The following is a 111,163-nucleotide window of genomic DNA, read 5'->3' on the forward strand; positions in this document are numbered from 1 at the left end:
TCGGTCGCGCCGCCGCCCCCGCCGGACCCGGAGGACTACATAGCCGACGAGCGCAAGGACACGGCCCCGGTCACCGTCGACGCGTTCTTCCCCGGCAGGAAGCTCACGATGGGCGACCGCGTCTACGCCAAGGGCGCCACCGGCAGGACGACGAGCTGCGCCGCCACGACCCAGGGCGCACTCGGCTCGATCCTCGTCTCGAACGGCTGCGACCAGGTCATCCGCGCCACGTACAGCAAGGACGGAGTCGCGGTCACCGTCGGACTCGCGGTCTTCGGCACCGAGGCGGAGGCGAAGAAGGCGGCGCAGCAGGCGTCCGGCGGCATCGCCTCCCTCGGCGGCGGAGGTGTCCCCACCTTCTGCCGGGGCGGCTCCGTCTGCCGCCGCACCGCCAACTCCCACGGCCGTTACGCCTACTTCACCGTCGGCGGATTCACCAGCGGGAAGAACGTGACCACGTCGGACAAGGGCGTGTACGCGGTCGGCGACGACCTGACCGACTTCACGTTCCGCCAGATCCGCCACCGCGGCGAGGTCCAGGCATCGGCGGCCGCGGCGGCTCCCGTCGTCTGAGTCCCGCCACCGGGGAACACCGGCGCACACCCGGCACAGGGGCGCGCCGTACACACGCACGCATGGATGCACAGAGAGTCTGGGGTGGGCATGGCAATCAAGGTGACGGTGGTGGTCCCGACGTACAACTCGGGCAGCCACATCGAGCCGCTGGTCCGCTCGATGCTGGCCCAGACGCTGCCGGCGGACGAGTTCGAGGTGCTGTTCGTCGACGACGGCTCGACCGACGGGACACCGGCACGGCTGCACGCCCTGGCCGCCGAGCACGAGCACTTCCGCGTCACGGAGATCCCCAACTCGGGGTGGCCCGGCAAGCCGCGCAACGTCGGCGTGGAGCAGGCGCGGGGCGCGTACGTGCAGTTCGTCGACCACGACGACCGGATGGCCCCCGAGGCCCTGGAACGTCTCCACGCGATGGCCGACCGCAACGCGTCGGACATCGTCATCGGGAAGGTCGCCAGCAACTTCCTCAGCCGCGGCGTGCCCTACGGCCTGATGAGCACGACCCGCGAGAAGTGCACCGTCCACGACGCCTCGCTGATCGACAGCCTCACCCCGCACAAGATGTTCCGGACCGCCTTCCTGCGCGAACACGGCATCGTGCACCCCGAGGGCCCCTGGATCCTGGAGGACCAGCTCTTCCTGGTCCGCTCCTACCTCAAGGCCGAGGTCGTGTCCGTACTCGGCGACTACGTCTGCTACACGTACTGGGCGCGCGACGACGAGGAGAACGCCGGTACGACGGCGATGGACCCGCGCCGCTACTACTCCAACCTGCGCGAGATCCTGGACACGGTGGTCGCCGGCACCGAGCCGGGCCCCGGACGCGACCGGCTGCTCCGGCGCTTCTACCGCGTGGAGATGCTCAGCCGGCTGGGCGTACCCGCGCGCGGCGCCGCCATCGACCCGCGCTTCGACCGTGATCCCTTCGAAGCGGTCCGGGAACTGGCCGAGGCCTTCGTCACCGACGGTGTGCACGCCGGACTGGCCGCCAACCAGCGGGTCCGCTCGGACCTCCTGCGCGCGGACAGGCCCGCGGAGCTGACCGAGTACACCGGCCGGCAGACCGATCTGACGGCCCTCACCGGGATCGAGGACGCCCGCTGGGACCGCGACCGGCTCAAGGTCGACTTCACCGCCCGCTTCGCGGAGGAGCCGGGCGGGCCGGGCCTCCTGCTGTCCCGCCGGGGTGAGAGGTACGTCCTCGCCCCGAAACTCACCGACGGCATCCTCGACGAACCGGTCGACGTGACCGACGAGCTGAAGTCGTTCCGGGTCAACGTGCTGCTCCGGAACACGCGGACCGCGCACCTGTGGCCCGTCCCCGCACCGGCCACCCTCTCCCTGGAGGAGGAGGTGGCCGAGGACGGCACCGTACTGGTACGCCCCGTGCTGACGGGCACCGCCGCGATCGACCCCGCTCGCGGCGCGGGCGGCAGCCCGCTCGACGCCGGCACGTGGGACGTGCAGATCCGTGTGATGGGCGCGGGCTTCGACCGCAACGTCCCGCTGGGCAACGCGGCACCGGACGGGGCGCCGCTGCCCGCACCCTCCCTCACCGGCGTCACCGGCGGCCACCGCGCCACCCCGGTCATGGCCGCGCACGCCACCGGGGCGGGCACCGGGCTCGCCCTGACGCTCTCCCCCGCCCCGGAGGACGCTGCCGACGGCGCCCCGCTCCCGCCCAGGGTCAGCGTCGTCGTGCCCACCGGCGGAGCCACCCCGCAGGCCGTGCGCGAGACCCTGGACTCCGTGGCCGCACAGACCCTGCCCGCCGCGGACATCGAGACCGTGCTCGTCGGCGACGGCGAGGGCGCGGTGCGCCCCTCCGCCGGGGCCGACCCCCGCAACTCCGGCATCGACGCCGCCCACGGCAGGTACGTCCTCTTCATGGAAGCAGGCGACCGCCTCGCCCCCCGGGCGCTGGAGCGGCTGTACGCGTACGGCATGGAGAACGACGCGGACGTCGTCGTCGGGAAGCTCGCCGCGAAGGACCGCGGCCTGCCGAAGGAGCTGTTCGTACGCGACCGGCCCCGCGCCACCCTGGCCAAGGACCCGCTCGCCGACAGCCTCACCGCCAACAAGCTCTTCGACCGGGCCTTCCTCCTCCGGCACGGGCTGCGCTTCCCCCCGGCCGACCGGCCGCTGGCCGAGCAGGCGTTCACCAGCGAGGCGTACCTCCGCGCCGGCCACGTCTCGGTGCTCGGCAGCCACGTCTGCTACCACTACGGCCCGAAGCGGGACGTCCCTGCGCCCGCCCCCGCGGACTTCTACGCGGCGCTCGCCGGCCTGATGCGGAAGACGGACAGCCTCACCGGACCGGGTCCCGCACGCGACCGTCTGCACCGCCGCTGGCTGCGGGTCGAGGTGCTGGACCGGCTCACCGGCAAGGCGTTCCTGGAGACGGCGGACGAGAACCGGCTGTCCCTCCTCCGCGAGATCCGCACCGCGCTGGCGGGCCGCCCCTCCCGTACGGCGGTCGACGGCCTCCCGCTCTCCCGCAGGATCGCGTTCGGCCTCATCGAGGACGACCGGCCGGAGGACTTCGTCCGGCTCGCCCGCTGGGAGCACTCGCTGGCCTGCCGCTCCACCCTGGCCGGGCTGGAACGGCAGGAGGACGGCACGCTCCGTCTCTCGTTCACGGCCGCGCCGCACGCGGCCGACGGCCCGGTCCGCGCGGTCACGGACCCGGACGGCACCCACACCCTGGCACCGTCCGGGCTGCCGGAGACCCTGCTGAAGCGGTTCGCCGCCGAGTCGCTGACCGCGGGCGCCGCACCGGAGAAGGCGACCGCCGTCCTCGTCCTGCGCGAACGCTCCACGGGCGCCGAGTACCGGCTGCCGACCGCGTGCGAGGTGCGCCGCTCGGAGGACGGGGAACTCACCGTCGCGGGGACCGCGGCACTGGACCCGGCCACGGCCGCCGGAGGGGCCGCGCTCGCCGACGGCGCCTGGGACCTGTACGTCCGCCTCACCGCCCTCGGCTGGACGAAGACCGCGCGGCTCGGTCGCACCAGGGCCCCCGAGGTCGCCGAGGAGCTGAAGGCCTTCGGCCACCCCGCCGACCCCACCCGCACCATCGCCCCGTACTGGACCAAGCCGCACCGCGACCTGTCCCTGCGGGTGGAGGTGCCGAAGCAGCCGCCCGCCCCCCGCAAGCAGGGACTGCTGCGCCGCGTGGTCCGAGCCGTCCGGGGCGGCTGACCCCGGCGGTGCCCGGCCGGGGGCGGGTCAGCAGCAGCCCGCCCCCGGCAGGGACCTGACGTTCCGGGCCTCCACGGCCCGGGCCGCCAGCAGCGCGTCCGCCGGGTAGGCCACTTCCTCCAGCGTCAGCCCGTGCGGCCGCACCACGTGCACCCCGGGATCCCGCACCTTCGCCGCCAGCACCTCGGCAGGCCAGGCAGCCGGCCGTCGTCCGTCCCCGACGAACAACGCCGCGCCGATCAGCGCCCGCACCATGTTGTGGCAGAACGCGTCCGCCTGCACCGTCGCCGTCAGCACACCGGACTCCGCGTCCCGGTCCCAGTGCAGCTTCTGGAGCGTACGGATGGTCGTGGCGCCCTCGCGCTTCTTGCAGTACGCCGCGAAGTCGTGCTCCCCCACCATCAGGGCGGCGGCCTCGTTCATCGCGTCCACGTCCAGCGGCCGGTCGTGCCAGAGCACGTGTCCCCGGAGCAGCGGGTCCACTCCGCCCGGCCGGTCCCCCACCCGGTACGCGTAGCGGCGCCACAGCGCGGAGAACCGCGCGTTGAACCCGGCGGGCGCCTCGGCCGCCCGCCAGATCCGCACGTCCAGCGGCAGCCGTCCGGCCATCCGCCGCAGCAGCTTCTCCTCGTGCTCCGCCCACACCTCGGCCGGCAGGTCGACGTGCGCCACCTGCCCCCGCGCGTGCACCCCGGCGTCGGTGCGCCCGGCCACCGTCAGGTCGTACGTCTGCGACGACCTCGTCACCGTACGCAACGCGTCCTCGATCTCGCCCTGGACCGTGCGCCTGCTGGTCTGTTTCGCCCAGCCGGAGAAGTCCTTCCCGTCGTACGAAAGGTCCAGCCGTACCCGTACGAACCCGGGCTCTGCCTCGTCACTCACCCGCGCATCCTCTCAAAACCGAACGGGCCCGCACCGCCCCGAAGGGTGGTGCGGGCCCGTAGCGGGGTCTCAGTACGCTCAGGCGTCCTTGGACTCGTCCGCAGCGGCGTCCGCCGGCTTGGCGTCCTCGACGGTCTCGGCCGGGGCCTCGTCCTTCTTGAGGTCGTCTTCCTTGACGGCGCGCTTCGTGGCGGCCTCGGCCTCACCGGTGGCCTGCTGCGCCACGGTCAGGGCCTCGACGAGCTCGATGACCGCCATCGGGGCGTTGTCGCCACGACGGTTGCCGATCTTGGTGATGCGGGTGTAACCACCGGGGCGGTTCTCGTACCGCGGGGCGATCTCGGTGAAGAGCGTGTGCACGATGCCCTTGTCCGTGATCGACTGCAGCACCAGGCGACGGTTGTGGATGTCGCCCTTCTTCGCCTTGGTGATGAAACGCTCGGCGACCGGACGCAGGCGACGGGCCTTGGCCTCGGTCGTGGTGATGCGGCCGTGCTCGAACAGCGACTTCGCGAGGTTGATGAGAAGAAGCTTCTCGTGCGCAGCGCTGCCGCCCAGACGGGCGCCCTTGGCGGGCTGAGGCATGGTTTTCTCCTTGTGTGCTGCACCGGCCGTATCAGGTACCGGTGTCAGTTCCCGCGAGGCGGTCGCCCCGCGGAAGTTTCGCGGCCGGACCCGGCACCGGGGCGCCCCTCAGATGGGGCGCCCCGGCCGGGGAACGGCTCAGTACTGCTCGGTCTCCACGAAACCGGCGTCCGCGTCGTCGTCCGCGCCGAAGGCGTCGGCGGCGGCCGTCGGGTCGAATCCGGGCGGGCTGTCCTTGAGCGCCAGGCCCATGCCGGCCAGCTTCGCCTTGACCTCGTCGATCGACTTCGCACCGAAGTTGCGGATGTCGAGCAGGTCCGCCTCGGAACGCGCCACGAGCTCACCCACGGAGTGGATGCCCTCGCGCTTGAGGCAGTTGTACGAACGGACCGTGAGCTCGAGCTCCTCGATCGGCAGCGCCAGATCGGCGGCGAGCGCGGCGTCCGTCGGCGACGGGCCCATGTCGATGCCCTCGGCGTCGATGTTGAGCTCGCGCGCCAGACCGAACAGCTCGACCAGGGTCTTACCGGCCGACGCCATGGCGTCACGGGGACGCATGGCCTGCTTGGTCTCGACGTCGACGATCAGCTTGTCGAAGTCGGTGCGCTGCTCGACACGGGTCGCCTCGACCTTGTACGTGACCTTGAGCACCGGCGAGTAGATGGAGTCGACCGGGATCCGGCCGATCTCCTGGCCCGCCTGCTTGTTCTGGACGGCGGAGACGTAGCCGCGACCGCGCTCGACGGTCAGCTCCATCTCCAGCTTGCCCTTGCCGTTCAGCGTGGCCAGGACCAGGTCCGGGTTGTGGACCTCGACACCGGCCGGCGGGGCGATGTCGGCGGCGGTGACCAGGCCGGGACCCTGCTTGCGCAGGTACATCACGACCGGCTCGTCGTGCTCCGAGGAGACGACCAGCTGCTTGATGTTGAGGATGAGGTCGGTGACGTCCTCCTTGACGCCCGGCACGGTGGTGAACTCGTGCAGGACACCGTCGATCCGGATGCTGGTGACAGCGGCACCGGGGATCGAGGAGAGGAGCGTGCGGCGCAGGGAGTTGCCGAGGGTGTAACCGAAGCCCGGCTCCAGCGGCTCGATCACGAACCGGGAGCGGAACTCGTCGACGACCTCTTCGGTCAGCGACGGACGCTGAGCGATAAGCATGTGGTGATCCTTCAGTCGTGGGCACCCGCTATTTGATGCCCGACAGATGAGACAAGGATACGGGCGGCACGCCCCCGAAGGGACATACCGCCCGCACCCGGCGCTACTGACGCACGGCCGTCACCGGCCGTGACGGATCAGACGCGGCGACGCTTCGGCGGACGGCAGCCGTTGTGCGGCGTCGGGGTGACGTCCTGGATCGAACCGACCTCGAGGCCCGTGGCCTGCAGGGAGCGGATCGCGGTCTCACGGCCGGAGCCGGGACCCTTGACGAAGACGTCGACCTTGCGCATGCCGTGCTCCTGCGCGCGGCGGGCGGCCGACTCGGCGGCCATCTGCGCGGCGAAGGGGGTGGACTTGCGCGAGCCCTTGAAGCCGACGTGGCCGGCGGAGGCCCAGGAGATCACGTTGCCCGAGGGGTCCGTGATCGAGACGATCGTGTTGTTGAACGTGCTCTTGATGTGGGCGTGCCCATGAGCGACGTTCTTCTTTTCCTTGCGACGCACCTTCTTGGCTGCGCCCTGACGACCCTTGGGGGGCATGTCTTGACTCCAGATGGAGAGGGGAGGTGATCGGTCCTACAGCGAAGACCGCTGGTTGCTGCGGAGGCCGGTGGGCCGGAGATCCGCAGTGCGTCCGCTGAGGACTACTTCTTGCCCGGCTTCTTCTTACCGGCGATGGCGCGACGCGGGCCCTTACGGGTACGCGCGTTCGTGCTGGTGCGCTGACCGTGGACCGGCAGACCGCGACGGTGCCGGATGCCCTGGTAGCAGCCGATCTCGATCTTGCGGCGGATGTCGCCCTGGATCTCGCGGCGAAGGTCACCCTCGGTGCGGAGGTTGGCGTCGACGTACTCGCGGATCTTGACCAGGTCCTCTTCGGCCAGGTCACGAACGCGGGCGTTCGGGTTCACGCCGGTGGTGGCGAGGATCTCCTTGGACCGGGTGCGCCCGATACCGAAGACGTAGGTGAGGGCAACCTCCACGCGCTTTTCGCGCGGGATGTCAACACCTGAAACGCGTGCCATTCAATGGCTCCAGTTGTTATTTCGGGGGTCTTCCGCAGCACCGCTCCCGAACGCCGACCCCACCCGTGAGGGGAGGTGGTACGCCCGGGTCCCCGGCCCCCGCCGGAGGTGTCGTCAGCCGAAGCGTGGACGGGCACTGCGTATGTACGTTTACGTGCGTCGCGCGAAAAGCTGCGAGATGCAGGTGGTCGTGCGTCAGCCCTGGCGCTGCTTGTGGCGCAGGTTGTCGCAGATGACCATGACCCGGCCGTGACGGCGGATCACCTTGCACTTGTCGCAGATCTTCTTGACGCTCGGCTTGACCTTCATGGGATGTCAGGTTCTCCGGGTCAGTGCCCTCACCGCGCCGTAGCAGCGGTGGCGGCAAGATCTACTTGTACCGGTAGACGATCCGGCCACGCGTCAGGTCGTACGGAGAGAGCTCCACCACTACCCGGTCATCGGGGAGGATACGGATGTAGTGCATCCGCATCTTGCCGCTGATGTGCGCGAGGACCTTGTGACCGTTCTGGAGTTCCACCTTGAACATGGCGTTCGGGAGGGACTCGATCACGGTGCCCTCAATTTCGATGGCACCTTGCTTCTTGGCCACGCTTCGCCCTTCGAATCGGCTACCTTGATCGACTTCGCACCGCCGCATGCGGACACACGGATGCACGAGAGCCGACGAGTCAGTCTACGTCAGCGGACTCCAAAAGACGAATCCGTCAAGTTTGCCCACTTACCCTGATCCTTAAGCCCTGACGGCGGCCCGGTCTACGGCCCGCCGCCCCGGCTCGCGCGGGGATCAGCCCAACGGGTCCGGCGCCGGCTCCACGCCGTACGGCGCGAGCCTGGCCCGGCCGCAGTCCGGGGACGTCAGGACCAGGGGCCCCTGCTCGGTCAGGGCGATCGAGTGTTCCCAGTGCGAGGACCAGCTGCCGTCCGTCGTGAGGACCGTCCACTCGTCGGAGAGGACCTTCGTCTGCGCCGTGCCCAGCGAGACCATGGGCTCGATGGCCAGGCAGACGCCCGGGACGAGCTTGATGCCCTTGCCCCGCTTGCGCGAGACGTAGTTCAGCAGGTGCGGGTCCATGTGCATCTCGGTGCCGATGCCGTGGCCGCCGTAGTCCTCGATGATCCCGTACTTGCCCGTCGCCGGACGCGGCTGGCGCCGGATGTAGGACTCGATCGCCTTCGAGATGTCGACGAGCCGGTTGTTCACCTTCATCGCGGCGATCCCGGCCCACATGGACTCCTCGGTCACCCGGGAGAGCTCGATGACCTCCGGGGCGTGACCGGTGCCCACGAAGGCGGTGTAGGCCGCGTCGCCGTGCCAGCCGTCGACGATCGCGCCGGCGTCGATCGAGATGATGTCACCGTCCTTGAGGACGGTCTTCTCGTCCGGGATGCCGTGCACCACGACGTCGTTGACCGACGTGCAGATCGTCGCGGGGAATCCGCCGTAGCCCAGGAAGTTCGACTTCGCGCCGTGATCGGCGATCACCTTGCGCGCGACCTCGTCGAGGTCCCTCGTGGTGGCTCCGGGGACGGCCGCCTCGCGCGTGGCGGCGTGAATGGCAGCGACCACCAGGCCCGCCTCGCGCATTTTCGCGATCTGCTCGGGGGTCTTGATCTGCACCATTGCGCGGCGCCTTTCTGCATGCGGAGGGGGACTGCGGCCGTACTCCACGATACGGCGCAAACAGTCGGCCGCGGCGCCCGAGGGCGCCGCGGCCGGCTGCGATGTGGTACGGGGGGATCAGCCCTCGTCGGACTTCTTGAGGGCGCCCATGGCCCGCTCGGTCACGTCCGTGACCTTGCCGAGCGCGGAGATCGTCACGACCAGGCCCTGGGCCCGGTAGTAGTCGATGATCGGTTCGGTCTGCGTGTGGTAGACCTCGAGACGGGTGCGGACCGTCTCCTCGGTGTCGTCGTCACGCTGGTACAGCTCGCCGCCGCACGAGTCGCAGACGCCTTCGGCCTTCGGGCGGGTTGTACGTCACGTGGTAGACGTGCGCGCTGTCGTTACGGCAGATGCGGCGGCCGGCGATGCGCTTGACCACCTCGTCCTCGGGGACCTCGAGGTCCAGGACCGCGTCCAGCTTGAGGCTCTCGCTCCGGAGCATCTCGTCGAGCGCCTCGGCCTGCCCCACGTTGCGGGGGAAGCCGTCCAGCAGGAAGCCGTTGACGGCGTCCGGCTGGGACATGCGGTCCTTGGCCATCGCGATGGTGACTTCGTCCGGCACCAGCTGTCCCGCGTCCATGTAGGCGCGGGCCTGCTTGCCAAGGTCGGTGCCCTGGCTGATGTTGGCGCGGAAGAGGTCGCCCGTGGAGATGTGCGGAATCGACAGATTCTGGGCAAGGTACGCAGCCTGCGTTCCCTTGCCGGCACCGGGCGGCCCGACGAGGACGATTCGCATCAGCGGAGGAACCCTTCGTAATTGCGCTGCTGGAGCTGACTCTCGATCTGCTTCACGGTCTCCAGACCCACACCCACGATGATCAGGATGCTCGTCCCGCCGAACGGGAAGTTCTGGTTCGCGCCACCGAAGCCCGCCAACGCCATCGTCGGCACAAGAGCGATCAGACCCAAGTACAGCGATCCCGGCCAAGTGATCCTGTTGAGCACGTAGCTCAGATACTCGGCAGTAGGTCGACCAGCCCGGATACCCGGGATGAAGCCACCATACTTCTTCATGTTGTCGGCGACTTCCTCGGGGTTGAACGAGATCGCCACGTAGAAGAACGCGAAGAACACGATCAACAGGAAGTACGTCGCGATGTAGTACGGGTGGTCGCCCTTGACGAAGTGGTTCTGGATCCAGGTCGCCCAGCCCGCGGTGGAGTTGGAGAACTGAACGATTAGAGCAGGGATGTAGAGCAGCGAAGAAGCGAAGATGACGGGAATCACACCCGCCTGGTTCACCTTGAGCGGGATGTACGTGGACGTACCACCGTACGACCGGCGCCCGATCATCCGCTTCGCGTACTGCACCGGGATGCGGCGCTGGGCCTGCTCGACGAAGACGACGAGACCCACCATCACGAAGCCGATCGCGATCACCGTGAAGAACTCGATCCAGCCGTCGGCCAGCTTGCCGCCCTCCTTGATGGCCCACAGGGCACCGGGGAAGCTGGCGGCGATCGAGATGAACATCAGGATCGACATTCCGTTGCCGATGCCGCGGTCGGTGATGAGCTCACCGAGCCACATGACGGCGGCGGTACCCGCGGTCATGGTGAGCACCATGACGACGGTCGTGAAGATCGACTGGTTCGGGACGATCTGGTCGGCGACCGGGCAGCCGCTGAACAGGGCGCCGCTGCGGGCGGTTGCCACCAGGCCGGTGCCCTGGAGGATGGCCAGCGCCACGGTCAGATAACGCGTGTACTGCGTGATCTTGGCCGTGCCCGACTGCCCCTCCTTCTTGAGGGCTTCCAGTCGGGGGATGACGACGGTCAGCAGTTGAAGAATGATGCTGGCCGTGATGTACGGCATGATTCCGAGCGCGAAGATCGTGATCTGCAGCAGTGCACCACCGCTGAACATGTTCACCAGGCCGAAGAGGCTGTTGTTGCCCTTACTTGCCTGATCAACACAAATCTGGACGTTCTCGTAGCTCACCCCCGGTACGGGAATGTGCGCACCGAGACGGTAGAGCACGATGATGCCGAGCGTGAAGAGCAGCTTCTTGCGCAGGTCGGGCGTCTTGAACGCCCGGGCGAACGCGGTGAGCACGGTGCCTCCTGCGACCCCCGCGCAAAAGCGTGAGGTGACGGTCTTGAGGATCGACGATTAGGTAACAGCCAAAGGAACCCCGGGCGTTTGCCCAGGACGTACCACAGCAAGTGCACGCCACCTTACCGGCGGACATGCCCCCCTAGGAACGACCAACCGGGGATGCCCCATATGAGAGGCATCCCCGGTCGGATGTTCAGGCCATCGCCCTGTCCGAGTTGTCTCAGACGAGTTCGGTGACGGTGCCGCCCGCGGCGGCAATCTTCTCCTTGGCGGAGCCGGAGACGGCGTCAACCGAAACCTGCAGCGCCACGGAGATCTCGCCCTGTCCGAGGACCTTGACGAGGTGGTTGTTACGCACAGCGCCCTTGGCGACCAGGTCGGCCACCGTGACCTCTCCACCCTCGGGGTAGAGCGTCGCGAGCTTGTCCAGGTTCACGACCTGGTACTCGGTGCGGAACGGGTTCTTGAAGCCCTTGAGCTTCGGGAGACGCATGTGGAGGGGCATCTGCCCACCCTCGAAGCGCTCCGGAACCTGGTAGCGAGCCTTCGTACCCTTGGTACCACGGCCTGCGGTCTTACCCTTGGACGCCTCACCACGACCCACACGGGTCTTGGCGGTCTTGGCGCCCGGGGCAGGCCGGAGGTTGTGGGCCTTCAGCGGGCTGTTCTCCGCCATATCAGTCAACCTCCTCAACCGTCACGAGGTGGCGGACGGTGTGAGCCATTCCGCGGAACTCGGGGCGGTCCTCCTTGACAACCACGTCGTTCAGGCGCTTGAGCCCGAGCGAACGCAGGGTGTCGCGGTGGTTCTGCTTGCTGCCGATGTACGACTTCGTCTGCGTGATCTTGAGGCGAGCCATTACGCACCCGCTCCCGCACGCGCACGGAGCAGAGCCGCGGGGGCGACGTCCTCGAGGGGCAGACCGCGGCGGGCCGCGATCTCCTCGGGACGCTGCAGGCCCTGGAGGGCCGCCACGGTCGCGTGCACGATGTTGATCGGGTTCGAAGAACCGAGCGACTTCGACAGGATGTCGTGAACGCCGGCGCACTCCAGAACGGCGCGCACCGGGCCACCCGCGATCACACCGGTACCGGGGGAAGCAGGCTTGAGCAGAACGACGCCCGCAGCCTTCTCGCCCTGGATCGGGTGAGGAATGGTGCCCTGGATACGCGGAACCTTGAAGAAGCTCTTCTTGGCCTCTTCGACGCCCTTGGCGATGGCCGCGGGAACTTCCTTGGCCTTGCCGTATCCGACACCGACGGTGCCGTCACCATCGCCCACCACGACCAGCGCGGTGAAGCTGAAGCGACGACCACCCTTCACAACCTTGGCGACGCGGTTGATCGCGACGACGCGCTCGACGTACGCGGTCTTCTCGGCGGCGCTGGCGCCACCGTCACGGCCCTTCCGGTCCCGCCGCTCGCCGCCACCGGCACCGCTTCCGCGGCGCTGGGGTCCAGCCATTGGATTTACCTCTCTCTGTTACGTCCGCTGTGCGTAGGAACCGGGGCTTAGAACTTCAGCCCGGCTTCACGGGCGGCGTCAGCCAGAGCGGCAATCCGCCCGGCGTACTGGTTGCCACCGCGGTCAAAGACGACGGCCTCGACGCCTGCGGCCTTGGCACGCTCGGCGACAAGTGCGCCGACCTGCTTGGCCAGAGTGCTCTTGTCACCCTCGCCGCCGCGGATGGAAGCGTCCAGGGTCGACGCCGACGCGAGCGTGTGGCCCGCGATGTCGTCGATGACCTGAGCCACCATGTGGCGGTTGGAACGCGTCACGACCAGGCGCGGACGCTCCGGCGAACCGGAGATGTGCTTCCGGACGCGGATGTGGCGGCGCTTGAGGGCGGCACGCTTGTAGGCGTCGCCCTTGGCGATCTTTACACCGTATGCCATGGCTTACTTACCCGCCTTTCCGACCTTGCGGCGGATAACCTCGCCGGCGTACTTGACGCCCTTGGCCTTGTACGGGTCAGGCTTCCGCAGCTTACGGATCTTCGCCGAGACCTCGCCGACCTTCTGCTTGTCGATGCCCTCGACGCTGAACTTCGTGGGCGACTCGACCTTGAAGGTGATGCCTTCGGGGGCCTCGATGAGGATCGGGTGGCTGTAGCCCAGGGCGAACTCCAGGTTGGAGCCCTTCGCCTGGACGCGGTAACCGACACCGCTGATCTCGAGCGCCTTGCTGTATCCCGCGGTCACGCCGGTGATCATGTTCGCCACCAGCGTGCGGGACAGGCCGTGGAGGGCCTTGTTCTGACGCTCGTCGTTCGGGCGGACGACGTTGAGCACGCCGTCCTCACCCTTGGTGACCTCGATCGGCGCTGCGACGGTGTGCGAGAGGGAACCCTTGGGGCCCTTCACCGCGACCGTGCGGCCATCGATGGTGACGTCCACACCGGCGGGAACCTGGATGGGGAGCTTGCCGATTCGCGACATGAGCTATTCCTCCGTTCCCGACTACCAGACGTAGGCGAGGACTTCCCCACCTACGCCCTTCTTGCTGGCCTGCTGGCCGGTCAGGAGACCGTGGGACGTGGAGATGATCGCCACGCCCAGGCCGCCGAGAACCTTCGGCAGGTTGGTGGACTTTGCGTACACACGCAGACCCGGCTTCGAAATGCGCTTGATGCCGGCGATCGAACGCTCGCGGTTGGGCCCGAACTTCAGCTCGAGAACGAGGCTCTTGCCGACCTCGGCGTCCTCGACCTTCCAGCCGGTGATGAAGCCCTCCTGCTGGAGGATCTCCGCGATGTGCGACTTGATCTTGCTGTGCGGCATTGCGACATCGTCGTGATACGCCGAGTTCGCGTTACGCAGACGCGTGAGCATGTCTGCGATGGGATCAGTCATGGTCATGAGTTGGCCTTCGGCCTCTCTCGCCGGGGTTTCCTGTATGTGCCATCCCTCTCCCCACTCAGTGGCGGGACGGGTGCGGCGCGGGGACCTACGGCGTAGTAAGTCGGTCTTGGGCGGCAGGCGCCCAACCATGCAAGCCTACGGCATACACGGCTGGGCTCCTGCCGACCAGATGCTTACCGAGAGTCTCCGGGTATTCCCAACGCCCAAAGGGCGAAGGAGAATTACCAGGAGCTCTTGGTCACGCCCGGCAGCTCGCCACGGTGAGCCATCTCACGAAGGCACACGCGGCACAGGCCGAACTTGCGGTAGACGGAGTGGGGCCGGCCGCAGCGCTGGCAGCGGGTGTACCCGCGCACGCCGAACTTCGGCTTACGGGCGGCCTTAGCGATCAGAGCCTTCTTCGCCACGGTCAGTTCTCCTTGAACGGGAAGCCGAGGTGACGAAGCAGGGCACGACCCTCGTCGTCGTTGGTCGCCGTGGTGACCACGGTGATGTCCATGCCCCGGACCCGGTCGATCTTGTCCTGGTCGATCTCGTGGAACATGACCTGCTCCGTGAGACCGAAGGTGTAGTTGCCACGGCCGTCGAACTGCTTCGGCGACAGGCCACGGAAGTCACGGATACGCGGAAGCGCGAGCGACAGCGTACGGTCCAGGAACTCCCACATGCGGTCACCACGGAGGGTGACGTGGCAGCCGATCGGCTGCCCCTCGCGCAGCTTGAACTGCGCGATCGACTTGCGGGCCTTGGTTACGGCCGGCTTCTGGCCGGTGATCGTGGTGAGGTCCCTGACGGCACCGTCGATCAGCTTGGAGTCGCGGGCGGCGTCGCCCACACCCATGTTGACCACGATCTTGACCAGACCGGGAACCTGCATGACGTTCTCGTACGAGAACTCCTCACGCAGCTTGCCGGCGATTTCCTCGCGGTAGCGCGTCTTGAGACGCGGCGCAGTGGTGGTCGTCATCAGATGTCCTCACCGGTCCGCTTGGCAACGCGGATCTTCTTGCCCTCGTCGTCGAAGCGGTAGCCGACGCGGGTGACGACCTTGTTGCCGTCCTTCTCCACGACCAGCTGAACGTTGCTGACGTGAATCGGGGCCTCGGTGGTGACGATGCCACCCGTCTGCGAGCCGCGAGCCGTCTGACCGGCCTTGGTGTGCTTCTTGACCCGGTTGACACCCTCGACGAGGACACGGTCCTGGGCGGGGAAGGCAACGATGACCTTGCCCTGCTTGCCCTTGTCCTTACCGGTGATGACCTGAACCAGGTCGCCCTTCTTGATCTTCATGCTTACAGCACCTCCGGCGCGAGCGAGATGATCTTCATGAACTTCTTCTCGCGCAGCTCTCGGCCCACGGGGCCGAAGATACGGGTGCCGCGGGGGTCGCCGTCGTTCTTGAGAATGACAGCGGCGTTCTCGTCGAAGCGGATGTACGAGCCATCCTGACGACGACGCTCCTTGACGGTGCGAACGATGACGGCCTTGACGACGTCACCCTTCTTCACGTTGCCACCGGGGATCGCGTCCTTGACGGTGGCGACGATGACGTCACCGATGCCCGCGTAGCGGCGACCCGAGCCACCGAGAACACGGATGGTGAGAATTTCCTTCGCACCCGTGTTGTCGGCGACGCGCAGTCGCGACTCCTGCTGGATCACGTCTATCTCCTGATCGTCTGCCGGTTCCCGGCAGGGGCTTCGGTGAGGAAGCCCCTGCCGAGCCTGGCGGAACTGTCCTGAGGGGAGACCCCCTCAGGGATTACTTGGCCTTCTCGAGGATTTCGACGATGCGCCAGCGCTTGGTGGCGGACAGCGGACGCGTCTCCATGATGATGACGCGGTCGCCGACGCCTGCAGCGTTCTGCTCGTCGTGGGCCTTGAGCTTGTTCGTACGGCGGATGACCTTGCCGTACAGCGCGTGCTTGACGCGGTCCTCGACAGCGACGACGACGGTCTTGTCCATCTTGTCGCTGACGACCAGACCCTCACGGGTCTTGCGGAAACCGCGGTCGGTGTTCGTCTCAGTCACAGTCTTCTCGCTCATCAGGCGCTCTCCACCGTCTCGATGCCCAGCTCGCGCTCACGCATCAGGGTGTAGATCCGGGCGATGTCCTTACGGACGGACTTGAGCCGACCGTGGTTCTCGAGCTGTCCCGTCGCCGCCTGGAAGCGGAGGTTGAACAGCTCTTCCTTGGCCTCGCGGAGCTTGTCGAGAAGCTCCTCGCCGCCCAGCTCGCGCAGCTCGGACGCCTTGGTACCGGCCGACATCACGACTCACCTGCCTCGCGCCGAACGATCCGGCACTTCATCGGAAGCTTGTGAGCAGCGCGGGTGAGCGCCTCACGAGCAATCTTCTCGTTCGGGTAGGACAGCTCGAACATCACCCGTCCGGGCTTGACGTTCGCGATCCACCACTCGGGAGAACCCTTACCGGAACCCATGCGGGTCTCGGCAGGCTTCTTCGTCAGCGGGCGGTCCGGGTAGATGTTGATCCAGACCTTGCCGCCACGCTTGATGTGGCGGGTCATCGCGATACGAGCTGCCTCGATCTGGCGGTTCGTCACGTACGCCGGGGTCAGCGCCTGGATGCCGTACTCGCCGAACGCAACCTGCGTGCCACCCTTGGACATACCGCTGCGCTTCGGGTGGTGCTGCTTGCGGTGCTTGACCCTACGGGGGATCAGCATTTCGGTCAGGCCTCCGTTCCGGTGCTCTCAGCCGGAGCAGCGGCGACGGGAGCGTCGGCCTTGGGGGCCTCTGCTGCCGGCGCGGACTGCTGCGGCTTACGGCCGCGACCGCCACGCTCGCCACCACTACGGCCACCGCGGCCGGCCGGGCGGTCAGCGCCGCCACGAGCCGGACGGTTGCCGGCGCGAGCCGCTGCGTTCTCGGCGCGGACCTCGGCGATGTTCTTGACGTCGCCCTTGTAGATCCAGACCTTCACGCCGATGCGGCCGAAGGTCGTCTTGGCCTCGAAGAAGCCGTAGTCGACGTTCGCACGGAGCGTGTGCAGGGGCACGCGGCCCTCGCGGTAGAACTCCGAGCGGGACATCTCGGCGCCGCCGAGGCGGCCACCGCACTGGATCTTGATGCCCTTGGCGCCGGCCTTCATCGTGCTCTGCATGCTCTTACGCATGGCACGACGGAAGGAGACGCGGGAGGAGAGCTGCTCGGCGACGGCCTGGGCCACCAGCTGAGCGTCCACCTCGGGGTTCTTGACCTCGAGGATGTTCAGCTGGACCTGCTTGCCGGTCAGCTTCTCCAGCTCGCCACGGATGCGGTCGGCCTCGGCGCCACGGCGACCGATGACGATGCCCGGGCGGGCGGTGTGGATGTCCACGCGGACGCGGTCACGGGTGCGCTCGATCTCCACCTTGGAGATGCCGGCCCGCTCCATGCCCTTCGTCATCATGCGACGAATGGCAACGTCTTCCTTGACGTAGTCCTTGTACAGCTTGTCGGCGTACCAACGGGACTTGAAGTCCGTGGTAATGCCGAGCCGGAACCCATGCGGGTTAACCTTCTGGCCCATTACCGGGTTCCTTCCTTGCTGCTGACGACCACGGTGATGTGGCTGGTCCGCTTACGGATCCGGTAGGCACGGCCCTGAGCACGCGGTCGGAACCGCTTCAGGGTCGGGCCCTCGTCCACGTACGCCTCGCTGATGACCAGCGAAGTGGCGTCGGTGTGGTCGTAGTTGTGTGCAGCGTTGGCGATGGCGCTGTCAAGCACCTTGCCAACCGGCACGCTCGCGGCCTGCGGGGCGAAACGCAGGACCGCCTGAGCCTCCGTGGCGTCCATGCCACGGATGAGGTCCACCACGCGGCGGGCCTTCATGGGCGTGACGCGGATGTACCGCGCCTGGGCCCTGGCTTCCATGGTTGTCCCTTCGGTGTAAGTCATAGTCGTTTCCACCCCGCGGTTAGCGGCGCTTCGACTTCCGGTCGTCCTTGACGTGGCCGCGGAAGGTGCGAGTCGGCGAGAACTCGCCGAGCTTGTGGCCGACCATCGACTCGGTGACGAACACCGGGACGTGGATCTTGCCGTTGTGCACCGCGATGGTGTGACCCAGCATTGCCGGGACGATCATCGAGCGACGGGACCAGGTCTTGATGACGTTCTTGGTGCCTGCCTCGTTCTGTACGTCCACCTTCTTGATGAGGTGGCCGTCGACGAAGGGCCCCTTCTTGAGACTGCGCGGCATCTAAACCCGCTCCTAGCGCTTCTTGTTCGTCTTGCGGCGGCGGACGATGTACTTGCTCGATGCCTTCTTCGGCGAGCGAGTACGACCCTCCTTCTGACCCCACGGCGAGACCGGGTGACGTCCACCGGAGGTCTTGCCTTCACCACCACCGTGCGGGTGGTCAACCGGGTTCATCGCGACACCGCGGACGGTCGGGCGGACGCCCTTCCAGCGCATGCGGCCGGCCTTGCCCCAGTTGATGTTCGACTGCTCGGCGTTGCCGACCTCGCCGATGGTGGCGCGGCAGCGGGCGTCGACCAGCCGGATCTCACCGGACGGCATACGAAGGTGGGCCATCGTGCCCTCCTTCGCCAGCAGCTGCACGGAGGCACCCGCGGAACGGGCGAACTTCGCGCCGCCGCCGGGCCGCAGCTCGATGGCGTGGATGGTCGTACCGACCGGGATGTTGCGCAGCGCCAGGTTGTTGCCCGGCTTGATGTCTGCGGTCGGACCGTTCTCGACACGGTCACCCTGCGTCAGACCACGGGGGGCGACGATGTAACGCTTCTCGCCGTCCGCGTAGTGCAGCAGCGCGATGCGCGCGGTGCGGTTCGGGTCGTACTCGATGTGCGCGACCTTGGCCGGCACGCCGTCCTTGTCGTGACGACGGAAGTCGATCACTCGGTAGGCGCGCTTGTGGCCACCGCCCTGGTGGCGAACGGTCACACGACCGGCGTTGTTACGGCCGCCCTTGCTGTGCAGGGGGCGGACCAGCGACTTCTCCGGCGTGGACCGCGTGATCTCGACAAAGTCGGCGACGCTGGAGCCACGACGGCCCGGGGTCGTCGGCTTGTACTTGCGGATACCCATTTCTCAGTCCTCGTCCGATTCCGGACGACTCGACCCCGTTAGGAGGTCGGGCCGCCGAAGATGTCGATACGGTCGCCCTCGGCGAGGGTCACGATGGCGCGCTTGGTGTCAGCGCGCTTGCCGAAGCCGGTCTTGGTGCGCTTGCGCTTGCCCTGCCGGTTGATCGTGTTGACCCCGGTGACCTTGACCGAGAAGACCGCTTCCACGGCCTGCTTGATCTGGGTCTTGTTGGAGCCGGGCGCGACGATGAACGTGTACTTGTTCTCGTCGAGCAGCGCGTAGCTCTTCTCGGAGACAACCGGCTTGACGAGAACGTCGCGCGGGTCCGAGTAGGTCTTGCTCGTGATGGTCGAGCTGGTGACGGTCGCCTCACTCATCAGGCGGCGCTCCCTTCGGTCTCAGCGGTCTGGGGGCCAGACACGAAGGACTCGAAAGCGGCCTGGGTGAAGACCACGTCGTCAGAGACGATCACGTCGTACGTGTTCAGCTGGCCCGGCTCCAGGATGTGCACCTGGGGCAGGTTGCGCGCGGACAGCCACGCGGCCTCGTCGGCACGCTCGACGACCAGGAGCAGGTTGCTGCGCTCCGAGATCTTGCCGAGCAGCGTCTTGGCGGCCTTGGTGGAGATCCCACCCTCGACCACGCCGGTGACGACGTGGATGCGGGAGTGACGCGCCCGGTCCGAGAGGGCACCGCGCAGGGCGGCGGCCTTCATCTTCTTCGGGGTGCGCTGCGAGTAGTCACGCGGCTGCGGGCCGTGGACGACGCCACCGCCGGCGAACTGCGGCGCACGGGTCGAACCCTGGCGCGCGCGGCCGGTGCCCTTCTGGCGGTACGGCTTGCGCCCACCACCACGGACTTCGCCGCGGGTCTTGGTCTTGTGCGTGCCCTGACGGGCAGCAGCCAGCTGTGCGACGACGACCTGGTGGATCAGCGGAACGCTGGTCTTCGCGTCGAAGATCTCCGCGGGGAGCTCGACGGTACCGGCCTTGTCGCCTGCCGGCGAAAGGATGTCAATGGTGCTCATTACCTCAAGCCCCCTTGGCCGCGGTACGGACCAGGACGAGGCCGCCGTTCGGACCGGGGACCGCGCCCTTGATGAGCAGCAGACCCTTCTCCGCGTCAACCGCGTGGATGGTCAGGTTCTGGGTGGTGACGCGCTCGTTGCCCATCCGGCCGGCCATGCGCATGCCCTTGAAGACACGCCCAGGGGTGGCGCAGCCACCGATCGAACCGGGGGAGCGGTGCTTGCGCTGGACGCCGTGACCGGCGCCGAGGCCCTTGAAGTTGTGACGCTTCATGACACCGGCGAAGCCCTTGCCCTTGCTGTTGCCCGTGACGTCAACCTTGACGCCGGACTCGAACACCTCGGCAGTGACCTCCTGGCCCAGCGTGTACTCGCTGGCGTCAGGGGTGCGGAGCTCCACCAGGTGGCGGCGCGGGGTGACGTCGGCCTTGGCGAAGTGACCCTTGAGGGGCTTGTTCACCTTGCGCGGGTCGATCTCGCCGAAGGCGATCTGGACCGACTCGTAGCCGTCGCTGTCGTTGGTGCGGACCTGGGTGACGACACAGGGCCCGGCCTTGACGACGGTCACCGGGACAACCCGGTTGTTCTCGTCCCAGACCTGGGTCATGCCGAGCTTCTCGCCCAGGACGCCCTTAATGTTCTTTGCCATCTCGCGCGTCACCTCAGAGCTTGATCTCGATGTCGACGCCTGCCGGCAGGTCGAGGCGCATGAGCGAGTCAACCGTCTTCGGCGTGGGGTCGAGGATGTCGATGAGGCGCTTGTGCGTGCGCATCTCGAAGTGCTCGCGCGAGTCCTTGTACTTGTGCGGCGACTTGATGACGCAGTACACGTTCTTCTCAGTGGGCAGCGGCACCGGGCCTGCGACCGACGCACCAGTGCGGGTCACCGTCTCGACGATCTTCTTCGCCGAGGAGTCGATGACCTCGTGGTCGTAGGCCTTGAGCCGGATGCGGATCTTCTGTCCCGCCATGGCTACTAGTAGTCCTGTCTCTCAATCACGCTCTGGCTCCCGGGAGTTCTCTTAACTTCACCTCCGACCCACGCGGTCGGGCGTGTCGCATCCCCTCTACGAAGAAGTCCCGAAGGAATTCCCAACCAAGGGGGTGCGGGCCGAAACCGCGCTGTGCTCACTCAAGAGCGTCGGGGGTGAAACCCCACCGGGTGCCTGGTCAGTGCCCCACTGACGCTTCCCGAAAGATTCCCGTACGTCCGGCCCTAGGGGCCGACGAGTACTGTGGGACTCGCTTCCGGTCCTCCCGGCGGGAGGCGCGCAGCATTGACACTCAACCGAGCAACCTGGCTAGTGTGCCACACGGCTCCACGGCCTGGCCAATCGGGTCGAAGATCTTACCCCTGACGAGGGACCGGTCAAACACGGGCGCCCTTCGCCGGCACGCGCCCGTCGAGCCGGTACGACGGCACACGGGCTCCCCGCGGGCCCCGGAAGATCGCCTGGAAGAATCCGGCCATGTCTCCCACGCACACCGTCGCGGGCCTGGGCCTGCGGCCGGCCGCGCCCGAGGACCTCGAGGTCATGACCGAGTTGCGCGCCCTCGTGATGCGCCCCGACCTGGAACGCCTGGGCCGGTACGACGAGCACCGGGTCCGGCAGCGCCTGAGGGACGCCTACGCACCCGAGCACACCACGATCGTGGAGGAGGCGGACGGAACCCTGGCGGGATGCGTCACCCTTCGCCCCTCCGGGGACTGCTGGTGGCTGGAGAACTTCTACCTCGCCCCGGGACTCCACGGCGCGGGCATCGGCACGGCGGTCCTGCGGACCCTCCTGGCCCGTGCGGACGCCGAGGGCGTGCAGGTCCGCCTCCAGGTACTCCAGGGCAGCTCCGCCCGCCGGCTGTACGAACGCCACGGCTTCATCCGGGAACGCGAGGACCCTGTCGACGTGTACATGGTGCGCGCGCCCGTCGGCTGAGCCGTCCCCGGCCCGGACGGTCGGCGGCGAAGCGGTGCCCGGCCCTCGCGGCCCGCGCGGGCGGCCGGCCCCGGGTCGAGGGGCTCACACCGGCACGACCCCCGTTCCCTCCACAGGGGGTGGAGCGCGGTGGCGGCGCGAGTCTTGGCCGCACGTCCACCGCTCTGACATCATGAGCAACCGGAACGCTGCTCCGTTATCGATGAGGAGCGGCGCTCCCCCCAGCAGGCCCGGCAGCGGAGGGAATGGCGCGGTGAAGGAGAGCGACGAGGGCGCGGAGCCGGCAGCGGGCCGGCCCAAGCGGGCGGATGCCCGGCGCAACCAGGAGTCCCTGCTCGACGCGGCCGCGTCGGTCTTCGTGGCGTCCGGCGTGGAAGCTCCGGTACGCGACATCGCCGCCGCGGCGGGCGTGGGGATGGGCACGATCTACCGCCACTTCCCGACGCGGGCGGACCTCATCGTCGCCGTCTACCGGCACCAGATCAACGCCTGCGCCGAGGCCGGGCCCGCCCTGCTGGCGACCAGCGCGACCCCGCACGCGGCACTGGGCAGGTGGATCGGCCTCTTCGTCGACTTCCTGGTCACCAAGCACGGTCTCGCCGGGGTGCTGCGGCCCGACAGCCCCGGCTTCGAGGCGTTGCACTCCTCGTTCCTCGACCGCCTCGTGCCCGTGTGCACCCAACTCCTCGACGCCGCCGTCGCATCCGGCGAGATCCGCCCCGGCCCGACGGCCTACGAGCTCATGCGCGGCGTCGGGAACCTCTGCATCGGCGCGGAGAACGATGCGCGATACGACGCACGCCGGCTGGTCGAACTCCTCATCGAGGGACTGCGCGGGCCGCACTGAACGCACGGAGGGCTCGTCCCTGCGCGCCGAGGACCACCTGATCCGCGAGCGAACCCGCGGAGGCCCCTGGCCCGGGTGGGCCGGGCCAGGGACCTCCGTCGGCTTCGCCCGGCGGGCTCAGCCGCCGGCCGTGTGCGCCACGAAGTCCGCCCACACGTCGGCCGTGAAGCCGAGCTGCGGGCCCGGCAGGCTCTTCGAGTCGCGCACGTGCACCGCGCCTCCGGCCGCCGCGACCTCGACGCAGTCGGGGCCGTCGTTGCTGCTGTAGCTGCTCTTGCACCACGTCAGCGCGGAGTCATCTCCGGTAGTGGGCTTGAGGCTCATGTCTCCCCTCGCACTTTCTCGATGAAGGCCAAGGATTCGCGCGGTGTGAGCGCCTGGGCCCGGATCATGCCATACCGCATCTCAAGGATCTGGACCTCCCTGGGATCAGAAATCAGACGACTGGTGAGCTGCGCTTCCGAGTAGCCCACCGTCGTACCGTCCTTGATCTTCAGCACCCGCAGCTCCCCGGCCATTCCGGCGTGCTCTTCGCGGTCTGTCGGCATCACCTGGATCTCCACATGCCTCAACTGCCCAACGCTCAACAGGCGTTCGAGTTGACGTCGGAGCACCATCCGGCCGCCGATCGGTCGCCGAAGTGTCACCTCTTCCAGGACGAACGTGAGCAGCGGGGCGGGCCGGCGGTCGTAGATCCCCTGCCTGGCCATGCGAGCGGCGACATGGCTGTCGATCTCGTCCTCGCCGTACGCCGGACGACGCATGGAGAACAAAGCTCGCGCGTACTCCTCCGTCTGCAGCAACCCATGCATGTTGTGGTTGCTGTACGCACCCAGTTCGACCGCGTCGCCTTCCAACCGCGCCAGATCCCGCACCTTCTTCGGGTACCGGGCCTCCGCGACATCCCCGTGCATCGCGGCGATCTTCCCGCCCGCCTCCAAGACGCGGTCCGCGTTGTCCAGGAACTCGGGCTTCGGGGCTCGCCTGCCGCGCTCGACGCAGGACACCATCTCCTCGCTGTACCCGATGGCCGCGCCCAGCTCCGACTGCCGCAGGCCTGCGGCTTCCCGCCAGAGCTTGATCTGCCGGCCGACCGCTTTCATCACCGCGCCGGAGTCGTCCTCCGGACCGGCGCCCCATCGCGAACCTTCCGCGCCGTCCGTCGTACGGTCCGCCGGTCCCACGCCGCCGATGTCCCCGCCCATGCCCGCCCACCTCCGTCGTGCCCGTGTCCAACGGCGCCCGATGCCGGCGCGTCACGGCGTACGGGCCGGACCGCCGGCGACCACAGCCGGACAAGAGCTCTCGGCACGGGCGTCACACCTTCCGACAGTAGGCACCGAGCGACCACGGTGAGTGACATGGACCAGAAAATCACCCGTCCCGGGCCTGTCGTTCCCACCCGGCAGTTCACCGTTCTGCTGTCGCCGACCCGCCGTGCGGCCCGACTCGCCCGCCTGCTGGCCGTCGCGCATCTGTGCTCATGGGGGCTGCCGTCGGAGAGAGCCGCTCACATCGTCGCCGAGCTGGCCGGCAACGCGGTGCTGCACGGCCGCGTACCGGGACGGGACTTCCGGTTGGACCTCGGCGTCCGGGGCGGGCTCCTACGGATCGAAGTCACCGACACGCGGAGCGAGCGACGGCCGCCCGAGGCTGTGACCGTCCCGGATCGTGACGCGGAGTCCGGACGCGGCCTGCTGATCGTCGAAGCGCTCGCCGACCGCTGGGGCGTCGCCCTCGGGCCCGTACCGCGCAAGACGATCTGGGCGGAGATCGACCTCCTACCGTGACCGCTCCACCGGGTCGCGGGAATCCACGACCCGGTGATCCGCGACGCGGCGGCCCACGACGTAAAAGGCTTTGAAGAACCAGGGAAATCACCCTCCCCACCCCAACCCGACCCCACCCTCACCCCCGTCACTCGCGCGGGTGACATATGGCAACTGAGCTGGATTTGGGGTGGGTTGCCAGGCATATGCTCGCCGCGACAACCACAGACATGCGACGGCCCCCGGCCGGGACTGCGAATCCCGATCGAGGGCCTGACCACCGAGGAAGTAGGAGCTTCCCGATGGATACCCAGCAGGTTAGCGCGCCCCCGTGCGCCCCGTCCCCCGCATCCGGGGGCTTCACGCCGTCGTCCGGCGTCATCCACAGCAACGTCCGGCACGCGGCGGGCTTCACCGTCATCGGCAATCACCTCAGCCGGCACCGAGCACTGTCGCTGGTCGCCATCGGGCTGGCCGTGCACATCCAGTCGCTGCCCGCCGGAGCCAAGATCGGCATCAAGGTGCTCGCCGGCCGGTTCCCGGAGAGCGAGACCCGTATCGCCGCCGCCCTGCGGGAGCTGGAGGCCACCGGTTATCTGCACCGCAGCCGGGTACGCCTCCCCGACGGCCGCATCGTCACCCGTACCGTCTCGTGCAACCAGCCCGGCTCCGAGGCGCCCGCACTCGCGATCCCCCGGCAGCGGACCGGGCGCTCCGCAGCGCCTGCACCCGCGCCCCAGCCGCCACCTGCCCCCGCGCCCGCCCCGGCGGCTGAAGCCGCACCACGGCCCGCGCCCCGGCAGCACGCCCACTCCGCGCCGGTGCCGCCGCCGGCGCCCGTCCACGTACCTTCCCCCACCACGCGCACGGCACCGCCTCCTCCGCTCCCGCAGCCCCGGGCCGCAACCCCGGAGCTGCACCGGGCCGCCGCCGCGCTCCTCGCCGACCTGCGACGTCACGCACCGCAGCTGGCCCTGTCCGAGCGGGACGTGGCGGCCCTCGTCCCCGGTGTCGCCACATGGCTCGAACGCGACGCCCATCCGGACACCGTCCGCCGGGCCCTCACCACCGACCTGCCCGTCCCCCTGAAGCACCCCGCCAAGCTCCTGCGGCACCGCATCACCACGCTTCTGCCGCCACCGCTGCCCGGAACCCAGGAGCTCGCGCCCCTGCGCCGCGGGGTCGTCGTCATCCCGCTCCAGAACTGCGACACCTGCGACCGCGCCTTCCGCTCCCGCCACCCGGGCCACTGCCGCGGCTGCGAGGCCCACCTCCACGCCGCCGCCTGAGACCCGAGGTGTCGCGCCACGTCTCCCGGAAACCGGCACACCGTCGCGTGGTCCGTGTCGCCCGGATGCACCGCACCTGTGGTGGGCGGGCCCGATCTCGCCGAGCGTAAGGGAGTACCTGTGGGTACCCGCAGGTACTCCCGTACAGAGGAGCGACGATGTCGGAACGCAACACGGTGATCCGCAGCATCCACGATCTCGGTCTGGCCGCCTGGTTCGGCGGCTCGCTGATGGGAGCCGTGGGAGTGAACGGCGCGGCCATGAGCGAGGGCGTCAGCGAGACGGACCAGGGCAGGATCGCCAGTGCCGGCTGGGCGAAGTGGACGCCGGTGAACGCCGTGGCCATCGGGCTGCACCTGATGGGCGGCACCGGTCTGCTGTCCGCCAACGCGGCCCGCGTTCACACCCAGCAGGGCGTGGCGGCCTCGACGCTGGCGAAGGCCCTGCTGACCGGCGCGGCACTGGCGGCCACCGCCTACAGCCGGGTCCTGGGCAAGAAGGTGGAGCTGGCGAGCTCCAACGACCCCGAGGACCTCGACAAGGCCGCTCACCACCCCGTGGACCTGCACCAGGCCCGCAAGCACCTGACGATCATGCAGTGGACGATCCCCGCCCTCACCGGCGCCGTGGTGGTGCTCAACGCGCTGCACGGGGAGCAGCAGCGGCCCCTCCAGCAGAAGGTCGGCATGCTCCAGCGGGCGGCGACCCAGGTGCATGTGCCCTACCTCAACCACTGATCCCCGCCCGGCGGGAGGCAGGACCCCGGCCCGTCACCGAGCGACGGGCCGGGGACCGTCCCCGCCCCACCTCATATACGGGTGAACGTGCCGCACGGGCCCTCACCGGCCACGCGGCTGCGGTCGTACGGGTCCACAGCGGGGCCTGCCGGCTGCGTCTCCGGGGCATCGCCGGGAAAACCGGGGTGCAGGAAGCCGTCGTGCACCTCGCAGGTGGTGTTGGCGGCGTACTGCTCGTACCGCCGGAACGAGAGAGTGCCCGGCGTCATCCGGGTGCGCTCCGGGTCGTGCAGCACCGTCGTCAGCCGCCGCCGCACGATGGTGCGCGTCACCTCGTCCTGGCTGCCCGCCCTCAGCACGGGGTAGACGAAGGTGTAGTCGGCGTGGACCTCGACGGTGCCCTCGTCACCGGCTTCGAAGGTCATCCGTCCGCGGGTCTTGACCACGTCTCCCACCAGCCGGGCGTCGTCCGGGTCGATCCGGGTGAAGAGCATCAGCGGGTCGTGTTTCTCGTCCGGCCGGTCCCATGCCGTGTCCAGCAGTTCCTGCACGTCCTTCTGCTCCGGGTCGAGGAGCGCCAGCGCCTCCTTCGGCTTCTCACCCCGCAGGGTGGCCGGATCGAGGTTCGCGGCGACCAGGAACTGCCGGGTCGTACGCAGGAGCTCGGCGACCTGGGCCTTGCTCCTCCCTCCTACCGCCTCGGCCTCGGGGACCTCGATCCCCGCCGCCCCGTCCGCCCAGCGCAGCGCCGGCGAGCCCCGGAAGGGTTGCGTGCGCGTCGGCTGCTCCCCGACGGGGGTGTCGCCGGGCGCCGCGGCCGGCGGCGCGGTTTCGGCGGGCAGCGGCCCGGCGTCGGCGCTGCTGTCCCCACCCGGAAGGTGGTCGGTCAGCAGGCTCGGCCGCATGGTGACCACGAGAGCCCCCAGCACCACGACCATCCCCAGCGTCGCGGCGATGCGCCGCCGCTTACGGGCGCGCCCGTTCCTCTCCTGCCAGGCGGGCCCGGTGCGCCAGCCCTCCGGCTGCCATGGTTCGGCAGGCTTGCCCTTCCTGCCCCGGCGCCGCGCGCCGCCCCCGCCGCGTGCGGCCTCCTCGTCCAGCGCGCGCAGTCGCGCGGTGACCATCCGAGCGCGGGCCGAGGGTTCCTTCGGGGCCTCGGCCCCGCCGTCGTCCAGGTGCCGGACCAGCTCCGCCCACTGCTCCTCGGACACCGCGCCCGGGCCCTCGTCACGGTCGGGCTGCCCTTCCGACGGCGTGCTGGTACTCACTGGTGCGCTCCACTCCCCCGACGATGCAGTTGTCAGTGCAACTTCACGCTGCGCGCCTCCTGCCGAACAAGGGAAGGGAACACTCCGTGACGCTCTTGTGATGGGCCCGTGGCGGTCTTCCGTCACACCGGCCTCCCGGCGGGCAACCTGTGTGTCCCGATCGCCGTCTGACCTCTCGCAAGAACGCAGCACCGGGCGACCCGGCGCCCATCCGCTGCGGGGGGAGCGGACGGAGTGCACAGCATGGCGGACCAGCCCGGCCTGCCCGGAAACGGCGGCCGGCTCGAAGGGACGCGGCGCGCGGCCGGGCCACGCGTACAGCGGCGGGCCCTGCTCGCCGCCGCCGCCCTGGGCACCCTGAGCTCCTGCTCCGTGCCCGCCCCACGACGTACGAACCCCGCTCCGAATCCGGCACCGGGGCTGGCGATAAGCGCCGGGCAACGGGCGCAGCTGATGCAGATCCTCGCCCACCCGGACGACGACCTGTACTTCATGAACCCCGACACCCGGCGGGCCCTCGACGCCGGGACGCCGCTCGTCTGCGTCTACCTCACGGCGGGCGAGGCCGACGGTCTCAACAAGATCCCGGGCGCGCCCCGCCCGGCCCCGGACAAGGCCGCCTACTCCTCATCGCGTCACCAGGGGCTCCGGCAGGCCTACGCGGCCCTGCTCGGGCTGGAGGAGTTCACGCCCTGGGACACTGCCGTCACGGAGCTGGACGGCCACCACCGGGCCGAAGTGAACGTGCTGGTGAACGGCGGGCGCCGGGTCGAGCTGATCTTCCTCAACACCGCGATGCACACCGGCCGGCACCGGCTCGGCCTGCCCAGCCTCTGGCAGGACCGCGGGCTCTCCCTGCGTACGGTCGTCGCCGACGACTCACCGCTGCGACGCGCCGGTTCGTACACGTACGACGGACTGGTCGAGGTCCTCGCCGGGCTGATGGAGCGCTACCGGCCCACCGTCGTGCACACCCTGGATCCCGACCCGGACATCCAGCACAGCACCGAGGCGGCCCGGCGTGCGGACAGCGAGCAGCGCGGGTACTCCGACCACGCGGACCACACCGCCGCCGCCTGCTTCGCGTGGGCCGCGATGATCCGGTGGGTGGCCGGTGTCACGGCGGGCGGCGGAGACGTCCCCGGCTTCGTCACCACCGCGTTCCGCGGCTACTACAACCGGCACTGGCCCAAGAACCTGCCGCCCGCCGTGCTGGACGGGAAGGCCGCCGCCCTGGTCCCGTACGGCGGCGCACCCGACTGGGAGTGCGGCAATCCGTCCGGGTGCGGGGACTACAACGTGGGCGGCGACCGGCCGCTGACCAACCGGAAAGGGTGGGTCCGCTCCACCCACCACCGTTATCCGGGCCCCCGCACCGTCGTCGCCACGGAACCCGGCGGGCGGCTCGCCGCGTACGCGGTCGTGGGGCTCCGGGTGGTCCGGTGGCGTGAGACTGAGGCGGGCAGTGGGATCTGGGGCCCTGCGCACGACCTCGGCGGCGGACCGCTCGCCCCGGTCCTGGGCTCGGCGACCGCGGGGAACGGGCGGCTGCTGCTGTTCGGGCTGCGCTTCGCGGCACTCGCCGGCCACGGCGGCGACAACGAGCGCGAGATCGTCGTCCTGGAGCAGAGCACTCCGGACGGCGGGTTCCTCTCCTGGCGCGGTCTCGGCACCCCCTCCCCGGGGCGGGACGAGGGGCGGCGCATCGGCGTACCGGTCGCCGTCACCGCACCGGACCACCGGGTCCACCTGTTCGTGCGCAACGCGGAGAAGGGACTCAGCACCCGGGTACGCGAGGTGACCGGCCGGTGGGGCGGATGGCGGGACATGGGCGGCGGCGAGGTGCAGGACGGCCTCACCGCCGTCGTGGACGGCGCCGGGCGCGTCCACGTCTTCGGCGCAGGGCACCACGCGGTGCACCACTGGACGCAGGACACCACCGAGACGGACCTCACCGCCCGCACCCGGCTCACCGGCGCTCCCGTACCTGCCGACGGCCCCGCGGCGCTCCCCTCACCGGACGGGTCGGTCGAGCTGTACTACCGGGCCGCCGCCGAGCCGGGGCTGACCACCGTACGGGCCGGGGCCGAGGCGCCCGGTGCCCGCTTCGACGGATACGGCCCGGTGGTCGCGGCCCCGTCACCGCGGGGCCCCGTGCTGCTCGGCCGGACCACCGATGGCCTGCCGCAGATGCGCACCGCCGACGGCCTCCTCGTGCGGGAAGGGGGAGCGGTCGCGCTGGACGGAGCCGCCCTCCACCTGGACGCGGACGGCCGGCCGGCGGTCGTCGGCCTCGGTCCGGACGCCCGGCCGTGGACATGGCGGCCGTAGGGACGGACGGGGATCCGCCGGCCCGGAGCGAGGACGGGAGCCGCCAGCCCCGGAGCGAGGGCCCGGACCCGCCACACACCGAAGGGCCCCGCACCTCTCCTTCGAGAGGTACGGGGCCCTTCTTGGTGCTCTGTGCGGAGCAACCAGGTCAGACGGTCAAGTGACTACTTGACGATCTTGGTGACCTGGCCGGCGCCCACGGTCCGGCCACCCTCACGGATGGCGAACTTCAGGCCCTCTTCCATGGCGACCGGCTGGATCAGCGCGACGTCCATGAGGGTGTTGTCACCCGGCATGACCATCTCGGTGCCCTCGGGAAGGGTCACAACGCCCGTCACGTCCGTGGTACGGAAGTAGAACTGCGGGCGGTAGTTGTTGAAGAAGGGGGTGTGACGGCCACCCTCGTCCTTCGACAGGATGTAGGCCTGGGCCTGGAACTCGGTGTGCGGCGTGACCGAACCCGGCTTGATGATGACCTGGCCGCGCTCGACGTCCTCGCGCTTGATGCCACGAAGCAGCAGACCGACGTTCTCACCGGCCTGGCCCTCGTCGAGCAGCTTGCGGAACATCTCGATGCCGGTGACCGTGGTGGTGGTCTTCTCCTGCTTGATGCCCACGATGTCAACGGTCTCGTTGACCTTGAGGACACCACGCTCGATGCGGCCGGTGACGACCGTACCGCGACCGGTGATCGTGAAGACGTCCTCGATCGGCATGAGGAACGGCTTCTCGACGTCACGCTCGGGCTGCGGGATCGACTCGTCGACGGCCTTCATCAGGTCGAGAACGGTCTGGCCCCACTCGGCGTCGCCCTCGAGGGCCTTGAGCGCCGAGACCTTGACGACCGGAAGGTCGTCGCCCGGGAACTCGTACTCGGAGAGGAGCTCACGGACCTCGAGCTCGACGAGCTCCAGGATCTCCTCGTCGTCCACCATGTCGGCCTTGTTCAGCGCGACGACGATGTACGGCACGCCTACCTGGCGGGCCAGGAGCACGTGCTCCTTGGTCTGCGGCATCGGGCCGTCGGTGGCCGCGACCACGAGGATGGCGCCGTCCATCTGCGCCGCACCCGTGATCATGTTCTTGATGTAGTCGGCGTGACCCGGGCAGTCGACGTGCGCGTAGTGACGCGACTCCGTCTGGTACTCGACGTGCGCGATCGAGATCGTGATACCGCGCTGACGCTCCTCAGGAGCCTTGTCGATCTGGTCGAAGGCCGAGGCCTCGTTCAGGTCCGGGTACGCGTCGTGCAGCACCTTGGTAATGGCGGCCGTGAGGGTCGTCTTACCGTGGTCGATGTGACCGATGGTGCCGATGTTGACGTGCGGCTTAGTCCGCTCGAACTTTGCCTTCGCCACTGGGGTCCTCCTGAGTGGTTCTGTACGCCTTGCTTCATCGGCGCCAGGTGATCTTTGCTGGAATGCCGGTGCCGGGGGCATTCGCCACGCTGCTTTCGCACTGCGACGAATGCCCGACCGGGCTCCGGTGACAAGCCTAAAGCGTGAGCTCGGAAGAGTTACTCGCCCTTGGCCTTCGCGATGATCTCCTCGGCGACGTTCCGCGGAACCTCGGCGTAGGAGTCGAACTGCATCGAGTAGCTTGCGCGACCCGAGGTCTTGCTGCGGAGGTCTCCGACGTAGCCGAACATCTCCGAGAGGGGCACGAGGCCCTTCACGACGCGAGCGCCGCTGCGCTCCTCCATGGCCTGAATCTGGCCACGGCGGGAGTTGAGGTCGCCGATCACATCGCCCATGTAGTCCTCGGGCGTGGTGACCTCGACGGCCATCATCGGCTCGAGGAGCACGGGGGACGCCTTGCGGGCACCCTCCTTGAACGCCTGCGAACCGGCGATCTTGAAGGCGAGCTCCGAGGAGTCGACCTCGTGGTAACCACCGTCGAGAAGGGTGACGCGGACGCCCACCATCTCGTAGCCGGCCAGGATGCCGAACTGCATGGCTTCCTGGGCGCCCGCGTCCACCGAGGGAATGTACTCACGGGGGATACGGCCACCGGTGACCTTGTTGACGAACTCGTAGGAGGCGTCGCCACCCTCGATGGGCTCGAGGGCGATCTGCACCTTCGCGAACTGGCCGGTACCACCAGTCTGCTTCTTGTGCGTGTAGTCGATGCGCTCGACGGTCTTGCGGATCGTCTCGCGGTACGCGACCTGGGGCTTGCCGACGTTCGCCTCGACGCGGAACTCGCGCTTCATGCGGTCGACGAGCACCTCGAGGTGAAGCTCGCCCATACCACCGATGATGGTCTGGCCGGTCTCCTCGTCGGAGTGCACCTGGAAGGAGGGGTCCTCCTCGGAGAGGCGCTGGATGGCGACACCCAGCTTCTCCTGGTCACCCTTGGACTTGGGCTCGATGGCGACCTGGATGACCGGCGCCGGGAAGTCCATGGACTCCAGGATCACCGGGTGCTTGTCGTCGGACAGCGTCTCACCCGTGGTGGTCTGCTTCAGGCCCATGACGGCGACGATGTCACCGGCGCCCACCGACGCGATCTCCTCACGCTTGTTCGCGTGCATGCGGTAGATCTTGCCGATGCGCTCCTTCTTGCCCTTGACCGAGTTCAGCACCGCGGTGCCGGCCTCGAGGCGACCGGAGTAGATCCGGACGAAGGTGAGCTTGCCCAGGTGCGGGTCGCTGGCGATCTTGAACGCGAGGCCGGAGAACGGCTCGTCGTCCGAAGGCTTGCGCTTGACGACCAGCTCCGGGTCCTTGACGTCGTGGCCCTCGATGGCCTCGACGTCCAGGGGGGAAGGCAGGTAGCGGACGACCGCGTCGAGCAGGGGCTGGACGCCCTTGTTCTTGAACGCCGTGCCACAGAAGACGGGGGTCACGGTGACGGAGTCGGCCGTGCCCTTCGACGCGAGCGTGATCCGGCGGATCGCGTCGTGCAGCTGCTCCTCGGTGGGCTCGACGCCCTCGAGGTACAGCTCCATCATCTGGTCGTCGTTCTCCGAGACGGCCTCAAGGAGCTTGCCGCGCCATTCCTCGGCGGCCTCCGTGTGCGTGTCCGGGATGTCGACGGTGTCGTACATCTCGCCCTTGGCGGTCTCGTCCGACCACACGAAGGCCTTCATCGACACGAGGTCGACGACGCCCTTGAAGTCGGCTTCGGCACCGATGGGGAGCTGCATGACCAGCGGAACAGCGCCGAGGCGGTCCACGATCATGTCGACGCAGCGGTGGAACTCGGCACCCGTACGGTCGAGCTTGTTGACGAAGCAGATACGCGGCACGCCGTAGCGGTCCGCCTGACGCCAGACAGTCTCGGACTGGGGCTCGACGCCGGCCACACCGTCGAACACGGTGACGGCGCCGTCGAGGACGCGGAGCGAACGCTCCACCTCGACGGTGAAGTCGACGTGACCCGGGGTGTCGATGATGTTGATGGTGTGGTCAACATCATTGAGCGGCCAGTGACAGGTCGTCGCGGCGGACGTGATCGTGATGCCGCGCTCCTGCTCCTGCTCCATCCAGTCCATCGTGGCAGCGCCGTCGTGGACTTCACCGATCTTGTACGAGACGCCGGTGTAGAAGAGGATCCGCTCAGTGGTGGTCGTCTTGCCCGCGTCGATGTGGGCCATGATCCCGATGTTGCGGACCTTGGCCAGGTCAAGCGAAGTGGTGGCCATAAGGCTCAATCTTCTCTCGGTCTCGATGGGGTAAGCGACTACCAGCGGTAGTGCGCGAAGGCCTTGTTGGACTCGGCCATCTTGTGGGTGTCCTCGCGCTTCTTGACGGCAGCGCCAAGACCGTTGGAGGCGTCGAGCAGCTCGTTCATGAGGCGCTCGGTCATGGTCTTCTCGCGGCGGGCGCGGGAGTAACCGACGACCCAGCGAAGGGCGAGGGTGGCGGCGCGACCGGGCTTGACCTCGATCGGCACCTGGTAGGTGGCGCCACCGACACGGCGGGACTTGACCTCGAGCGAGGGCTTGACGTTCTCAAGCGCGCGCTTCAGCGTGATGACCGGGTCTGCGCCGGTCTTCTCGCGGAGGCCTTCCATGGCGCCGTACACGATCCGCTCGGCGGTGGAACGCTTGCCGTCGAGGAGGATCTTGTTGATCAGCGAGGTGACAAGAGGAGAACTGTAGACCGGGTCGATGATGACCGGGCGCTTCGGGGCGGGGCCCTTACGAGGCATTCTTACTTCTCCTTCTTGGCGCCGTAGCGGCTGCGGGCCTGCTTGCGGTTCTTGACACCCTGGGTGTCGAGCGAACCGCGGATGATCTTGTAACGAACACCCGGCAGGTCCTTCACACGGCCACCACGCACGAGCACGATGGAGTGCTCCTGCAGGTTGTGCCCCTCACCCGGGATGTAGGCCGTGACCTCGATACCGGAGGTCAGACGCACACGCGCGACCTTACGGAGCGCCGAGTTCGGCTTCTTCGGGGTGGTCGTGAACACACGCGTGCAGACACCACGACGCTGGGGCGAACCCTCGAGCGCGGGCGTCTTGTTCTTCTCGACCTTGTCCTGCCGGCCCTTCCGGACCAGCTGCTGGATCGTAGGCACTACTTCTCCGGTTTCTGTGTGCCGTTCGTGAAACTAACCTGGAACACTCGCCGACCCACGCGGTCGGGTGTGTCGAATACTGCAAGCTCCCGCTGTGAGGCAGGAGAAAGACAGATTGCGATGGCCACTTACGGACTCGCCGTGCGGTTGAGGACACGCACACGAGCCCAGGCACACCCCAGGCACAAGGCTTGAGCGTACCTACCTCACGGACCTGGGTCAAAACAAATGCTGTCCACCTGGACGGGGGGCCCGTCGGCGACATCTCCGACCGCCGCCGAAGAACCCGTCATCCTACGCGCCCGAGGGCCTTGGGGCCGTGATCCACTCGGTCGGCGTGGGGTCGGGCCGGAGCACGCAGGGCCGTCCTTTCACCACGCGTCAGGGAAGACCTGGGCCTGCACCTTGTTCGTCAGCGAGGTACAGCGAGGGGGACGGCCCCGTCGGCTGTCCGACTCCATGTACGTGGGCACCAACCTGTACATCCGCATCGACTGTCACCCCTCCGCCGGCCGTCCCGTCGCTTCGGGGCGGCCGTCGGGCATCGTGCGTAGCGCCTTCAGATCATCACGCCGACGGCCATCAGGACCACCGTGGCCAGTTCCACCGCGCGCAGGCACAGGAGGTAGTTGCGCCTGCGCGCCACGTTCTCCGGCATGCCGTCGGCGAAATCCGCGCGCTCCGGTTTCTCGGGGTCGTACACAATTCCCGTCAGCGTAGGCGGCTCGGTCGACGTGCCACGCCGCCACAGAGTGTGTTCGCCCCCGTTCGCCACCCGGTAACCGTATTGCACATCGATCCTCCCCTCGCGGGGGATGGACCGGCTCACCTCCCCGCCCATGACCTGGACCCCACGCTTGCGCAGCGGAGCCTGCGTCAGGAAGGGCACGCCTGAAGCGAGGAGGGCCAGGAAAGCAAGGACGAACACAAAAAAGGAAACAGCGATCACGAGAAGTTCTTCCTACTCTCGCATTTACGAGAAAAGCCGGGCGTCCCGACCGGAGAGCCCGGAAGGCCGGTAGGCGACGCGGCTCCCGGGACGATCGGCCTCGGCATCCGCGAGGCGTCATGTGGGCCCAAAAGTCATATCACCTCACCGATACACCCCAGAACGAGCGACCCAAACGCCACAGCCAGCAGAACGATGAGCAGGTTGCGCCTCCCCCTCACGTTTTCCGGCATACGGGAAACAAATTCGGCGCGCTTCGGATTCTCCGGGTCGTAGATGATCTCCTTCGATCCGGAGGGCTGTGTGGTGAGACCGGCCATCACGATGCTGTGCAGCCCGCTGTCGCGCCCGTCGTACCCGTACCGCACCGTTATCTTCCCGTCCTCGGGAACCGACCTGGACGCCTCCCACCCCCATGTGCGCACACCCCTTTGCCGCAGAGGAGCCTGCCTGAGGTACGGAACTCCGAAGGCCATAAGAGCGAGAAGCGCACCGGCGAAAATCACACCACAAACGTTGAACATCGCAAACCCTTCGACTTTGAACCTTTTTCGCGCCGATGATGACACCGTGTCGCCTTGCCGTCGCCGGCAACGAATCCGGGACACCTCACGTGCGCAACGGCTCCTGCAGGCTTCTCACCAAAATGCACCGATCTCGTGCACTCCGGACCACTCCTGGCTGTCTGGCCTATGCAAACACCACCACTGCGGTCACGAAGGACGCTATAGCCAGACCCGCGACCAATAAGTATCCCTCCATGCTTTTCCATATTTTTTTCTTCAGAACCTTCTCCGTCGTGGCCCTGTTCGGCCTGTGGGGGTCATAAACGATACGGACCCTCGACTCACCCGACGCTAGACCGATGTCCTCCGCCGCCAGGGTCACATAATGCCTTCCCCCCTCACTGTCGCGATAAATGACATCGGTGGAGGCGATATTCGCATTCCAGCTGACACCTCCGCACTTTCCTTCGACCGAAACACCCCGCCTCCTGAGGATCCACACATCACGCAGGCCGATGAATCCCAACACCAGAAAGACCAGCGCCGGGACATACGCTACGAGGAGGCCCAAAGCAACACCTTTCGCGGCATAACGTCTCCCACTGCGGCCGAGAGCCGACCAAAGATACAAGAAAGCCCTTGCGGGAAGCAGTGTCCCGGAAAGAGGAACTCACCACCAAGGGCTACGGGGAAGAGAAGGCCAAAACCAATCCAGCCACGGCCCTGAAAGCCATTCGAACTTCGAGCGCTCGACGAGCTCGCCCGGGCAGCAGCTCCCGTCGCCGGACTCGATGACTGTCACCCGGCGCAGCATCTACCGGATGATGATCTCGATGTGCCTGTGGCAGATCGACACACCCTGCGCGTTGGGGACCTACTGGACCCTGCCGACCAGGTGAACCTCGACTCGCGCGCGCGGGGCCGCCCCTCAGTCCTGTTCGTCGGGGCGGGCCTGGCGGCGCGGCCGGGGCAGGCGCGGAATGGTCGGCACCTTGGAACGGCGGCTCTTGGGGGCGAACGCCGGGGGACGCGACGGCGTCGCGGAGCGGGGGCGGGCCGGGGCCGGGGGCTCCGGCCGAGCTCCGTCCGCCGGCGCGGGGTCGCCGGATGCCGGGCCTGTGGACCCGGGCCCGGGGGGCGCGGGATCCTTGGGCTTGGCGGGCCCGGAGGGCGCGGGATCCATGGGCGTGGCGGGGCCGGGGGCCGCCGATCCGGCGAGGTCGGGGGCCGCAGGCGCGGGGCGGGCGGTTCCGGGCCCGGCGGGCGCGGGGGCCGCAGACCCGGGTCGGGCAGTTTCGGGAGCCGTGGGGTCCGCAGTGTCGGCGGTTTCGACGGCAGGGTGGGCGGGGCCTGCGAGCGTCTCCTCGGACGGGGCGGTCCCGGCCGGGTCCGTCACGTCACGCCGCGCGTCGTCATGCGCGCCTTGCGTACCGTGCGGAATCCTGCGGCGGAACGGGATGACCGCGGCCTGCCCGGGCGTCCGGTCGCCGGCGTCCGTCGCCGGAAGGCCGTCGGCCCACTCGGCGGGCCGGTGGTACTGGGCCGCCGCGTCGCGCCAGCCCTGCCCGTACGCGGCGTACTCCCGCCGCTCCAGCTCCGCCCGCGGCATGACCACCAGATCGCTCGCCGCGTGGCTCCCCAGCAGAACGCCGACAGCGGCGAGCAGCCGGGCGAGATCGCCGGGAGGCATCTCCCCGTCCTCCCCCACGTCCGATGCCGACGGACGCCGCTGCCGCGGTGCGGCCCCGGACGAGCCGTTCGCCTGCCGGGAGCCCTTTTCGCCCTCGCCCATGCGCGGCTCTTCCTGACGTCTCCTTCACGACCGTTCCCGACACGGTAGTGCGGCACCCACACGCTCCGTCGGCGCGCCGTTTCCCCACACCGGTGAATCGGGGCCGATGTCGGCCTGCCCCTCCTCCTTCGAACGGACCCGGACCAGCTTAGCGATCATGCGCGCACCCCGGCCCGGCGGCGTGGGCGACGGTGGAGCGGTGCACAGCGGGGGCACAGGACGCAGCGCGCGGCGGGGCATGGGAACGCGGGACGGCGACCGGCTACGTACAAGGTGCGCCGACGCCTCGCCCGGCCTCAGCCCCTGCGGGTCCGCCGCGCCGGGAAGTCCTGGTCCACCGGGTCCGCGGGCAGGAACTGTCCGGCGACCCGCATGAACATCTCCCGCTGGTCGGCCGGGACACCGAGTGCGGCGGCGGCCTCCTCCAGCGTGATCCGCTCACTGCCGGCGTTCTGCCGGTCGGGGTCGTCCGCAGCCGGGGGCATCGGCAACTCGTCCTCGGTGAGCCGGCCCGAGCGGATGAGCATCTCCCGCACGGGGATGCCCAGGACGTGCGCGAGCCTGCGCATCGTCTCCAGGTCAGGCATGCTCTGCCGCTGCAGCAGTCGCGTGATGGCTGCCCGGTGTACGCCCGCCTCGTCGGCGAGGCGGGACTTGCCGCCGCCGCGCGGGCTGTCGATGTCGTATCCACGCCGCCGGATCACATCCTCGATCCAGGCCGTGAACTGTTCCAGTTCACTGACGGTCACAGGCCTTCGCCTCCCTCCGAAGCGAAACCCAGGCTACCGCGCTTGCGCGCACAGAATTATGGGCTTTCGCGCGCGCAATGTGGAGATCCACTGAAGACCTGGTCCTTTGCGTGCATATCGCGACCCCGCTGCCACTCTGCGTGACACCCGGCAACGCTCGCTCCGCGCGTTTTATGTTGCGCGCTCGCACGCAATCTGTCACTGTGCATCTCCAGCCGCACCCCTCCCGCCCGTTGTGTCACTCCCTCCCGTCCCACCGCTCGCGCATCAGGAGCCTCCATGGATCCGTCGTTCCTCTCACTCCCCTCCGATACCTGGACCGCGTCGGCCGCCTGCCTGGGGCTGCCCCCGGAGACGGTCTTCGCCCGGCATCCGGCCGAGGCCGCGCCCGCCCTCGGCGCCTGCGCCCGCTGCCCGGTCGTCCGGCAGTGCGAGGAGGCGGTGGCGCCGGCCGACAGCTGGTTCGACGGGGTGTGCGCGGGACGGCTCTGGCGCAACGGCCGGTCCGTCGCCCTGGAACGCGGCACACGCCGCCGCGCAGCCGCCTGACCCGGGGCCACCGCCATGCCGGCCCTCCCCGGAGACAGAAGGACGGCACACGCCCGCAGCAATGCGAACACCACGCACGGAAGCACGCAGGAACACACAGAAGGAGGGCCCGTCATGAGCGAGGAGAAAGAGGTGTCCGGAGCCACCGGACCGTACGCCGGGCAGTCCCCCGGGACGGACCGCGGCCGGACGGCCGAGGAGGCGGACGGCACCGGCATCGCCCGGGACGCCGCACTCTGGGCCGCCACCCTGGCCCGCCAGTTCCCGGACCTGCTGGAGGAGTTGGCGCCCTCCTCGGGCAGCCGCCCGGCCGCCGTCCGGCACGTCCCGGGGCCCGCCGAGCGGGCGGCACGGGCCGCCCTGAACCGCACGGAACGCGAGGAGGCGCTGCGCAACGAGCAGCGCGGACTCGCCGTCCCCGGCCACACGGCCGCGCCCGTGCGGCTGCACGTGTCGGACGCGCTGCGCGACATCAGCGACGGCGTCGTGGAACTGGAGGAGGCGCTCCTCGGCCGGCTCGGGTCCGGCCGTCCGCGCCGCGCCCCGGTACCCGAAAGGCTCTCCCGGATCACCGGACTCCTGGGGCACACCGCCGCCGACCCGACGCTCGCCCGCCACGCCCGCGACGAGCTGCGCCGGATGGCCCGGCGATGCGCCCGGGCCCTGGGCGAGACGGAGACGATGGTCCGGCTGCCTGGGCGCTGCCCCTGGTGCGACTCCGTCTCCCTGCGCGCCTTCCCCGACCGCGAAGCCGTGCTCTGCGTCAATCCGGGGTGCCGCTGCGGGGACGAGGCGTGCGACTGCACGACCGATCCGGCCTTCCGTCATCTCTGGGAACGGGACGCCTGGCCGGCGGTGGCAGCCGGTCACGCGGTGGCGGAGGCGATCGGGGCGACCGTCTCCGCGTCCCGGGCCGGGAACGGGGCCGAGGCCCGATGACCTCCCCTCGGCACCCGTACGACATGCTCACCGACGTCACTCTCCTGACCAGCGCCGTGGCGGCCCAGGAGGCGGGGGTGGTGCCCGCGACGATCAGGAAATGGGTGCAGCTCGGCCATCTGCGGCCCTCCGGGCAGCAGGGCAGGAACCACCTGTACCGGCTGGAGGACGTGTTCGCCGCCGAACGCGCCACCCGGCGCGCACCTCGACGCCGTACGGCCACCGCGACCGGCCCCGCGTCCGGGCCCACCTCGGCACCGCACGCCTGATCTCGGCTGCACCCGCTCCCGCCCGGCCTGCCGTACACACGCCTCCGCCCCCGGTTCCCGCACAGGGAACCGGGGGCGTTCGCATGTCCGCGGCCGGGGACTCGGCCGCCGGCCGTTCCGCGTACGACGCGCGGGGCGCGCCCGGGGCGCGGCGTGCGGGGCGCAGGAAACGCCGGCGGCGGACCCGGTGGCGGGCACGGTCCTTCACCGCTGAACCGGCGTGTGTGCCTAGGGAATTACGGGCCCTGGGCGGCGGGGTCCGGGCAGCCGGGGCGGGGCCGAGCCGTCAGGCGTGGGCCTGGGTGGCGCGGAGGGGCCGCACTCCGGCGGGTCTCACGGCCATCGCCTCCTGCCAGCCGGTGGAGAAGCCGCGCAGCTCGGCCTCTCCGATGATCCGTGCCCCCACCTCGCCCACGACCGCGGCCAGGGTTCTGCCCACCTCCCCGGTGTAACGGCCGGCTTCCGCCGACTCCACGGCCACCGTGACGGCGGCGGCCATGACGTCGGCAAGCCGCTCGCCCGGCTCCCCGGTCACCACGACTGCTCACCGCCGGAGACCGGCCTCCATTCGCTGTTCGTCGTCACGACCCCACACCGTCCTTACGCCTGCGTCGGTCCATGCCATGTTCGGTCCGATCGAATTTATGTTCGAATCGGCTTTTCAGGATAGCGCAGAACCAGGCGTCGCCACCTGGCATATGACGTTGCGACACACGTCCGCCCCTCCGTGGCCCCTCGACGTTCGACCACCCCGGCGAGACGGGTGGACGCGAAGTTAGTTGCGCGCACGCAATCCATGGATCACTATGGGTGCAGCGGCGGAGCTGTGCCCACCTCCCTCCGAGGGGCGCGGTTCCGCCGCTGTCGTGTCCGGCGTGCGTACGGGCCGTACGCACGGGCGTCCGTCCTCGGCCCGTACAAAGGAGTGACACCATGCCCTCATCCGCGCCAGGGACGTTCCCGGACGTCCAGGCGATCGTGCGGGATCTGCTCAAGACCCGCGCGGAACTGGCGGACGCGTTCGTCGACGACGCCCCGCCGGCCGGTTTCGACGGGACGCAGAAGGCCGTACTGATCTCCCGCATGGGTGGCGCCTGGGTCGACGACCTGCACGTGGACCGCCCGCTGATCCAGCTGGAGGTCTACGGGCCGGAGAAGTCGGTGGCCCACACCCTCGCCAACGCGGCCCGCGCCACGCTGCTGGCCGCTACCGGCACCGTCTTCGGTACCTCGTTCGTCAGCGAGGTGATCGAGGAGGACGGCCCGCGCTGGCTGCCCGACTACGTCTACGCGGGCGCCAACCGGTACATCTGCATCCTTCGCTTCACCGTCCGTACGGACTGACCCTCTCTCCACGGGCCTACGCACCGCCGACCGGCGGCCTGGCCCGTCCTGCGGACCGCACATCCGCGTCCGGCCCGCCCACCGGGCCGCACGACGCCCCACGAACCAGGCCCCGCCGAACCGATTCGGCGGGGCCTTCGCCGTACCCGCCCCGGATACGGCGGCCCCCGCACGGGGGCACCACCCCTGGAAAGGAAGCCACCTTCATGGCTGGTAACAACTCGTCCGAGATCCGCATCGCCGGAACGGGCCGCATCCTCGTGGCCCCGGCCGGCACCCCGGCGCCGACCGCCTTCTCCAACGACCCGGCGGCCGACTGGGACAGCGCGGTGTGGCGGGACCTCGGCTACACGTCCACCGACGGCGTGACCTTCGCCAAGAAGGACAAGCTGGACCCGGTCGAGACGTGGCAGGCGGTCAGCCCGGCCCGCTTCATCTACGCGGACCGCGACCTGACGCTGAAGTTCGCCATGCTCCAGTTCAACGAGGACACCCTGCCGTTCTTCATGGGCGGTGACACGGTCTCGGCGGTGAACGCCACCGAAAACCCGGGCGTCTACTCCTACAACGTGCCGGACGGCCCGCAGTTCGACGAGCGCGCCCTCGGCCTGGAGTTCCACGACGGGCTGGAGGTCACCTACCGGTTCGTGATCCCGCGCGGCCAGGTCACCGCGTCGGACGACATCAAGCTGGCCCGCAAGGCCGCCGCGTCCCTGGGCGTCACCTTCACGGCGCTGTCCTCCGGCGAGACCCAGCCGCTGGCGACCTTCGTCATGAAGGACCCGGCGTACGCCAAGGCGTGACCCCGCCGCCCCCGGCCTCCGGGGGCGCGACTCCACGGGGCGCCGGCGCTCCGGTCCCGCCGGCGCGACGGCGCCCCGTGACCTCCGTAGCGCACGCCCCGCTCGACCCGCACGGGGTGCACCACCCGCTCGTCCGCACGTACCGAACCCGCCGCACCGTGACGCGCCCGACCGGGCCGCCGGTGCGGCCCCCTTCCTTCCCGAAACGGAGATTCCATGGCCACCTTCGACGTGTCCGCCGCCCGCGCCCAGCGCATGGAGGCACTCGGCCGCTCCTGGTCGTTCACCATCGACGGCGACACCTTCGAGCTGCCGACCGAACTGACCCGCGTCACCGCCCGCGCGCTGCGCGGCCTGGACGACAACGACGTCGACGGCCTGCTCGAACTCCTGCTGGGCAAGAAGCAGTTCGCCCGCTTCGCGCAGCTCGACGTCACCATGCAGGACATCGCCGCCATCCTGGAGGCGTACGGCAAGGAGACCGGGCTCGGCCTGGGGGAAGACTGAGCCTCGTCGCGTTCGCCGATGAACACGCCGAGGCTCTCGAAGCGGATCTACTCCGGCACTACGGGGTGGACCTGCTCGACTGGCACCGGGGAGAGCTCTCCTCCCGCCGGCTCGCGATCCTGATCAAGCACCTGCCCCGGGACAGCGCCACCATCCGCGACACCGACGGCGACGCCGCCGAATGGGGAGTAACCGATTACCTGCTGGCGGCGGTCGTGGACCATCTCGCGGCGGCCAACTGGATGTTCTCGGTCGTCAACGGCGACGGCGAGTCCGACCCGCCGGAACAGCCGGTGCCGGTGCCGCGACCGGGGGACACGGACGAACCGGGCGAGCGGGACGAGGAGGCCGACGGCACCACGTCGGCCGACGCCCCGCAGACGGTCCCGAGTCCTTCGGAGCTGGCCCGGTTCTTCGGGTGACGCGCCCCCGTCGGCCGCCCCGCGCGTGCGGGGCGGCCGACGGGGGTCGTAGCGCGCGATCTCTTGTCCGCCACGTTCCGGCGACTGTCAGGGACGCGGACTGTTCCACGTGCGCATGCGGCGGACCCCGGATCAGAGGGCGATTACGTAGAAACAGGCCCCCAGAAAAGCCAACCCCAGACAGAACCACAGAATGACGTAGCCGACCCGTCGGCTTTCCCGCGGAACAGCGAAGTAACCTAGAGCGAAAAAGAAAAACATGGCGGCGATCGCCATGAGGCCCACGGCGACAAAGAAAAGCTTGACGCCCACAATCCCTCACTTATGTAACTGCACGTGCCCCTGCGGCTGGACACTTCCGAGGAACCGAGTCAAGACCACCGCTCATGAGCAGTAAAACGTCGGCGGCGTACAGGGCGGCGACGGCTATTCCGCCGACACCCCGCGCCTTCGGGAGCTGGCCGGGTCCTTCTGGGCTGCGGCCGCAGGCCACCCCATATCACGGAAGCCAGCGGACCGTGCAGCTCGGTGTCCGCCTACATCGTCCCACGGCTCCTGACAGAAGCGGCGCGTGCACGATGCATGAACGCGGTCTCAGGTCAAAGGGAGAGTGCGTAGATCGCCGAGCCCAGAGAGGCCAATCCCAGACAGAACCACAAAGCGACGATTCCATACCGTCGCCTCTCCCGAGGTACGCCGAAGGAACCGAGAGTAAAGAAGAAAAACAGGCCTGCAAGCATCATGAGGCCCACGGCGAGAAAGAAAAGCTTGACGTTCACGAACCCCCACTTTCAAGATTTTTCTCCGAACAATATCAGATGCGACCGGGCCGGAGCAAGCAGAAAACCGGGCCCTCTACTTCAGACGGGAGTAATTCATGGGGTCACGCACCACGGAAGAAGTGTACGACAAAGTAGTCGTTGTCGAAGGAAAAGTTGACGGAATAGCAGCAACCTCTCTCACGACCAAGCACTTCGACGAACAGGTAAAAACCCTCAAAACTGCCATCGAAAAGGGCCCCAAGAAGGAGGAAGAGCAAACCTGGAAAGACATCATTAAGGAGACTTCTCCGGTCAAGGAGTTCCTCGCCGTCTTCAAAGGCAGCGATTTCTTGGCCCAGGTGCTGCTGGCAGCCGCGGCCGCGACTGCCGCCGCCGGACTGCTGGCAGGCCTCCTGGTGAAGGCCAAGCAGATGACGATCGCGTACACCGGTCGGACCAGAACCATGGGCGCTTTCGGTGCCGTGCGACCGCAAGGCGAGATCAACCCTCGCTATTTCGGCCGCGGGGAGCAGGGGGGATGGCGCGGCTGGGGGATGCAGCCCGCCGAAGCGCCGCAGGCACAGGGGGAGGGGGCGGGACAGGGCTCGGTACAGGCGCAGCGACCGAACCTCACGTCGGTCACACAGATCGATGAGGTCAAGACGGCCATGGTGAGGCTGAACGCCGAAATCGATACATATCGCGGCAAAGTGCGTGGCCTCGCCACCCCCAACGCGATGCGACAGATGGCTTCGGCGGCCAAGAAGCTGGAGAACGCCGCCAAGAAGCACCAGTCCATCGACACGCTGGCCACCTCGATCGGCGCTCTCAACAGAGAAATGCGCACGCTGGCCGGAACTGCGAGCTGAATCGGCAGGACGAGTTCCGGCGAGAACCTCTCCGGCAGCCGACCATTGAACGATCGGAATCCGCATGGCACTGACCGCCACCCTCAAGAAGGCGTCGGACAATCTCCGTACCTTCAAGACCAGTCTCGATCAGGCAGGCCGCGCCGCGACTGGCCTGAAACAGAACGTACAGAGCAGCAGCAGCGGTATGACCGGGATGAAGAGCGCATCCCAGCAGTCCGCGAAGGAAATGAAATCGCTTCAGCAGGCCGCCGACAAGACGGAGAAGTCCGTCACCAAGGCCGGCAAGTCCGGGCAGACCGGCGGGACGGCCCTCGGCAAGTTCGAATCGGGTGCGTCCAAGGCCGACAAGGGCATGAAGGGCCTCAACAAGTCGATGAAGGGCAACCTCATCGGCGTCCTGCTCGACCTGCTGGCCCCGCTGATCGCCAAGGTCGTGGACATGGCGACGCGCTCGAAGACGATGCAGAAGGTCCTCAGCACCGCGTTCTCCGTCATCAAGAGCGTGATCACCGCGGTGATGAAGGCCGTCGGCCCGATCATGCAGTCGGCCGGCAAGCTCATGAAGAGCGTGTGGAACGGGATCAAGACCGCCGTCTCGGTGGTCGTCAAGGCGGTTGCGACCGTCATCAAGACCTACTTCACCCTCTGGAAGACGATCATCACGGGGGTGATGACCGCCGTGAAGACGATCATCACCAGCGTCTGGAACGGCATCAAGTCCGTCATCTCACCCGTGGTGAACTGGATCAAGAGCGTCGTCCCCGCCGCCTTCACCGCCGTCAAGAGCAAGCTGTCCAGCGCCTGGAACGGCCTGAAATCCATCGCGAGCAACGCGTTCGGCGCGATCAAGGGCGCCGTCAGCGGCCCGATCAACGCGGTGATCGGTCTGATCAACTCTGCGATCGGCAAGCTCAACGGCATCAAGGTGTCCGTGCCCGGCTGGGTGCCGGTCGTCGGCGGGAAGTCCTTCGGGATCCACCTGCCGACCATCCCGCGCCTCGCCCAAGGCGGTATCGTCCAGCCGCGCAACGGCGGTGTGCACACCATCGTCGCCGAAGCCGGTGAAGCGGAGGCGGTACTGCCGCTCTCCAAGCTCAGCAGGCTCCTGGGCCACACCACCCGGGCCGGCCAGGTCGGCACCGGTGCCGCGGCCACCGACGGCGGCTTCTACATCGAGCAGTACTACGAGGCGTCCAGCAGCAGCGTCCAGGACACCGCCAGCGCGCTGCTCTACCTGTCCAAGGCCCGAGGATGAGCGTCGGCGACCCGCTGGCCGGAATCGCCGCGCCCCTGCGCACTTTCGCCGGCAACGTCTCCGGGGCACGCGGCGCCACACAACGCCTCACCACCTCCCTGCGGCAGGTCACCGCGGCGGTCGACCGGATACGGGCGGGTGCGGGCTCGGCAGGCACCGGCCTCAGGGCCGTCGCCTCCCCCGCGACCAAGGCCGCGGGCGGATTCCGCAAGCTCGGCACCTCAGCCTCCACCGCCGCGACCCGCATCCGCGCCGGTGCCACCAAGGTCCGCGGCCCCGTCGGCGTCCTCGGCTCCCTCGTCGCCGGCGCCGGGGCCTTCGGGTCGATGACCGACCTGTTCGGGAAGTACACCCCGACGGTCACCAAGGCCATGACCGCCTTCGGTATCGCCATGACCGTCGGCTCCGTCGTCATGACCGGGATCAACACGGTCATGAAGGCGAACCCGCTCGGCTTCGTCCTCGGCATCGTCACCCCGCTGGTCGCCCTGCTCATCGACTACGCGATGAACTCCGCCACCGGCCAGAAGGTGATCCAGCAGGTCTTCCAGTCCGCGCTCGACATGTTCCGCGCCGCCTGGGAGTTCATGGCTCCGGTCATCACGGGCTGGGCGAAGACCGTGTCGGAGGTGTTCGAAGGGGTCCAGAAGACCGTCGGCGCCGTCCTGAAGAGCATCGGCTCCCACCTCAAGTCCGGCTTCGAGGGCGCGCGGAGCACCATCTCCTCGGCGACCCGGGCGGTCACCTCGATCGTCAAGGGTGCCTGGAACGGCTTCCAGGCGGTCATCCAGCCGACGCTCAACTGGCTGACGAAGACGCTCCCTTCGGCCTTCACCCGGGTCCGCGACGCCATGTCGAAGTCCCTGCACGGCATGGGCAGCTTCATGTCCACCGGCATCCAGACGATCGCCGGCGTCATCACCGGGCCCGTCAAGGGCCTGATCGCCTTCGCCAACTGGATCATCGACGGGCTCAACCACCTGAGCTTCAACTTCCTCGGCAAGAAGTTCGGCGTGCACCTGTCGAAGATCCCGATGCTCGCCGAGGGCGGTGTGGTGCTGCCGGCCGCCGTGCCGGGGGCCTCCTCCGTGCAGCCGCTCTCCCAGCTCGGCCGGTACCTCCCCGCGCGGGCCGGCGCCTCCGCCACCACCGGGCCCGCCTTCTTCGCCGGCCGCCCCGGGGTCCGCGTCTACCAGGAGCGCGAGGGCAGCAGCCCGATGACCGTCGCGGAAGACCTGCACTTCCTCTACCGCACCGCGGCCTGAACCCCGGTCCGTACGTACGAGCCGACCCGCGCCGCCCCCGCGCCGCTGCCCCGGCCCGAACCCGGGTCCGTACGCGACGCCCCGCCCCCGCGCCGCCCCGGCCCGCACCGCCTCACCCCGCACCGCACCGCACCGCCACGCCGGGCTTCCGCATGCCCGCGCCCGCACACCGCCCGGACGGCCCGTAACCCCGCACCGTCGCCGACGGGCGGCGCCCCTTCCGTACGCCCCGAACCGAAGCGAGGTGACGGCCCGACATGGCCGATACCGTCTCCACCCTCCCGACCCCACTCTCCGACGACACCACCCCCGGCTCCCTGATCACCCGGGACGGCCAGATCCAGTGGGGCGGGCTCCTCATGGGGGCCGGCACGCCCTACCCGGTCGACCGCACCGGGATCACCGGCTGGGAGGACCTGCCCGAGCTGGACCTCGGCGACGTGCTCCGGCCGGACCAGCACGGCTCGTGGCCCGGCGACCGCTGGGCGCAGCCCCGGCTGGTCGGGGCGACCGTCTGGCTCGCGCCGCCCGCCGGGACCGACCCGCTCGCCACCTCGACCGCCTTCCGGTCCGCGACCGGCCCGGGCGGCCGGGAACGCTGGCTCGCCGTACGGCTGCTGGGCGAGACCCTCGCGGTCCGGGCCCGGGTCAGCCGCCGCGTCGTGCCCCAGGACCGCTCGTACGCGGTGCAGGGGTTCGCCAAGGTCAGCATCCAGTGGACCGCCACCGACCCGCGCCGCTACGGCACCGTCCAGCACGAGGCCGTCACCGGCCTGCCGGTCAGCGAGTCCGGCATGGCGTGGGACGACGCCGCCGGCTCCGGCCTGGTGTGGCCGCTCACATGGGGCACGAACGGCGCCGCCGGTTCGATCACCGCCGTCAACGGCGGCGGCGCGTCCGTCCGCCCCGTCGTGGAGTTCCGCGGACCGGTGCAGCGACCCTCGCTGACCCGGCTCTCCGACGGCCGCCAGCTCCAGTACGACCTGGCGTTGGGCGCCGGGGACCTCCTCAGCGTCGACACCGAGTCCGGCACGGTCCTGCTCAACGACACCGCGTCCCGCATCTACACCGCCACCCCCGACTCCTCGCCGGAGCAGCTGTTCCAACTGGAGCCGGGCACCACCGAGCTGGCGTTCCGCTCGGACGACGTCACCGCCGACCCCGCCGCCTCGGTCACCGTCCGCTGGCGTGACGGGCACTGGTGACCCGCGCCGCTCGCCCGCACCGCAGTCCCGTACCCCCGCAGCACCTCGCCGATCCCTCCAGGAGGACCACATGCCCGTGCGCAGCGCATGGCTCGTCAACCGCACCGACGTCGAATCCGGTCAGTCCCGCGCCGACACCCGGCTCGCCCCGACCGGCACCATGACCCCGACGAGCGGGCTCGCCAGCCGCGGCGGCGTCATTCCGGGCTCGCCCGACGGCAAGTCCCTGATGTCCGCGTTCTACGTCTTCAGCTCCACCGCCGGCATGACCGCCACCGTCGCTCCGGGCCGCGCCGTGGTGCAGGGCAGCGAGGCTGCCGGGGCCTACCCGGTGGTGCTCACCGACTACACCACGGTGGTCTTCGCCGACGGCGACGCCAACAACCCGCGCATCGACCTGGTGGTCCTGCGGATCTACGACGCCCAGGTCGACAAGTCCGGCCGCACCGAAGCGGTCCTGGAGATCGTGCGGGGTGCCCCCGAGGGCAACCCGCAGGTCCCGCAGACCCCGGCCGCCTCCCTGCCGCTGGCCACCGTCCGGGTCCCGGCGGGCGCGTCGGTCGGCACCGGCGGCATCGCCTGGGCCTCGGCCGTGGCCAACCTGCGGACCAGCACGGTCGCGGCCGGCGGCATCCTGCCGCTGTACGGCAACACCAACGAGCCCGGTGCCTACCCGGGGCAGTACCGCGACATCGGCGTCCAGCTCCAGCGGTGGGACGGCGGAGCCTGGGTCGGCTACCCGAGCCAGCTAGGCGGCATCGCCCCCACCGGACAACTCGCGACCGGCGGTTACGTGGGCCAGTACCGCGACAACAACGGCCGGCTGGAGCGGTGGAGCGGCACCGACTGGGTGCTCGCGATGCCGACGCCCGCGTTCTCGTACAACACCGACGGCGGCTACTGCAAGACCACCACGTGGACGGAGGCGGTGACCGACACGGTCGGACCGACGCTCACCACCACGTTCACCGCGCCGGTGTCCGGGAAGGTCCTCGTCCACCTCGGCTTCCAGGGGCAGCCGTCGGTGGAGGGCGGCTGGGGCCGGATGTCGGCCAACATCCGCAAGGGCGGCGTCCTGGTCACCGGGCTCGGCGCCGACGAGACCCGGTCGGCCATCGACACCGGCCGCGGCCACCAGTCGGTGAGCACGGTCTTCCAGGTCACCGGGCTCCAGGCCGGCGCCACCTACACCGCCGTCTCGGCGTACTGCTCCGGCGCGACCACCAACAACCACTGGTTCGACAACCGGTTCATCCGCGTCGACCCGATGCTCTGAGGAGGGCGGCGTGACGAGCTCGCCCCGTACGGCGTACACCCCGCTCACCCCCGTCTACCGGGCGGTCTTCTGCGACCTGCGCACCGACCAGGTGCTGGACGTGCTGCCGCTGACGGAGACCAAGTTCGACGACTACATCGGCAAGGCGGGATCGCTGTCCGCGACGGTCCCGCTGCCGGACGCCGCCCTCGCCCGCCGGGCGAGGGCGGCCCTCGTGCCCGGCCGCACCGCGGTGTGGCTGGAGCGCGACGGCGACATCTGGTGGGGCGGGGTGCTGTGGACCTGCACCCCGTCCAGTGACGAACGCGGCCGAATCCAGGTGCAGTTCCAGGCGGGTACGTTCGACTCCTACCTGGACCACCGCATCCTGGCGGGCCCGTTCACCTACACGGCGACGGACCAGTTCGAGATCGCCCGGCTGCTCGTCGCGCACGCGCAGGAGCAGCCGGGCGGCGACATCGGCATCCAGCTCGGCAACGAGATGTCCGGCATCGCGCGGGACTGCGCCTTCGCCTACTCCTCGCTGACCAGGATCCGGGAGCTGCTGGACCAACTCGCCAAGCTGGACGACGGCTTCGAGTGGCGGGTGCACTGCTACCGGGACGCCGAGGGCCGGCGGGCCAAGCGGCTCCAGCTCGGCCACCCGGTCATCACCGCCGGCGCCGCCGACATCGTCCTGGACCACCCGGGCCAGGTCCTCACCTACAGCCTGCCGGCCGACTCGACCGTGCAGGCCGACGTGTGGGTGGCGCGGGGCGACTCGCCCAACACCGACCAGGCCGAGGAGTCCCAGCCGCTCACCGTCTCCGTCGAGTCGCCCGAGGACCTGAGGGCCGGCTGGCCCCGGCTGGAGTCCACGTCCGACCACAGCGGAGTCACCGACGAGGCGACCCTGCGGTCCCTGGCCGGGGCCGAGCTGTCCCGGCAGCGCATGCCCGAGGTGATTCCGGAGATCACCGTGCGGCTGGACGGCCGGATCACCCCGGCGCTGCTCGGGGCCCGCATCCGGCTGCGACTGCGCGACCTGTGGCACCAGCAGCCGCAGGACGAGCAGTACCGCGTCGTCGGCATCGCGGTGGAACCGCCGCAGCGCACCAAGGCCGAGACGGCGACCCTCTACCTGGAAGGGGTGTAGGACATGGCCACCATCCCCACCGACCTGCTGGACCGCGTCCGGGAGATCGAACGCCGCATCCGGGGGCTGATGGCGAGCGCCAACAGCAGCCCGGCGATGAACCAGGTCGGCAACGGCGACATCGTCGTCGGCGACCTGGGGCGCATCCGCGCCAGGACCTCGCAGGGCGAGGACCTGCTGCTCGTCGGCCGGGTGCAGCCCGACCGCGACACCGACGCGAAGGCGTACCAGCAGGGACTGGAGTTGCGGCGCGACGACGGCTCGCTGGCCCTGTCCCTGATCACGACCGACCCGGTGAACACCCCGGTGCAGGCGCTGCGCGTCCTGGACCACCGGGGCGACACGGTCCTCGCGACCGACTCGTCCCGTGGCGGCCTGGCCCGCCCCTATCTGCCGTTGCCCACCCCCGCACCGGTGCGCAAGGCGGCCTGGGAGTCCACCGGCTCGACCGACTGGACGACGCTCTACGCCGGCCCCGGCTTCGCCCAGCACCCCCGGGTGTACTGCGTGCTGGCCGTCAGCGGGAGCGTCGGAGCGTCCGTGCGGCTGCTCGTCGACGGCGCACCGGTCGGCGCCGAGCAGACGCTCACCGGGACCGCCGGGCAGACGGCGGACCTCACCGCGACCCTCGTCGAGGACCTGCCGGCGTCGTTCGGCGACACGGTGAACTTCGAGATCCAGGCGAAGGTCGCCGCCACCGGCGACACCGTCGCCTGTCTGCCGCGCGGACTGTACGGCGTGCAGTCCTGACGGTCCGGTCCGGTCCCCGCGCGCGCCTCGCCGCCGCACCCCGGAGGCCCGGCCGCCGCCCGACCGGGCGGCGGCCGGGCCTCCTTCTTCCCCGACCCTCTGCCACCAACGGAGTTCCCGTGCTGCCCGAATCCATCCCCACCGTACGGCTCACCGCCCACTACCTCTCCCTCGACGGCCGCCCCCTGAGCGGGAGCGTCGAGTTCAAGCCGCCGGCGCTGCTCACCCACGCGGAGACCGACCTCTTCGTCGGCGGCCCGACCGTCGCCACCCTCGACTCCGAGGGGCGGATCGACGTCGTCCTCCCGGCCACCGACGCCGAGGGCTGGAACCCGTACGGCTGGACGTACGCCGTCACCGAGCGGATCGCCGGCGTCGGCCGCAACCGCTCCTACCGCATCGCCCTGCCCGCCGCCGTCACCGAGATGGACCTCGCCGACATCGCCCCCGCCGATCCGGCGGGAGCGCAGTACGTGAGCGTGCCCGGTCCCGAGGGCCCGCAGGGCGAACCGGGGCCGCAGGGCCCGGCCGGTCCGGTCCGCTCCGTCAACGGGCGCACCGAGACCGACATCATCCTGGCCGCCGCCGACGTCGGCGCCGTCGCCACCTCCGCCGTGGGCCGGGCGGGCGGGGTCGCCCAGCTCGACGCCGTGGGGAAGGTGCCGCTCGCGCAGCTCCCGGACGGAACCGGCCAGGGCGTCACGTCCGTCAACGGAAAGACCGGCGCCATCACCCTCGCGGCGGCCGATCTGGGGGCGCTCACCCCCGCCACCGCCGACGCCCGGTACCTGGCGATCGGCGCCGCGCCCGTCACGTCCGTGAACGGCCAGACCGGTGCCGTGAAGCTGACCTCGGGCGACCTCGGCGCGGTCTCCGCCGACCAGGCCGTGCTGCTCACCGGAGCCCAGACCGTGGACGGGGCCAAAACGTTCTCCACCGTGCCCACCGTCTCCGCCGACCCGGCCAACGCCAACCAGCTCGTGCGCCGCTCCTACGTCGACACCGTGGCCTCCAGCGGGACCTGGACGCCCGCCGCACTCGGTTTCAAGGCGTGGGCCTTCGACCCGGCGGCGTCCTCGGTGACCAGCCCGCAGTACTGCATCAACGGGACCGTCTACCTGATCGGCGTGCCGCTGACGGCCGGAGCGACCATCACCAACGTCGTCTTCTACGTGCCCGGCTTCGCCGGTTCCGGCCTGGCCGCCACCTCGTACGCGGGGCTCTACAACAGTGCCGGGACCCGGGTGGGCGTCACCGGCACCCTCGACAAGCTGATCACCAAGACCGAGGGCACCACCTTCGTGCTGAAGCTGGCCACGGCCTACACCGCCGCGGCGGGCAACTACTGGGTGGCGCTGCTGATCAACGGGCCGGACCCGAAGACCAACGGTCCGGCCTTCATGGTGGGCGCGAGCGTCGGCAACTTCCCCGGCGGCAGCGCCCGGATGCCGAACGCGTTCGTCCGGCACGCCCGGCTCGCCGCCACCGGGCTGACCGCACTGCCCACCTCGTTCACCCCCTCGACGATCGTCGCGGACGCCAACGCCATCTGGGCCGCCGTCTCCTGACCGCACCCCTCCCCCGCCGGGCCCGGCCGGTGCGCGCCCCGCGCACCGGCCGGGCCCTCCCCTTTCCGCACCCCACCGCAGGAGTCACCATGGCTACCCCGCTCACCGCCGACACCCTCGTCAGCGCACTGACCGCCGAAGGCGTCCAGGTCGTCGAATACGGCGACTGGCGCCACCACAACCGCAACACCCAGGGCGCCTGGGGCCCGGTGAACGGCGTGGTCGTCCACCACACCGTCACCACCGGCACCGACGCCTCGGTCGCCCTCTGCTACGACGGCTACGCCGAGCTGCCGGGCCCGCTCTGCCACGGCGTCATCGCCAAGGACGGCTCCGTCCACCTGGTCGGCAACGGCCGCGCCAACCACGCCGGCCTCGGCGACGACGACGTGCTGGCCGCCGTGATCAACGAGACCGCACTGCCTGCCCCGGACGAGAACAACACCGACGGCAACGCCCGTTTCTACGGCTTCGAGTGCGTCAACCTCGGCGACGGGTCCGACCCGTGGCCCGAGATCCAGCTGGAGGCCGTCGCCCGGGTGTCGGCCGCGATCTGCCGGGCGCACCACTGGAACGCGGCCTCGGTCATCGGCCACAAGGAGTGGACCAACACGAAGATCGACCCCAAGGGCTTCAGCATGGCGTCGATGCGCAACCGGGTGGCCGCCCTGCTGGCCGCCGCACCCGGCGGCAGCGCCGTGCGCCTCCAGCCGTTCCCGGGCGCCGCCTTCTTCACGTCCGCACCGAACTCCACCATCGTCTCCGCGATGGGCGGCCGACTGGTCGCCGAGGGCTGCTCCGCCTACACCGACGGCCCCGGCCCGCAGTGGGGCGAGGCCGACCGCGCCTCGTACGCCCTGTGGCAGCAGAAGCTCGGCTACACCGGCGCGGACGCCGACGGCTGGCCGGGCGCCGGTTCCTGGGCCGCCCTGAAGGTCCCGTACACAGCCTGACCCCGCCCCGACCGGCGCGCCCGGGGCCGTACGAGCGCCCGCCCCGCCCCATCCACCACCGAAGGATCCTCATGGCCACACCTCTGAGCGCCGGCCGGTTGCTCGCCGCGTTGCACGCCGAAGGCGTCGACGTCGTCGAGTACGGGAGCTGGCGCACCCACAACCGCAACCACAAGGGCGCGTGGGGCCCGCTGAACGGTGTGATGATCCACCACACCGTCAGCAGCGGCACCACCTCGTCCGTGGAGCTCTGCTACAACGGCCACGCCGGCCTGCCCGGCCCGCTCTGCCACGGCGTCATCGACAAGGCAGGCACTGTCCACCTCGTCGGCAACGGCCGCACCAACCACGCGGGCGGCGGCGATCCTGCCGCACTCCGGCGGGTGATCGCGGAGGACTACGGCGACCGCCCGCCCGCCCCGCAGGAACACGAGGGCAGCGCCGGGTCCGTCGACGGCAACGCCCACTTCTACGGATTCGAGTGCATCAACCTCGGTGACGGTGAGGATCCCTGGCCGGCCGCCCAGCTCGACGCGATCGAACGCGTCTCGGCGGCCCTCTGCCGGGCCCACGGCTGGAGCGCGCGCAGTGTCATCGGCCACCTGGAATGGTCCGACCAGAAGGTCGACCCGCGCGGCTTCACCATGCCGTCGCTGCGGAACCGCATCGCCACCCGGCTGAGCGGCCCGGCGAGCGGCCCGGCGAGCGGCGGCTCGGCGAGCAGGCCGGCCGGCGGGGGGCCCACCCCCCGCTACCAGCCGTTCCCCGGCGCCTCGTTCTTCACCGGCCGTACCAGCTCCCCCGTGATCACCGCCATGGGCCGCCGGCTCGTCGCCGAGGGCTGCTCGTCCTACGCCGTGGGTCCCGGCCCCCGCTGGACCGACGCCGACGCCCGCTCGTACACCGCCTGGCAGCGCAAGCTCGGCTTCCGCGGCAGCGACGCCGACGGGGTGCCGGGCCGCACCTCCTGGAACGCCCTCAAGGTCCCGTACACGAAGTGAGGAGCCTGCCGTGTCCGACGCCGCCAGGCGTACCGCCCGTACCGTCCTGCAGACCGCCGTCTCCCTTGCCCTGCTCCTGCCCGCGCTTGTCGACGCAGCCGGTCTCCCGGCGGCCCTGCCCCGGGTCGCCGGGGCCCTGGCCGTCGCGGGGGCGCTGACCCGGGTGATGGCCGTGCCCGGGGTGCAGGCACTGCTCCCGGCATGGCTGCGCACCCGAGCACCTGGGACCGAACCTCCGGAAGCCGCCCATGAACGAAACTGATCCGAACAACCCGGTCGCCGTCGCCCTGGAACTGGAGCGCCTGCGCGGCTCGCTGGAGGCCGGCTTCGCCCGGGCCGACGGCCAGCTGGCACTGCTGGTGCAGCGCAGCGACCAGACCGACAAACAACTGGCGGACCACGAGGCCCGCCTCGACACGCTGGAACGCTCCCGCTGGCCCCTGACGAGCATCGGCGCCCTCACCGCGACCGCCGCCCTCGCCGTCACCCTGTGGGAAACCATGCGCTGACCCGCATCGGGGCGGCCCGGTCCCGGGCCGTCCCGAGCAGTTCCCCTCATTGCAGGGAAGGGCCAACTAGACTGTGGTGCGCGCACGTCGGACCCCAGGGGCCCCAGCACCACCACTCCCGACGGCCTCCTTCGGACGCACCACCCCCACGCCTCCAGCCGTCCTCCCGTCATTCAGGAGCACCACGTGCAGGTCGTGTCCCGTCCCGTCGTCGCCGCCCTCGCCACCGCGGGGGCCCTGTTACTCGGCTCAGCCTGCGGCAGCCAGACCGCCGACGACGCCGCAGCCGCCCCGTCGGACCCCTCGGCCGCCGCCTCGGTCGCCGCCGCTCCCGAGGAGAGCACGGGGTCCTCGCCCTCGGGCTCGCCCTCCGCGTCACCCTCCGCATCGCCCTCGTCCTCCGCGTCCGCGTCCGCCCCCGCATCGGCGTCCCCCGCCCAGAAGTCACCGAAGGCGGGCACGCGGGAGGACTCCTCGGCCGGCGGGACACAGCCAGCCGGCGAGACACAGCGGAAGCCGTCCGCCCCGTCCTTCCCGGTACCGGTCGAGGTCGGCAACGCCACCCAGGTCATCACGGTCCGTGCCAGTGGTTCGTACGCGACCGTGACCGCCTGGCAGAAAGGTTCCTCCGGCTGGAAGTCGCAGTTCTCCACCACGGCCGGACGCGTCGGCTCGAACGGGGTGACCAACGGCTCCACCCGGCGCCAGAACACGTACACGACGCCGTCGGGCACGTACACCCTCACCCAGGGCTTCGGCGTGCAGGCGGGCGGCACCTCCATGCCGTACACCGTCGTCAACGGCAGCCACTGGTGGGTCGAGGACCCGGAGTCGAAGTACTACAACCAGATGCACTCGGCGTCCGGAGCCGACTTCCCGCTGACCGAGCAGGGCGCCCGGGGCAGCGAACGCCTGGTGGACCACCCGACGCAGTACGCCAAGGCGCTCGTCATCGACTACAACCGGTGGCCCGCCGTGCCCGGCCGCGGGGCCGGCATCTTCCTGCACGTCAACGGCAGCGGAGCCACCGCGGGCTGCGTCTCCGTCCCCCGCGCCACCATGGACCGGATCATGGGCTGGATCAGCCCGTCCGCCCACCCCCGGATAGCCATCGGCTGAACCGCCGCACGCCGGACCACGGCACGCAGAAGGGCGCCCACCCCCGCGGTACTCCGCGGGGGTGGGCGCCCTTCTCACTCACTTCTACTGGTTGTACGGACCGTAGTCGTAGTCCTCCAGCGGAACGGCCTGGCCGGAGCCCGTGCCGAACGGCGAGTAGTCGATGTCGTCGTAGCCGACGGCCGAGTACATCGCGGCCTTGGCTTCCTCGGTCGGCTCGACCCGGATGTTGCGGTAGCGGGAGAGACCCGTACCGGCCGGGATGAGCTTACCGATGATGACGTTCTCCTTGAGGCCGATCAGGGAGTCCGACTTGGCGTTGATCGCCGCGTCGGTCAGGACCCTGGTCGTCTCCTGGAAGGACGCCGCCGACAGCCACGACTCGGTGGCGAGCGAGGCCTTGGTGATACCCATCAGCTGCGGACGGCCGGAGGCGGGGTGACCGCCCTCGGTGACCACACGACGGTTCTCGGTCTCGAACTTCGAGCGCTCGACGAGCTCGCCCGGCAGCAGCTCCGCGTCGCCGGACTCGATGATCGTCACACGGCGCAGCATCTGCCGGATGATGATCTCGATGTGCTTGTCGTGGATCGACACACCCTGCGAGTTGTAGACCTTCTGGACCTCGCCGACCAGGTGGACCTGGACCGCGCGCTGACCGAGGATCCGCAGCACGTCGTGCGGGTTGGTGGCACCGACGGTGAGCTTCTGGCCCACCTCGACCGGGTCGCCCTCGCCGACCAGGAGACGGGCACGCTTGGAGATCGGGAACGCCGTCTCCTCGCTGCCGTCGTCCGGGGTGACGACGAGCTTCTTGGTCTTCTCGGTCTCCTCGATACGGACGCGGCCTGCCGCCTCCGAGATCGGGGCGACACCCTTGGGCGTACGCGCCTCGAAGAGCTCGACGACACGCGGCAGACCCTGGGTGATGTCGTCACCGGCCACACCACCGGTGTGGAAGGTACGCATCGTCAGCTGGGTACCGGGCTCACCGATGGACTGGGCGGCGATGATGCCGACCGCCTCACCGATGTCGACCAGCTTGCCGGTGGCGAGCGAGCGTCCGTAGCAGAAGGCACAGGTGCCGACCGCGGACTCACAGGTCAGGACCGAGCGGGTCTTGACCTCCTCGACGCCGGCGCCCACCAGGGCGTCGATCAGGACGTCACCGAGGTCGACGTTGGCAGGCGCGATGACCTTGCCGTCGACGACGACGTCCTCGGCGAGCATGCGGGCGTAGACCGAGGTCTCGACGTCGTCCGTCTTGCGGAGCACGCCGTCGGCGCCCTTGACGGCGATCTTCAGCTTGAGGCCACGGTCGGTGCCGCAGTCCTCCTCGCGGATGATGACGTCCTGCGAGACGTCCACCAGACGACGGGTCAGGTAACCCGAGTCGGCGGTACGCAGGGCGGTGTCCGCCAGACCCTTACGGGCACCGTGCGTGGAGATGAAGTACTCCAGAACGGTGAGGCCCTCGCGGAAGGACGCCTTGATGGGACGAGGGATCGTCTCGTTCTTGGCGTTCGACACCAGACCACGCATACCCGCGATCTGACGCATCTGCATCATGTTTCCTCGGGCACCCGAGTCGACCATCATGAAGATGGGGTTCGTCTTCGGGAAGTTCGCGTTCATCGCCTCGGCAACCTCGTTGGTCGCCTTGGTCCAGATCGCGATGAGCTCCTGCGTGCGCTCGTCCTTGGTGATCAGACCGCGCTCGTACTGCTTCTGGACCTTCTCGTCCTGCTCCTCGTAGCCCTTGACGATGGCCTTCTTGGCCTCGGGCACGACGACGTCGGAGATGGCCACGGTCACACCGGAACGGGTCGCCCAGTGGAAACCGGCCGCCTTCAGGTTGTCGAGCGTCGCCGCCACGATGACCTTGGGGTAGCGCTCGGCCAGGTCGTTGACGATCTCGGAGAGCTGCTTCTTGCCCACCGAGTAGTCGACGAACGGGTAGTCCTCGGGCAGCAGCTCGTTGAAGAGTGCGCGGCCCAGGCTCGTACGCAGCCGGAAGGTGTCACCCGGCTGGTACTCGGGCTCGCCCTCCTCGGCGACCGGCGGCACCCAGCCACGCGGCGGGATGGTGCCCACCGGGAAGCGGATGTCGACCTTCGCCTGGAGCGACAGCTCGCGGGCGTCGAAGGCCATGATCGCCTCGGCCGTGGAGCCGAAGGACCGGTCCGTGCCCTTGACGTTGCGGCCCTCTTCGTCCGTGGTGAGGAAGAAGAGGCCCAGCACCATGTCCTGGGTCGGCATGGTGACGGGACGGCCGTCGGCCGGCTTCAGGATGTTGTTCGAGGACAGCATCAGGATGCGGGCCTCGGCCTGCGCCTCCGCGGAGAGCGGCAGGTGCACGGCCATCTGGTCACCGTCGAAGTCCGCGTTGAACGCGGTGCAGACGAGCGGGTGGATCTGGATGGCCTTGCCCTCGACCAGCTGCGGCTCGAAGGCCTGGATGCCGAGGCGGTGCAGGGTGGGCGCACGGTTCAGCAGCACCGGGTGCTCGGCGATGACCTCTTCGAGGACGTCGTACACGACGGTGCGGCCACGCTCGACCATGCGCTTGGCCGACTTGATGTTCTGCGCGTGGTTCAGGTCCACCAGGCGCTTCATCACGAACGGCTTGAAGAGCTCCAGCGCCATCGCCTTCGGCAGACCGCACTGGTGCAGCTTGAGCTGCGGGCCGACGACGATCACGGAACGCGCGGAGTAGTCCACGCGCTTGCCGAGGAGGTTCTGACGGAAACGGCCCTGCTTGCCCTTCAGCATGTCGCTGAGGGACTTCAGGGGACGGTTACCGGGACCGGTGACCGGGCGACCGCGGCGGCCGTTGTCGAACAGCGCGTCGACGGCCTCCTGCAGCATCCGCTTCTCGTTGTTCACGATGATCTCGGGGGCACCGAGGTCGAGAAGACGCTTGAGGCGGTTGTTGCGGTTGATCACACGGCGGTACAGGTCGTTCAGGTCGGAGGTCGCGAAGCGGCCACCGTCCAGCTGCACCATCGGACGCAGGTCCGGCGGGATGACCGGCACGCAGTCGAGCACCATGCCCTTGGGCTTGTTGCTGGTCTGCAGGAACGCGGAGACGACCTTGAGGCGCTTGAGCGCACGGGTCTTCTTCTGGCCCTTGCCGGTGCGGATGATCTCGCGGAGGCGCTCGGCCTCCTCGTCGAGGTCGAAGGATTCCAGGCGCTTCTGCAGCGCGGCGGCGCCCATGCAACCGTCGAAGTACGTACCGAAGCGGTCCCGCAGCTCGCGGTAGAGCAGCTCGTCGCCCTCGAGGTCCTGGACCTTGAGGTTCTTGAAGCGGCTCCACACCTCGTCGAGACGGTCGATCTCGCGCTGCGCACGGTCGCGCAGCTGCTTCATCTCGCGCTCGGCACCTTCGCGCACCTTGCGGCGCACGTCGGCCTTGGCGCCCTCGGCCTCGAGCTCGGCCAGGTCGGTCTCGAGCTTCTTGGCACGGTTCTCGAGGTCCGAGTCACGGCGGTTCTCGACCTGCTGACGCTCGACGGAGACGTGCGCCTCCAGCGACGGGAGGTCGCGCGTGCGGCGCTCCTCGTCGACGAACGTGATCATGTACGCGGCGAAGTAGATGACCTTCTCGAGGTCCTTCGGCGCGAGGTCCAGCAGGTAGCCGAGGCGCGACGGGACGCCCTTGAAGTACCAGATGTGGGTGACGGGAGCGGCAAGCTCGATGTGGCCCATGCGCTCACGGCGCACCTTGGCGCGCGTGACCTCCACGCCACAGCGCTCACAGATGATGCCCTTGAAGCGGACACGCTTGTACTTGCCGCAGTAGCACTCCCAGTCCCGGGTCGGACCGAAGATCTTCTCGCAGAAGAGTCCGTCCTTCTCGGGCTTGAGCGTGCGGTAGTTGATGGTCTCCGGCTTCTTCACTTCGCCGTGGGACCAGGTCCGGATGTCGTCCGCGGTGGCAAGGCCGATCCGCAGCTCGTCGAAGAAGTTGACGTCGAGCACTTGTCGTCAATCCCTCTTTCGGGGGTTCGAGCCCCCTCGCTTCACGCGAGAAATCGGGGCACTTCAGCAATGGTCTGAACGGGTCCGGGGAGAGCCGGCCGGATCACGGGGATCCGGCCGGCCAACCCGTCAGACCTCTTCGACGCTGCTCGGCTCGCGCCGGGACAGGTCGATACCGAGCTCCTCCGCCGCGCGGAAGACGTCCTCGTCCGTGTCGCGCATCTCGATGGACATGCCGTCCGAGGACAGCACCTCCACGTTGAGGCAGAGCGACTGCATTTCCTTGATGAGCACCTTGAAGGACTCGGGAATGCCGGGCTCGGGGATGTTCTCGCCCTTGACGATCGCCTCGTAGACCTTCACGCGGCCGGTGACGTCGTCGGACTTGATCGTCAGCAGTTCCTGGAGGGCGTATGCGGCGCCGTAAGCCTCAAGGGCCCACACCTCCATCTCACCGAATCGCTGCCCACCGAACTGCGCCTTACCACCCAGCGGCTGCTGCGTGATCATGGAGTACGGGCCGGTCGAACGCGCGTGGAGCTTGTCGTCGACCAGGTGGTGCAGCTTGAGGATGTACATGTAGCCGACCGAGACCGGCTCGGGGAACGGCTCGCCGGAGCGGCCGTCGTACAGGTTGGCCTTGCCCGAGGGCTGGACCAGCCGGTCGCCGTCGCGGTTCGGGATCGTGGCCTGGAAGAGGCCGGTGATCTCGTCCTCGCGGGCGCCGTCGAAGACGGGCGTGGCGACGTTGGTGCCGGGGGCGACCTTGTCGGCGCCGATGGCCTGCAGGCGCTGGGCCCACTCGTCACCGAGGCCGGAGACGTCCCAGCCGCGGCTGGCGAGCCAGCCGAGGTGGATCTCCAGGACCTGTCCCGGGTTCATTCGGGACGGGACACCCAGCGGGTTGAGGATGATGTCGACCGGGGTGCCGTCCTCCAGGAACGGCATGTCCTCGATCGGCAGAATCTTGGAGATGACGCCCTTGTTGCCGTGGCGGCCGGCGAGCTTGTCACCGTCGGTGATCTTGCGCTTCTGCGCGACGTAGACGCGGACCAGCTGGTTCACGCCCGGCGGCAGCTCGTCGCCCTCTTCGCGGTCGAAGACGCGGACGCCGATGACCTTGCCGATCTCGCCGTGCGGGACCTTCAGCGAGGTGTCACGCACCTCGCGCGCCTTCTCACCGAAGATCGCGCGGAGCAGGCGCTCCTCCGGGGTCAGCTCGGTCTCACCCTTGGGCGTGACCTTGCCGACGAGGATGTCGCCGGCGACGACCTCGGCACCGATACGGATGATGCCGCGCTCGTCGAGGTCGGCGAGGACCTCCTCGGAGACGTTCGGGATGTCCCGGGTGATCTCCTCCGGGCCGAGCTTGGTGTCACGGGCGTCGACCTCGTGCTCCTCGATGTGGATCGAGGAGAGGACGTCGTCCTGCACGAGGCGCTGCGACAGGATGATCGCGTCCTCGTAGTTGTGACCCTCCCACGGCATGAACGCCACGAGCAGGTTCTTACCGAGGGCCATCTCGCCGTCCTCGGTGGCCGGACCGTCGGCCAGGACCTGGCTCTCGACGACCCGGTCGCCCTCGGAGACGACGACCTTCTGGTTGACCGACGTGCCCTGGTTGGACCGCATGAACTTGGCGATGCGGTACGTGGTGTACGTGCCGTCGTCGTTCGTCACGGTGATGTAGTCCGCGGAGACCTCCTGGACCACACCCGACTTCTCGGCCTTGAGCACGTCACCGGCGTCGGTGGCACAGCGGTACTCCATGCCGGTACCGACCAGCGGCGCCTCGCTCTTGATGAGCGGGACGGCCTGACGCATCATGTTCGCGCCCATGAGGGCACGGTTGGCGTCGTCGTGCTCGAGGAACGGGATCATCGCGGTGGCGACCGACACCATCTGGCGCGGCGAGACGTCCATGTAGTCGACGTCGTCGCCGGGGATGTAGTCGATCTCTCCGCCACGACGGCGGACCAGGACGCGGGCCTCGGTGAAGCGCATGTCCTCGGAGAGCGTCGCGTTCGCCTGGGCGATCACGAAGCGGTCCTCTTCGTCGGCCGTGAGGTAGTCGACGTCGTCGGTGACGACGCCCTCGACGACCTTGCGGTACGGCGTCTCGATGAAGCCGAACGGGTTGATGCGCCCGTAGGAGGCCAGCGAGCCGATCAGGCCGATGTTCGGGCCTTCCGGCGTCTCGATCGGGCACATGCGGCCGTAGTGCGACGGGTGAACGTCACGGACCTCGAAGCCGGCCCGCTCACGGGAGAGACCACCCGGGCCGAGGGCGTTGAGACGACGCTTGTGCGTCAGGCCCGACAGCGGGTTGTTCTGGTCCATGAACTGGGACAGCTGGCTGGTGCCGAAGAACTCCTTGATGGAGGCGACGACCGGCCGGATGTTGATCAGGGTCTGCGGCGTGATCGCCTCGACGTCCTGGGTGGTCATGCGCTCGCGCACGACGCGCTCCATACGGGCGAGACCCGTACGGACCTGGTTCTGGATCAGCTCACCGACGTTACGGATACGGCGGTTGCCGAAGTGGTCGATGTCGTCGGTCTCGACCATGATCGAGCGGCCGGACTCGCCGACCGTCTCGGTCTCACCGGCGTGCAGCTTCACCAGGTACTTGATGGTGGCGATGATGTCGTCGCTGGTGAGGACACCCGCGTCGAGCGGCTCGTCGGCGCCGAGCTTCTTGTTCACCTTGTAGCGGCCGACCTTCGCGAGGTCGTAGCGCTTCGGGTTGAAGTAGAGGTTCTCGAGCAGCGTCTGAGCGGCCTCACGCGTGGGCGGCTCACCCGGGCGCAGCTTGCGGTAGATGTCGAGCAGCGCGTCGTCCTGACCCTGGGTGTGGTCCTTCTCCAGGGTGGCGCGCATGGACTCGTACTCGCCGAACTCCTCGAGGATCTGCTCGGTGGTCCAGCCGAGAGCCTTCAGGAGGACGGTGACGGACTGCTTGCGCTTGCGGTCGATGCGGACACCGACCATGTCGCGCTTGTCGATCTCCATCTCCAGCCAGGCACCCCGGGAAGGGATGATCTTGGCGGAGAAGATGTCCTTGTCGGACGTCTTGTCGATGGAGGAGTCGAAGTAGACACCCGGCGAGCGGACGAGCTGCGACACGACGACACGCTCGGTGCCGTTGATGACGAAGGTGCCCTTGTTGGTCATGAGCGGGAAGTCGCCCATGAAGACCGTCTGGGACTTGATCTCGCCGGTCTCGTTGTTGGTGAACTCGGCCGTGACGAAGAGCGGGGCGGCGAACGTGAAGTCGCGCTCCTTGCACTCGTCGATCGAGTTCTTCGGGGGCTCGAAACGGTGGTCGCGGAACGTGAGCGACATCGACCCGGAGAAGTCCTCGATCGGGGAGATCTCCTCGAAGATTTCCTCCAGGCCGGACTTGGTGGGGACGTCTTGTCCGCTGTCCAGAGCAGCCTCGACGCGAGCCTTCCAGGCGGCATTACCGAGGAGCCAGTCAAAGCTCTCGGTCTGCAGCGCGAGGAGGTTCGGAACCTCGAGGGGCTCCTTGATCTTTGCAAAAGAGATGCGCAGCGGGGCGGTGCTGGCACCGTTGTTCGTATTCGAGGTCGAGGCGTTGCGCGAGGCGGCCAAGAGGGGGTCCTTCCGAGGGCTCGGACTCACTACGCGCGTACCGGCCCCAAGCCGTACACAGAGACAGAGATCCCAAGGTGAGGGACTGATCGGTCATCGGCGTAGGCGTGGGCATGCCCCTGGTGACGGGCAGGAGGCAGCTAACAGGCAGCGCAAAGGGTCAGTGTAGCCAAACGCCACACTGATGTCCAGTCGCGGTTCTCAGAGACCCACGTTGCTCTCAACAGCTGTTCTCAACACCTAGAAATAGCCCTCGCGCGGTGTGCGCTCTTCTTTACTGCCCTCTTCGCTCTCGATCCATGCCTCGGATGCGGATCGAGATGACGACGCGTCCTGAGAATTGCGCGCCGCGTGCGGTTCGTCAAGGCCTCGAGGCCCCGGACGGACGGCCGCCGTTCTTCACCTGCGCCCACAGGACGCCGGTTGACGCTCCGGAGAGACGCACGGCGAAAGATCACCCTACTCGTCACGGACGGAAGATCAAGGCAGCCTCCGGGCGCACGCCGAAGGGCGACCACCCGGATGGGTGATCGCCCTTCGCGATGTGACATCTCAGCCTTGCGGCAGAGACGGTCCTGAGGAGTCAGACGACTCGCAGGGTCACTTGACCTCGACGGAGGCGCCGGCGCCCTTGAGGGACTCGGCAGCCTTCTCGGCGGCCTCCTTGGCGACCTTCTCGAGGACGGGCTTCGGGGCGCCGTCCACGAGGTCCTTGGCCTCCTTGAGACCCAGCGAGGTCAGCTCACGCACGACCTTGATGACCTGGATCTTCTTCTCGCCGGCACCCGTGAGGATGACGTCGAACTCGTCCTGCTCGGCCTCGGCCTCGGCCGGGGCGCCCGGACCGGCCGGACCGGCGACGGCGACCGCGGCGGCGGCGGTGACGTCGAACTTCTCCTCGAACGCCTTAACGAACTCGGAGAGCTCGATGAGGGTGAGCTCCTCGAACTGGGCGAGCAGGTCTTCCTGGCTGAGCTTCGCCATGATGGCGTCCTTCCACTAATTCGGCAGGTGCCGGATGTATATGTCGGCGGGCGTACGTGGTGCCCGCTGGACTACCGAGTGGTTACTCGGAAGCCTCGGCGGGAGCCGGCGTACCGGCACCGCCCTGCTCGGCCCTCTTGGCGCGAAGCGCTTCCGCGGTGCGGACGAACTTCGACGGCAGAGCCTGGAAGAGCTGCGCAGCCTGAGTCTGCTTGCCCTTCATGGCGCCGGCCAGCTTGGCGAGCAGAACCTCGCGGGACTCGAGGTCCGCGAGCTTCTTGATCTCATCGGCGGACAGCGCCTTACCGTCAAGGACACCGCCCTTGATGATGAGGTTGGGGTTGTCCTTGGCGAAGTCACGAAGACCCTTCGCCGACTCCACCGGGTCACCGGTGATGAAGGCAACCGCCGTCGGACCTGCGAACAGGTCGTCCAGCGTGTCGATCCCGGCCTCGTTGGCCGCAATCTTGGTCAGCGTGTTCTTCACCACGGCGTACTGGGCGTTCTCACCGAGCGAACGACGCAGCGTCTTGAGCTGCGCCACGGTGAGACCCCGGTACTCGGTCAGCACAGCGGCGTTCGAGCTGCGGAACTGGTCCGTAAGCTCGGCTACCGCGGCAGCCTTGTCGGGCCTTGCCATGAGCGTCGGCCTCCTTCCGGGTGATGAGGACCGCTCAGAAGGGGCCGGTAAAGACGAAACGCCCCGGCGCAGGCGCCAGGGCGTAGCTCGACCGGATGGAATCCGGGAGCTTTCCACAGTCACCTGCGCGGGTCGCCCGTTCTCGACGGATCCTTCGGTCACCGGCCTCTTGCGAGGACACGGCAACGACCAGCGGTCTTTGGCTTCTCGTGGAGAGTACGCGACCGGAGCCGCGCGGAGCAAATCCGTCCCGTTTCGACCGGTGCGGGAGGTTCAGGACCGGCCCGCAGGGGCCACCGGGGAGATCAGGAAGCCCCCGCGGTACTGCCCTGCTGCTGCTCCAGCATCTCCTTGAAGTCGATCGTGTCCCCGGCCGCCGGCTTCCGGACCGACACGTCGGTGCCGTAGTCGCTGTAGAAGACCGTGGAATTGAGCGCACCGGTCTTCGTCGCGCCCTTCTCGGTCTTCTTCACCAGCAGGTTGTCCTTGTCGACCCAGATGTCGACCGTCTCCGTAGTGATGCCGAGCTGGTCGAGCTGCTTCTTGAAGGCGGCCAGCCGGCCGGCGTCCAGGGCGGAGTTCTTCGCGGTCAGCTCCGCCACGTCGACGGTCCCGGAGTAGTGGGTCGTGGACACGCCCCGCACGTCCTCCTGGCCGACCTCCTTGACGTCGCCGGAGGCCAGCAGGGCGTTCACCCCCTGCTGCGGGGTGCTGTTCTGCATCTGCTCCTTCATGACCTCGCCGGACGCGCCCGCCAGCTCGGCGAGGTCGGCGTACCCGTAGCGGATCCAGTGCTTGCCGCCCACGTTGGCCGCGAAGGCGTCGCCCATGTTGGCGTAGTACTCGTCCTTGAGGTAGCGGGCCTGCATCGAGCCGTCACCGCCGGACTGCTTCAGCGCGTCCCCCATGGCGCCGCCGGTGTACGTGATCTTCAGCGCGCCCGTCATGCCGTCCGACCAGTCGATGGCACCGGACTGCTCCATGGACATCGTGCTGCCCATGACCGTGGTGCCCTCCACCTTGGCCGACTGCGCGCCCCCGGTCTCCTTCTGCACCAGGCGCAGCGCGGCGACGGCCTCGGTCCCCACCGCTCCCCTGCCGCTGCTGCCGTCCACCCCCGAGGACCCTGTGGAGCCGCCGTTTCCTCCGCCGCAGGCGGCCACCGACATCAGTGCCGCCGCTGCCGCGACCGCTGTACCCGTCCGCCGTACCGTCGTGGTCATCATGTAACGCTCCACCCCTTGCTTCACAGGTTCGTCCTACGGATACGAGGACGGGCCCCGCACCTCGAAAGGTTGCGGGGCCCGTCACATGCCGTGAAAACGGCTACCGGGTGAGCACGGAGGCTCAGACGGCGGCCGGGTCCTCCTCGACGAGGAGGTTGCGCACGCGGTTGGCGTCCAGCGGGATGCCGGGGCCCATCGTCGTGCTCAGGGTCGCCTTCTTGATGAAGCGGCCCTTGGCGGCGGACGGCTTCAGACGGAGGATCTCCTCCAGCGCCGCGCCGTAGTTCTCGACCAGCTTGGTGTCATCGAACGAGGTCTTGCCGATGATGAAGTGCAGGTTCGAGTGCTTGTCGACGCGGAACTCGATCTTTCCGCCCTTGATGTCGTTGACAGCCTTGACGACATCGGGGGTGACGGTGCCGGTCTTCGGGTTCGGCATCAGACCACGCGGACCGAGCACGCGGCCCAGGCGGCCGACCTTGCCCATGAGGTCCGGCGTGGCGACGACGGCGTCGAAGTCCAGACGGCCCTTCGCCACCTCGTCGATGAGCTCGTCGGCGCCGACGATGTCGGCGCCCGCGGCTTCCGCGGCCGCAGCACGGTCACCGGTCGCGAAGACCAGGACCCGGGCGGTCTTGCCGGTGCCGTGCGGGAGGTTCACGGTGCCACGGACCATCTGGTCGGCCTTGCGAGGGTCAACACCCAGAGCAAACGCGACCTCGACGGTGCTGTCGAACTTGGTGGAGGCGGTGTCCTTGGCGATACGGACGGCCTCGAGCGGGGCGTACTGGCGCTCCCGGTCGATCTTCGCGTCCGCAGCGCGGAGGTTCTTGCTGCGCTTCACTTCTACTCCTGTGTGTTTGCGAGTGTGGAGTCGTGGTGCGGACCAGCGCTTGGTCCTACCACTGAGGGCGTACGGGGCTGAATCAGCCTTCGACCGTGATGCCCATGGAACGGGCGGTGCCAGCGATGATCTTCGACGCGGCGTCGAGGTCGTTGGCGTTCAGGTCGGGGAGCTTCGTCGTGGCGATCTCGCGGACCTGGGCAGCCGTCAGCTTGGCGACCTTGGTCTTGTGCGGCTCGCCGGAGCCCTTGTCCACGCCCGCGGCCTTGAGGATCAGCTTGGCGGCCGGCGGAGTCTTCGTGATGAAGGTGAAGGAGCGGTCCTCGTAGACCGTGATCTCCACCGGCACGACCATGCCACGCTGCGACTCGGTCGCGGCGTTGTAGGCCTTGCAGAACTCCATGATGTTGACGCCGTGCTGGCCCAACGCGGGGCCGACCGGCGGAGCCGGGTTGGCCGCACCGGCGTTGATCTGGAGCTTGATAAGCCCCGTGACCTTCTTCTTCTTGGGAGGCATTGCTCTCTCCGGGTCCTAGTGAGAGTGTTTCGCCGCCAGTCCGGTCTTCCGGACGGAGGCATACCGCACAACGATAACGGGTATAGCTGCGCGACCAAAAACCGAGCAGGTCAGACCAGCTGCGAAGCCGGTCTGACCTGCTCGGTAGGCATGTGTCCAGAAACTGGCGGAAGCGCTAGTTCTTCTGGATCTGGTCGAAGCTGAGCTCGACCGGAGTCTCGCGACCGAAGATCTCGACGAGGCCCTTGACCTTCTTCGAGTCGGCGTTGATCTCGTTGATCGTCGCCTGCAGCGTCGCGAACGGGCCGTCGGTGACCGTGACCGAGTCGCCCACCTCGAAGTCCAGCACCTGCACCTCGACCTTGCGGGCCGGAGCCGGCTTGCCCTCGGCCTCGGCGGCCTCGCGGGCCGCCTTCTCCTCGGCCTCGGGGGCGAGCATCTTGACGATCTCGTCCAGGGTCAGCGGGTACGGGTCGTAGGCGTTGCCGACGAAGCCGGTGACGCCGGGAGTGTTGCGGACGACACCCCACGACTCGTTCGTCAGGTCCATGCGCACCAGGACGTAACCGGGGAGCTTGTTCTGACGGACGTTCTTGCGCTCACCGTTCTTGATCTGGACGATCTCTTCCTCGGGCACCTCGGCCTGGTAGATGAAGTCCTCGACGTTGAGCGAGACGGCGCGCTGCTCCAGGTTGGCCTTCACGCGCTTCTCGTAGCCGGCGTAGGTGTGGATGACGTACCACTCACCGGGAAGGCCACGCAGCTCTTCGCGCAGGGCGGTGACGGCGTCGACGGGAGCGGCCGGCTCGGTCGGCTCCGCCTCGTCCTCGTCGGCCTCCGCGTCGGCGGCTTCCGCGTCGGCAGCAACCTCGTCGGACACGGCGGCGTCGTCGGCGTCCACCTCGTCGGACACGGCGGCCTCCTCGGCCTCCGCCTCCTCGTCGGATCCGACGTGCACGGCGTCCTGCTCGGCGGGCTCGCCCGCACCGGCGTCAGCAGCTTCGACCTGGTCCGGGTCCACGGCATCCGCCGCCTCGACGATGTCGAGCTCGTCCTCGGCGGACTCGACGGCGCTCGCCGTGGGCTCGGCGTCGTCGTTCAGGTTCGGGTCAGACACGATGGCTGCTTCTTCCTGGATACATATGGGTGGAACATGCGAAAGGGGCGCCGATGAGGCGCCCTCCGCGGGGATCAGCCGAAGACGTACTTGATGACCCGCGCAAAACCGAAGTCAATCACGGTAACCAGACCGATCATGACGACCACGAACACGATCACGACGGCCGTGTACGTCGTCAGCTGGCTGCGCGTCGGCCATACGACCTTGCGGAGCTCGGCGACGATCTGGCGGTAGAAGAGCGCGAGGCGGCCCAGCGGGCCCTTCTTGCCGCGCTTGCCGCCCTTGCGGTTCTTCTTCTTCGACTCGGGGGCTTCGTCCTCGGCATCAGGCATGTCGATGGAGCCCACGGCGTCCGTCACGCTACTCACCTGATTCCGGGTCGTGGCCGTGCCGCGCCCGGTGGAGCCGCACGGCGGTGCATTGAAGTACGTACATGCGCACACATCCTGGCGAAGGAGTGTGTAGCAGGGCCGGAGGGACTTGAACCCCCAACCGCTGGTTTTGGAGACCAGTGCTCTACCAATTGAGCTACGACCCTTTGTGGATTCCACCAACCTACCGCATCTTCCCCGGTGGGCCGGGTGCGAAAACGGTGCGGCTGATGAAGGCCAACGACAGGTGAGTGTACGTGCTCGGGGGCGCCGCGTCGAACAGACCACTACCGACCGGTCCTGTCCGGATGCTGTCCGAGTCCTGTCCGGTCCCTGAAACCCGTGTACCCGGGCCAATTCCGGTCTGCGAGCATGGGGGGCATGAGCGCTGCAACTTCTCCCACCGAGCGCCGGGTCTCCGCCCGCGTCGGTGCGATCTCCGAGTCCGCCACCCTCGCCGTCGACGCCAAGGCGAAGGCCCTCAAGGCCGCCGGGCGCCCGGTGATCGGCTTCGGCGCCGGCGAGCCCGACTTCCCGACCCCTGGGTACATCGTCGACGCCGCCATCGAGGCCTGCCGTAACCCGAAGTACCACCGCTACACCCCTGCGGGCGGGCTCCCCGAGCTCAAGGCCGCCATCGCGGAGAAGACGCTGCGCGACTCGGGCTACGAGGTCGACGCCTCCCAGGTCCTGGTGACGAACGGCGGCAAGCAGGCCATCTACGAGGCCTTCGCCGCGATCCTCGACCCGGGCGACGAGGTCATCGTCCCCGCCCCGTACTGGACGACCTACCCCGAGTCCATCCGTCTGGCGGGCGGCGTCCCGGTCGACGTCGTCGCCGACGAGACCACCGGCTACCGGGTCTCCGTCGAGCAGCTCGAGGCCGCCCGCACCGAACGCACCAAGGTCGTCCTCTTCGTCTCGCCGTCCAACCCGACCGGCGCCGTCTACAGCGAGGCCGACACCGAGGCGATCGGCCGCTGGGCCGTGGAGCACGGCCTGTGGGTCATGACCGACGAGATCTACGAGCACCTAATCTACGGCGACGCGAAGTTCACCTCGCTCCCGGCGATCGTGCCCGAGCTGCGCGACAAGTGCATCGTGGTCAACGGCGTCGCCAAGACGTACGCGATGACCGGCTGGCGCGTGGGCTGGATCGTCGGCCCCAAGGACGTCGTGAAGGCCGCGACCAACCTGCAGTCGCACGCCACGTCCAACGTGAGCAACGTCGCGCAGGTCGCCGCGCTGGCCGCCGTCTCCGGCCCGCTGGACGCGGTCGCCGAGATGCGGACCGCCTTCGACCGCCGCCGCCGGACGATCGTGCGGATGCTCAACGAGATCGAGGGCGTGTACTGCCCCGAGCCCGAGGGCGCCTTCTACGCCTATCCCTCGGTCAAGGCGCTGCTGGGCAAGGAGATCCGCGGCAGGCGCCCGGCCGACTCGGTCGAGCTCGCCGCCCTCATCCTCGACGAGGCCGAGGTCGCCGTCGTGCCCGGCGAGGCGTTCGGCACGCCCGGCTACCTCCGGATGTCGTACGCCCTGGGCGACGACGACCTCGTCGAGGGCGTCTCGCGCATCCAGAAGCTGCTGGGCGAGGCCCGCGACTGATCGCGCCCCCACCGCACGGTGAACGGCCCCCGGCTCCTGCCGGGGGCCGTTTTTCTGTTCGACGGGCAACCAGGGAGGGAATCCGGCTACCGCTCGGAGGGGTATCTGCGGCAAGATCCTGCAATGGAGCGTGACGTAAGGCTGTTGCCCAAGGCCCACCTGCACCTGCACTTCACCGGGTCGATGCGGCCGACGACGCTGCTCGAACTGGCGGACAAGTACGGGGTCCACCTGCCCGACGCGCTGACCGGTGGCGACCCGCCCGAGCTGCGTGCGACCGACGAACGGGGCTGGTTCCGCTTCCAGCGCCTCTACGACATCGCCCGCTCCTGTCTGCGCGCCCCCGAGGACATCCAGCGGCTGGTGCGGGAGACCGCGATGGAGGACGTCGCGGACGGCTCCGGGTGGCTGGAGATCCAGGTCGACCCGACGTCGTACGCCCCCCTGCTCGGCGGCCTCATCCCGGCCATCGAGATCATCCTGGACGCCGTGGACAGCGCGGCCCGCGAGACCGGGCTCGGGATCCGGGTCCTGATCGCGGCCAACCGGATGAAGCATCCCCTGGACGCCCGGACACTGGCCCGCCTGGCCGTGCGCTACGCCGACCGCGGCGTCATCGGGTTCGGGCTCTCCAACGACGAACGCCGCGGCATGGCCCGCGACTTCGACCGCGCTTTCGCCATCGCCCGGGAAGGCGGCCTGCTCGCGGCGCCGCACGGCGGCGAACTGTCCGGCCCCTCCAGCGTGCGGGACTGCCTGGACGACCTCGACGCCGTCCGGATCGGCCACGGAGTACGCGCGGCCGAGGACCCGACGCTGCTGCGCCGGCTCGCGGAGCGCGGGGTGACCTGCGAGGTGTGCCCGGCGTCGAACGTGGCGCTCGGCGTCTACGAGAAGCCCGCGGACGTACCCCTGCGCACTCTGTTCGACGCGGGTGTCCCCATGGCGCTCGGCGCGGACGACCCGCTGCTGTTCGGCTCCCGGCTGGCCGCCCAGTACGAGCTGGTCCGCCGCCACCACGGCTTCGACGACACGGAGCTGGCCGAGCTGGCGCGTCAGTCGGTCCGGGGCTCGGCGGCGCCCGACGACGTCCGGCAGAAGCTGCTCAGCGGGATCGACGCCTGGCTGGCGGGCTGAAGGCGGGCCGGGCAGCCGGCCGCTACAGGCTGACCCCGACCGTCACCGGTTCGTTGACGAGGGTGACCCCGAAGGCGCCGTGGACCCCCGCGACGACCTCCCGGGCCAGCGCGAGCAGGTCCTCGGTGGTCGCGTCGCCCCGGTTGGTGAGCGCGAGTGTGTGCTTGGTGGAGATGCGGGCGGGCCCCGTGCCGTATCCCTTGGTGTAGCCCGCCTTGTCGATGAGCCAGGCGGCGGAGGTCTTCACCAGGCCGTCACCCGCGGGGTAGGCCGGGGGCTCGGTGTCCTGGCCCAGCCGGTCCTTGGCACGGGCGAGGAAGGCGGCGTACTGCGCCGTGTCGAGGACCGGGTTGGTGAAGAAGGACCCGGCGGACCAGGTGTCGTGGTCCTCCGGGTCGAGGACCATCCCCTTGCCGGCCCTCAGCCGCAGCACGGTTTCGCGGGCGGCCGACAGGGGAACGCGATCACCCTGCCTGACGCCCATGGCCCTGGCCGTCTCGGGGTACCGGAGCGGCGCCGACATGCCGCCCGCCTCCTCCAGCCCGAAGCGGACCCTGAGCACCACGAAGCGGTCGGGCTCCGCCTTGAAGCGGCTGTGCCGGTAGGAGAACGCGCACGCGCTGTTGGGGAGGGTGACGGTCTCACGGGTGCTGCGGTCGTAGGCGACGACCTCGGTGATGACCGAGGACACCTCCTGCCCGTACGCCCCCACGTTCTGGATGGGCGTCGCCCCTGCGGACCCCGGGATCCCGGCGAGGCACTCGATCCCCGCCAGGCCCGCCTCGACCGTACGGGCCACGGCGTCGGACCAGACCTCGCCGGCGGCCAGCTCGAGTGCCGTGCCGGAGAGCGCGAAGCCTCGGGTCGCGATGCGCAGGGCGGTGCCGTCGAAGCCCTTGTCGCCGATGACCAGGTTGGAGCCGCCGCCGATGACCAGGAGCGGCGTGCCGCTCTCGTCGGCCTCGCGCACGGCTGCGACCACCTCGGCGTCGGTGGTGGCCGTCAGGAGGCGGTCGGCGGGGCCGCCGAGCCGGAAGGTGGTCAGGGGGGCGAGGGGGGCGTCGTGGAGTTCCTGCACGGGGACAAGAGTACGGTCCGCGGCCCACCGCTCCGGCGGGGCCACGGACCGTATGCGCGGGGTCGCGGGTCAGACGGTGAGGGCGGACCGGTCCTCGGCCGCTTCCGGTTCCGCCTCCGGGTCGCGCTGCGCGGGGCGGCCCGGGATGAGCAGGGCGACCAGCGCGGCGAGTGCCACCACGCCGGCACCTGTCCAGACCGCCGGCACCGTCCCGTCCGCGAAGGCCTGCGGGGACCCGTAGCCACCCCGCGCCGAGAAGATGGAGGCCAGGACGGCGACACCGAGCGCCCCGCCGACCTCCCGCAGGGCGTTGTTGGCGCCGGAGGCGATGCCCTGCTCGCCCGGCCGGACGCTGGACATCACGAGACTGGCGGCGGGTGCGAAGTACAGGGCCATGCCGATCCCGCCGACGATCAGTCCGGGCAGCTGGGCGGCGTAACCGACGTCCGGCTCGAGAACGCGGGCGAAGAGGGCCAGTCCCACGGCCTGGAGGGCGAGACCGGTCACGACGACCGGCCGGCCGCCGAACCGGTCGGAGAGGTATCCGGCGACGGGGGCGACCAGGATGGGCATGCCGGTCCACGGCAGCATCCGCAGTCCGGCCTCGGTCGGCGAGTAACCCAGCGCGGTCTGCAGGAACTGACTGAGCAGGAAGATCGAGCCGAACATCCCCAGGAACATCAGCAGGCTCGCCACGTTGATCCCGAAGAACGCGCGGTCGCGGAAGAGACGCATGGGCAGCATCGGGTCCTGGGCGTGGAAGCCGTGGTGGACGAACCCGCCCAGCAGCGCACCGCCCACGAGCAGCCCGGTCAGGACGGTGGGGCTGGTCCAGCCGTCGCCGGTCGCGCTGACCAGGGCGTAGACGATGCCGAAGAGGCCCGCGCTGACGAGGAGCGTGCCGGGTATGTCGAGCCGGGCCTTCGGCGCGCACGACTCGTCGAGGCGCAACCGGGCCAGGGGGAGCAGGACCAGGCCGATCGGCACGTTCAGCCAGAAGATCCACTGCCAGGAGAGGTGCTCGGTGAGGCTGCCGCCGATGAGCGGCCCACTGGCGACGGCCAGCCCGGTGACCGCACCGAAGACGCCGAGCGCCACGCCTCGCCGGGCAGGCGGCACCGCGGCGGTGAGCAGCGTGAGGGTGAGCGGCATCATCACCGCGGCTCCCACGCCCTGGATCGCGCGGAAGGCGATGAGCTCACCGATGCCCGGCGCGAGTGCCGCGGCGGCGGAGGCCGCGGTGAAGACGGAGAGCCCGGCCAGGAAGAGCCGGCGCCTGCCGAAACGGTCACCGAGCGCGGCGCCCGACATCAGCAGGACCGCGAAGGTGAGGGTGTAGGCGTTCACCGTCCACTCGAGCTCCTCCAGATCACCGCCGAGGCTGCCGCGGATGGACGGCAGCGCGGTGGTGACGACGAGGTTGTCGAGGGCCGCCATGAAGCCGGCGACGCTGGTGATGACGAGGGCCCAGACCGCTCCCCCGCGACCGGCTGTGTGCTGTTTCACTGCTCCCCCAGAGGGTTAGTTATCAATGACTAACTTTCACGGGCAGAAAAAAAGCGGGCCGGGTCCGGGTGGCGCCGCCCGGGCGATGCCCGTCCAGCCGCCTGCTCGGCACCGGCCGGCTCGGCGTGGCGCCGCTCAGTCGGCGGGCCTGACCGAAGGGTAGAAGCCGGACCACACGCGGTGGTCCGCCGGGTAACCCAGGGAGGCCAGCGTGCTGAGGAGCATGCCGTAGGCGAGGAAGGTCGTGGTCTCGTTCTCGTCCGCACCCAGAATGACGTGGATCGTGTCCCACATCCGCTCCCAGCCGGCCCGCACCGATTCACCGAACGCGTGGTCCCCCGACGCCCCTGCCGCCGCCACGGCCGCATACGTCTGCATCTGCATGAGCAGCTTGTCGGGGTCGTCCACGATGAGCCGCTGGTACGCCTGCGCCATGGCGTGCAGGGCCTCTTCCGCCTCCAGCCCCTCGGCCGCGGACGAGAAGACCTTCTCGGTGTCCTGGAGGCACCGCTCCGCGGCGGCGAGGAACATCGCCTGCTTGCTGGGGAAAAGGCGGAAGAGATAGGGCTGCGAGACTCCGACCCGCTTGGCGATCGCCTCCGTGGAGGTGCCGTCGTACCCACCGCGGGCGAACTCGGTGATCGCCGCGCGCACGACACTCTCGCGCCTGTCCTCTGCACTCATCCTCGGCATGACCCGAAGTTAGTACTCAATCACTAACTTGGTCAAGGGTGGTGTGCCCGGGCATCGGGGCGTCCCGGGAAGGCGCTCACCCGGGAGCGAGATCTCCTTCCCGGGACGCATTCCCCGGGAAGGGGGAGCGGAGGCCTGGGGGGTTCCCCATGGAGGACGGAAGGGCGCCCCGAGAGGAGCGCCCTTCCGTCCTGCGACGTGATGCTCAGGCCAGCCGGACCACGGCGCGGGACATGCCCAGCACCTTCTTGCCGTCGCTCATCGCGATCAGGTCCACCCGCACCAGATTGTCGTCCAGCAAGGCGGCGACCTTGCCACTGACCTCGACCGATGCACCCGTCTCGTCGTTCGGTACGACGACCGGCTTGGTGAACCGCACCCCGTACTCGACGACCGCTCCCGGGTCACCGACCCAGTCCGTGACCACCCTGATCGCCTCGGCCATCGTGAACATGCCGTGTGCGATCACATCCGGCAGACCGACCTCGCGGGCGAACTTCTCGTTCCAGTGGATCGGGTTGAAGTCACCCGATGCGCCCGCGTACTGCACCAGCGTCGCCCGTGTCACCGGGAACGACTGCGCCGGCAGCTCCGTACCGACCTCGACCGCTCCGTACGCGACTCCCGCAGCCATCACGCCTCCTCGGCGGCACGCGCCACCAGCTTCATCCACGCGGTCACGACGTGTTCACCGGACTCGTCGTGCACCTCGCCCCTGATGTCCACGATGTCGTTGCCCGCGAGGGACTTGATGGCGTCGATCGTCGAGGTGACCGTCAGCCGGTCCCCCGCCCGCACCGGGCGGGTGTAGGCGAACTTCTGGTCGCCGTGCACCACCCGGCTGTAGTCCAGGCCCAGCTGCGGGTCCTGCACCACCACGGCCGCGGCCTTGAAGGTGACCGAGAACACGAACGTGGGCGGGGCGATCACATCCGAGTGCCCCAGAGCCTTGGCGGCGTCAGGGTCCACGTAGGCGGGGTTGTCGTCCCCCACCGCCTCCGCGAACTCCCGGATCTTCTCCCGGCCGACCTCGTACGCCGGGGTGGGCGGATAGGTCCGCCCCACGAAGGACTGGTCGAGCGCCATGAGCCCGCTACCTCCTATGGAAAATCGAATAGGGCGAGGAACATCCCGATACAACGACACGAGGCCGCCCCCAGTGGGGACGGCCTCGTGTACGAGCCTGATTCAGCGCGTTTCGCGGTGCGCCGTGTGCGAGTTGCAGCGCGGGCAGTGCTTCTTCATCTCAAGACGGTCCGGGTTGTTACGCCGGTTCTTCTTGGTGATGTAGTTCCGCTCCTTGCACTCCACGCAGGCCAGCGTGATCTTCGGGCGGACGTCGGTGGCAGCCACGTGAGTGCTCCTTGGACGGACGGATGGACGGATGAACGCATAAAAGAGTAGCCGATCGAAGGACCGACCCCACAATCGGCTACCGTAAGTAGCGGTGACCGGACTTGAACCGGTGACACAGCGATTATGAGCCGCTTGCTCTACCGACTGAGCTACACCGCTTTGATGACGAGTTCCCCCGCCGAAGCGGGGTTACCCGATCACCAGAGCCCCAATGCGGAATCGAACCGCAGACCTTCTCCTTACCATGGAGACGCTCTACCGACTGAGCTATTGGGGCGAGCGAGGAAGACATTACACGGTCTGTCGCCGATCGCCCAAATCCGTTTCCGTCGCCCGCGGCCGGTCCTTGATCGACCTCCTCGGCCCACCCGCCGCCGGCCCTCCGACCGCCCTCTGATCAGGCCTTGATCAGGGGCTTCGTCAGCTCGCACGGCTCCCCTCGGCACCGTGCGGCAGGCACTCGGGGACCCCTGCGTCTCACCCGCCCCACAGGGCCACATTCGTACGACTATTCCGCTCCTCCTCGGAGCGGGCAGGGCGCCCACCTAAGCTCGGCCCACTCCGAGTGATCTTGCACCCCCTCCCAGGAGCGCGATGCCCGACAGCCGGCCGCGGCGGCCAGACGACAACGCGGCCGGCGCCGGCGCCCCGGCCGACGCCTCCGCGCTCCTGCTCGGCGGCGCCCGGCTCGTGGACGGACGCGCCGTCGACGTACGGATCAGCGGCGGACGCATCGAAGCCGTCGGCACCGCCGGCAGCCTCACCACCCGGGGTACCCGCCTGGACCTGCGTGGTTACCTCCTGCTGCCGGCCCCCGCCGAACCCCACGCCCACGGCGACACGGCCCTCACCGCCACGACGGAGGGCGCCGGCCCGGCCTCCCAGCGCCCCGAGGACATCCGGCGCCGGGCCACCGAGGCGGCCCTCCTCCAGCTCAGCCACGGCACCACGGCGATCCGCGCCCACGTACGCGTCGGGGACGTACAGGGCCTCACCTCCCTCGAGGCCGTCCTGGAGGCCGGCCGCTCCCTGCGCGGGCTCGTCGACGTGACCGCCGTCGCCGTACCCCGGCTCCTCACCGGCGTCGCGGGCGCGGACGGCCTCGCCATGCTCCGCGAGGCCGTGGACATGGGTGCGGAAGTGGTCGGCGGCTGCCCCGACCTCGACCCCGACCCTGCCGGCTACGGCGAGACCGTGCTGAACCTCGCCGCCGCTCACGGCCGCCCCGTCGACCTGCACACGGACGGTGAGGACCCCGCCCGCCTCGCCCGGCTCGCCGCCATGGCCGGCGGGCTCCGCCCCGGCGTCAGCCTCGGCCCCTGCGCCGGCCTCTCCCGGCTTCCCGGTGACGCGGCCGCCCGCACCGCCGACCAGCTGGCCGCCGCCGCCGTGACGGTGGTCTGCCTGCCCCAGGGCGGCTGCTCAGCCGCCCTGATCGACGGAACGGCACCGGTGGGCCTGCTGCGCGCCGCCGGGGTGCGCGTCGCCGCGGGCAGCGGGGCGCTGCGCGACGCCGCCAACCCCGTGGGCCGCGGTGACCCGCTGGAAGCGGCCTACCTCCTGGCCTCGCAGAGCGGACTCGGCCCCGAACACGCCTACGACGCCGTCTCGGCCACCGCCAGAGCGGTCATGGGCCTGCCCGGCGTACGCGTCGAGGCCGGCTTCCCCGCCGAACTCCTCGCCGTGCGCGGGGACCGGCTGTCCGGGGTGCTCTCCCTCGCCTACAGCAGGATCGTGGTGCACCGGGGACGGGTCGTCGCACGGACCAGCGCCGTGCGCGAGTACTGCGACTCCGAGGCCGCCGCCGCCCTGGACCTGCCCCGTCAGGGGCGCACCGATTCCGGTTCGGGCGGCGGGCCTTGAGCACGGGCGCGCGCCGCGGCGTACCGTCGGGAGCATGCGCATTGTCATTGCAGGAGGACACGGTCAGATCGCGCTTCGGCTCGGGCGGCTGCTCGCCGCGCGCGGTGACGAAGCGGTCGGCATCATCCGCAACCCGCAGCAGAGTGAGGACCTCCGGGAGGCCGGATCCGAACCCGTCGTGCTCGACCTCGAGTCGGCCACGACGGAGGAGGTCGCCGAGGTCCTGCGGGGCGCCGACGCGGCGGTCTTCGCAGCCGGTGCCGGCCCCGACAGCGGTACGGAACGCAAGGACACGGTGGACCGCGGCGCTGCCGTGCTCTTCGCGGACGCGGCGGAACTGGCGGGCGTACGCCGCTATCTCGTCGTGTCCTCCATGGGAGCCGACCCCGGACATCCCGGCGACGAGGTCTTCGACGCCTATTTGCGCGCCAAGGGCGAGGCCGACGCGTACGTGCGCTCGAGGGCCGGCCTCGACTGGACGATCCTGCGTCCCGGGATGCTGGTGAACGACGCCGGCACGGGCCAGGTCCTGCTCGCCGCCTCGACGGGCCGCGGTCCGGTCCCGCGCGACGATGTGGCCGCGGCCCTGCTGGAGTTGCTGGACACCCCCGCGACGGCGGGCCTCACCCTGGAGCTGATCTCCGGGCAGGTGCCCGTGACGGTCGCGGTGAAGGATGTGGCGGGCAACTGAGCCCGCTGCCCCGGTGGCGGGCCCGGCCCGCCACCGGAGGCGCCTCCACCGGACAGTCCCGCGCACGGCCCCGGCCGGTCACGGTCGCCCCCGGGCACGGTCGACGGGATCAGGCGGCGTCCACGGAACACGACGGGCGTGGGGCGCCGTGCCCTCCGGGCACCGATGCCTGATCACCGTCCTGCGGATCGCTCGCACCACGACCTACCCGGCTGCCAGGGCCTCCCGCATCGCCTTCGCGGTGCCCCTGGGGTCGTACCCCTCGGGCACGCCCTCGACAAGGATGATGTCGCCCTGGATGTGCCGCGACCGCAACGGTGCGATCTCCTGGTACGCGGGCGATTCCCACCAGGCCCGCGCCTCGGCGATCCCGGGAAAGCCGATCAGCACGACGCTGCCGGGCCAACTCCCCTCCTTCACCTCATGCTGCGCGAAGTGCACCAGGAAGCGGCCACCGTAGGGCTCGAAGGTGCCGGGGATGCGCTCGACGTACTCGGCGATCTCGGCATTCGGGGTGGCGTCCTGCAGATGGGCTATGGCGAAGGCGGGCATGGTGTCCTTCCGGTCGGTCGGGCTCCGTATGCCGCCGATCGTGGCAGAGCAGGTACGCCGCGGTCGATGACCTGAGAGGTAAGGCCCCGGGCCGGCCCGGACAACGAGAAAGGGTCTGTGACCAACGTTTCCGTTGGTCACAGACCCTCTCGTTCGTGTGGCGGCGCCAGGGTTCGAACCTGGGTAGGCTGAGCCGGCAGATTTACAGTCTGCTCCCTTTGGCCACTCGGGCACACCGCCTCGAACGACGCGTCGAAGCTCCGTTACGGGGCTCCTTGGCGACGACGTAAACGATACCCGATGCTCAGGGGTGCTCCGCCACCTGATTGATCAGTGCTCCGACCGGGCGGCGGTGGCTAGGCTTTGTGCCGTACCCAACGCATACGACACAAGGAGCAACACGTCATGGCCGACTCCAGTTTCGACATCGTCTCGAAGGTCGAGCGGCAGGAGGTCGACAACGCCCTCAACCAGGCCGCCAAGGAGATCTCCCAGCGTTACGACTTCAAGGGCACGGGTGCCTCGATCGCGTGGTCCGGCGAGAAGATCCTCATGGAGGCGAACGGCGAGGAGCGGGTCAAGGCGATCCTCGACATCTTCCAGTCCAAGCTGATCAAGCGCGGGATCTCCCTCAAGTCGCTGGACGCGGGCGAGCCCCAGCTGTCCGGCAAGGAGTACAAGATCTTCGCCACGATCGAGGAGGGCATCTCCCAGGACAACGCCAAGAAGGTGGCGAAGATCATTCGCGACGAGGGCCCGAAGGGCGTCAAGGCGCAGGTCCAGGGCGATGAGCTGCGGGTCAGCTCGAAGAGCCGGGACGACCTCCAGGCGGTACAGGCACTGATCAAGGGCAAGGACCTCGACTTCGCCGTCCAGTTCGCCAACTACCGGTAGACGGGTCGCTGCCGTGTGCAGCGGGTCGCGAGCGGGGCGGGGCGCGCCGGACGGCGCGGGCCGCCCCGCGCCTGTGTGGGGCGGCCTGTGCGATGTCCGAATACCGCCGGTCGTGGCGCTCCGGCGGTCGCAGACTCGGACGTACGGATGGTGAGCGGACCGGTGTCGTGGTCCGCCGGCAGGGAGCGTGAGGCGTGATGACGACGGTGTACACGAGGGTCGACAGCCCGCTGGGTGAGCTGCTGCTGGTCGGCGAGGAGCGGACGGACGCGGCGGGCGGTGTGGCCCTGGCCTCGTTGTCCCTGCCGGAGCAGAAGGGGGCTGCGGTCGTGCGGGAGGACTGGCGTCACGTCCCGGAGGCTTTCGCCGCGGTCACCCGGCAGCTGACGGACTACTTCGAGGGCCGGCTGACACGCTTCGACGTCGCCTACGCGGACGGCGTGGGCACGGCGTTCCAGCGACGCGTCTGGAAGGCCTTGGACGCCATCCCGTACGGGGAGACGGTGACGTACGGGCAGATCGCCGCACAGGTGGGTTCCCTGGGGGCCGGGGTGCGGGCGGTCGGTACGGCGATCGGGCGCAATCCGCTGCTGGTCGTCCGGCCGTGTCACCGGGTGATCGGTGCGGACGGGGCCCTGCGGGGCTACGCCGCCGGGGTGGGTCGCAAGGAGCTGTTGCTGGGCCTGGAAGGCGCCCTGTCCGTTTCGCGACGAGGGGCCGGGACCCACGGAGCCGCCGTGCTGTGAAGTCGCGCGCCCGGACAGGGCGGAGGGGCTGCGGGGCGGCGCGTGGCGGGCCGTCAGCGGCGGTCGCGGGAGTTGCCGAAGAGCAGCCGGTAGGCGATCAGCAGGACGAGGGATCCGGCGATGGCGGCGACCCATGTGGCCGTGTCGTAGAAGTCGGTCGAGACGGGGCGGTCGAGGAAGCGTGACGACAGCCAGCCGCCGAGGAAGGCGCCCACGATGCCGATGAGCGTGGTGCCCACGATCCCGCCCGGGTCGCGGCCGGGCAGGAGGAGCTTGGCTATGGCGCCGGCCAGGAGGCCGAGGATGATCCAGCTGATGATGCTCATGATCACGAACCTACCCGTCACTTGATCCTGTCGGTCAAGACGCGTGCGGGGTGGTCGCGGTTGCTGTGAGGTCGCCCGGCTGTTCGCCGGCCCGCTTGTTCGTCGGCCCAGCTGTTCTTCGGCCCAGCTGCTCGCCGGCCGCCTGCTCTAGCGCGTGGCGAACGACTGGTCGGTGCGGACGATCTCCTTGCCGAAGGGCATCAGCGAGACCGGGATGAGCTTGAAGTTGGCGATGCCCAGCGGGATTCCGATGATCGTGACGCACAGGGCGATGCCGGTGAAGATGTGGCCCAGCGCGAGCCACCAACCGGCCAGGATCACCCAGAGGACGTTCCCGATGAGGGAAGGGCTCCCGGAGTCGTGGCGGTCGACCACTGTGTAGCCGAAGGGCCAGAGGGCGTACACACCGATGCGGAACGCCGCCACCCCGAAGGGGATGCCGATGATCGTGACGCACAGGAGGAGGCCAGCGGCGATGTAGCCGAGGAACATCCAGAATCCGCACAGGACCAGCCATATGACGTTCAGGATTGTCTTCACGGTCGATACCCTGCCATCTGCTCGAGTCGGGCGATGCGTTCCGCCATGGGCGGGTGGGTGGAGAACATCTTGGACATGCCCTGGCCGGGGCGGAACGGGTTCGCGATCATCATGTGGCTCGCGGTCTCGATCCTCGGTTCGGGCGGCAGCGGGAGCTGTCGGGTGCCTGCTTCCAGCTTGCGCAGGGCGCCGGCGAGGGCGAGTGGGTCGCCGGTGAGCTGGGCCCCGGAGGCATCGGCCTCGTACTCCCTGGAGCGGCTGACGGCGAGCTGGATGACCGAGGCTGCGAGGGGGCCGAGGATCATCACCAGCAGCATGCCGACGATGCCGGGGCCCTCGTCGTCGTTGGACCGGCCGACGGGGATGAGCCAGGCGAAGTTGACCAGGAACATGACGACGGAGGCCAGCGCCCCCGCGACGGACGAGATGAGGATGTCCCGGTTGTAGACATGGCTCAGCTCGTGGCCGAGGACGCCGCGCAGCTCGCGCTCGTCGAGGATCTGGAGGATGCCTTCTGTGCAGCAGACGGCGGCGTTGCGCGGGTTGCGTCCGGTGGCGAAGGCGTTGGGGGCCTGCGTCGGGGAGATGTAGAGCCGGGGCATGGGCTGACGGGCGGCCGTCGAGAGCTCCCGGACGATGCGGAAGAACTGCGGCGCCTCGAATTCGCTGACCGGTCGGGCCCGCATGGCGCGCAGAGCCAGCTTGTCGCTGTTCCAGTACGCGTAGGCGTTGGTGGCGAGTGCGACGAGCAGGGCGACGATCAGACCGGTGCGTCCGAAGAAGCTGCCGATGACGATGATGAGCGCGGACAGTCCCCCGAGGAGTACTGCGGTCTTCAGCCCGTTGTGCCGGCGGTGCACGGTACGCCCTCCAAGTGGTGCAGCAGGGGAACCCTTGCTCGGTGGTGCTCCACTCCCCAGTGGAGCCTGCCGTACAGGTCAACGCGAGGCGGCGGGAGCTAGTTCCCTTGTGCGGGGTGCCGGGGGCGAAGGCCGAAGGGGGCGGATCCGGGTGGATCCGCCCCTGGGCCGTGCGGGTGGATGTGCGTCTGCCGTGCTCCGCGGGCGGGGCCGCGTCCGCCGGGCGCGGTGCGCAGGGCGCCCGGCCGCCCGGGCCGGGGCGCGCCTCACGTCGCCGGGCGCGGGTCAGCGCTGGGCGGGGAGGCCTGCGAGCGCGCGGGCCTCCGGGTCCGGCTCCACGTCGCTGGTGCAGTGGCCGCAGCGGGTGGCGATGGCGGGGATCTCGGTGAAGCAGCGGGGGCAGTCTCGAAGCGCGGCCTTGATGTCGGCTCTCTGCTCGTCCTCCTTGGCCGTGAAGCGGTTCTGCACCTGGGCCATGGGGACGACGACCAGGAAGTAGAGCACTGCGGCGGTGATGACGAAGGCGATGGCGGCACTGACGAAGAGGCCGTACGGGAACTTCACCCCGTCGACCGTGAAGACGGCCTTGCCGAAGTCACCGGTTCCGCGGGTGAAGAGGCCGATCAGGGGGACGATGAACGCGTTGCTGAAGCCGGTGACGACTGCGGTGAACGCGGCTCCGACGGCGAGGCCGATGGCCATGGAGATGACGTTTCCGCGCAGAATGAAGTCTTTGAACCCGTTCAGCACCGCTTTGCTCCTCATTGCTCTGTTCAGGTGACACCCGCACGCAAGACCATGCCCTGAGCGCGCCTTCGTGGGCAAACCGATCATTCGGCTGCCCGAGTGGCCCGAGGCGACAGCACCCGGCGGGAGGGGAACGGATCAGAAGAGACTGACCGACGCGAAGCGGAGAACCAGTTGCGGCGCTCCCGAGAGGACGAGCGCGGCAACGGCCGTGAGGACGATCGCGGTGGTCAGAGGTGCGGGGACGCGGCGCCTTGGCTGGGCGGGGACGGGCTCGCCGTCGGGCGCGCTCTCCGGGGCGCGGAAGAGCGCCGCGGTCCACCGGAGGTAGTAGTAGAGCGCGATCACGACGTTGACGGCCATGACCACGGCGAGCCAGCCGAGCCCGGCGTCGACGGCCGCGGAGAAGACCGTGACCTTGGCGAAGAGCCCGATGATGCCCGGCGGCAGGCCGGCCAGGCAGAGCAGGAAGAAGGCCATGGCGAGTGCGGCCCACGGGCGGGTGGCGTACAGGCCGCGGTAGTCGGTGAGGCGGTTGCCCGGGTGGGTGCGGGCCACGAGGGAGGCCACGGCGAAGGCCCCGAGGTTCACGACGGCGTACATGAGGGCGTAGGCGACCGTGGAGCCGATCTGCTCGTCGCTGGAGTACGCGGCGGCGGCGATCGGGACCAGCAGATAACCGGCCTGACCGACGGACGACCAGGCGAGGAGGCGCACGGCACTGCGGGCACGGGTGGCACTCTGCCGGAGTGCGGCGACGTTTCCGACGGTCATGGTGAGGGCGGCGAGCACGGCGAGGGCGGGTCCCCAGACGTCGGCGTACGACGGGAAGCCGATCACGGTGACGAGGATCAGCCCGGAGAAGCCGACGGCCTTGCCGACGACCGAGAGGTAGGCGGCGATGGGGAGCGGAGCTCCCACATAGGTGTCGGGAACCCAGAAGTGGAAGGGTGCGGCGGCCGTCTTGAAGGCGAAGCCGACGAGCGTGAGGACGACCCCTGCCTTGACGAGGGTGTCGAACTGGCCGGGTACGTCGTCGAGGCGGGCGGCGATCCGCGTGAGGTGCAGGGTGCCGGTCGTCGCGTAGACGAAGCTGACGCCGAGCAGCATGACGGCGGTGGCGACGACCGAGGACAGGAAGAACTTGAGGGCCGCCTCGGAGGAACGCCGGTCGCCGTGCCTGATCCCGACGAGGGCGAAGGCGGGGAGCGAGGCGACTTCGAGGGCGACGACGAGGGTGGCGAGGTCGCGGGCCGCGGGCAGCAGAGCGGCGCCCGCCGCGGAGGACAGCAGCAGGAACCAGAACTCGCCTGCCGGGAGTGTGCGGGTGTCGCCGAGCGAGAGCAGCGCGGTGAGCAGGGCGCCGCCGAGCACGAGGGCCTGGATGACGAGGGCGAAGTGGTCGGCGGTGTAGCTGCACGCGTCGGCCGTGCCGGTGAGGCAGAAGGTCGAGCGGTCCCCGGCGCGCAGGGGGACGAGGAGGGCGAGTGCGGCGACGAGTCCGGCGACGGCGCCGTAACCGAGGAGCGGCTTGCGCCGTTCCGAGACGAACAGGTCGGCCACGAGGACGACGAGCGCCACCGACGCCGCGACGACGGGGGGTGCGATCGCGAGCCAGTCGACGGACTGGACGAGGCTCCCGGCCCCGGTTGCGCTGTCGGCTGCCACGGTCACGACTTGCCTCCTGCGAGGAGCTTCTGCACGGCCGGGTCGGTGAGGCCGAGGAGGACGGCCGGCCAGAGTCCGGCGAGGACGGTGAGGGCGGCGAGCGGTGTCCAGGCGGCGAATTCGTAGCTCTGGATGTCGGCGACCGGATGCGGCTGTTCGCGGTTCCCGCCCATGCACACACGGCGCACGACGATGAGCATGTACGCGGCGGTGAGCAGGGTGCCGACGGCGCCGATGGACATGAAGGTGAGGAAGGCGGGGCGGCTGAGGCCGTCGGCGGGGTCGAAGGCCCCGAAGAGCGTGAGCATCTCACCCCAGAACCCGGCGAGGCCGGGGAGCCCGAGCGAGGCGACGGCCGCGAAGGCGAGCAGGCCGCCGAGGCGGGGGGCGCGGCCGTAGAGGGCGGCCCCGGTGGCTCCCGAGAGGGTGTCCAGGTCCGCAGTGCCGTATCGGTCCTTGATGGCGCCGACCAGGAAGAACAGCAGGCCGGTGATGAGGCCGTGGGCGATGTTGGCGAACAGGGCGCCGTTGACTCCGGTGGGGGTCATGGTCGCGATGCCGAGGAGGACGAAGCCCATGTGGCCCACGGAGGAGTAGGCGATCAGGCGCTTGAGGTCGCCCTTGGCGCCGGGGCGGGCGAGGGCGAGGCAGGCCAGGGATCCGTAGACGATGCCGACGACGGCGAACGCGGCGAGGTACGGCGCGAAGGTACGCATCCCGTCGGGCGCGACGGGGAGCAGGACGCGGACGAAGCCGTACGTGCCCATCTTGAGCAGGACACCGGCGAGGAGGACGGAGCCGACGGTCGGGGCTGCGGTGTGGGCGTCCGGCAACCAGCTGTGCAGAGGCCACATCGGGGTTTTCACGGCGAGCCCGATGCCGATCGCGAGTACGGCGACGACCTGCACGGACGCGGTGAGGCCGCGGCCGTTGTCAGTGGCGAGTGCCACCATGTCGAAGGTGCCGCTCTTCAGTCCGATGAGGAGCAGCCCCAGCAGCATGACCACGGAGCCCAGCAGCGTGTAGAGGATGAACTTCCAGGCGGCGGGCTGCTTCCGGTCGCCGCCCCAGCGGGCGATGAGGAAGTACATCGGGATGAGGACCATCTCGAAGGCCAGGAAGAACAGCAGCAGGTCGAGGACGGCGAAGGTCGCCAGCGTGCCGGACTCGAGGAGGAGGACGAGTGCGACGAAGCCCTTCGCGGAGGGGCCTGCGGGGAGCTTGAAGTAGCTGTAGAGCGCGCAGAGGAAGGTCAGCAGCGCGGTCAGGACGAGGAGGGGGAGCGAGATGCCGTCGGTACCGAGGTGGATCCGTACGTCGAGTGCCGGGATCCAGCTGATGTCCGTGGTGGCCTGCATCCTGGACGGGTGGTCGTGGTCGAAGCCGGCGGTGAGGACGAGCACGGCCAGCAGGACCGCGCCGGTCACGGTCACGCCGTGGCGGAGCACGGCCTGGTCGGGGTTCCTCCCCCTGAGCCCCGGAGGGGCGGGCAGGAGCGCGGCGGCCGCCCCGAGGAGCGGCGCGACGACGACGAACGCCAGAAGGAACTGCATCACGGATGCGCTGATATCGAACACGGCTCACGCCCCGGCGTTGACGTTGGCAAAGACGACGGCGGCGATCGCCAGGACAAGGGTTCCGGCGAGCAGCGCGCCGAGGTAGGTCTGCACGTTGCCCGTCTGGGCCCGGCGGACCGCGATGCCGAGGCCGCGGGCGAGGCTGCCCGAGCCGCGTACGTAGGTGTCGATGACCTCGCGGTCCAGGAAGCGGACGAGCCGGGCTGCGGCCTGGACGGGGCGGACGAAGAGCGTCGCGTAGAGGGCGTCGAGGTGGAAGCCGGTGACCGCGTGACGGTGCAGGGGGCCGAGCAGGAGGCGTCCGGGGTCGGAGGGGTCGTGCGCGCCCGCGATGGTGCCGTAGGCGGCGGTGTGCGACGCCATCGCCGCGGCCTCGACGAGGGCCGGCTCGGCGTCGGGGTGAGCGGCGACCGCGCCCACCGGGGGACGCGTGGCGAGCGCAGTGGTGTGGCGCCAGGCCCCGTAGGTGACGAGTCCGCCGACGAGACCGACGCCGGTGGAGAGGACGGCGGTCGTGAGGGTCGGGGTGAGGCTGTGCCCGTCGAACCAGTCGGTGATGGCCCCGGCCGTGAGGCCGAAGGCGATCGTGGGGACGGCGAGGATCCACAGGACGGAGGTCATGGCGGCGGGCTGCCTGCCGTGGTCGGGCAGGTCGGTGCCGCGTCCCCGGAACGCGAGGAGCCACAGGCGGGTGGCGTAGGCGGCGGTCAGCAGGGCGGCGACGAGTCCGGCGACGAGGACCGTCCAGCCGGCCGCTGCCGGGGCCACGTCGCGGTCGCCGAGGGCGGTGTGCTCGGCGGCGACGAGTACGGCCTCCTTGGAGAAGAAACCGGCGAACGGCGGGATGGCGGCGAGCGCGAGCAAGGCGACCGTCATCGTCCAGTAGGCGTCGGGGACGCGCTTGGTCAGACCGCTCATGCGGGACATGGCGGCGAGTGAGTTGGTCCCCGCGGCGTGGATGACGACGCCCGCGGCGAGGAAGAGGACGGCTTTGAACGCACCGTGCGAGATCAGGTGGAAGACGGCGGCCCCGCGGTCGCCGACGGCCAGGGCGCCGGACATGTAGCCGAGCTGGCCGATGGTCGAGTAGGCGAGGACACGTTTGATGTCGTCCTGTGCGAGGGCGGCGAGGCCGGAGCCGATCATCGTGACGGCCGCCATCACGGCGAGGACGACGAGCGCCGCGCCCGAGGCGGCGAAGACGGGAAGGAGCCGGGCGACGAAGTAGATGCCGGCGGCGACCATCGTGGCGGCGTGGATGAGCGCGGAGACGGGGGTGGGGCCGGCCATCGCGTCGGGCAGCCAGGTGTGCAGGGGGAACTGTGCGGACTTGCCGGCGACGCCCGCGAGGAGCAGCAACGCGACGAGGGTGGGGTGGTCGAGTCCACCGTTGCCGACGGCGGCCAGGACACCGGTGATGCGGAAGGTGCCGGTGTCGGCGGCCAGTGCGAACAGGCCGATGAGGAAGGGCACGTCACCGAGCTTGGTGACGAGGAAGGCCTTGAAGGAGGCGGCGCGGGCTTCGGGGGTCTCCCAGTAGTGGCCGACGAGGAAGTACGAGCAGATGCCCATGATCTCCCAGCCGACCAGGAGCACCATCAGGTCGCCGGAGTAGACGACGAGCAGCATCGCGGAGGTGAAGAGGGAGACGAGGGCCGCGTACGAGGGGTAGCGGGCGTCGTCCTTGAGATAGGCGGTCGAGTAGACCTGGACACAGGTCGCGACGAGTCCGACGAGGACGGCGACCAGGACGGCGAATCCGTCGAGGTGCAGGGCGAGGTCGACCGGGACGGAGCCGGTGGGGGTGAGCTCGGTCGACGCGTCGATGGCCCGCCCACCGCCCTGGCGTACGGCCACGACGACGGCGATGACGGCCGCGACGAGGGTGGGCAGCACGGCGAGGGGCCGGACGAAGCGCGGGGCTGTTCTGCCGAGGAGGAGACCGGCGGCCGCGCCGAGGAAGGGCAGGAGGGGGACGAGGACGGCAAGGGTCGTGGTGGTCACGCGGTGGCCTCTGCCTTCTTTGCCTTCCCTGCCGGAGCAGTGGCCTGGTCTGCGGTGCCGTCGGCGGCGGCGCCCTCGTCGTCGGGGAGCGCTTCGGCGTCGTCGGTCTCGGCCGTGTCGCGGAGTCGGTCGATGTCCGAGCTGCCGCGGTTGCGGTAGACGGCCAGGACGATCGCGAGACCGATGCCGATCTCGGCTGCGGCGATGGCGATCGTGAAGAGGGTGAGGGCCTGCCCGGAGTGGAGTGCGTCGCGGAGCCAGACGTCGAAGGCGACCAGGTTGAGGTTGACCGCGTTGAGCATCAGTTCGACGGACATCAGGACGAGAATCGTGTTGCGGCGGGCGAGCACGCCGTACAACCCGACGCAGAAGAGGAGGACCGCGAGCACGGCGGGATAGGCGAGGTGCATCAGCTCTTGTCCTCTCGGTCCTTGCGGGACGCGCCTTCCCGGGCCCGGCGGGGCGCGACTGCCGGGATCTCCCCGGGCGGACCTTGCCGGCCCGTGCCCGACGGACCCACCCGGCCCGTGCCCGCCCGGCCTTCCCGGTCCTTGCGGGACAGGACGATCGCGCCGACGAGAGCGGCGAGCAGCAGGACGGACAGGGCTTCGAAGGGCAGTACCCAGTGCCGGAAGAGGAATTCGCCCGAGGCCTTGGTGGAGCCCTGGGCGGGACCGTCCAGGTCGATCCACGTCGTACGGAATGCGTCCACGACGACCCAGACGAGCACGGCGGCCGAGGCCCCGGCCACGCCCACGGCGGCCCACCGGTTGTCCGAGTCGGCGTCCGGGGACCGGCCGATGGGTGCCCGGGTGAGCATGAGCCCGAAGAGAAGGAGGACGACGATGGAGCCGACGTAGATCAGGACCTGCACCCAGGCGATGAACTCGGCCGTGAGCAGGAGGTACTCCACCGCCAGACCACCGAGCGCCACGACGAGCCAGAGGGCGGCGTGCACGAGTTGCCTGGTCGTGACGGTGACGAGGGCCGCGCCGAGGGTGGCGACGCCCACCAGGACGAAGGCGATCTCCACGCCGGTCGGCGACAGGAAGCCGGGGTGGCCGGTGGCTGCGAGGCTCACTCCGCTCCCCCCTGTTCGGCGTCCTGGGCCCGGAGCTTGTCGGCCGTCTTGCGGGCGGCGGCGATCTCCTTCGGTTCCTCGGCCGCCGCGTCGAGTGCGGGCGGCTCCGGCACGGTCCACATCCATTCGCGGAGCTTGTCCCGCTCGTGGGTGAGCTCGTGGATGTCCGTCTCCGCGTACTCGAACTCCGGCGACCAGAACAGGGCGTCGAAGGGACACACCTCGATGCAGATGCCGCAGTACATGCAGAGGGCGAAGTCGATCGCGAAGCGGTCCAGGACGTTGCGGCTGCGCTCACGGCCGCCCGGGGTGGCCGCGGGCACCGTCTCCTTGTGGGAGTCGATGTAGATGCACCAGTCGGGGCACTCACGGGGCGCAGAGCATGCAGACCGTGCAGTTCTCCTCGAACAGGCCGATGACGCCGCGGCTACGGGGCGGCAGTTCGGGCTGGACGTCCGGGTACTGGGCGGTGACCGTCCGCTTCGTCATGGTCCGCAGGGTGACGGCAAGACCCTTGGCCAGGCCTGAACCGGGGATCGGAGGCACTAGTTGATCGCCACCTTCACGATGCCTGTGAGCGCGATCTGCGCGAGAGCGAGGGGGATGAGCGTGGTCCAGGCGAGCTTCTGCAACTGGTCCTCGCGCAGCCGGGGGTAAGTGACACGGAGCCATATGACGACGAACGCCAGCACGGCGGCCTTGAGCAGGGTCCAGACCCAGCCGAGGCCGTCGGCGCCGAGCGGGCCGTGCCAGCCGCCGAGGAAGAGGACGGTGGTCAGCCCGCACAGGACGACGATTCCGGCGTACTCGGCAAGGAGGAACAGGGCGAAGCGGAGCCCGGTGTACTCGGTGTACGCGCCGAAGATGATCTCCGAGTCGGCGACCGGCATGTCGAAGGGCGGCCGCTGCAGTTCGGCGAGCCCGGCGACGAAGAAGACCAGGGCACCGACGATCTGCCAGGGCAGCCACCACCACTCGAAGGCGTCGAGGATGCCGGGGAGTGAGACGGTGCCCGCCGCCATGGCCACGGAGGCGGCGGCGAGCAGCATCGGCAGTTCGTAGGCGAGCAGCTGGGCGGCGGTGCGGAGACCGCCGAGCAGGGAGAACTTGTTGGCGGAGGCCCAGCCCGCCATCAGCGAGCCGAGCACGCCGACGCCCATGACGGCGAGCACGAAGAAGATGCCCGCGTCGACGACCTGCCCGACCGCCCCTTCGCCGGGGCCGATCGGGATGGCGACGAGCACGAGGAGGTACGGGAGGAGGGCGACGGCGGGCGCCAACTGGAAGACACGGCGGTCCGCGGCGGCCGGCACGACGTCTTCCTTCTGGGCGAACTTCACCCCGTCGGCGACGAGCTGCGCCCACCCGTGGAAGCCGCCCGCGTACATGGGGCCGAGCCGGCCCTGCATGTGGGCCATGACCTTGTGCTCCGCCTGCCCCACGACGAGCGGGACGACCATGAACACGGCAAAGACGATGACGAGCCGGAAGGCGACGTCGAGTACGTCGTTCACGCGGCATCGCCTCCGGCGGGACGGTCGGGACCGTCAGGACCGTCAGGACGGTCGGTTCGGTTGTTTCGGTCCGCCCGGTCGGTTCCGGACGAGGAATCGCGGTCGGGCTCGGGCTCGCGGCCGGGCTCGGGGGCACTCTTCCGGTCGCCGTCGGCGTCACCCTGCGCAGAGGCATCCGGCGACGCGGGCTCCGACCGCTGCTCGGCCTCGGGCGCCGACGCGGGCTCCGACGGCTGCTCGGGCTCCGGTACGGGCGCCGGCGCGGGCTCCTGTGCCGACCCGGGCTCCGCCTGCGCGGCCTCCTGCGAAGACGCGGGCTCGGCCGGCGGCTCAGGCCGTTCCGGCGCCTGCTGCTCCGGGGTGTCGCCGAACGCGGGGCGCGCGTCGTGCCAAGGTGCGTCCGCGCCGCCGGCCGCACCCGTCCCGCGTGCCGCGTCGCCGCCGCTCCGCGCCGTGCCGGCGTCCGCCGGACCGGCCGGGGGCGTGGGTGCCGGGCCGGCGGCCTGGCTCGCCGACCCCTGGGAGACGCTGCGGGTACGGCGTGGAGGCGCCGCCTGCGGGGTCTCCGTCGCGTCCGGCCGCTGTGCCGCCGAGCCCTCGCTCGCACTGCGGGCCCGGCGCACCGGGCGGTCGCCCGCCGCGCCCGCCGCGCGCGCCCCTCGGGCCGGCCGGGCCGGAGCGGGTGGGAGCTGCCCCTTGAGCGGGCCCCACTCATTGGGATCGGGCACTCCGGGCGGCAACATCGTTCGCCGCTTGGGCCCGCCGTGCTCCGACTCGCCCGGCTCCTTCGCACCGGGCCAGGCCTTGGCGACCCGGGCCGCCAGGACGAAGTCCTTCCGCAGCGGGTGCCCTTCGAAGCCCTCGGGCAGCAGCAGGGGGACCAGGTGCGGGTGGTCCTCGAAGCCGATGCCGAACATCTCGTACGTCTCGCGCTCGTGCCAGGCCGCGCCCGCGTAGACACCGACCGCGCTGGGCAGGGCGGGGCTCTCGTGCGGGACCGTCGTGCGCAGGAGCAGGCGCCGGACCGTGCCCTCGCCCAGGGCCGCGACATGGGCACAGACGCGGAAGCCGGTGCCCGGTTCGTCGACCGCGCTCAGCCAGTCGAAATAACTGCAGCCGAGTGCGGAGCGGGCCGTTTCGAGAGCGGCGATCCAGGAAGCGGCGGGGACGTCGACCGTCAGCAGGTCGTACGCGTACGCGGCCGTCGCCTCCTCGCCGAAGACGTCGGTGACGGCGTCGGGCAGCCGGGCGTACGTGTCGGCGGCACTCACTTCGGCTCCTCCCCCGGGGCCTGCGGGGCCTGCGGGGCCTGCGGGCCTGCGACGAGACCGCTGCGCAGGGCCGCGGTCGACGGGCGGGCCGTCCCGTGCTCGGCGTAGCGCTCGGCGAGCGACTCGCCGGCGATCTTCTCCTGGAGCTTGAGGATGCCCTGGAGCAGCGCCTCGGGCCGGGGCGGGCAGCCGGGTACGTACACGTCGACGGGGATGATCTGGTCGACACCCTTCGTCACGGAGTACGAATCCCAGTAGGGGCCACCGCAGTTGGAGCAGGCGCCGAAGGAGATGACGTACTTCGGCTCGGGCATCTGCTCGTACAGCCGCTTCACGGCCGGGGCCATCTTGTCGGTCACCGTGCCGGAGACGATCATGAGGTCGGCCTGCCGGGGGCCTGGCGCGAAGGGGATCACGCCGAGCCGGATGAAGTCGTGCCGTGCCATGGAGGCGGCGATGAACTCGATGGCGCAGCAGGCGAGTCCGAAGTTGAAGACCCACAGGCTGTAGCGGCGGCCCCAGTTGAGGACCACCTTCATCGGTTCGGGTGCGAGCCGGGACAGCACGCCGAGCTTCTTCGGTTCCGGCAGCAGCGTCGGATCGGGCAGCGGTTCGGGGTTCGGCCGGCTCGTCACGCCCATTCGAGGACGCCCTTCTTCCATGCGTAGAGCAGTCCCACGGCCAGGAAGCCGAGGAAGATGAACATCTCCACCAGGGTCGTCGCGCCGTACCCCGGCGCGGCGAACACCGTCGCCCACGGGAACAGGAAGATCGAGTCGACGGCGAAGATCACGTACAGGAAGGCGTAGACGTAGTAGCGGACCTGGGTGTGCGCCCAGCCCTCTCCCACGGGGTCCACGCCGCATTCGTACGTGAGGAGTTTCTCCGGCGTCGGGACCACGGGCCTGAGCAGTCGGCCGGCCCCGAAGGCGACGGCGACGAACAGCACGCCGACGAGGGCGAGCAGTCCGACGACTGAGTAGCTCTGGAAATGGTCCGACGCGAGAACGGTCGGTCCCGGCACGTCCGCCACGTCCGCCCCTCGCTCCCTCAACCTGTTCGACGGTCTGTACGTACGCACGGGAGTCTAGGCCCTGTTAAAGAACGGGTAAGCAGCCGCGTCGTACAAGGGGTGGGGTTATCCCTACTTCACCTCACCCACGAACCCCATGGCGTGGGCGTCCCCCGCCCGGCAGGCTGGTCGTATGACCTTGAGCCCTCCGCTGCCGGACCACGACCCGTCGGACCACGGCCCCGCGGACGCCGGCCCCTCGGACCACGGCCCCGTGGACGCCGGCCCCGCGGACCGTGACCCGTCGGACCCCGCGCGGCACGACGACACCGCGCCGCCGCCCGCGCGCTTCGCCTTCGACCGGTGGACGTGGAAGGAGATCGCCTATCTCCTGGCCAATCTTCCGATGGCGATCGCCGGGTTCGTGTACACGGTGTTCCTCGTCGGCGTGGGCCTCGGGCTGTCAGTCACCGTGGTCGGCCTGCCGCTGCTCGCCCTCGGGCTGCGGGGCGCCCGCGGGATCGGCCGTGCGGAGCGGGGCCGGGCGCGGGGGATGCTCGGGGTGCGGATCGAGGAGCCGAGCCCGATGGTGCGCAGCCACCGGGGCCACGGCTTCTTCCCCTGGCTGTGGTCGGGGCTGAAGGACCCGGTGGCCTGGAGGGCGATGCTGTATTCGTTCATCCGCCTGCCGTGGGGTGTGGCGACGTTCGCCGTGACGCTGGTGGGCCTGTTCGTGCTCTGGCCTGTACTGCCGTTCATCGCGCGGGGGCTGGCGAACGCGGACCGGGCGATGGTGCGTGGCATGCTGTCGCCCTCCGACGAGCTGGAGCGCAGGATCGCCGAGCTGGAGTCGGACCGGGGGGTGGTCGTGGACACCGCCGCCGCCGACCTGCGCCGCATCGAGCGCGACCTCCACGACGGCGCCCAGGCCCGCCTCGTCGCCCTCGCCATGGGCCTCGGCCTGGCCAAGGAGAAACTCACGGACGACCCCGAAGCCGCCGCCCGCATGGTCGACGAGGCCCACGGAGAAGTGAAGGTCGCACTCCAGGAACTCCGCGACCTCGCCCGCGGCATCCACCCCGCCGTCCTCACCGACCGCGGCCTGGACGCCGCACTCTCCGCCATCGCCTCCCGCTGCACCGTCCCCGTGGACGTGTCGGTGGAGCTGGCCGGCCGGCCGGTGGAGGCCATCGAGGGCATCGCGTACTTCACCGTGTCCGAGCTCCTCCAGAACGTCAGCAAGCACAGCCGCGCCCGGTCGGCGTCGGTCGAGGTCCGGCGCACGGGGGACCGGCTGCTCATCGAGGTGCGGGACGACGGTGTGGGAGGCGCACGGCTGGACGGCGGCACGGGCATGTCGGGTCTGGCGGAGCGGCTGGGAGCGGTCGACGGGGTGTTCGTCGTGAACAGTCCGGCCGGCGGGCCCACCACCGTCACCGCCGAGCTGCCCTGGCGTGACCGCGCGGAGGTCGCGACAGCGGGCGCCTGAGCACACGTGCGTCGGAGTTCCGTGGGCCAGGGGGTGGGGAAAACCCCCGGCCCGATACGGCGACCGCCCTCATGGTGCGAAACGCCGGGCCGCAGCAGTCTTGAGGTACCGGCGTCGTACCGGCACGCGGGACGCCCCCGCCACCACGGCACGCGGGGAGTCCCCGCCGAAACGACCTGCGGGAGTCCCCGCAAACGACCTGCGGGAACTCCCGCCCGGACGACCGGCGGGATGTCCCCGCCCAGAAGAAACGGACGGACGCCACTGATGGCCACGGCATACGGACCGGGCACGCGGGACCTCCAGGGCCCCGGGGCCGGATCGGGGGGCCGCCCCCCGGCGCAGCACTTCTTCCCGGCCGCGGTGCGGGCGCCCTTCGAGGCGCGCACCTGGCGTGAGCTGGGCTATCTGTTGCTGAGCTTGCCCATCAGCGTCGTGCTGTTCAGCTTCGCGGTCACCATGACCTCGCTGGGCCTGGGCATGCTGATCACCTTCCTCGGCATCCCCGTCCTCGCCGCCGGACTGGTCGTGTGCCGTGGCTTCGGCGCGATGGAGCGCAGCCGGGCGCGCGGGCTGCTGAAACTCGAGGTGGCGGACCCCGCTCCGGTGCGCGGGAGGACGGGCGGCCTGCTGTCGTGGGTCGGCGCGGTCCTCAGGAGCGGGGTGTCCTGGCGGCACCTGCTCTACGCGCTGCTGCACCTGCCGTGGGCGGTCTTCGCGTTCGCCGTCTCGCTGACGTTCTGGGCGTACGGGTGGGCCGCGTTCACCTATCCGCTGTGGCACTGGGTCTTTCCGGCCTACGTGGGCGTCGACGGCGTGCAGCTGTACGGCGACAGCACTCACCAGGTCTACCTGGACTCGTCCCTGGACCTGTCGCTGACCAGCGGTCTCGGTCTGGTGATCGTCATGGTCACGCCGTGGATCATCCGCGGTCTGGCGTCGGTGGACCGGCTGATGGTGGTCGGCCTGCTCGGCCCCTCCCGCCTGGCGACCCGGGTCTCGGAGCTGGAGTCGGACCGGGGGGTGGTCGTGGACACCGCCGCCGCCGACCTGCGCCGCATCGAGCGCGACCTCCACGACGGCGCCCAGGCCCGCCTCGTCGCCCTCGCCATGGGCCTCGGCCTGGCCAAGGAGAAACTCACGGACGACCCCGAAGCCGCCGCCCGCATGGTCGACGAGGCCCACGGAGAAGTGAAGGTCGCACTCCAGGAACTCCGCGACCTCGCCCGCGGCATCCACCCCGCCGTCCTCACCGACCGCGGCCTGGACGCCGCACTCTCCGCCATCGCCTCCCGCTGCACCGTCCCCGTGAAGGTCGTGGTGGACCTGGAGGCGCGGCCCGCACAGGCCATAGAGGGCATCGCGTACTTCACCGTGTCCGAGCTGCTGCAGAACGTGAGCAAGCACGCGCGGGCCACCCGTGCCTCGGTCGACGTGTGGAGGGCGGCGGACCGGCTGATGCTGCAGGTGACCGACAACGGGCGCGGCGGAGCCGATGTGTCGTCGGGCAGCGGGCTGGCAGGGCTGACGGAGCGGCTGGACGCGGTGGACGGCATCCTCGTCGTCGACTCCCCCGCCGGGGGACCCCACCACGGTCACCGCGGAGCTCCCCTGGCGGGGCTGAGACGCCGCGCCGGATTCCCGTACGGGGATCCCGGCGCGAAGGCTCGCGAGCAGGAATCCGCGCGCCCGCGCCCCGGCCGCTCCGCGGCGGCCGGGGCGCGGCGGCGCGCGACCGGTCGGCCACCCGCGCTGCCCGCGTCGGCAAACCGCGGGACAGGGCCCGTCCGGGCACTGATGCTGGGATGCTGGGGGCAGCAGGGGGCGCCGCACCGAGCGGCGTGCGCGGAGCAGGACCGACAGTGGGGGACACAACGTCGTGGAGGACAGGGTGCGGGTCGTCATCGCCGAGGATTCGGTACTGCTTCGGGAGGGACTCACCCGGCTGCTGACCGATCTGGGACACGAGGTCGTGGCGGGGGTGGGCGATGCCGAGGCACTGATCAAGACGGTGGGTGACCTCGCCGCGCTGGACGCGCTTCCGGACGTCGTGGTCGCCGATGTGCGGATGCCGCCGACCCACACCGACGAGGGTGTGCGGGCCGCGGTACGGCTGCGCAAGGAGTACCCGGACATCGGGGTGCTGGTGCTCTCGCAGTACGTCGAGGAGCAGTACGCCACCGAACTGCTGGCGGGCAGCAGCCGGGGCGTCGGATACCTGCTCAAGGACCGGGTGGCCGAGGTCAGGGAGTTCGTCGACGCCGTGGTGCGGGTGGCGCAGGGCGGGACCGCGCTGGACCCCGAGGTGGTGGCCCAGTTGCTGGGCCGCAGCCGCAAGCAGGACGTGCTGGCCGGGCTCACGCCGCGCGAACGGGAGGTCCTCGGTCTGATGGCCGAGGGACGGACGAACTCCGCGGTCGCCAAGCAGCTGGTGGTCAGCGACGGGGCCGTGGAGAAGCACGTCAGCAATATCTTCATGAAGCTGGGCCTGTCACCCAGTGACGGGGATCACCGTCGCGTACTGGCGGTTCTCACCTACCTCAAATCCTGACGGCCCACGTGAACCGCGTGATCCACCGGCAGTGATCCATCAACGGTATCCGGAACCGCGTCCTGGAGCCGCGCGCCGGAAACATGATCGACGCCCCACCGGAAAACCATGATCGGAACCCGATCCGGAACCTCCGGGGAACGCGATCCGGAACCTGATCCGGAACCACCGGCCTACGTCGAAAGGCTGAGTCCGCAGGGTCGGGGTGACTGCGGCCGGGGCTTGTGAAATGGGACGGAGTCGGAAGAATTCATGTCTCGGAATCGCGTCCACCATATGATCGGTCCAAGGAAGGCGACCCTTACAGAAGTAGGGTGGGGCCTGGACCGCCGGCGGGCCGGCCGGTCCCGTGCCGCCGCCCCGAGGGAGGTCCAGTTCAGTGACCAGCCAGGTCAGTAGCCCAGCCGGAAAGACCGATGAGGCCAGCGAGGCTGTCATCGGGGAGCACAGCGCCCCCTTTACCGATGGAACCGGCACCACCGAGAAGGAAATCCGCCGCCTGGACCGGGTGATCATCCGTTTCGCGGGTGACTCGGGTGATGGCATGCAGTTGACGGGTGACCGGTTCACCTCGGAGACGGCGTCGTTCGGGAACGACCTGTCGACGCTGCCGAACTTTCCGGCCGAGATCCGGGCCCCTGCCGGGACGCTGCCGGGCGTGTCGTCGTTCCAGCTGCATTTCGCGGACCACGACATCCTGACGCCGGGCGACGCACCGAATGTGCTGGTCGCGATGAATCCGGCGGCGCTCAAGGCGAATATCGCCGACGTGCCGCGCGGGGCCGACATCATCGTGAACACGGACGAATTCACGAAGCGTCCCATGGCCAAGGTCGGATATGCGGTGTCGCCGCTGGAGGACGGATCGCTCGAGGCGTACAACGTGCACCCGGTGCCGTTGACGACGCTGACGATCGAGGCGCTGAAGGACTTCGGGCTTTCCCGTAAAGAAGCCGAGCGGTCGAAGAACATGTTCGCCCTCGGGCTGCTGTCGTGGATGTACAACCGTCCGACGGAGGGTACGGAGAAGTTCCTGCGGGCGAAGTTCGCGAAGAAACCGGTGATCGCCGAGGCGAACGTGGCGGCTTTCCGGGCGGGCTGGAATTTCGGCGAGACGACCGAGGATTTCGCGGTCTCCTATGAGGTCGCCCCCGCTTCGCACGCCTTTCCCACGGGCACGTACCGCAATATCTCCGGAAACCTGGCCCTGTCGTACGGGCTGATCGCAGCGGGCCGGCAGGCGGATCTTCCGCTGTACCTGGGTTCGTATCCGATCACCCCGGCCTCGGACATCCTGCACGAACTCAGCAAGCACAAGAACTTCGGCGTGCGGACGTTCCAGGCCGAGGACGAGATCGCGGGGATCGGTGCGGCGCTCGGTGCGGCCTTCGGGGGGTCCCTCGCGGTGACGACGACCTCGGGGCCCGGGGTGGCGCTGAAGTCGGAGACGATCGGTCTGGCGGTGTCGCTGGAGTTGCCGCTGCTGATCGTGGACATCCAGCGCGGCGGTCCCTCGACCGGCCTGCCGACGAAGACGGAGCAGGCGGACCTGCTGCAGGCGATGTACGGACGCAACGGCGAGGCCCCGGTCCCGGTCGTCGCTCCCCGGACCCCGGCGGACTGCTTCGACGCGGCCCTGGACGCGGCGAGGATCGCCCTGACCTACCGCACCCCGGTCTTCCTGCTGTCCGACGGCTACCTGGCGAACGGGTCGGAGCCGTGGCGGATCCCCGAGATCGACACCCTGCCCGACCTGCGCGTGCAGTTCGCGACCGGCCCGAACCACGAACTCGCCGACGGCACAGAGGTGTTCTGGCCCTACAAGCGGGATCCCAGGACGCTGGCCCGGCCGTGGGCCGTACCGGGCACGCCGGGGCTGGAGCACCGGATCGGGGGGATCGAGAAGCAGGACGGCACGGGGAACATCTCCTACGACCCGGCCAACCACGACTTCATGGTCCGCACCCGCCAGGCCAAGATCGACGGCATCGAGGTCCCCGACCTGGAGGTCGACGACCCGGCCGGCGCGAGCACTCTCGCCCTGGGCTGGGGCTCGACGTACGGGCCGATCACCGCGGCCGTCCGCCGGCTGCGCGCGGCGGGCGAGACCGTCGCCCAGGCGCACCTGCGCCACCTCAACCCGTTCCCGAAGAACCTCGGGGACGTGCTGAAGAGGTACGACACGGTCGTCGTCCCGGAGATGAACCTCGGACAGCTCGCGACCCTGCTGAGGGCCAAGTACCTCGTGGACGTACGCAGTTACACCCAGGTCAACGGAATGCCCTTCAAGGCCGAGCAGCTCGCCACAGCCATCAAGGAGGCCAACGGTGCCTGACGCCCCCGCCAACGAACTCCTCCACCTGGTCCCCAGGGCCGAGGGCGCGCAGTCCATGAAGGACTTCAAGTCCGACCAGGAGGTGCGCTGGTGCCCGGGCTGCGGTGACTACGCCGTCCTCGCGGCCGTGCAGGGGTTCATGCCCGAGCTCGGGCTGGCCAAGGAGAACATCACGTTCGTCTCCGGCATCGGCTGCTCCTCCCGCTTCCCGTACTACATGAACACCTACGGGATGCACTCGATCCACGGCCGGGCACCCGCCATCGCGACCGGACTGGCCACCTCGCGCCGCGACCTGAGCGTGTGGGTCGTCACGGGCGACGGCGACGCCCTGTCCATCGGCGGGAACCACCTCATCCACGCCCTGCGCCGTAACGTCAACCTCAAGATCCTGCTCTTCAACAACAGGATCTACGGGCTCACCAAGGGCCAGTACAGCCCGACGTCCGAGGTCGGCAAGATCACCAAGTCGACGCCCATGGGTTCGCTCGACGCGCCCTTCAACCCGGTGTCGCTGGCGATCGGTGCCGAGGCCTCCTTCGTGGCCCGCACCATCGACTCCGACCGCAAGCACCTCACGAGCGTGCTGCGCGCCGCCGCCAACCACCCCGGCACGGCACTGGTGGAGATCTACCAGAACTGCAACATCTTCAACGACGGCGCCTTCGACGCCCTGAAGGACAAGGAGAGGGCCGAGGAGGCCGTCATCCGGCTGGAGCACGGCCGGCCGATCCGGTTCGGGGCCGACGGCGGCAAGGGCGTCGTCCGCGACGCGCTGACCGGTGACCTCGAGGTCGTCGCCGTCACGGAGGAGAACCAGTCCCGCGTCCTCGTCCACGACGCCCACAACCCCAGCCCCACCACCGCTTTCGCCCTCTCCCGCCTCGCCGACCCGGACACCCTGCACCACACCCCCATCGGGGTCCTGCGCAGCGTCGAACGCCCCGTCTACGACACCCTGATGGCCGACCAGCTCGACACCGCGATCGAGCAGCACGGCAAGGGCGACCTGAGCACGCTGCTGGCGGGCAACGACACCTGGACGGTCGTGGGCTGACCGTTCGTCACGCCCTCGTCCTTCCGGCAGGCCCGGAGCCGGCCCCACCGGTCAGCTCCGGGCCTCGTCGTACGCCTCGCGCGCCGTCTCCACCGCGTCCAGCCGGCGCTCCACCCAGCGGGCCAGCCCCCGGACCTGTTCCGCGGCCTCCTCGCCGAGCGGCGTCAGCGAGTAGTCCACGCGCGGCGGGATCACGGGCTTGGCGTCACGGTGCACGAAGCCGTCACGTTCCAGCGTCTGCAGGGTCTGGGCCAGCATCTTCTCGCTGACACCGCCCACGGTGCGCCGCAGCTCGCTGAAACGGTACGGACGCTCCAGCAGCGCGGCCAGCACCAGCACACCCCAGCGGCTGGTCACGTGCTCCAGCACCAGCCGGGACGGGCACATCGGCTGGGTGACGCCCGGGATCCTGCCCGCCGTGGCACCGCTCGTCGCACTTACGCTCATGCCAGTACCTTACTTCAAAGTGGGTACTTTCTTTTGGTTAGTGCTGGTCCTACGGTGAGTGAACAGAGTCCGCACGGATCAGCGCACCGATCAGGTGCACCCAGGAGAGAAGAACCCATGAGCATCGTTGTCACCGGAGCCACCGGCGAGCTCGGCCGTCTCGTCGTCGAGCAACTGCTCGCCACGGTCCCCGCCGAGGAGATCATCGCGGTCGTCCGCAACCAGGAGAAGGCCGCCGCCCTCGCCGCCCGCGGCGTGGGGATACGCGTCGCGGACTACGACCGGCCGGAGACGCTGGCCCAGGCGTTCCGGGCCGGCGACCGCGTCCTGCTGGTCTCGGGCAACGAGGTCGGCAGGCGGGTGCCGCAGCACACGGCCGTGATCGGGGCCGCCGAGGCCGCGGGGGTGGCCCAGCTCGCGTACACCGGCGTCCTGGGCGGGCCGGACGCCGACTTCCAGCTGGCCGCCGACCACAAGGCGACCGAGCGGCTGATCCTCGACTCGGGGCTGCCCTACACCTTCCTGCGCAACGGCTGGTACACCGAGAACTACACGGCGAACCTGGCGCCCGTCCTGGAGCACGGCACCGTCGTGGCCAACGCCGGTGACGGCCGGATCGCCTCCGCCACCCGGGCCGACTACGCCGCCGCGGCCGCCGCGGTGCTCACCGGCGAGGGCCATCTCGCCGCGACGTACGAGCTGAGCGGTGATGTCGCCTGGTCCCTGGCGGAGTACGCCGACGCCGTGGCGGCGGCGGCCGGCAAGGAGATCACCTACTCCGACGTTCCCGCCGCCACCCACCAGGAGATCCTCGTCCGGGCCGGGCTGCCCGAGGGCTTCGCGGCCATCCTCGTCGACGTCGACGAGGCGGTCCGGCGCGGGCTGCTCGCGGGGACGAGCGGCGACCTCGCCCGCCTGATCGGCCGCCCGACGACGCCCATGGCCGAGACGGTGGCCGCCGCGGTGGCCACCATCTGAGAACACTCCGGAACGCTCCCCGCGAACCGCCCTTCGAGACGTCCCACGACCGGCATGTCACGACCGTCGCCGTGAGACGGGTATGACACGGGGCCCTCGCGGCGCTACCGTCGTGCGGTCGGCCGATCGCCGGCGCCAGGGAGTGCCAGGAGGGCCCGTGAAGGGGAAGAACGAACAGCGGGCAGGGCTGCTGTACGGAATCGGCGCGTACGGGATGTGGGGCCTCGTCCCCCTCTTCTGGCCGCTGCTGGAGCCCTCCGGGGCGATGGAGATCCTCGCCCACCGGATGGTCTGGTCACTGGGCGCCGTCGGGATCGCCCTGCTGGCCGTGCGCCGCTGGGCCTGGATCGGCGAGCTGCTCCGGCAGCCCCGGAAGCTGGCACTGATCACGACCGCCGCCGCCGTCATATCGGTCAACTGGGGCCTGTACATCTGGTCCGTCAACAACGGCCATGTCGTCGAGGCGTCGCTGGGCTACTTCATCAATCCCCTCGTCACGATCGCGATGGGTGTCCTGCTGCTCGGCGAACGGCTGCGGCCCGCACAGTGGACGGCGGTGGCGACCGGATGCGCCGCGGTGCTCGTCCTGGCGATCGGGTACGGGCAGCCGCCGTGGATCTCACTGACGCTGGCCTTCTCCTTCGCGACGTACGGCCTGGCGAAGAAGAAGGTCGACATGGGCGGCCTGGAGTCCCTGGCCGCCGAGACCGCCGTCCTGTTCGTGCCCGCACTCGGTTTCCTGCTGTGGCTCGGCGCACGCGGTGACGCCACGTTCCTGGCCGGCGGCGCGGGGCACGGCGCCCTGCTCGCCGCGACGGGGCTCGTCACCGCGATCCCGCTCGTCTGCTTCGGCGCGGCGGCGATCCGGGTACCGCTGTCCGTGCTCGGGCTGCTGCAGTATCTGGCGCCGGTCTTCCAGTTCGCCCTCGGCATCCTGTACTTCCACGAGGCGATGCCACCCGAGCGGTGGGCCGGATTCGCACTGGTCTGGGTGGCACTGATGCTGCTGACCTGGGACGCGCTGCGGACGGCGCGGCGCACGAGGGCGGAGGCGCTGCGCCTGGCCGTACGGGCGGCGGAGGCCTCGGCGCCGACCGGTACGGATTCCGCCTACCCGGCGGGCACCGGCACGGACTCCACCACCCCCTCGGGACAGGCGACGGGTCCGGCCACCCCTCGATAGCCCGCCTCCCCCACCTGGGCATTACTCAGTTGCATTTTTTACTTGGTTGCGTTTTCCTGGTCCCCGGACGACGTGAATCGAGGAGCAGGCATGACCGATGTACTGATCGTGGGCGCGGGCCCCACCGGACTGACCCTGGCGTGCGACCTCGCACGGCGAGGAGTCGCCGTCCGGATTCTGGAGAGGTCACCGCGATACCCGCGCAGTTCGCGGTCGAAGGGCCCCAATGCCCGTTCCCTGGAGGTCCTGGAGGACCTCGGGGTCGTCGACGCGGTGCTGGCGGCGGGGTCGGCGCCCCTGCCGATGCGCAAGTACCGCGACGGCTCGGCGGTGGCCGAAGCCGACCCGTACGCGGAATGCTCACCGACACCGGACGCGCCGTACGACCGGGGCCGGCTGATCGCCCAGTGGCGCCTGGAGGAGATCCTGCGCGACCGCCTCGCCTCGTACGGCGTGCACGTCGAACTGGGCGCCGAGGTCGTGGGCATCGCTCAGGGTGCCACCGCCGTGACCGCCGAGCTCGCAGACGGCTCCCGCGCCGTGGCGCGGTACGCGGTGGGCTGCGACGGGGGTCACAGCTCCGTACGGAAACTGCTCGGCGTCCCGTTCGACGGGAAGACGGACGAGGAGCAGGTGATGGTCTGCGGCGACGTCGAGATCACGCCGGGCGTCCTGGACCGGGGCGTCTGGCACCAGTGGTTCGACGAGGACGGCGCGGTCATGCTGTGCCCCGTCCCCGGCACCCGGGCGGGCTGGTGGTTCCAGTCCGGCCCCGAGCGGGACGCCGCCGGTCGGGCCGTGGCTCCCTGCCTCGAAGGCTTCCGGCGACTCTTCGCCCGGCACACCCGGCTCCCCGGCGAGCACCTCACCGAGGCCACGCTGCTCTCGACGTACCGCGTCAACGTGCGCATGGTGGACCGCTACCGGGTGGGCCGGGTGTTCCTCGCGGGTGACGCCGCCCACGTACACGCCGTCGCGGGCGGCCTCGGCATGAACACCGGTATCCAGGACGCCCACAACCTGGGCTGGAAGCTCGCCCAGGTGGTGCGGGGCCGCGCGGAGCCCGAACTGCTGGACACGTACGAGGAGGAGCGGCTCCCGGTCGCCGCCTGGACGCTGGACCTCACCTCGGCCCGGCTGCGGGCCACGCTCGAAGCGATCAGGAAGCCGGGCGGCGGACTGGACAGCGCGATCACCTCCGAGACGGCCGGACTCGACCGCGGCTACCGGTGGAGCTCACTCTCCCGCCCAGGACGGGAAGACCGCGACCTGCGGTCCGGCGACCGGGCACCCGACGCGCCGTGCCGCGCCGCGGCCACCGGCACCCCGACCCGCCTCTTCCACACCTTCGCCGGGCCGCACTTCACCGTGCTCGGCTTCGGCGCACGCTCGGCCCGGGCGCTGGAGGAGGCGGCCACCACCCACGGCGACGCGGTACGGGCCTACCGGGTGTACGGCCCCGGGGATGACCGGGCGGTCTCCGCCCCCACGGGCGGCCCCGACGGGCTGCACGACGACGAGGGGCACGCACGGTCGGCGTACGGCGTCGAGGAGGACACCGTCGTCGTGATCCGCCCCGACAACCACGTCGGGCTGATCGCGGAGGCCGGCGACACCCTGGCGGTGCGGCAGTACCTCGACGCGCTCGACCGGGCACCCCGACGGGACCGGACGGGTACGGCAGACATGGTGGACGGCGCGCGCAAAGGCTGATTGAGTGCCCGGGATGGGGATAGTTCTGGGGGACATGAGGCACGTCCAGTGGCATGAGCTGCGCCATGCCCAGGGTTCCGCGTCCCAGGTCCCCGGCCTGTTGTCGCGGATCGCCTGGGGTGACGGCGAGTCCGCCGAGGACGCGCTGGGCGACCTGAGGCGGTGGATAGGCGCCATGGCGCTCTTCGATTCGACCGTCGCCACCGTCCCGTTCCTGTGGGAGCTGGCCGGCACGGAGACGGTGAGGGACCGCGCGGGGGTGCTCGACCTGCTGCGGACGATCCTCGCCCGCGGGCACGCGCACCAGCCGGAGTGGGCGCGGGCCGCGCACGTCGCGGTACTGACGGGCCGGCCGACCGCCGAGCGGCTGGCCGGGGACGGCGATCCGGCGGTGCGCGAAGCCGCCGGGACGTTCCTCGCCTCCGCCGACGGGCACGCGTGCGGGGTCTGCCCACCGGCCTGAGCGCCGTCCGGCCCCCTCGCGGCGGAATTCGTCCCGCTCCCGGCGATTTTGTTGCCGGTCAGGTCGCGCACCCACTATGAACGGTCACATGACCCTGCACTGGAAAGTCGTCATCGACGCAAGCGACCCGCACGGCCAGGCCGACTTCTGGGCGGAGGCCCTCGGCTACCTGGTCGAGGACAACAGTGTTCTGATCGGGCAGCTGCTCGAGGCCGGGGCCCTGCCCGAGTCGGCCACGGTCGAGTCCCACGGGCGCCACGCGTTCCGCGATCTCGCGGCGGTGCGGCATCCCGACGATCCGTACGAGGAGAGGACCGGCACCGGTCTCGGGCGGCGCCTGCTCTTCCAGCGCGTACCGGAGCCCAAGACGGTGAAGAACCGCCTCCACCTGGACGTGCACGCGGCCCCCGGGCAGCGCGACGCGGAGGTGGAGCGGCTGGTGTCCCTGGGGGCCGGCGTGCTGCGCAGCGTCGAGGAACCGGGCGGTTCCTGGCAGGTGCTCCTGGACCCGGAGGGCAACGAGTTCTGCGTCCAGTGACCGGCTGACCGCCCACCCGTGACCAGGACGGGAGGCCCCGAGCGGGAGGCACCCCGGAGTGGGAGGGTCCGAGGCGGGAGCCGACCGCCCGAGGCCGGAGCGGGCGGGCCGAGGCGGGCGGCGTCCGCCCGGGGGCCGATCTCTCTAGTCTGACCCCATGTTCACGCAACCCGCCTACGCCCTCGTCGCCACGGACCTGGACGGCACCCTTCTGCGCTCCGACGACACCGTGAGCGCCCGCTCGCGCGCCGCCCTGGCCCGTGCCACGTCGGCCGGTGCACGGCATCTGATCGTCACGGGCCGGCCGGTGCCCGGCATACGCGCCCTGCTGGCGGACCTCGCCTACGAGGGCCTCGTGGTCTGCGGGCAGGGCACCCAGGTGTACGACGCCGGCTCCGCGCGGATGCTGAGCTCGGTCACGCTCGACCGGGAACTGGCCGACACCGCGCTCGGCAAGATCGAGGCCGAGGTCGGGCCGGTGTTCGCCGCCGTGGACCAGGACGGGCCCGAGGGCAGGACCCTGATCGAACCGGGTTACCGCATGCCGCACCCCACGCTCCCCGCGCAGCGGACCCGGCACCGCCGCGAGCTGTGGGAGGCCCCGGTCATCAAAGTCCTGGTACGCCACCCGCGGCTGACGGACGACGAACTGGCCACCGCCGCCCGCGCGGTCGTGGGCGAACTGGCGACCGTCACCATGGCGGGCCCCGGCACGGTGGAACTGGCGCCGTACGGCGTGGACAAGGGGACCGGGTTCGTGCTGGCCGCCGAGGCCCTGGACCTCGACCCCGCAGGCGCGGTGGCCTTCGGCGACATGCCGAACGACCTGCCGATGTTCCGCCGTTCGGGTCACCGGGTGGCGATGGCGGGCGCCCACGCCGAGCTCAGGGCGGTGGCGGACGAGATAACACTGTCGAACGACGACGACGGCGTGGCGGTGGTCCTTGAGCGACTGTTCGGCCAGGACTGACGGCCGTAGGACTGACGGCCGCAGGGCTGACGGCCGCACGGGCCTGCCCCGGGCCGCCGGTCACGGCGCCGACCGTGCGGGGCGCCGGCGGACGGCAGGGCGCACGGGCACGCGGACGGGGCGGGGCGGAAGCCCTGCCCCTCAGCCCGTGTCCCCCGGGGCCGCCCCCAGCGACCGCAGGACATGGGCCACCAGCGCGGCGACCGTCTCCTCGTCCTGGGCGGGCTTGCGCAGCACGTGGCGGTAGTAGACGGGACCGTAGAGCATCTCCACCGCGAGCGGGAGGTCGGCATCGGCCGGGATCTGCCCCTGCTCCTGCGCGCTGCGGAGCCGTCCCACCGCCGCCTCGAAGCGGGGGTCGACCAGCTGCGCGCGGACGGCCCCGGCCAGCTCGTCGTCATGGTGCATCTCGGACAGGATGCCCGCGTAGGCCGGTCCGTACGGCGGCGTCGAGATGAGCTTCACCGCGCTGTTGATGTGGTTGCGCAGGTCGGCCGCGATGTCGCCGGAGTCGGTGAAGGGCGTGGCTCCGACGAGTGCCTCGGTGAAGGCCTCGAGCAGGACCGCGCCCTTCGACGGCCACCAGCGGTAGATCGTCTTCTTGCTCACGCCGGCGCGGGCGGCGATGGCCTCCACGGTGACCCGGCCGTACCCCTTCTCCGTACACAGTTCCAGCGCGGCGTCCAGCGTCGCCCGTCGTGATCGCTCGCTGCGGCGCACGGAACTCGGCGATGTGATCATTCGGTGAGCATAGGGGGATTCCGGCCACCGCTTATTGACAGCTCGTCGCCAGAAGTCGAACAATGACGAGGCAGAAACGGAACGTACCGTGTCGTGAACGTTCCGTGCCTCACACCGTTCGTGCCGTTCGTGCCGCGACGAGCCGATCGGGGGACGGCTCGACCGGCCAACGGCGCGAACCGGCCACCCGGGCTCTCTCAGACGGTGATGTCCTTGCCCGTGAAGCGCGCCCAGGCCGCCGAGCCGAACACCGCCGCGTACAGCGCCTGCAACCCCAGGTTCCTGACGATCTCGTCCCAGCGGACCGGATCGCGCAGCAGGTCCGTGAAGGACAGCCAGTAGTGCGGGAAAAGGTAGGGGTGGATCACGTCCAGCTGCGGCATCGCGTCGAGGATCTGCACGGTGATCAGCACCCCCACGGTGGCGGCCATCGCCGCGATCCCGCTGTTGGTGAGTGTCGAGACGAACAGTCCGAGCGCCGCGAACCCTGTGAGTGAGGCCGCCACCGTCACCGCGATCAGCCCGGCCCGCAGGAGCCCTTCCCCGAATCCGATCCGGGTACCCGAGATCGTCGTGACCTCCCCCACGGGGAAGAGCAGAGCCCCCACCGCGAGCGCCGACACCGCCACGACCAGGGTCGCGACGAGGCAGAACGCCAGCACCGACGCGTACTTCACGAGGAGCAGCCTGGTCCGGCCCGCCGGAGCGACCAGCAGGTAGCGCAGGGTCCCGCCGCTCGCCTCGCCCGCGACGGAGTCGCCGGCGACCACGCCGACCGCCATCGGGAGGAAGACGGGAAGCGTCGCCGAAAGGGCCGCGAAGACCAGGAAGAGGCCGTTGCCGGTGACCTGGGCGAGGAAGGCCGGGCCGCCGGGACCGCCCGGGCCCGCCGACGAGCCGTCCCCCGTCTCGATCCGCACGGCGATCCCGACGAGCAGGGGCACGGCGGCCAGGACACCGAGCAGGGCCAGGGTGCGCCACCGGCGCAGGGTGGTGGTCAGTTCGGAGCGGAGGAGCCCGAAGGTCCACAGGGCACGGCGAGGTGCCGCGGGTACGCCGCCCTCGGCGGCCGCGGTGACGTCAGCCCGCGACATCGAAGCCCTCCCCGGTGAGTGCGACGAACGCGTCCTCCAGCGAGGCCCGTTCGACGCCGAAGGACCGTACACGGACGCCGCCGCGCACCAGAGCGGCGTTGAGGTCGGCCAGTTCCACGTCACCGGGCGGGGCGTCCGCGCTCACCCGGTCCCCGTCGCTCACGAGGCCGGTCGCGCCCTGCTCCGTCAGGATGCGGACTGTGTCGCCCGGGTCGGGGGTGGTGACGGCCAGTCTGCCGCGGGCGCCCGCCGCGAGGTCGGCGACCGGGCCCTGGGT

Annotated in this window: 122 protein-coding genes, 4 tRNA genes and 3 pseudogenes (2 of these 129 cut by a window edge); 45 read left to right on the plus strand and 84 right to left on the minus strand. The window is 69.8% G+C overall.

The window, feature by feature from the left end; translation table 11 throughout:
• Both QFZ58_RS14925 and QFZ58_RS14930 read left to right on the plus strand, forming a co-directional pair.
• A protein-coding gene (locus QFZ58_RS14925) for a hypothetical protein (protein WP_307125426.1) crosses the window boundary here: on the plus strand, positions 1-573 show its 3' portion. It extends 276 nt beyond the left edge of the window; the window shows 573 of its 849 coding nt (coding positions 277-849); its start codon lies off the left edge, out of view; the stop codon is at positions 571-573.
• 90 nt (positions 574-663) lie between these two features.
• Complete coding sequence (locus QFZ58_RS14930; protein ID WP_307125427.1) at positions 664-3,777, plus strand: glycosyltransferase; 3,114 nt, start codon at positions 664-666, stop codon at positions 3,775-3,777.
• A 27-nt stretch (positions 3,778-3,804) separates the two neighbouring features.
• Here QFZ58_RS14930 and truA read toward each other — a convergent pair whose 3' ends face one another.
• The 31 genes and pseudogenes from truA to rpsJ all read right to left on the minus strand — a co-directional run bounded on the left by truA (position 3,805) and on the right by rpsJ (position 21,071).
• Complete coding sequence (truA, locus tag QFZ58_RS14935) at positions 3,805-4,659, minus strand: tRNA pseudouridine(38-40) synthase TruA (RefSeq protein ID WP_307125428.1); 855 nt, start codon at positions 4,657-4,659, stop codon at positions 3,805-3,807.
• A 78-nt stretch (positions 4,660-4,737) separates the two neighbouring features.
• Entirely contained in the window at positions 4,738-5,244 is a 507-nt protein-coding gene (gene rplQ / locus QFZ58_RS14940) for a 50S ribosomal protein L17 (protein WP_307125429.1), read from the minus strand.
• 138 nt (positions 5,245-5,382) lie between these two features.
• A complete protein-coding gene (locus QFZ58_RS14945; protein ID WP_024755423.1) occupies positions 5,383-6,405 on the minus strand; it encodes a DNA-directed RNA polymerase subunit alpha in 1,023 nt (340 codons plus the stop codon).
• 137 nt (positions 6,406-6,542) lie between these two features.
• Positions 6,543-6,947 (minus strand): 30S ribosomal protein S11, encoded by a 405-nt coding sequence (gene rpsK / locus QFZ58_RS14950; protein WP_003956432.1) that lies wholly within the window; start codon positions 6,945-6,947, stop codon positions 6,543-6,545.
• Positions 6,948-7,051: 104 nt separating this feature from the next.
• On the minus strand, positions 7,052-7,432 hold the full coding sequence (rpsM, locus tag QFZ58_RS14955) for a 30S ribosomal protein S13 (RefSeq protein ID WP_307125430.1): 381 nt from the start codon (positions 7,430-7,432) through the stop codon (positions 7,052-7,054).
• 195 nt (positions 7,433-7,627) lie between these two features.
• Positions 7,628-7,741 carry a 50S ribosomal protein L36 gene (gene rpmJ / locus QFZ58_RS14960; protein WP_003956441.1) on the minus strand — a complete coding sequence of 38 codons (114 nt, stop codon included), beginning with the start codon at positions 7,739-7,741 and terminating at the stop codon, positions 7,628-7,630.
• A 61-nt stretch (positions 7,742-7,802) separates the two neighbouring features.
• On the minus strand, positions 7,803-8,024 hold the full coding sequence (infA, locus tag QFZ58_RS14965; RefSeq protein WP_003956442.1) for a translation initiation factor IF-1: 222 nt from the start codon (positions 8,022-8,024) through the stop codon (positions 7,803-7,805).
• 195 nt (positions 8,025-8,219) lie between these two features.
• The gene (gene map / locus QFZ58_RS14970; RefSeq protein WP_307125431.1) at positions 8,220-9,056 is read right to left on the minus strand and encodes a type I methionyl aminopeptidase; all 837 of its coding nucleotides are present in this window, start codon (positions 9,054-9,056) and stop codon (positions 8,220-8,222) included.
• A 117-nt stretch (positions 9,057-9,173) separates the two neighbouring features.
• A pseudogene (locus QFZ58_RS14975) lies at positions 9,174-9,834 on the minus strand (adenylate kinase).
• Entirely contained in the window at positions 9,834-11,153 is a 1,320-nt protein-coding gene (gene secY, locus QFZ58_RS14980; RefSeq protein WP_307125432.1) for a preprotein translocase subunit SecY, read from the minus strand. The pseudogene QFZ58_RS14975 and the gene secY overlap by 1 nt, the downstream one beginning before the upstream one ends.
• Before the next feature lie 223 nt (positions 11,154-11,376).
• On the minus strand, positions 11,377-11,832 hold the full coding sequence (gene rplO, locus QFZ58_RS14985) for a 50S ribosomal protein L15 (protein ID WP_014047794.1): 456 nt from the start codon (positions 11,830-11,832) through the stop codon (positions 11,377-11,379).
• Between the two features lies 1 nt (position 11,833).
• Entirely contained in the window at positions 11,834-12,016 is a 183-nt protein-coding gene (rpmD, locus tag QFZ58_RS14990; protein WP_030914154.1) for a 50S ribosomal protein L30, read from the minus strand.
• On the minus strand, positions 12,016-12,621 hold the full coding sequence (rpsE, locus tag QFZ58_RS14995) for a 30S ribosomal protein S5 (RefSeq protein ID WP_056796577.1): 606 nt from the start codon (positions 12,619-12,621) through the stop codon (positions 12,016-12,018). Before rpsE ends, rpmD begins: the two co-directional genes overlap by 1 nt.
• A 47-nt stretch (positions 12,622-12,668) precedes the next feature.
• Positions 12,669-13,052 (minus strand): 50S ribosomal protein L18, encoded by a 384-nt coding sequence (rplR, locus tag QFZ58_RS15000; RefSeq protein ID WP_069171153.1) that lies wholly within the window; start codon positions 13,050-13,052, stop codon positions 12,669-12,671.
• 3 nt (positions 13,053-13,055) lie between these two features.
• On the minus strand, positions 13,056-13,595 hold the full coding sequence (rplF, locus tag QFZ58_RS15005) for a 50S ribosomal protein L6 (protein ID WP_147959075.1): 540 nt from the start codon (positions 13,593-13,595) through the stop codon (positions 13,056-13,058).
• A gap of 21 nt (positions 13,596-13,616) precedes the next feature.
• Positions 13,617-14,015, minus strand: a complete 399-nt coding sequence (gene rpsH, locus QFZ58_RS15010; RefSeq protein ID WP_014154584.1) for a 30S ribosomal protein S8 — start codon at positions 14,013-14,015, stop codon at positions 13,617-13,619.
• 224 nt (positions 14,016-14,239) lie between these two features.
• Positions 14,240-14,425, minus strand: coding sequence for a type Z 30S ribosomal protein S14 (locus QFZ58_RS15015; protein WP_003948630.1), 186 nt, complete (start codon positions 14,423-14,425; stop codon positions 14,240-14,242).
• Between the two features lie 2 nt (positions 14,426-14,427).
• Positions 14,428-14,985, minus strand: coding sequence for a 50S ribosomal protein L5 (gene rplE / locus QFZ58_RS15020; protein WP_014047789.1), 558 nt, complete (start codon positions 14,983-14,985; stop codon positions 14,428-14,430).
• Positions 14,985-15,308: a 50S ribosomal protein L24 gene (gene rplX, locus QFZ58_RS15025; protein WP_014047788.1), complete on the minus strand. Its 324-nt coding sequence runs from the start codon at positions 15,306-15,308 to the stop codon at positions 14,985-14,987. Before rplX ends, rplE begins: the two co-directional genes overlap by 1 nt.
• A 2-nt stretch (positions 15,309-15,310) precedes the next feature.
• Positions 15,311-15,679 (minus strand): 50S ribosomal protein L14, encoded by a 369-nt coding sequence (gene rplN / locus QFZ58_RS15030; RefSeq protein WP_003966950.1) that lies wholly within the window; start codon positions 15,677-15,679, stop codon positions 15,311-15,313.
• A gap of 100 nt (positions 15,680-15,779) precedes the next feature.
• Entirely contained in the window at positions 15,780-16,064 is a 285-nt protein-coding gene (rpsQ, locus tag QFZ58_RS15035; protein WP_031096375.1) for a 30S ribosomal protein S17, read from the minus strand.
• Positions 16,064-16,288 (minus strand): 50S ribosomal protein L29, encoded by a 225-nt coding sequence (gene rpmC, locus QFZ58_RS15040; protein ID WP_307125433.1) that lies wholly within the window; start codon positions 16,286-16,288, stop codon positions 16,064-16,066. The genes rpsQ and rpmC overlap by 1 nt, the downstream gene beginning before the upstream one ends.
• Positions 16,288-16,707 (minus strand): 50S ribosomal protein L16, encoded by a 420-nt coding sequence (rplP, locus tag QFZ58_RS15045; protein WP_014047785.1) that lies wholly within the window; start codon positions 16,705-16,707, stop codon positions 16,288-16,290. Before rplP ends, rpmC begins: the two co-directional genes overlap by 1 nt.
• 5 nt (positions 16,708-16,712) lie before the next feature.
• Complete coding sequence (rpsC, locus tag QFZ58_RS15050) at positions 16,713-17,552, minus strand: 30S ribosomal protein S3 (RefSeq protein ID WP_307125434.1); 840 nt, start codon at positions 17,550-17,552, stop codon at positions 16,713-16,715.
• A complete protein-coding gene (gene rplV, locus QFZ58_RS15055) occupies positions 17,552-17,899 on the minus strand; it encodes a 50S ribosomal protein L22 (protein WP_307128872.1) in 348 nt (115 codons plus the stop codon). The genes rpsC and rplV overlap by 1 nt, the downstream gene beginning before the upstream one ends.
• A 43-nt stretch (positions 17,900-17,942) precedes the next feature.
• Entirely contained in the window at positions 17,943-18,224 is a 282-nt protein-coding gene (rpsS, locus tag QFZ58_RS15060; RefSeq protein WP_003966956.1) for a 30S ribosomal protein S19, read from the minus strand.
• A gap of 12 nt (positions 18,225-18,236) precedes the next feature.
• Positions 18,237-19,073, minus strand: a complete 837-nt coding sequence (gene rplB, locus QFZ58_RS15065; RefSeq protein ID WP_307125435.1) for a 50S ribosomal protein L2 — start codon at positions 19,071-19,073, stop codon at positions 18,237-18,239.
• Between the two features lie 38 nt (positions 19,074-19,111).
• Positions 19,112-19,450 carry a 50S ribosomal protein L23 gene (rplW, locus tag QFZ58_RS15070; RefSeq protein WP_031096361.1) on the minus strand — a complete coding sequence of 113 codons (339 nt, stop codon included), beginning with the start codon at positions 19,448-19,450 and terminating at the stop codon, positions 19,112-19,114.
• Positions 19,450-20,100 carry a 50S ribosomal protein L4 gene (gene rplD / locus QFZ58_RS15075; protein ID WP_069171157.1) on the minus strand — a complete coding sequence of 217 codons (651 nt, stop codon included), beginning with the start codon at positions 20,098-20,100 and terminating at the stop codon, positions 19,450-19,452. The genes rplW and rplD overlap by 1 nt, the downstream gene beginning before the upstream one ends.
• 4 nt (positions 20,101-20,104) lie before the next feature.
• Positions 20,105-20,749: a 50S ribosomal protein L3 gene (gene rplC / locus QFZ58_RS15080; RefSeq protein WP_069172055.1), complete on the minus strand. Its 645-nt coding sequence runs from the start codon at positions 20,747-20,749 to the stop codon at positions 20,105-20,107.
• 13 nt (positions 20,750-20,762) lie between these two features.
• Entirely contained in the window at positions 20,763-21,071 is a 309-nt protein-coding gene (gene rpsJ, locus QFZ58_RS15085) for a 30S ribosomal protein S10 (protein ID WP_003948644.1), read from the minus strand.
• A gap of 498 nt (positions 21,072-21,569) precedes the next feature.
• On the opposite strand from rpsJ, the gene QFZ58_RS15090 reads away from it, so the two are divergent.
• Together QFZ58_RS15090 and QFZ58_RS15095 are read left to right on the plus strand one after the other, a co-directional pair.
• A complete protein-coding gene (locus QFZ58_RS15090) occupies positions 21,570-22,034 on the plus strand; it encodes a GNAT family N-acetyltransferase (RefSeq protein WP_307125436.1) in 465 nt (154 codons plus the stop codon).
• Positions 22,035-22,287: 253 nt separating this feature from the next.
• Positions 22,288-22,881, plus strand: a complete 594-nt coding sequence (locus QFZ58_RS15095; RefSeq protein ID WP_307125437.1) for a TetR/AcrR family transcriptional regulator — start codon at positions 22,288-22,290, stop codon at positions 22,879-22,881.
• Between the two features lie 117 nt (positions 22,882-22,998).
• Here the strand turns inward: QFZ58_RS15095 and QFZ58_RS15100 are convergent, their stop codons facing one another.
• Both QFZ58_RS15100 and QFZ58_RS15105 read right to left on the minus strand, forming a co-directional pair.
• On the minus strand, positions 22,999-23,205 hold the full coding sequence (locus tag QFZ58_RS15100) for a DUF397 domain-containing protein (RefSeq protein ID WP_307125438.1): 207 nt from the start codon (positions 23,203-23,205) through the stop codon (positions 22,999-23,001).
• Positions 23,202-24,086, minus strand: a complete 885-nt coding sequence (locus QFZ58_RS15105; RefSeq protein WP_373428554.1) for a helix-turn-helix domain-containing protein — start codon at positions 24,084-24,086, stop codon at positions 23,202-23,204. The genes QFZ58_RS15100 and QFZ58_RS15105 overlap by 4 nt, the downstream gene beginning before the upstream one ends.
• Positions 24,087-24,242: 156 nt before the next feature.
• Between QFZ58_RS15105 and QFZ58_RS15110 the strand changes: the two genes are divergently transcribed.
• From QFZ58_RS15110 to QFZ58_RS15120, 3 genes are all read left to right on the plus strand, one after another.
• The gene (locus QFZ58_RS15110) at positions 24,243-24,671 is read left to right on the plus strand and encodes an ATP-binding protein (RefSeq protein WP_307125439.1); all 429 of its coding nucleotides are present in this window, start codon (positions 24,243-24,245) and stop codon (positions 24,669-24,671) included.
• 281 nt (positions 24,672-24,952) lie between these two features.
• Positions 24,953-25,939 carry a helix-turn-helix domain-containing protein gene (locus QFZ58_RS15115; RefSeq protein ID WP_307125440.1) on the plus strand — a complete coding sequence of 329 codons (987 nt, stop codon included), beginning with the start codon at positions 24,953-24,955 and terminating at the stop codon, positions 25,937-25,939.
• A gap of 158 nt (positions 25,940-26,097) precedes the next feature.
• The gene (locus tag QFZ58_RS15120; protein ID WP_307125441.1) at positions 26,098-26,676 is read left to right on the plus strand and encodes a hypothetical protein; all 579 of its coding nucleotides are present in this window, start codon (positions 26,098-26,100) and stop codon (positions 26,674-26,676) included.
• Between the two features lie 71 nt (positions 26,677-26,747).
• Here QFZ58_RS15120 and QFZ58_RS15125 read toward each other — a convergent pair whose 3' ends face one another.
• Entirely contained in the window at positions 26,748-27,944 is a 1,197-nt protein-coding gene (locus tag QFZ58_RS15125) for a hypothetical protein (protein ID WP_307125442.1), read from the minus strand.
• A gap of 243 nt (positions 27,945-28,187) precedes the next feature.
• On the opposite strand from QFZ58_RS15125, the gene QFZ58_RS15130 reads away from it, so the two are divergent.
• Entirely contained in the window at positions 28,188-30,275 is a 2,088-nt protein-coding gene (locus QFZ58_RS15130; RefSeq protein WP_307125443.1) for a PIG-L family deacetylase, read from the plus strand.
• 164 nt (positions 30,276-30,439) lie between these two features.
• Here QFZ58_RS15130 and tuf read toward each other — a convergent pair whose 3' ends face one another.
• The 9 genes from tuf to QFZ58_RS15175 form a co-directional block, all read right to left on the minus strand.
• Complete coding sequence (gene tuf, locus QFZ58_RS15135; RefSeq protein ID WP_069171166.1) at positions 30,440-31,633, minus strand: elongation factor Tu; 1,194 nt, start codon at positions 31,631-31,633, stop codon at positions 30,440-30,442.
• Positions 31,634-31,791: 158 nt separating this feature from the next.
• Entirely contained in the window at positions 31,792-33,921 is a 2,130-nt protein-coding gene (gene fusA / locus QFZ58_RS15140; protein WP_307125444.1) for an elongation factor G, read from the minus strand.
• Positions 33,922-33,959: 38 nt separating this feature from the next.
• Positions 33,960-34,430, minus strand: a complete 471-nt coding sequence (rpsG, locus tag QFZ58_RS15145) for a 30S ribosomal protein S7 (protein ID WP_018101248.1) — start codon at positions 34,428-34,430, stop codon at positions 33,960-33,962.
• A 2-nt stretch (positions 34,431-34,432) separates the two neighbouring features.
• The gene (rpsL, locus tag QFZ58_RS15150; RefSeq protein WP_003948652.1) at positions 34,433-34,804 is read right to left on the minus strand and encodes a 30S ribosomal protein S12; all 372 of its coding nucleotides are present in this window, start codon (positions 34,802-34,804) and stop codon (positions 34,433-34,435) included.
• A gap of 559 nt (positions 34,805-35,363) precedes the next feature.
• Positions 35,364-35,753, minus strand: coding sequence for a hypothetical protein (locus QFZ58_RS15155; RefSeq protein WP_307125445.1), 390 nt, complete (start codon positions 35,751-35,753; stop codon positions 35,364-35,366).
• Positions 35,754-35,887: 134 nt separating this feature from the next.
• On the minus strand, positions 35,888-36,322 hold the full coding sequence (locus tag QFZ58_RS15160; RefSeq protein WP_307125446.1) for a hypothetical protein: 435 nt from the start codon (positions 36,320-36,322) through the stop codon (positions 35,888-35,890).
• A 121-nt stretch (positions 36,323-36,443) separates the two neighbouring features.
• Positions 36,444-36,830, minus strand: coding sequence for a hypothetical protein (locus tag QFZ58_RS15165; RefSeq protein WP_307125447.1), 387 nt, complete (start codon positions 36,828-36,830; stop codon positions 36,444-36,446).
• A gap of 357 nt (positions 36,831-37,187) precedes the next feature.
• Positions 37,188-38,051 (minus strand): hypothetical protein, encoded by an 864-nt coding sequence (locus QFZ58_RS15170; protein WP_307125448.1) that lies wholly within the window; start codon positions 38,049-38,051, stop codon positions 37,188-37,190.
• Positions 38,052-38,347: 296 nt separating this feature from the next.
• Positions 38,348-38,800, minus strand: coding sequence for a helix-turn-helix transcriptional regulator (locus QFZ58_RS15175; RefSeq protein ID WP_307125449.1), 453 nt, complete (start codon positions 38,798-38,800; stop codon positions 38,348-38,350).
• A 279-nt stretch (positions 38,801-39,079) separates the two neighbouring features.
• Here QFZ58_RS15175 and QFZ58_RS15180 point away from each other — a divergent pair, with 279 nt between their 5' ends.
• From QFZ58_RS15180 to QFZ58_RS15190, 3 genes are all read left to right on the plus strand, one after another.
• The gene (locus tag QFZ58_RS15180; RefSeq protein ID WP_307125450.1) at positions 39,080-39,349 is read left to right on the plus strand and encodes a WhiB family transcriptional regulator; all 270 of its coding nucleotides are present in this window, start codon (positions 39,080-39,082) and stop codon (positions 39,347-39,349) included.
• 114 nt (positions 39,350-39,463) lie between these two features.
• Entirely contained in the window at positions 39,464-40,288 is an 825-nt protein-coding gene (locus QFZ58_RS15185; RefSeq protein WP_307125451.1) for a hypothetical protein, read from the plus strand.
• Between the two features lie 23 nt (positions 40,289-40,311).
• On the plus strand, positions 40,312-40,557 hold the full coding sequence (locus QFZ58_RS15190; protein ID WP_307128874.1) for a helix-turn-helix domain-containing protein: 246 nt from the start codon (positions 40,312-40,314) through the stop codon (positions 40,555-40,557).
• A gap of 286 nt (positions 40,558-40,843) precedes the next feature.
• Here the strand turns inward: QFZ58_RS15190 and QFZ58_RS15195 are convergent, their stop codons facing one another.
• Positions 40,844-41,095 (minus strand): hypothetical protein, encoded by a 252-nt coding sequence (locus QFZ58_RS15195; RefSeq protein WP_307125452.1) that lies wholly within the window; start codon positions 41,093-41,095, stop codon positions 40,844-40,846.
• A gap of 395 nt (positions 41,096-41,490) precedes the next feature.
• Here QFZ58_RS15195 and QFZ58_RS15200 point away from each other — a divergent pair, with 395 nt between their 5' ends.
• The 4 genes from QFZ58_RS15200 to QFZ58_RS15215 all read left to right on the plus strand — a co-directional run bounded on the left by QFZ58_RS15200 (position 41,491) and on the right by QFZ58_RS15215 (position 43,633).
• Entirely contained in the window at positions 41,491-41,901 is a 411-nt protein-coding gene (locus QFZ58_RS15200) for a hypothetical protein (protein ID WP_307125453.1), read from the plus strand.
• 206 nt (positions 41,902-42,107) lie between these two features.
• A complete protein-coding gene (locus QFZ58_RS15205; protein WP_307125454.1) occupies positions 42,108-42,704 on the plus strand; it encodes a phage tail protein in 597 nt (198 codons plus the stop codon).
• Positions 42,705-42,920: 216 nt separating this feature from the next.
• The gene (locus QFZ58_RS15210; RefSeq protein ID WP_299532172.1) at positions 42,921-43,211 is read left to right on the plus strand and encodes a hypothetical protein; all 291 of its coding nucleotides are present in this window, start codon (positions 42,921-42,923) and stop codon (positions 43,209-43,211) included.
• Positions 43,212-43,276: 65 nt separating this feature from the next.
• Positions 43,277-43,633 (plus strand): hypothetical protein, encoded by a 357-nt coding sequence (locus QFZ58_RS15215; protein ID WP_307125455.1) that lies wholly within the window; start codon positions 43,277-43,279, stop codon positions 43,631-43,633.
• A gap of 132 nt (positions 43,634-43,765) precedes the next feature.
• Here QFZ58_RS15215 and QFZ58_RS15220 read toward each other — a convergent pair whose 3' ends face one another.
• The gene (locus QFZ58_RS15220; RefSeq protein ID WP_307125456.1) at positions 43,766-43,945 is read right to left on the minus strand and encodes a hypothetical protein; all 180 of its coding nucleotides are present in this window, start codon (positions 43,943-43,945) and stop codon (positions 43,766-43,768) included.
• A 287-nt stretch (positions 43,946-44,232) separates the two neighbouring features.
• Entirely contained in the window at positions 44,233-44,412 is a 180-nt protein-coding gene (locus tag QFZ58_RS15225; protein WP_307125457.1) for a hypothetical protein, read from the minus strand.
• Between the two features lie 98 nt (positions 44,413-44,510).
• Between QFZ58_RS15225 and QFZ58_RS15230 the strand changes: the two genes are divergently transcribed.
• From QFZ58_RS15230 to QFZ58_RS15290, 13 genes are all read left to right on the plus strand, one after another.
• Positions 44,511-45,263 carry a hypothetical protein gene (locus QFZ58_RS15230; RefSeq protein WP_307125458.1) on the plus strand — a complete coding sequence of 251 codons (753 nt, stop codon included), beginning with the start codon at positions 44,511-44,513 and terminating at the stop codon, positions 45,261-45,263.
• 64 nt (positions 45,264-45,327) lie between these two features.
• Entirely contained in the window at positions 45,328-46,521 is a 1,194-nt protein-coding gene (locus QFZ58_RS15235; protein WP_307125459.1) for a phage tail protein, read from the plus strand.
• The gene (locus tag QFZ58_RS15240) at positions 46,518-47,786 is read left to right on the plus strand and encodes a hypothetical protein (protein WP_307125460.1); all 1,269 of its coding nucleotides are present in this window, start codon (positions 46,518-46,520) and stop codon (positions 47,784-47,786) included. Before QFZ58_RS15235 ends, QFZ58_RS15240 begins: the two co-directional genes overlap by 4 nt.
• 257 nt (positions 47,787-48,043) lie before the next feature.
• Positions 48,044-48,991: a phage tail domain-containing protein gene (locus tag QFZ58_RS15245; RefSeq protein ID WP_307125461.1), complete on the plus strand. Its 948-nt coding sequence runs from the start codon at positions 48,044-48,046 to the stop codon at positions 48,989-48,991.
• Between the two features lie 70 nt (positions 48,992-49,061).
• A complete protein-coding gene (locus QFZ58_RS15250; RefSeq protein ID WP_307125462.1) occupies positions 49,062-50,267 on the plus strand; it encodes a hypothetical protein in 1,206 nt (401 codons plus the stop codon).
• 10 nt (positions 50,268-50,277) lie between these two features.
• The gene (locus QFZ58_RS15255; RefSeq protein ID WP_307125463.1) at positions 50,278-51,402 is read left to right on the plus strand and encodes a hypothetical protein; all 1,125 of its coding nucleotides are present in this window, start codon (positions 50,278-50,280) and stop codon (positions 51,400-51,402) included.
• A 3-nt stretch (positions 51,403-51,405) separates the two neighbouring features.
• The gene (locus QFZ58_RS15260) at positions 51,406-52,152 is read left to right on the plus strand and encodes a hypothetical protein (RefSeq protein WP_307125464.1); all 747 of its coding nucleotides are present in this window, start codon (positions 51,406-51,408) and stop codon (positions 52,150-52,152) included.
• A 119-nt stretch (positions 52,153-52,271) separates the two neighbouring features.
• On the plus strand, positions 52,272-53,720 hold the full coding sequence (locus QFZ58_RS15265; RefSeq protein ID WP_307125465.1) for a phage tail protein: 1,449 nt from the start codon (positions 52,272-52,274) through the stop codon (positions 53,718-53,720).
• An 89-nt stretch (positions 53,721-53,809) separates the two neighbouring features.
• Positions 53,810-54,673: a peptidoglycan-binding protein gene (locus QFZ58_RS15270; RefSeq protein ID WP_307125466.1), complete on the plus strand. Its 864-nt coding sequence runs from the start codon at positions 53,810-53,812 to the stop codon at positions 54,671-54,673.
• A 71-nt stretch (positions 54,674-54,744) separates the two neighbouring features.
• A complete protein-coding gene (locus tag QFZ58_RS15275) occupies positions 54,745-55,674 on the plus strand; it encodes a peptidoglycan-binding protein (RefSeq protein ID WP_307125467.1) in 930 nt (309 codons plus the stop codon).
• 10 nt (positions 55,675-55,684) lie between these two features.
• Positions 55,685-55,936, plus strand: coding sequence for a hypothetical protein (locus QFZ58_RS15280; protein WP_307125468.1), 252 nt, complete (start codon positions 55,685-55,687; stop codon positions 55,934-55,936).
• Entirely contained in the window at positions 55,923-56,183 is a 261-nt protein-coding gene (locus tag QFZ58_RS15285; protein WP_307125469.1) for a hypothetical protein, read from the plus strand. Before QFZ58_RS15280 ends, QFZ58_RS15285 begins: the two co-directional genes overlap by 14 nt.
• A gap of 186 nt (positions 56,184-56,369) precedes the next feature.
• On the plus strand, positions 56,370-57,302 hold the full coding sequence (locus QFZ58_RS15290) for a L,D-transpeptidase (RefSeq protein WP_307125470.1): 933 nt from the start codon (positions 56,370-56,372) through the stop codon (positions 57,300-57,302).
• 84 nt (positions 57,303-57,386) lie between these two features.
• Here QFZ58_RS15290 and QFZ58_RS15295 read toward each other — a convergent pair whose 3' ends face one another.
• The 10 genes from QFZ58_RS15295 to QFZ58_RS15340 all read right to left on the minus strand — a co-directional run bounded on the left by QFZ58_RS15295 (position 57,387) and on the right by QFZ58_RS15340 (position 70,770).
• Positions 57,387-61,286: a DNA-directed RNA polymerase subunit beta' gene (locus QFZ58_RS15295; RefSeq protein WP_307125471.1), complete on the minus strand. Its 3,900-nt coding sequence runs from the start codon at positions 61,284-61,286 to the stop codon at positions 57,387-57,389.
• Positions 61,287-61,415: 129 nt separating this feature from the next.
• Positions 61,416-64,901 carry a DNA-directed RNA polymerase subunit beta gene (gene rpoB, locus QFZ58_RS15300; protein WP_307125472.1) on the minus strand — a complete coding sequence of 1,162 codons (3,486 nt, stop codon included), beginning with the start codon at positions 64,899-64,901 and terminating at the stop codon, positions 61,416-61,418.
• A 600-nt stretch (positions 64,902-65,501) separates the two neighbouring features.
• Positions 65,502-65,885, minus strand: coding sequence for a 50S ribosomal protein L7/L12 (gene rplL, locus QFZ58_RS15305; protein ID WP_307125473.1), 384 nt, complete (start codon positions 65,883-65,885; stop codon positions 65,502-65,504).
• A gap of 82 nt (positions 65,886-65,967) precedes the next feature.
• Positions 65,968-66,525, minus strand: coding sequence for a 50S ribosomal protein L10 (gene rplJ, locus QFZ58_RS15310; RefSeq protein ID WP_307125474.1), 558 nt, complete (start codon positions 66,523-66,525; stop codon positions 65,968-65,970).
• 305 nt (positions 66,526-66,830) lie between these two features.
• Positions 66,831-67,751, minus strand: a complete 921-nt coding sequence (locus QFZ58_RS15315) for a hypothetical protein (protein WP_307125475.1) — start codon at positions 67,749-67,751, stop codon at positions 66,831-66,833.
• Positions 67,752-67,872: 121 nt separating this feature from the next.
• Complete coding sequence (gene rplA / locus QFZ58_RS15320) at positions 67,873-68,595, minus strand: 50S ribosomal protein L1 (protein ID WP_307125476.1); 723 nt, start codon at positions 68,593-68,595, stop codon at positions 67,873-67,875.
• An 82-nt stretch (positions 68,596-68,677) separates the two neighbouring features.
• Positions 68,678-69,112 (minus strand): 50S ribosomal protein L11, encoded by a 435-nt coding sequence (gene rplK / locus QFZ58_RS15325; protein ID WP_010058817.1) that lies wholly within the window; start codon positions 69,110-69,112, stop codon positions 68,678-68,680.
• A 175-nt stretch (positions 69,113-69,287) separates the two neighbouring features.
• Complete coding sequence (nusG, locus tag QFZ58_RS15330) at positions 69,288-70,229, minus strand: transcription termination/antitermination protein NusG (protein ID WP_307125477.1); 942 nt, start codon at positions 70,227-70,229, stop codon at positions 69,288-69,290.
• A 74-nt stretch (positions 70,230-70,303) separates the two neighbouring features.
• Complete coding sequence (gene secE, locus QFZ58_RS15335) at positions 70,304-70,591, minus strand: preprotein translocase subunit SecE (RefSeq protein WP_307125478.1); 288 nt, start codon at positions 70,589-70,591, stop codon at positions 70,304-70,306.
• Positions 70,592-70,697: 106 nt separating this feature from the next.
• Positions 70,698-70,770: transfer RNA gene (locus tag QFZ58_RS15340), tRNA-Trp, on the minus strand.
• A gap of 214 nt (positions 70,771-70,984) precedes the next feature.
• Here QFZ58_RS15340 and QFZ58_RS15345 point away from each other — a divergent pair.
• Entirely contained in the window at positions 70,985-72,211 is a 1,227-nt protein-coding gene (locus QFZ58_RS15345) for a pyridoxal phosphate-dependent aminotransferase (RefSeq protein WP_307125479.1), read from the plus strand.
• A gap of 123 nt (positions 72,212-72,334) precedes the next feature.
• A complete protein-coding gene (locus QFZ58_RS15350) occupies positions 72,335-73,348 on the plus strand; it encodes an adenosine deaminase (protein ID WP_307125480.1) in 1,014 nt (337 codons plus the stop codon).
• 22 nt (positions 73,349-73,370) lie between these two features.
• Here QFZ58_RS15350 and QFZ58_RS15355 read toward each other — a convergent pair whose 3' ends face one another.
• The 8 genes from QFZ58_RS15355 to QFZ58_RS15390 form a co-directional block, all read right to left on the minus strand.
• Complete coding sequence (locus QFZ58_RS15355; protein WP_307125481.1) at positions 73,371-74,426, minus strand: UDP-N-acetylmuramate dehydrogenase; 1,056 nt, start codon at positions 74,424-74,426, stop codon at positions 73,371-73,373.
• Positions 74,427-74,495: 69 nt separating this feature from the next.
• On the minus strand, positions 74,496-75,932 hold the full coding sequence (locus tag QFZ58_RS15360) for an MFS transporter (RefSeq protein ID WP_307125482.1): 1,437 nt from the start codon (positions 75,930-75,932) through the stop codon (positions 74,496-74,498).
• 135 nt (positions 75,933-76,067) lie between these two features.
• On the minus strand, positions 76,068-76,616 hold the full coding sequence (locus QFZ58_RS15365; protein ID WP_307125483.1) for a TetR/AcrR family transcriptional regulator: 549 nt from the start codon (positions 76,614-76,616) through the stop codon (positions 76,068-76,070).
• A gap of 214 nt (positions 76,617-76,830) precedes the next feature.
• Entirely contained in the window at positions 76,831-77,259 is a 429-nt protein-coding gene (locus QFZ58_RS15370; RefSeq protein WP_307125484.1) for a MaoC family dehydratase, read from the minus strand.
• Positions 77,259-77,711, minus strand: coding sequence for a MaoC family dehydratase N-terminal domain-containing protein (locus QFZ58_RS15375; protein ID WP_307125485.1), 453 nt, complete (start codon positions 77,709-77,711; stop codon positions 77,259-77,261). Before QFZ58_RS15375 ends, QFZ58_RS15370 begins: the two co-directional genes overlap by 1 nt.
• A gap of 102 nt (positions 77,712-77,813) precedes the next feature.
• Positions 77,814-77,978 carry a 50S ribosomal protein L33 gene (gene rpmG / locus QFZ58_RS15380; RefSeq protein WP_003956487.1) on the minus strand — a complete coding sequence of 55 codons (165 nt, stop codon included), beginning with the start codon at positions 77,976-77,978 and terminating at the stop codon, positions 77,814-77,816.
• Between the two features lie 89 nt (positions 77,979-78,067).
• Positions 78,068-78,140 (minus strand) — tRNA-Met (locus tag QFZ58_RS15385).
• A gap of 45 nt (positions 78,141-78,185) precedes the next feature.
• Positions 78,186-78,258 (minus strand) — tRNA-Thr (locus QFZ58_RS15390).
• 317 nt (positions 78,259-78,575) lie between these two features.
• On the opposite strand from QFZ58_RS15390, the gene QFZ58_RS15395 reads away from it, so the two are divergent.
• Together QFZ58_RS15395 and QFZ58_RS15400 are read left to right on the plus strand one after the other, a co-directional pair.
• The gene (locus QFZ58_RS15395; RefSeq protein WP_307125486.1) at positions 78,576-79,844 is read left to right on the plus strand and encodes a hydrolase; all 1,269 of its coding nucleotides are present in this window, start codon (positions 78,576-78,578) and stop codon (positions 79,842-79,844) included.
• A gap of 34 nt (positions 79,845-79,878) precedes the next feature.
• A complete protein-coding gene (locus tag QFZ58_RS15400) occupies positions 79,879-80,535 on the plus strand; it encodes an SDR family oxidoreductase (RefSeq protein ID WP_307125487.1) in 657 nt (218 codons plus the stop codon).
• A gap of 204 nt (positions 80,536-80,739) precedes the next feature.
• Here the strand turns inward: QFZ58_RS15400 and QFZ58_RS15405 are convergent, their stop codons facing one another.
• Positions 80,740-81,087 carry a DUF1330 domain-containing protein gene (locus tag QFZ58_RS15405; RefSeq protein WP_307125488.1) on the minus strand — a complete coding sequence of 116 codons (348 nt, stop codon included), beginning with the start codon at positions 81,085-81,087 and terminating at the stop codon, positions 80,740-80,742.
• A gap of 158 nt (positions 81,088-81,245) precedes the next feature.
• Positions 81,246-81,327: transfer RNA gene (locus QFZ58_RS15410), tRNA-Tyr, on the minus strand.
• Positions 81,328-81,492: 165 nt separating this feature from the next.
• Here QFZ58_RS15410 and QFZ58_RS15415 point away from each other — a divergent pair.
• Both QFZ58_RS15415 and QFZ58_RS15420 read left to right on the plus strand, forming a co-directional pair.
• Positions 81,493-81,981 (plus strand): YajQ family cyclic di-GMP-binding protein, encoded by a 489-nt coding sequence (locus QFZ58_RS15415; RefSeq protein WP_307125489.1) that lies wholly within the window; start codon positions 81,493-81,495, stop codon positions 81,979-81,981.
• A gap of 197 nt (positions 81,982-82,178) precedes the next feature.
• Positions 82,179-82,727, plus strand: coding sequence for a methylated-DNA--[protein]-cysteine S-methyltransferase (locus tag QFZ58_RS15420; protein ID WP_307125490.1), 549 nt, complete (start codon positions 82,179-82,181; stop codon positions 82,725-82,727).
• 53 nt (positions 82,728-82,780) lie between these two features.
• On the opposite strand, the gene QFZ58_RS15425 is transcribed toward QFZ58_RS15420, so the two are convergent.
• From QFZ58_RS15425 to QFZ58_RS15490, 14 genes and pseudogenes are all read right to left on the minus strand, one after another.
• Positions 82,781-83,053 (minus strand): GlsB/YeaQ/YmgE family stress response membrane protein, encoded by a 273-nt coding sequence (locus QFZ58_RS15425; protein WP_307125491.1) that lies wholly within the window; start codon positions 83,051-83,053, stop codon positions 82,781-82,783.
• 147 nt (positions 83,054-83,200) lie between these two features.
• Positions 83,201-83,593 (minus strand): YccF domain-containing protein, encoded by a 393-nt coding sequence (locus QFZ58_RS15430; protein ID WP_307125492.1) that lies wholly within the window; start codon positions 83,591-83,593, stop codon positions 83,201-83,203.
• Positions 83,590-84,453 (minus strand): zinc metalloprotease HtpX, encoded by an 864-nt coding sequence (gene htpX, locus QFZ58_RS15435; RefSeq protein ID WP_307125493.1) that lies wholly within the window; start codon positions 84,451-84,453, stop codon positions 83,590-83,592. The genes QFZ58_RS15430 and htpX overlap by 4 nt, the downstream gene beginning before the upstream one ends.
• A gap of 285 nt (positions 84,454-84,738) precedes the next feature.
• Entirely contained in the window at positions 84,739-85,203 is a 465-nt protein-coding gene (locus QFZ58_RS15440) for an MscL family protein (protein WP_307125494.1), read from the minus strand.
• A gap of 135 nt (positions 85,204-85,338) precedes the next feature.
• Complete coding sequence (locus QFZ58_RS15445) at positions 85,339-86,874, minus strand: NADH-quinone oxidoreductase subunit N (protein ID WP_307125495.1); 1,536 nt, start codon at positions 86,872-86,874, stop codon at positions 85,339-85,341.
• The gene (locus tag QFZ58_RS15450; RefSeq protein WP_307128875.1) at positions 86,871-88,421 is read right to left on the minus strand and encodes a NuoM family protein; all 1,551 of its coding nucleotides are present in this window, start codon (positions 88,419-88,421) and stop codon (positions 86,871-86,873) included. Before QFZ58_RS15450 ends, QFZ58_RS15445 begins: the two co-directional genes overlap by 4 nt.
• A gap of 27 nt (positions 88,422-88,448) precedes the next feature.
• Positions 88,449-90,449: an NADH-quinone oxidoreductase subunit L gene (locus tag QFZ58_RS15455; protein ID WP_307125496.1), complete on the minus strand. Its 2,001-nt coding sequence runs from the start codon at positions 90,447-90,449 to the stop codon at positions 88,449-88,451.
• Entirely contained in the window at positions 90,446-90,859 is a 414-nt protein-coding gene (nuoK, locus tag QFZ58_RS15460; protein WP_307125497.1) for an NADH-quinone oxidoreductase subunit NuoK, read from the minus strand. Before nuoK ends, QFZ58_RS15455 begins: the two co-directional genes overlap by 4 nt.
• Positions 90,859-91,530, minus strand: a complete 672-nt coding sequence (locus QFZ58_RS15465) for an NADH-quinone oxidoreductase subunit J (RefSeq protein ID WP_307125498.1) — start codon at positions 91,528-91,530, stop codon at positions 90,859-90,861. The genes nuoK and QFZ58_RS15465 overlap by 1 nt, the downstream gene beginning before the upstream one ends.
• Positions 91,527-92,076: pseudogene (locus QFZ58_RS15470) on the minus strand (NADH-quinone oxidoreductase subunit I). Before QFZ58_RS15470 ends, QFZ58_RS15465 begins: the two are co-directional and overlap by 4 nt.
• The gene (locus tag QFZ58_RS15475) at positions 92,076-93,044 is read right to left on the minus strand and encodes a complex I subunit 1 family protein (RefSeq protein ID WP_307125499.1); all 969 of its coding nucleotides are present in this window, start codon (positions 93,042-93,044) and stop codon (positions 92,076-92,078) included. The pseudogene QFZ58_RS15470 and the gene QFZ58_RS15475 overlap by 1 nt, the downstream one beginning before the upstream one ends.
• The gene (locus QFZ58_RS15480; RefSeq protein WP_307125500.1) at positions 93,041-94,315 is read right to left on the minus strand and encodes an NADH-quinone oxidoreductase subunit C; all 1,275 of its coding nucleotides are present in this window, start codon (positions 94,313-94,315) and stop codon (positions 93,041-93,043) included. Before QFZ58_RS15480 ends, QFZ58_RS15475 begins: the two co-directional genes overlap by 4 nt.
• The gene (locus QFZ58_RS15485) at positions 94,312-94,956 is read right to left on the minus strand and encodes an NADH-quinone oxidoreductase subunit B (RefSeq protein WP_307125501.1); all 645 of its coding nucleotides are present in this window, start codon (positions 94,954-94,956) and stop codon (positions 94,312-94,314) included. The genes QFZ58_RS15480 and QFZ58_RS15485 overlap by 4 nt, the downstream gene beginning before the upstream one ends.
• On the minus strand, positions 94,947-95,348 hold the full coding sequence (locus tag QFZ58_RS15490) for an NADH-quinone oxidoreductase subunit A (RefSeq protein ID WP_307125502.1): 402 nt from the start codon (positions 95,346-95,348) through the stop codon (positions 94,947-94,949). Before QFZ58_RS15490 ends, QFZ58_RS15485 begins: the two co-directional genes overlap by 10 nt.
• A gap of 172 nt (positions 95,349-95,520) precedes the next feature.
• Here QFZ58_RS15490 and QFZ58_RS15495 point away from each other — a divergent pair, with 172 nt between their 5' ends.
• The 5 genes and pseudogenes from QFZ58_RS15495 (at position 95,521) to QFZ58_RS15515 (ending at position 102,759) form a co-directional block, all read left to right on the plus strand.
• Positions 95,521-96,816, plus strand: coding sequence for a sensor histidine kinase (locus QFZ58_RS15495; RefSeq protein WP_307125503.1), 1,296 nt, complete (start codon positions 95,521-95,523; stop codon positions 96,814-96,816).
• 267 nt (positions 96,817-97,083) lie between these two features.
• A pseudogene (locus QFZ58_RS15500) lies at positions 97,084-98,440 on the plus strand (sensor histidine kinase).
• A 267-nt stretch (positions 98,441-98,707) separates the two neighbouring features.
• Positions 98,708-99,367 (plus strand): response regulator transcription factor, encoded by a 660-nt coding sequence (locus QFZ58_RS15505; RefSeq protein ID WP_307128876.1) that lies wholly within the window; start codon positions 98,708-98,710, stop codon positions 99,365-99,367.
• 379 nt (positions 99,368-99,746) lie between these two features.
• On the plus strand, positions 99,747-101,702 hold the full coding sequence (locus QFZ58_RS15510) for a 2-oxoacid:acceptor oxidoreductase subunit alpha (protein WP_307125504.1): 1,956 nt from the start codon (positions 99,747-99,749) through the stop codon (positions 101,700-101,702).
• Entirely contained in the window at positions 101,695-102,759 is a 1,065-nt protein-coding gene (locus QFZ58_RS15515) for a 2-oxoacid:ferredoxin oxidoreductase subunit beta (RefSeq protein ID WP_307125505.1), read from the plus strand. Before QFZ58_RS15510 ends, QFZ58_RS15515 begins: the two co-directional genes overlap by 8 nt.
• A 51-nt stretch (positions 102,760-102,810) precedes the next feature.
• Here QFZ58_RS15515 and QFZ58_RS15520 read toward each other — a convergent pair whose 3' ends face one another.
• The gene (locus QFZ58_RS15520; protein ID WP_307125506.1) at positions 102,811-103,206 is read right to left on the minus strand and encodes a helix-turn-helix domain-containing protein; all 396 of its coding nucleotides are present in this window, start codon (positions 103,204-103,206) and stop codon (positions 102,811-102,813) included.
• A 117-nt stretch (positions 103,207-103,323) separates the two neighbouring features.
• Here QFZ58_RS15520 and QFZ58_RS15525 point away from each other — a divergent pair, with 117 nt between their 5' ends.
• From QFZ58_RS15525 to QFZ58_RS15550, 6 genes are all read left to right on the plus strand, one after another.
• Complete coding sequence (locus tag QFZ58_RS15525; RefSeq protein WP_307125507.1) at positions 103,324-104,184, plus strand: SDR family oxidoreductase; 861 nt, start codon at positions 103,324-103,326, stop codon at positions 104,182-104,184.
• Positions 104,185-104,341: 157 nt separating this feature from the next.
• On the plus strand, positions 104,342-105,367 hold the full coding sequence (rarD, locus tag QFZ58_RS15530; protein ID WP_307125508.1) for an EamA family transporter RarD: 1,026 nt from the start codon (positions 104,342-104,344) through the stop codon (positions 105,365-105,367).
• Positions 105,368-105,457: 90 nt separating this feature from the next.
• Positions 105,458-107,080 carry an FAD-dependent monooxygenase gene (locus QFZ58_RS15535; RefSeq protein ID WP_307125509.1) on the plus strand — a complete coding sequence of 541 codons (1,623 nt, stop codon included), beginning with the start codon at positions 105,458-105,460 and terminating at the stop codon, positions 107,078-107,080.
• A gap of 13 nt (positions 107,081-107,093) precedes the next feature.
• The gene (locus QFZ58_RS15540) at positions 107,094-107,543 is read left to right on the plus strand and encodes a hypothetical protein (protein ID WP_307125510.1); all 450 of its coding nucleotides are present in this window, start codon (positions 107,094-107,096) and stop codon (positions 107,541-107,543) included.
• 88 nt (positions 107,544-107,631) lie between these two features.
• Entirely contained in the window at positions 107,632-108,081 is a 450-nt protein-coding gene (locus tag QFZ58_RS15545) for a VOC family protein (protein ID WP_307125511.1), read from the plus strand.
• A gap of 157 nt (positions 108,082-108,238) precedes the next feature.
• A complete protein-coding gene (locus QFZ58_RS15550) occupies positions 108,239-109,051 on the plus strand; it encodes an HAD family hydrolase (protein ID WP_307125512.1) in 813 nt (270 codons plus the stop codon).
• 141 nt (positions 109,052-109,192) lie between these two features.
• Here QFZ58_RS15550 and QFZ58_RS15555 read toward each other — a convergent pair whose 3' ends face one another.
• The 3 genes from QFZ58_RS15555 to QFZ58_RS15565 all read right to left on the minus strand — a co-directional run.
• Positions 109,193-109,792, minus strand: a complete 600-nt coding sequence (locus QFZ58_RS15555) for a TetR/AcrR family transcriptional regulator (RefSeq protein WP_307125513.1) — start codon at positions 109,790-109,792, stop codon at positions 109,193-109,195.
• 197 nt (positions 109,793-109,989) lie between these two features.
• Complete coding sequence (locus QFZ58_RS15560) at positions 109,990-110,886, minus strand: ABC transporter permease (RefSeq protein WP_307125514.1); 897 nt, start codon at positions 110,884-110,886, stop codon at positions 109,990-109,992.
• Positions 110,873-111,163, minus strand: the 3' end of a protein-coding gene (locus tag QFZ58_RS15565; RefSeq protein WP_307125515.1) for an ABC transporter ATP-binding protein. It continues 702 nt past the right edge of the window; the window shows 291 of its 993 coding nt (coding positions 703-993); its start codon lies off the right edge, out of view; its stop codon occupies positions 110,873-110,875. The genes QFZ58_RS15560 and QFZ58_RS15565 overlap by 14 nt, the downstream gene beginning before the upstream one ends.

This window comes from Streptomyces sp. B1I3 (assembly GCF_030816615.1).
Lineage (GTDB): Bacteria > Actinomycetota > Actinomycetes > Streptomycetales > Streptomycetaceae > Streptomyces.

What these genes read in the sequence shown, in the direction of transcription:
- QFZ58_RS15550 (WP_307125512.1), top strand. Translation starts at nt 108,239, where the DNA reads ATGTTCACGCAACCCGCCTACGCCCTCGTCGCCACGGACCTGGACGGC.
- rplL (WP_307125473.1), bottom strand. Translation starts at nt 65,885, where the DNA reads ATGGCGAAGCTCAGCCAGGAAGACCTGCTCGCCCAGTTCGAGGAGCTC.
- QFZ58_RS14930 (WP_307125427.1), top strand. Translation starts at nt 664, where the DNA reads ATGGCAATCAAGGTGACGGTGGTGGTCCCGACGTACAACTCGGGCAGC.
- QFZ58_RS15545 (WP_307125511.1), top strand. Translation starts at nt 107,632, where the DNA reads ATGACCCTGCACTGGAAAGTCGTCATCGACGCAAGCGACCCGCACGGC.
- QFZ58_RS15415 (WP_307125489.1), top strand. Translation starts at nt 81,493, where the DNA reads ATGGCCGACTCCAGTTTCGACATCGTCTCGAAGGTCGAGCGGCAGGAG.
- rplP (WP_014047785.1), bottom strand. Translation starts at nt 16,707, where the DNA reads ATGCTGATCCCCCGTAGGGTCAAGCACCGCAAGCAGCACCACCCGAAG.
- rpsM (WP_307125430.1), bottom strand. Translation starts at nt 7,432, where the DNA reads ATGGCACGCGTTTCAGGTGTTGACATCCCGCGCGAAAAGCGCGTGGAG.
- rplJ (WP_307125474.1), bottom strand. Translation starts at nt 66,525, where the DNA reads ATGGCAAGGCCCGACAAGGCTGCCGCGGTAGCCGAGCTTACGGACCAG.
- QFZ58_RS15270 (WP_307125466.1), top strand. Translation starts at nt 53,810, where the DNA reads ATGGCTACCCCGCTCACCGCCGACACCCTCGTCAGCGCACTGACCGCC.
- QFZ58_RS15400 (WP_307125487.1), top strand. Translation starts at nt 79,879, where the DNA reads ATGCGCATTGTCATTGCAGGAGGACACGGTCAGATCGCGCTTCGGCTC.
- rpmC (WP_307125433.1), bottom strand. Translation starts at nt 16,288, where the DNA reads ATGTCGGCCGGTACCAAGGCGTCCGAGCTGCGCGAGCTGGGCGGCGAG.
- QFZ58_RS15120 (WP_307125441.1), top strand. Translation starts at nt 26,098, where the DNA reads ATGTCGGAACGCAACACGGTGATCCGCAGCATCCACGATCTCGGTCTG.
- rpmD (WP_030914154.1), bottom strand. Translation starts at nt 12,016, where the DNA reads ATGGCTCGCCTCAAGATCACGCAGACGAAGTCGTACATCGGCAGCAAG.
- fusA (WP_307125444.1), bottom strand. Translation starts at nt 33,921, where the DNA reads ATGGCCACCACTTCGCTTGACCTGGCCAAGGTCCGCAACATCGGGATC.
- QFZ58_RS15425 (WP_307125491.1), bottom strand. Translation starts at nt 83,053, where the DNA reads ATGAGCATCATCAGCTGGATCATCCTCGGCCTCCTGGCCGGCGCCATA.
- rplK (WP_010058817.1), bottom strand. Translation starts at nt 69,112, where the DNA reads ATGCCTCCCAAGAAGAAGAAGGTCACGGGGCTTATCAAGCTCCAGATC.
- QFZ58_RS15230 (WP_307125458.1), top strand. Translation starts at nt 44,511, where the DNA reads ATGGGGTCACGCACCACGGAAGAAGTGTACGACAAAGTAGTCGTTGTC.
- QFZ58_RS15090 (WP_307125436.1), top strand. Translation starts at nt 21,570, where the DNA reads ATGTCTCCCACGCACACCGTCGCGGGCCTGGGCCTGCGGCCGGCCGCG.
- QFZ58_RS15285 (WP_307125469.1), top strand. Translation starts at nt 55,923, where the DNA reads ATGAACGAAACTGATCCGAACAACCCGGTCGCCGTCGCCCTGGAACTG.
- rpsK (WP_003956432.1), bottom strand. Translation starts at nt 6,947, where the DNA reads ATGCCCCCCAAGGGTCGTCAGGGCGCAGCCAAGAAGGTGCGTCGCAAG.
- map (WP_307125431.1), bottom strand. Translation starts at nt 9,056, where the DNA reads ATGGTGCAGATCAAGACCCCCGAGCAGATCGCGAAAATGCGCGAGGCG.
- rplQ (WP_307125429.1), bottom strand. Translation starts at nt 5,244, where the DNA reads ATGCCTCAGCCCGCCAAGGGCGCCCGTCTGGGCGGCAGCGCTGCGCAC.
- rplV (WP_307128872.1), bottom strand. Translation starts at nt 17,899, where the DNA reads ATGGAAGCCAGGGCCCAGGCGCGGTACATCCGCGTCACGCCCATGAAG.
- QFZ58_RS14945 (WP_024755423.1), bottom strand. Translation starts at nt 6,405, where the DNA reads ATGCTTATCGCTCAGCGTCCGTCGCTGACCGAAGAGGTCGTCGACGAG.
- QFZ58_RS15250 (WP_307125462.1), top strand. Translation starts at nt 49,062, where the DNA reads ATGCCCGTGCGCAGCGCATGGCTCGTCAACCGCACCGACGTCGAATCC.
- QFZ58_RS15170 (WP_307125448.1), bottom strand. Translation starts at nt 38,051, where the DNA reads ATGGGCGAGGGCGAAAAGGGCTCCCGGCAGGCGAACGGCTCGTCCGGG.
- QFZ58_RS15370 (WP_307125484.1), bottom strand. Translation starts at nt 77,259, where the DNA reads ATGGCTGCGGGAGTCGCGTACGGAGCGGTCGAGGTCGGTACGGAGCTG.
- rpsE (WP_056796577.1), bottom strand. Translation starts at nt 12,621, where the DNA reads ATGGCTGGACCCCAGCGCCGCGGAAGCGGTGCCGGTGGCGGCGAGCGG.
- QFZ58_RS15535 (WP_307125509.1), top strand. Translation starts at nt 105,458, where the DNA reads ATGACCGATGTACTGATCGTGGGCGCGGGCCCCACCGGACTGACCCTG.
- rplB (WP_307125435.1), bottom strand. Translation starts at nt 19,073, where the DNA reads ATGGGTATCCGCAAGTACAAGCCGACGACCCCGGGCCGTCGTGGCTCC.
- QFZ58_RS15205 (WP_307125454.1), top strand. Translation starts at nt 42,108, where the DNA reads ATGGCTGGTAACAACTCGTCCGAGATCCGCATCGCCGGAACGGGCCGC.
- rpsG (WP_018101248.1), bottom strand. Translation starts at nt 34,430, where the DNA reads ATGCCTCGTAAGGGCCCCGCCCCGAAGCGCCCGGTCATCATCGACCCG.
- rplW (WP_031096361.1), bottom strand. Translation starts at nt 19,450, where the DNA reads ATGAGTGAGGCGACCGTCACCAGCTCGACCATCACGAGCAAGACCTAC.
- QFZ58_RS15260 (WP_307125464.1), top strand. Translation starts at nt 51,406, where the DNA reads ATGGCCACCATCCCCACCGACCTGCTGGACCGCGTCCGGGAGATCGAA.
- rpsJ (WP_003948644.1), bottom strand. Translation starts at nt 21,071, where the DNA reads ATGGCGGGACAGAAGATCCGCATCCGGCTCAAGGCCTACGACCACGAG.
- QFZ58_RS15210 (WP_299532172.1), top strand. Translation starts at nt 42,921, where the DNA reads ATGGCCACCTTCGACGTGTCCGCCGCCCGCGCCCAGCGCATGGAGGCA.
- rplR (WP_069171153.1), bottom strand. Translation starts at nt 13,052, where the DNA reads ATGGCATACGGTGTAAAGATCGCCAAGGGCGACGCCTACAAGCGTGCC.
- rpmJ (WP_003956441.1), bottom strand. Translation starts at nt 7,741, where the DNA reads ATGAAGGTCAAGCCGAGCGTCAAGAAGATCTGCGACAAGTGCAAGGTG.
- rplX (WP_014047788.1), bottom strand. Translation starts at nt 15,308, where the DNA reads ATGAAGATCAAGAAGGGCGACCTGGTTCAGGTCATCACCGGTAAGGAC.
- QFZ58_RS15405 (WP_307125488.1), bottom strand. Translation starts at nt 81,087, where the DNA reads ATGCCCGCCTTCGCCATAGCCCATCTGCAGGACGCCACCCCGAATGCC.
- QFZ58_RS15555 (WP_307125513.1), bottom strand. Translation starts at nt 109,792, where the DNA reads ATGATCACATCGCCGAGTTCCGTGCGCCGCAGCGAGCGATCACGACGG.
- QFZ58_RS15420 (WP_307125490.1), top strand. Translation starts at nt 82,179, where the DNA reads ATGACGACGGTGTACACGAGGGTCGACAGCCCGCTGGGTGAGCTGCTG.
- rplF (WP_147959075.1), bottom strand. Translation starts at nt 13,595, where the DNA reads ATGTCGCGAATCGGCAAGCTCCCCATCCAGGTTCCCGCCGGTGTGGAC.
- rplO (WP_014047794.1), bottom strand. Translation starts at nt 11,832, where the DNA reads ATGGCGGAGAACAGCCCGCTGAAGGCCCACAACCTCCGGCCTGCCCCG.
- nuoK (WP_307125497.1), bottom strand. Translation starts at nt 90,859, where the DNA reads ATGCACCTCGCCTATCCCGCCGTGCTCGCGGTCCTCCTCTTCTGCGTC.
- QFZ58_RS15520 (WP_307125506.1), bottom strand. Translation starts at nt 103,206, where the DNA reads ATGAGCGTAAGTGCGACGAGCGGTGCCACGGCGGGCAGGATCCCGGGC.
- QFZ58_RS15110 (WP_307125439.1), top strand. Translation starts at nt 24,243, where the DNA reads ATGGACCAGAAAATCACCCGTCCCGGGCCTGTCGTTCCCACCCGGCAG.
- QFZ58_RS15375 (WP_307125485.1), bottom strand. Translation starts at nt 77,711, where the DNA reads ATGGCGCTCGACCAGTCCTTCGTGGGGCGGACCTATCCGCCCACCCCG.
- QFZ58_RS15395 (WP_307125486.1), top strand. Translation starts at nt 78,576, where the DNA reads ATGCCCGACAGCCGGCCGCGGCGGCCAGACGACAACGCGGCCGGCGCC.
- rpsQ (WP_031096375.1), bottom strand. Translation starts at nt 16,064, where the DNA reads ATGAGCGAGAAGACTGTGACTGAGACGAACACCGACCGCGGTTTCCGC.
- rplC (WP_069172055.1), bottom strand. Translation starts at nt 20,749, where the DNA reads ATGGCAAAGAACATTAAGGGCGTCCTGGGCGAGAAGCTCGGCATGACC.
- QFZ58_RS15190 (WP_307128874.1), top strand. Translation starts at nt 40,312, where the DNA reads ATGCTCACCGACGTCACTCTCCTGACCAGCGCCGTGGCGGCCCAGGAG.
- rpsC (WP_307125434.1), bottom strand. Translation starts at nt 17,552, where the DNA reads ATGGGCCAGAAGGTTAACCCGCATGGGTTCCGGCTCGGCATTACCACG.
- QFZ58_RS15560 (WP_307125514.1), bottom strand. Translation starts at nt 110,886, where the DNA reads ATGTCGCGGGCTGACGTCACCGCGGCCGCCGAGGGCGGCGTACCCGCG.
- QFZ58_RS15240 (WP_307125460.1), top strand. Translation starts at nt 46,518, where the DNA reads ATGAGCGTCGGCGACCCGCTGGCCGGAATCGCCGCGCCCCTGCGCACT.
- QFZ58_RS15525 (WP_307125507.1), top strand. Translation starts at nt 103,324, where the DNA reads ATGAGCATCGTTGTCACCGGAGCCACCGGCGAGCTCGGCCGTCTCGTC.
- QFZ58_RS15105 (WP_373428554.1), bottom strand. Translation starts at nt 24,086, where the DNA reads ATGGGCGGGGACATCGGCGGCGTGGGACCGGCGGACCGTACGACGGAC.
- rplD (WP_069171157.1), bottom strand. Translation starts at nt 20,100, where the DNA reads ATGAGCACCATTGACATCCTTTCGCCGGCAGGCGACAAGGCCGGTACC.
- QFZ58_RS15185 (WP_307125451.1), top strand. Translation starts at nt 39,464, where the DNA reads ATGAGCGAGGAGAAAGAGGTGTCCGGAGCCACCGGACCGTACGCCGGG.
- QFZ58_RS15275 (WP_307125467.1), top strand. Translation starts at nt 54,745, where the DNA reads ATGGCCACACCTCTGAGCGCCGGCCGGTTGCTCGCCGCGTTGCACGCC.
- QFZ58_RS15245 (WP_307125461.1), top strand. Translation starts at nt 48,044, where the DNA reads ATGGCCGATACCGTCTCCACCCTCCCGACCCCACTCTCCGACGACACC.
- QFZ58_RS15115 (WP_307125440.1), top strand. Translation starts at nt 24,953, where the DNA reads ATGGATACCCAGCAGGTTAGCGCGCCCCCGTGCGCCCCGTCCCCCGCA.
- QFZ58_RS15495 (WP_307125503.1), top strand. Translation starts at nt 95,521, where the DNA reads ATGACCTTGAGCCCTCCGCTGCCGGACCACGACCCGTCGGACCACGGC.
- QFZ58_RS15235 (WP_307125459.1), top strand. Translation starts at nt 45,328, where the DNA reads ATGGCACTGACCGCCACCCTCAAGAAGGCGTCGGACAATCTCCGTACC.
- QFZ58_RS15350 (WP_307125480.1), top strand. Translation starts at nt 72,335, where the DNA reads ATGGAGCGTGACGTAAGGCTGTTGCCCAAGGCCCACCTGCACCTGCAC.
- QFZ58_RS15485 (WP_307125501.1), bottom strand. Translation starts at nt 94,956, where the DNA reads ATGGGCGTGACGAGCCGGCCGAACCCCGAACCGCTGCCCGATCCGACG.
- QFZ58_RS15200 (WP_307125453.1), top strand. Translation starts at nt 41,491, where the DNA reads ATGCCCTCATCCGCGCCAGGGACGTTCCCGGACGTCCAGGCGATCGTG.
- QFZ58_RS15345 (WP_307125479.1), top strand. Translation starts at nt 70,985, where the DNA reads ATGAGCGCTGCAACTTCTCCCACCGAGCGCCGGGTCTCCGCCCGCGTC.
- QFZ58_RS15450 (WP_307128875.1), bottom strand. Translation starts at nt 88,421, where the DNA reads ATGCAGTTCCTTCTGGCGTTCGTCGTCGTCGCGCCGCTCCTCGGGGCG.
- rpsS (WP_003966956.1), bottom strand. Translation starts at nt 18,224, where the DNA reads ATGCCGCGCAGTCTCAAGAAGGGGCCCTTCGTCGACGGCCACCTCATC.
- QFZ58_RS15180 (WP_307125450.1), top strand. Translation starts at nt 39,080, where the DNA reads ATGGATCCGTCGTTCCTCTCACTCCCCTCCGATACCTGGACCGCGTCG.
- QFZ58_RS15540 (WP_307125510.1), top strand. Translation starts at nt 107,094, where the DNA reads ATGGGGATAGTTCTGGGGGACATGAGGCACGTCCAGTGGCATGAGCTG.
- rpsH (WP_014154584.1), bottom strand. Translation starts at nt 14,015, where the DNA reads ATGACCATGACTGATCCCATCGCAGACATGCTCACGCGTCTGCGTAAC.
- QFZ58_RS15100 (WP_307125438.1), bottom strand. Translation starts at nt 23,205, where the DNA reads ATGAGCCTCAAGCCCACTACCGGAGATGACTCCGCGCTGACGTGGTGC.
- rplE (WP_014047789.1), bottom strand. Translation starts at nt 14,985, where the DNA reads ATGACGACCACCACTGCGCCGCGTCTCAAGACGCGCTACCGCGAGGAA.
- QFZ58_RS15315 (WP_307125475.1), bottom strand. Translation starts at nt 67,751, where the DNA reads ATGATGACCACGACGGTACGGCGGACGGGTACAGCGGTCGCGGCAGCG.
- QFZ58_RS15130 (WP_307125443.1), top strand. Translation starts at nt 28,188, where the DNA reads ATGGCGGACCAGCCCGGCCTGCCCGGAAACGGCGGCCGGCTCGAAGGG.
- QFZ58_RS15365 (WP_307125483.1), bottom strand. Translation starts at nt 76,616, where the DNA reads ATGAGTGCAGAGGACAGGCGCGAGAGTGTCGTGCGCGCGGCGATCACC.